Source organism: Mesorhizobium sp. NPDC059054 (assembly GCF_042739215.1).
Classification (GTDB): Bacteria; Pseudomonadota; Alphaproteobacteria; order Rhizobiales; family Rhizobiaceae; genus Mesorhizobium.
Genome location: NZ_JBHYHV010000002.1, coordinates 1,072,837 through 1,177,148 on the forward strand (window position 1 = coordinate 1,072,837; position 104,312 = coordinate 1,177,148).

The 104,312-nt window shown below is 60.8% G+C and carries 113 protein-coding genes, 2 tRNA genes and 1 pseudogene (1 of these 116 running past the window's edge); 72 read left to right on the plus strand and 44 right to left on the minus strand.

The genetic code is table 11. The features are described from left to right. From ACFWXH_RS12920 to ACFWXH_RS12935, 4 genes are all read left to right on the plus strand, one after another. Positions 1 to 248: the end of an ABC-F family ATP-binding cassette domain-containing protein gene (locus ACFWXH_RS12920; protein WP_379120690.1), read on the plus strand. 1,630 nt of this gene lie to the left of the window's left edge; 248 of the gene's 1,878 nt are visible here — the last part of the coding sequence; its start codon lies beyond the left edge, outside the window; its stop codon occupies positions 246 to 248. A gap of 168 nt (positions 249 to 416) precedes the next feature. Continuing rightward, entirely contained in the window at positions 417 to 785 is a 369-nt protein-coding gene (locus ACFWXH_RS12925; protein ID WP_379120692.1) for a DUF4087 domain-containing protein, read from the plus strand. Positions 786 to 809: 24 nt separating this feature from the next. After that, complete coding sequence (locus ACFWXH_RS12930; RefSeq protein ID WP_379120694.1) at positions 810 to 1,400, plus strand: hypothetical protein; 591 nt, start codon at positions 810 to 812, stop codon at positions 1,398 to 1,400. 142 nt (positions 1,401 to 1,542) lie between these two features. Then, on the plus strand, positions 1,543 to 3,651 hold the full coding sequence (locus tag ACFWXH_RS12935; protein WP_379120696.1) for a molybdopterin-dependent oxidoreductase: 2,109 nt from the start codon (positions 1,543 to 1,545) through the stop codon (positions 3,649 to 3,651). A gap of 20 nt (positions 3,652 to 3,671) precedes the next feature. Here the strand turns inward: ACFWXH_RS12935 and ACFWXH_RS12940 are convergent, their stop codons facing one another. Further along, positions 3,672 to 4,610, minus strand: coding sequence for an MBL fold metallo-hydrolase (locus ACFWXH_RS12940; protein WP_379120699.1), 939 nt, complete (start codon positions 4,608 to 4,610; stop codon positions 3,672 to 3,674). A 284-nt stretch (positions 4,611 to 4,894) separates the two neighbouring features. Between ACFWXH_RS12940 and ACFWXH_RS12945 the strand changes: the two genes are divergently transcribed. Beyond that, complete coding sequence (locus ACFWXH_RS12945; RefSeq protein WP_379120701.1) at positions 4,895 to 5,686, plus strand: SDR family NAD(P)-dependent oxidoreductase; 792 nt, start codon at positions 4,895 to 4,897, stop codon at positions 5,684 to 5,686. A gap of 116 nt (positions 5,687 to 5,802) precedes the next feature. Here the strand turns inward: ACFWXH_RS12945 and ACFWXH_RS12950 are convergent, their stop codons facing one another. Beyond that, positions 5,803 to 6,720 (minus strand): LysR family transcriptional regulator, encoded by a 918-nt coding sequence (locus ACFWXH_RS12950; protein ID WP_379120703.1) that lies wholly within the window; start codon positions 6,718 to 6,720, stop codon positions 5,803 to 5,805. Positions 6,721 to 6,985: 265 nt separating this feature from the next. Here ACFWXH_RS12950 and ACFWXH_RS12955 point away from each other — a divergent pair, with 265 nt between their 5' ends. Then, entirely contained in the window at positions 6,986 to 8,047 is a 1,062-nt protein-coding gene (locus tag ACFWXH_RS12955) for an alkene reductase (RefSeq protein ID WP_379120705.1), read from the plus strand. A gap of 67 nt (positions 8,048 to 8,114) precedes the next feature. Here ACFWXH_RS12955 and ACFWXH_RS12960 read toward each other — a convergent pair whose 3' ends face one another. Next, the gene (locus ACFWXH_RS12960) at positions 8,115 to 8,567 is read right to left on the minus strand and encodes an Lrp/AsnC family transcriptional regulator (RefSeq protein ID WP_379120707.1); all 453 of its coding nucleotides are present in this window, start codon (positions 8,565 to 8,567) and stop codon (positions 8,115 to 8,117) included. Between the two features lie 111 nt (positions 8,568 to 8,678). Between ACFWXH_RS12960 and ACFWXH_RS12965 the strand changes: the two genes are divergently transcribed. Both ACFWXH_RS12965 and ACFWXH_RS12970 read left to right on the plus strand, forming a co-directional pair. Beyond that, on the plus strand, positions 8,679 to 9,635 hold the full coding sequence (locus ACFWXH_RS12965) for a nucleoside recognition domain-containing protein (RefSeq protein WP_379120709.1): 957 nt from the start codon (positions 8,679 to 8,681) through the stop codon (positions 9,633 to 9,635). A gap of 60 nt (positions 9,636 to 9,695) precedes the next feature. Further along, positions 9,696 to 9,956 (plus strand): hypothetical protein, encoded by a 261-nt coding sequence (locus tag ACFWXH_RS12970; RefSeq protein ID WP_379120711.1) that lies wholly within the window; start codon positions 9,696 to 9,698, stop codon positions 9,954 to 9,956. Positions 9,957 to 10,027: 71 nt separating this feature from the next. On the opposite strand, the gene ACFWXH_RS12975 is transcribed toward ACFWXH_RS12970, so the two are convergent. After that, positions 10,028 to 10,750: a glutathione S-transferase family protein gene (locus ACFWXH_RS12975; RefSeq protein ID WP_379120713.1), complete on the minus strand. Its 723-nt coding sequence runs from the start codon at positions 10,748 to 10,750 to the stop codon at positions 10,028 to 10,030. 97 nt (positions 10,751 to 10,847) lie between these two features. Between ACFWXH_RS12975 and ACFWXH_RS12980 the strand changes: the two genes are divergently transcribed. From ACFWXH_RS12980 to ACFWXH_RS12990, 3 genes are all read left to right on the plus strand, one after another. Then, on the plus strand, positions 10,848 to 11,753 hold the full coding sequence (locus tag ACFWXH_RS12980; RefSeq protein ID WP_379120715.1) for a LysR family transcriptional regulator: 906 nt from the start codon (positions 10,848 to 10,850) through the stop codon (positions 11,751 to 11,753). Between the two features lie 102 nt (positions 11,754 to 11,855). Continuing rightward, the gene (locus ACFWXH_RS12985) at positions 11,856 to 12,749 is read left to right on the plus strand and encodes a cation diffusion facilitator family transporter (RefSeq protein WP_379120717.1); all 894 of its coding nucleotides are present in this window, start codon (positions 11,856 to 11,858) and stop codon (positions 12,747 to 12,749) included. Positions 12,750 to 12,846: 97 nt separating this feature from the next. After that, positions 12,847 to 13,410 carry a hypothetical protein gene (locus tag ACFWXH_RS12990; RefSeq protein ID WP_379120719.1) on the plus strand — a complete coding sequence of 188 codons (564 nt, stop codon included), beginning with the start codon at positions 12,847 to 12,849 and terminating at the stop codon, positions 13,408 to 13,410. A 13-nt stretch (positions 13,411 to 13,423) separates the two neighbouring features. Here ACFWXH_RS12990 and ACFWXH_RS12995 read toward each other — a convergent pair whose 3' ends face one another. The 3 genes from ACFWXH_RS12995 to purM are packed head-to-tail and all read right to left on the minus strand — an operon-like array spanning position 13,424 to position 15,761. Beyond that, on the minus strand, positions 13,424 to 13,939 hold the full coding sequence (locus ACFWXH_RS12995; RefSeq protein WP_379120721.1) for a SixA phosphatase family protein: 516 nt from the start codon (positions 13,937 to 13,939) through the stop codon (positions 13,424 to 13,426). Between the two features lie 47 nt (positions 13,940 to 13,986). Next, a complete protein-coding gene (gene purN / locus ACFWXH_RS13000; RefSeq protein WP_379120723.1) occupies positions 13,987 to 14,700 on the minus strand; it encodes a phosphoribosylglycinamide formyltransferase in 714 nt (237 codons plus the stop codon). Next, on the minus strand, positions 14,697 to 15,761 hold the full coding sequence (purM, locus tag ACFWXH_RS13005; protein ID WP_379120725.1) for a phosphoribosylformylglycinamidine cyclo-ligase: 1,065 nt from the start codon (positions 15,759 to 15,761) through the stop codon (positions 14,697 to 14,699). The genes purN and purM overlap by 4 nt, the downstream gene beginning before the upstream one ends. 315 nt (positions 15,762 to 16,076) lie before the next feature. Between purM and ACFWXH_RS13010 the strand changes: the two genes are divergently transcribed. Genes ACFWXH_RS13010 through hdaA form a run of 3 tightly spaced genes read left to right on the plus strand, consistent with a single transcriptional unit; the run spans position 16,077 to position 18,463 of the window. Continuing rightward, positions 16,077 to 16,628: a CDP-alcohol phosphatidyltransferase family protein gene (locus tag ACFWXH_RS13010; protein WP_379120950.1), complete on the plus strand. Its 552-nt coding sequence runs from the start codon at positions 16,077 to 16,079 to the stop codon at positions 16,626 to 16,628. Next, a complete protein-coding gene (locus ACFWXH_RS13015; protein WP_054310934.1) occupies positions 16,606 to 17,766 on the plus strand; it encodes an AI-2E family transporter in 1,161 nt (386 codons plus the stop codon). The genes ACFWXH_RS13010 and ACFWXH_RS13015 overlap by 23 nt, the downstream gene beginning before the upstream one ends. A 7-nt stretch (positions 17,767 to 17,773) precedes the next feature. After that, positions 17,774 to 18,463 carry a DnaA regulatory inactivator HdaA gene (hdaA, locus tag ACFWXH_RS13020; RefSeq protein WP_054310933.1) on the plus strand — a complete coding sequence of 230 codons (690 nt, stop codon included), beginning with the start codon at positions 17,774 to 17,776 and terminating at the stop codon, positions 18,461 to 18,463. 19 nt (positions 18,464 to 18,482) lie between these two features. On the opposite strand, the gene ACFWXH_RS13025 is transcribed toward hdaA, so the two are convergent. From ACFWXH_RS13025 to ACFWXH_RS13055, 7 genes are all read right to left on the minus strand, one after another. After that, positions 18,483 to 19,559, minus strand: coding sequence for an ABC transporter ATP-binding protein (locus ACFWXH_RS13025; RefSeq protein WP_379120728.1), 1,077 nt, complete (start codon positions 19,557 to 19,559; stop codon positions 18,483 to 18,485). A 2-nt stretch (positions 19,560 to 19,561) separates the two neighbouring features. Continuing rightward, positions 19,562 to 20,410 carry a carbohydrate ABC transporter permease gene (locus ACFWXH_RS13030; RefSeq protein ID WP_054310931.1) on the minus strand — a complete coding sequence of 283 codons (849 nt, stop codon included), beginning with the start codon at positions 20,408 to 20,410 and terminating at the stop codon, positions 19,562 to 19,564. Continuing rightward, positions 20,410 to 21,327 (minus strand): carbohydrate ABC transporter permease, encoded by a 918-nt coding sequence (locus ACFWXH_RS13035; RefSeq protein ID WP_379120730.1) that lies wholly within the window; start codon positions 21,325 to 21,327, stop codon positions 20,410 to 20,412. The genes ACFWXH_RS13030 and ACFWXH_RS13035 overlap by 1 nt, the downstream gene beginning before the upstream one ends. Before the next feature lie 129 nt (positions 21,328 to 21,456). Beyond that, positions 21,457 to 22,749, minus strand: coding sequence for an ABC transporter substrate-binding protein (locus ACFWXH_RS13040; protein ID WP_379120733.1), 1,293 nt, complete (start codon positions 22,747 to 22,749; stop codon positions 21,457 to 21,459). Between the two features lie 12 nt (positions 22,750 to 22,761). Beyond that, a complete protein-coding gene (locus ACFWXH_RS13045; protein WP_379120735.1) occupies positions 22,762 to 23,949 on the minus strand; it encodes a PLP-dependent transferase in 1,188 nt (395 codons plus the stop codon). Beyond that, complete coding sequence (locus ACFWXH_RS13050; RefSeq protein ID WP_379120737.1) at positions 23,946 to 24,680, minus strand: FadR/GntR family transcriptional regulator; 735 nt, start codon at positions 24,678 to 24,680, stop codon at positions 23,946 to 23,948. Before ACFWXH_RS13050 ends, ACFWXH_RS13045 begins: the two co-directional genes overlap by 4 nt. 205 nt (positions 24,681 to 24,885) lie before the next feature. Next, positions 24,886 to 24,962: transfer RNA gene (locus ACFWXH_RS13055), tRNA-Pro, on the minus strand. A gap of 127 nt (positions 24,963 to 25,089) precedes the next feature. On the opposite strand from ACFWXH_RS13055, the gene ACFWXH_RS13060 reads away from it, so the two are divergent. Together ACFWXH_RS13060 and ACFWXH_RS13065 are read left to right on the plus strand one after the other, a co-directional pair. Then, positions 25,090 to 25,395, plus strand: coding sequence for an ETC complex I subunit (locus ACFWXH_RS13060; RefSeq protein ID WP_054310927.1), 306 nt, complete (start codon positions 25,090 to 25,092; stop codon positions 25,393 to 25,395). Between the two features lie 70 nt (positions 25,396 to 25,465). Further along, positions 25,466 to 25,542, plus strand: a tRNA-Arg gene (locus tag ACFWXH_RS13065). A gap of 46 nt (positions 25,543 to 25,588) precedes the next feature. Here ACFWXH_RS13065 and ACFWXH_RS13070 read toward each other — a convergent pair. Both ACFWXH_RS13070 and ACFWXH_RS13075 read right to left on the minus strand, forming a co-directional pair. Further along, complete coding sequence (locus ACFWXH_RS13070; RefSeq protein WP_054310926.1) at positions 25,589 to 25,810, minus strand: hypothetical protein; 222 nt, start codon at positions 25,808 to 25,810, stop codon at positions 25,589 to 25,591. 35 nt (positions 25,811 to 25,845) lie between these two features. Next, positions 25,846 to 26,190, minus strand: a complete 345-nt coding sequence (locus ACFWXH_RS13075) for a hypothetical protein (RefSeq protein WP_379120739.1) — start codon at positions 26,188 to 26,190, stop codon at positions 25,846 to 25,848. 290 nt (positions 26,191 to 26,480) lie between these two features. Here ACFWXH_RS13075 and ACFWXH_RS13080 point away from each other — a divergent pair, with 290 nt between their 5' ends. Continuing rightward, entirely contained in the window at positions 26,481 to 26,840 is a 360-nt protein-coding gene (locus tag ACFWXH_RS13080) for a hypothetical protein (protein WP_152979850.1), read from the plus strand. 112 nt (positions 26,841 to 26,952) lie between these two features. Here ACFWXH_RS13080 and ACFWXH_RS13085 read toward each other — a convergent pair whose 3' ends face one another. From ACFWXH_RS13085 to ACFWXH_RS13105, 5 genes are all read right to left on the minus strand, one after another. Then, on the minus strand, positions 26,953 to 27,171 hold the full coding sequence (locus ACFWXH_RS13085) for a hypothetical protein (RefSeq protein ID WP_162531848.1): 219 nt from the start codon (positions 27,169 to 27,171) through the stop codon (positions 26,953 to 26,955). Between the two features lie 143 nt (positions 27,172 to 27,314). Beyond that, a complete protein-coding gene (gene dprA, locus ACFWXH_RS13090) occupies positions 27,315 to 28,445 on the minus strand; it encodes a DNA-processing protein DprA (RefSeq protein WP_379120741.1) in 1,131 nt (376 codons plus the stop codon). Next, complete coding sequence (gene plsY, locus ACFWXH_RS13095; RefSeq protein ID WP_379120743.1) at positions 28,442 to 29,029, minus strand: glycerol-3-phosphate 1-O-acyltransferase PlsY; 588 nt, start codon at positions 29,027 to 29,029, stop codon at positions 28,442 to 28,444. Before plsY (ACFWXH_RS13095) ends, dprA begins: the two co-directional genes overlap by 4 nt. A 33-nt stretch (positions 29,030 to 29,062) precedes the next feature. Continuing rightward, positions 29,063 to 30,349 (minus strand): dihydroorotase, encoded by a 1,287-nt coding sequence (locus ACFWXH_RS13100; RefSeq protein WP_379120744.1) that lies wholly within the window; start codon positions 30,347 to 30,349, stop codon positions 29,063 to 29,065. Continuing rightward, positions 30,346 to 31,311, minus strand: coding sequence for an aspartate carbamoyltransferase catalytic subunit (locus ACFWXH_RS13105; protein WP_054310920.1), 966 nt, complete (start codon positions 31,309 to 31,311; stop codon positions 30,346 to 30,348). The genes ACFWXH_RS13100 and ACFWXH_RS13105 overlap by 4 nt, the downstream gene beginning before the upstream one ends. Before the next feature lie 165 nt (positions 31,312 to 31,476). Between ACFWXH_RS13105 and ACFWXH_RS13110 the strand changes: the two genes are divergently transcribed. Both ACFWXH_RS13110 and ACFWXH_RS13115 read left to right on the plus strand, forming a co-directional pair. Next, positions 31,477 to 33,108: a DNA alkylation response protein gene (locus ACFWXH_RS13110; protein ID WP_054310919.1), complete on the plus strand. Its 1,632-nt coding sequence runs from the start codon at positions 31,477 to 31,479 to the stop codon at positions 33,106 to 33,108. A gap of 253 nt (positions 33,109 to 33,361) precedes the next feature. Further along, a complete protein-coding gene (locus tag ACFWXH_RS13115; protein WP_054310918.1) occupies positions 33,362 to 33,703 on the plus strand; it encodes a DUF6105 family protein in 342 nt (113 codons plus the stop codon). Here ACFWXH_RS13115 and ruvX read toward each other — a convergent pair. After that, entirely contained in the window at positions 33,651 to 34,127 is a 477-nt protein-coding gene (gene ruvX, locus ACFWXH_RS13120; RefSeq protein WP_054310917.1) for a Holliday junction resolvase RuvX, read from the minus strand. The two genes, ACFWXH_RS13115 and ruvX, sit on opposite strands and share 53 nt — an antisense overlap. A gap of 67 nt (positions 34,128 to 34,194) precedes the next feature. On the opposite strand from ruvX, the gene ACFWXH_RS13125 reads away from it, so the two are divergent. From ACFWXH_RS13125 to ACFWXH_RS13140, 4 genes are all read left to right on the plus strand, one after another. After that, entirely contained in the window at positions 34,195 to 34,902 is a 708-nt protein-coding gene (locus ACFWXH_RS13125) for a metal-dependent hydrolase (RefSeq protein ID WP_054310916.1), read from the plus strand. Between the two features lie 96 nt (positions 34,903 to 34,998). Continuing rightward, positions 34,999 to 35,286, plus strand: coding sequence for an Asp-tRNA(Asn)/Glu-tRNA(Gln) amidotransferase subunit GatC (gene gatC / locus ACFWXH_RS13130; RefSeq protein WP_379120748.1), 288 nt, complete (start codon positions 34,999 to 35,001; stop codon positions 35,284 to 35,286). A gap of 75 nt (positions 35,287 to 35,361) precedes the next feature. Beyond that, positions 35,362 to 36,927 carry an amidase gene (locus ACFWXH_RS13135; RefSeq protein ID WP_054310914.1) on the plus strand — a complete coding sequence of 522 codons (1,566 nt, stop codon included), beginning with the start codon at positions 35,362 to 35,364 and terminating at the stop codon, positions 36,925 to 36,927. 164 nt (positions 36,928 to 37,091) lie between these two features. Continuing rightward, on the plus strand, positions 37,092 to 37,886 hold the full coding sequence (locus ACFWXH_RS13140; RefSeq protein WP_379120750.1) for a YdcF family protein: 795 nt from the start codon (positions 37,092 to 37,094) through the stop codon (positions 37,884 to 37,886). A gap of 89 nt (positions 37,887 to 37,975) precedes the next feature. Here ACFWXH_RS13140 and ACFWXH_RS13145 read toward each other — a convergent pair whose 3' ends face one another. After that, entirely contained in the window at positions 37,976 to 38,686 is a 711-nt protein-coding gene (locus tag ACFWXH_RS13145; protein WP_379120752.1) for a DUF599 domain-containing protein, read from the minus strand. 175 nt (positions 38,687 to 38,861) lie between these two features. Here ACFWXH_RS13145 and ACFWXH_RS13150 point away from each other — a divergent pair, with 175 nt between their 5' ends. The 3 genes from ACFWXH_RS13150 to ACFWXH_RS13160 all read left to right on the plus strand — a co-directional run bounded on the left by ACFWXH_RS13150 (position 38,862) and on the right by ACFWXH_RS13160 (position 41,572). Continuing rightward, positions 38,862 to 40,265 (plus strand): L-serine ammonia-lyase, encoded by a 1,404-nt coding sequence (locus ACFWXH_RS13150; RefSeq protein ID WP_379120755.1) that lies wholly within the window; start codon positions 38,862 to 38,864, stop codon positions 40,263 to 40,265. Between the two features lie 73 nt (positions 40,266 to 40,338). Then, positions 40,339 to 40,776, plus strand: coding sequence for a DUF1489 family protein (locus ACFWXH_RS13155; protein ID WP_379120757.1), 438 nt, complete (start codon positions 40,339 to 40,341; stop codon positions 40,774 to 40,776). Positions 40,777 to 40,876: 100 nt separating this feature from the next. Next, positions 40,877 to 41,572 (plus strand): DnaJ domain-containing protein, encoded by a 696-nt coding sequence (locus ACFWXH_RS13160; RefSeq protein WP_379120759.1) that lies wholly within the window; start codon positions 40,877 to 40,879, stop codon positions 41,570 to 41,572. A gap of 37 nt (positions 41,573 to 41,609) precedes the next feature. Here ACFWXH_RS13160 and ACFWXH_RS13165 read toward each other — a convergent pair whose 3' ends face one another. Then, positions 41,610 to 43,055 (minus strand): D-alanyl-D-alanine carboxypeptidase, encoded by a 1,446-nt coding sequence (locus ACFWXH_RS13165; protein ID WP_054310908.1) that lies wholly within the window; start codon positions 43,053 to 43,055, stop codon positions 41,610 to 41,612. A gap of 260 nt (positions 43,056 to 43,315) precedes the next feature. On the opposite strand from ACFWXH_RS13165, the gene ACFWXH_RS13170 reads away from it, so the two are divergent. From ACFWXH_RS13170 to ACFWXH_RS13195, 6 genes are all read left to right on the plus strand, one after another. Then, complete coding sequence (locus ACFWXH_RS13170) at positions 43,316 to 43,645, plus strand: phasin family protein (RefSeq protein ID WP_379120762.1); 330 nt, start codon at positions 43,316 to 43,318, stop codon at positions 43,643 to 43,645. A gap of 267 nt (positions 43,646 to 43,912) precedes the next feature. Then, entirely contained in the window at positions 43,913 to 44,239 is a 327-nt protein-coding gene (clpS, locus tag ACFWXH_RS13175; RefSeq protein WP_054310906.1) for an ATP-dependent Clp protease adapter ClpS, read from the plus strand. A gap of 6 nt (positions 44,240 to 44,245) precedes the next feature. Next, positions 44,246 to 46,711: an ATP-dependent Clp protease ATP-binding subunit ClpA gene (clpA, locus tag ACFWXH_RS13180; RefSeq protein WP_379120764.1), complete on the plus strand. Its 2,466-nt coding sequence runs from the start codon at positions 44,246 to 44,248 to the stop codon at positions 46,709 to 46,711. A 76-nt stretch (positions 46,712 to 46,787) separates the two neighbouring features. Beyond that, the gene (locus ACFWXH_RS13185; protein WP_379120766.1) at positions 46,788 to 47,417 is read left to right on the plus strand and encodes a chloramphenicol phosphotransferase CPT family protein; all 630 of its coding nucleotides are present in this window, start codon (positions 46,788 to 46,790) and stop codon (positions 47,415 to 47,417) included. 168 nt (positions 47,418 to 47,585) lie between these two features. Further along, entirely contained in the window at positions 47,586 to 48,323 is a 738-nt protein-coding gene (locus ACFWXH_RS13190) for an AzlC family ABC transporter permease (RefSeq protein WP_054310903.1), read from the plus strand. Then, positions 48,320 to 48,670: an AzlD domain-containing protein gene (locus ACFWXH_RS13195; RefSeq protein WP_054311214.1), complete on the plus strand. Its 351-nt coding sequence runs from the start codon at positions 48,320 to 48,322 to the stop codon at positions 48,668 to 48,670. Before ACFWXH_RS13190 ends, ACFWXH_RS13195 begins: the two co-directional genes overlap by 4 nt. 6 nt (positions 48,671 to 48,676) lie before the next feature. Here the strand turns inward: ACFWXH_RS13195 and ACFWXH_RS13200 are convergent, their stop codons facing one another. Further along, positions 48,677 to 49,099, minus strand: a complete 423-nt coding sequence (locus tag ACFWXH_RS13200) for an HIT family protein (RefSeq protein ID WP_379120770.1) — start codon at positions 49,097 to 49,099, stop codon at positions 48,677 to 48,679. Positions 49,100 to 49,177: 78 nt separating this feature from the next. On the opposite strand from ACFWXH_RS13200, the gene ACFWXH_RS13205 reads away from it, so the two are divergent. Then, complete coding sequence (locus tag ACFWXH_RS13205; protein WP_379120952.1) at positions 49,178 to 49,510, plus strand: DMT family transporter; 333 nt, start codon at positions 49,178 to 49,180, stop codon at positions 49,508 to 49,510. Here the strand turns inward: ACFWXH_RS13205 and ACFWXH_RS13210 are convergent. From ACFWXH_RS13210 to ACFWXH_RS13220, 3 genes are read right to left on the minus strand one after another with little or no spacing between them, the layout of a single operon-like run. Further along, positions 49,479 to 50,732 carry a GNAT family N-acetyltransferase gene (locus ACFWXH_RS13210; RefSeq protein ID WP_379120772.1) on the minus strand — a complete coding sequence of 418 codons (1,254 nt, stop codon included), beginning with the start codon at positions 50,730 to 50,732 and terminating at the stop codon, positions 49,479 to 49,481. The genes ACFWXH_RS13205 and ACFWXH_RS13210 overlap by 32 nt on opposite strands. A gap of 42 nt (positions 50,733 to 50,774) precedes the next feature. Next, positions 50,775 to 51,503, minus strand: a complete 729-nt coding sequence (locus ACFWXH_RS13215) for a glycerophosphodiester phosphodiesterase (RefSeq protein ID WP_054310899.1) — start codon at positions 51,501 to 51,503, stop codon at positions 50,775 to 50,777. Between the two features lie 12 nt (positions 51,504 to 51,515). Beyond that, positions 51,516 to 51,980, minus strand: a complete 465-nt coding sequence (locus tag ACFWXH_RS13220; RefSeq protein ID WP_054310898.1) for a RidA family protein — start codon at positions 51,978 to 51,980, stop codon at positions 51,516 to 51,518. Positions 51,981 to 52,116: 136 nt separating this feature from the next. Between ACFWXH_RS13220 and ACFWXH_RS13225 the strand changes: the two genes are divergently transcribed. From ACFWXH_RS13225 to tsf, 5 genes are all read left to right on the plus strand, one after another. Continuing rightward, a complete protein-coding gene (locus ACFWXH_RS13225) occupies positions 52,117 to 52,950 on the plus strand; it encodes a cell envelope integrity EipB family protein (protein ID WP_379120775.1) in 834 nt (277 codons plus the stop codon). Positions 52,951 to 52,969: 19 nt separating this feature from the next. Beyond that, positions 52,970 to 53,248 (plus strand): DUF4031 domain-containing protein, encoded by a 279-nt coding sequence (locus ACFWXH_RS13230; RefSeq protein ID WP_379120777.1) that lies wholly within the window; start codon positions 52,970 to 52,972, stop codon positions 53,246 to 53,248. Further along, positions 53,245 to 53,856 (plus strand): LysE family translocator, encoded by a 612-nt coding sequence (locus ACFWXH_RS13235; protein ID WP_379120779.1) that lies wholly within the window; start codon positions 53,245 to 53,247, stop codon positions 53,854 to 53,856. Before ACFWXH_RS13230 ends, ACFWXH_RS13235 begins: the two co-directional genes overlap by 4 nt. Positions 53,857 to 54,065: 209 nt before the next feature. After that, complete coding sequence (gene rpsB, locus ACFWXH_RS13240; protein ID WP_379120781.1) at positions 54,066 to 54,866, plus strand: 30S ribosomal protein S2; 801 nt, start codon at positions 54,066 to 54,068, stop codon at positions 54,864 to 54,866. Positions 54,867 to 54,985: 119 nt separating this feature from the next. Continuing rightward, entirely contained in the window at positions 54,986 to 55,906 is a 921-nt protein-coding gene (tsf, locus tag ACFWXH_RS13245) for a translation elongation factor Ts (protein ID WP_379120783.1), read from the plus strand. A gap of 18 nt (positions 55,907 to 55,924) precedes the next feature. Here the strand turns inward: tsf and ACFWXH_RS13250 are convergent, their stop codons facing one another. Beyond that, positions 55,925 to 56,854, minus strand: a complete 930-nt coding sequence (locus ACFWXH_RS13250) for a LysR family transcriptional regulator (protein WP_379120785.1) — start codon at positions 56,852 to 56,854, stop codon at positions 55,925 to 55,927. 97 nt (positions 56,855 to 56,951) lie between these two features. On the opposite strand from ACFWXH_RS13250, the gene ACFWXH_RS13255 reads away from it, so the two are divergent. From ACFWXH_RS13255 to lpxB, 14 genes are all read left to right on the plus strand, one after another. Continuing rightward, on the plus strand, positions 56,952 to 57,683 hold the full coding sequence (locus tag ACFWXH_RS13255; protein ID WP_379120787.1) for an SDR family oxidoreductase: 732 nt from the start codon (positions 56,952 to 56,954) through the stop codon (positions 57,681 to 57,683). 53 nt (positions 57,684 to 57,736) lie between these two features. After that, positions 57,737 to 58,276: a nuclear transport factor 2 family protein gene (locus ACFWXH_RS13260; RefSeq protein WP_379120789.1), complete on the plus strand. Its 540-nt coding sequence runs from the start codon at positions 57,737 to 57,739 to the stop codon at positions 58,274 to 58,276. Between the two features lie 46 nt (positions 58,277 to 58,322). Further along, the gene (locus tag ACFWXH_RS13265) at positions 58,323 to 59,429 is read left to right on the plus strand and encodes an aldo/keto reductase (protein ID WP_379120791.1); all 1,107 of its coding nucleotides are present in this window, start codon (positions 58,323 to 58,325) and stop codon (positions 59,427 to 59,429) included. A gap of 159 nt (positions 59,430 to 59,588) precedes the next feature. Beyond that, on the plus strand, positions 59,589 to 60,311 hold the full coding sequence (pyrH, locus tag ACFWXH_RS13270; RefSeq protein WP_054310889.1) for a UMP kinase: 723 nt from the start codon (positions 59,589 to 59,591) through the stop codon (positions 60,309 to 60,311). Positions 60,312 to 60,366: 55 nt separating this feature from the next. Then, on the plus strand, positions 60,367 to 60,921 hold the full coding sequence (gene frr, locus ACFWXH_RS13275; protein WP_054310888.1) for a ribosome recycling factor: 555 nt from the start codon (positions 60,367 to 60,369) through the stop codon (positions 60,919 to 60,921). A 31-nt stretch (positions 60,922 to 60,952) separates the two neighbouring features. Further along, positions 60,953 to 61,672, plus strand: coding sequence for an isoprenyl transferase (locus ACFWXH_RS13280; RefSeq protein ID WP_379120793.1), 720 nt, complete (start codon positions 60,953 to 60,955; stop codon positions 61,670 to 61,672). Next, positions 61,669 to 62,496, plus strand: a complete 828-nt coding sequence (locus tag ACFWXH_RS13285) for a phosphatidate cytidylyltransferase (protein WP_379120795.1) — start codon at positions 61,669 to 61,671, stop codon at positions 62,494 to 62,496. Before ACFWXH_RS13280 ends, ACFWXH_RS13285 begins: the two co-directional genes overlap by 4 nt. Positions 62,497 to 62,593: 97 nt before the next feature. After that, a complete protein-coding gene (rseP, locus tag ACFWXH_RS13290; protein ID WP_054310886.1) occupies positions 62,594 to 63,736 on the plus strand; it encodes an RIP metalloprotease RseP in 1,143 nt (380 codons plus the stop codon). Between the two features lie 220 nt (positions 63,737 to 63,956). Then, the gene (gene bamA / locus ACFWXH_RS13295; RefSeq protein WP_379120797.1) at positions 63,957 to 66,350 is read left to right on the plus strand and encodes an outer membrane protein assembly factor BamA; all 2,394 of its coding nucleotides are present in this window, start codon (positions 63,957 to 63,959) and stop codon (positions 66,348 to 66,350) included. A gap of 75 nt (positions 66,351 to 66,425) precedes the next feature. Beyond that, positions 66,426 to 67,478, plus strand: a complete 1,053-nt coding sequence (lpxD, locus tag ACFWXH_RS13300; RefSeq protein ID WP_054310884.1) for a UDP-3-O-(3-hydroxymyristoyl)glucosamine N-acyltransferase — start codon at positions 66,426 to 66,428, stop codon at positions 67,476 to 67,478. Further along, a complete protein-coding gene (gene fabZ, locus ACFWXH_RS13305) occupies positions 67,471 to 67,941 on the plus strand; it encodes a 3-hydroxyacyl-ACP dehydratase FabZ (protein ID WP_379120799.1) in 471 nt (156 codons plus the stop codon). Before lpxD ends, fabZ begins: the two co-directional genes overlap by 8 nt. A gap of 14 nt (positions 67,942 to 67,955) precedes the next feature. Continuing rightward, positions 67,956 to 68,789, plus strand: a complete 834-nt coding sequence (gene lpxA, locus ACFWXH_RS13310) for an acyl-ACP--UDP-N-acetylglucosamine O-acyltransferase (RefSeq protein ID WP_379120801.1) — start codon at positions 67,956 to 67,958, stop codon at positions 68,787 to 68,789. Next, the gene (locus ACFWXH_RS13315; RefSeq protein ID WP_379120803.1) at positions 68,764 to 69,666 is read left to right on the plus strand and encodes an LpxI family protein; all 903 of its coding nucleotides are present in this window, start codon (positions 68,764 to 68,766) and stop codon (positions 69,664 to 69,666) included. Before lpxA ends, ACFWXH_RS13315 begins: the two co-directional genes overlap by 26 nt. Continuing rightward, entirely contained in the window at positions 69,663 to 70,853 is a 1,191-nt protein-coding gene (gene lpxB, locus ACFWXH_RS13320) for a lipid-A-disaccharide synthase (protein WP_379120805.1), read from the plus strand. The genes ACFWXH_RS13315 and lpxB overlap by 4 nt, the downstream gene beginning before the upstream one ends. Positions 70,854 to 70,855: 2 nt before the next feature. Here the strand turns inward: lpxB and ACFWXH_RS13325 are convergent, their stop codons facing one another. From ACFWXH_RS13325 to gltX, 4 genes are all read right to left on the minus strand, one after another. Continuing rightward, entirely contained in the window at positions 70,856 to 71,323 is a 468-nt protein-coding gene (locus ACFWXH_RS13325; protein ID WP_379120807.1) for a hypothetical protein, read from the minus strand. A gap of 145 nt (positions 71,324 to 71,468) precedes the next feature. Then, positions 71,469 to 71,861, minus strand: coding sequence for a DoxX family protein (locus ACFWXH_RS13330; protein ID WP_379120808.1), 393 nt, complete (start codon positions 71,859 to 71,861; stop codon positions 71,469 to 71,471). A 266-nt stretch (positions 71,862 to 72,127) separates the two neighbouring features. Continuing rightward, on the minus strand, positions 72,128 to 73,417 hold the full coding sequence (gene gltA / locus ACFWXH_RS13335) for a citrate synthase (protein WP_054310878.1): 1,290 nt from the start codon (positions 73,415 to 73,417) through the stop codon (positions 72,128 to 72,130). A gap of 176 nt (positions 73,418 to 73,593) precedes the next feature. Further along, positions 73,594 to 75,015, minus strand: a complete 1,422-nt coding sequence (gene gltX, locus ACFWXH_RS13340; protein WP_379120810.1) for a glutamate--tRNA ligase — start codon at positions 75,013 to 75,015, stop codon at positions 73,594 to 73,596. Positions 75,016 to 75,107: 92 nt separating this feature from the next. Between gltX and ACFWXH_RS13345 the strand changes: the two genes are divergently transcribed. Next, positions 75,108 to 77,651, plus strand: a complete 2,544-nt coding sequence (locus ACFWXH_RS13345; protein WP_379120813.1) for a ComEC/Rec2 family competence protein — start codon at positions 75,108 to 75,110, stop codon at positions 77,649 to 77,651. Positions 77,652 to 77,672: 21 nt separating this feature from the next. Here the strand turns inward: ACFWXH_RS13345 and lexA are convergent, their stop codons facing one another. Further along, positions 77,673 to 78,395 carry a transcriptional repressor LexA gene (gene lexA / locus ACFWXH_RS13350; RefSeq protein ID WP_054310875.1) on the minus strand — a complete coding sequence of 241 codons (723 nt, stop codon included), beginning with the start codon at positions 78,393 to 78,395 and terminating at the stop codon, positions 77,673 to 77,675. Positions 78,396 to 78,666: 271 nt separating this feature from the next. On the opposite strand from lexA, the pseudogene ACFWXH_RS13355 reads away from it, so the two are divergent. Together ACFWXH_RS13355 and ACFWXH_RS13360 are read left to right on the plus strand one after the other, a co-directional pair. Continuing rightward, positions 78,667 to 78,868, plus strand: a pseudogene (locus tag ACFWXH_RS13355) (hypothetical protein); the annotation flags it as partial. A 61-nt stretch (positions 78,869 to 78,929) separates the two neighbouring features. After that, positions 78,930 to 79,259, plus strand: coding sequence for a DUF1236 domain-containing protein (locus ACFWXH_RS13360; protein ID WP_379120815.1), 330 nt, complete (start codon positions 78,930 to 78,932; stop codon positions 79,257 to 79,259). Positions 79,260 to 79,324: 65 nt separating this feature from the next. Here ACFWXH_RS13360 and glp read toward each other — a convergent pair whose 3' ends face one another. The 5 genes from glp to ACFWXH_RS13385 are packed head-to-tail and all read right to left on the minus strand — an operon-like array spanning position 79,325 to position 84,742. Continuing rightward, positions 79,325 to 80,530, minus strand: coding sequence for a gephyrin-like molybdotransferase Glp (gene glp, locus ACFWXH_RS13365; protein WP_379120817.1), 1,206 nt, complete (start codon positions 80,528 to 80,530; stop codon positions 79,325 to 79,327). Then, positions 80,530 to 81,015, minus strand: a complete 486-nt coding sequence (gene moaC, locus ACFWXH_RS13370) for a cyclic pyranopterin monophosphate synthase MoaC (protein ID WP_379120819.1) — start codon at positions 81,013 to 81,015, stop codon at positions 80,530 to 80,532. The genes glp and moaC overlap by 1 nt, the downstream gene beginning before the upstream one ends. Position 81,016: 1 nt before the next feature. After that, positions 81,017 to 81,829 carry an indole-3-glycerol phosphate synthase TrpC gene (gene trpC / locus ACFWXH_RS13375; RefSeq protein ID WP_379120821.1) on the minus strand — a complete coding sequence of 271 codons (813 nt, stop codon included), beginning with the start codon at positions 81,827 to 81,829 and terminating at the stop codon, positions 81,017 to 81,019. A 10-nt stretch (positions 81,830 to 81,839) separates the two neighbouring features. Further along, a complete protein-coding gene (gene trpD / locus ACFWXH_RS13380) occupies positions 81,840 to 82,850 on the minus strand; it encodes an anthranilate phosphoribosyltransferase (protein WP_379120823.1) in 1,011 nt (336 codons plus the stop codon). Beyond that, a complete protein-coding gene (locus ACFWXH_RS13385; RefSeq protein ID WP_379120825.1) occupies positions 82,847 to 84,742 on the minus strand; it encodes a SurA N-terminal domain-containing protein in 1,896 nt (631 codons plus the stop codon). Before ACFWXH_RS13385 ends, trpD begins: the two co-directional genes overlap by 4 nt. A 118-nt stretch (positions 84,743 to 84,860) precedes the next feature. On the opposite strand from ACFWXH_RS13385, the gene tpiA reads away from it, so the two are divergent. The 4 genes from tpiA (at position 84,861) to ACFWXH_RS13405 (ending at position 87,188) form a co-directional block, all read left to right on the plus strand. Beyond that, positions 84,861 to 85,628 carry a triose-phosphate isomerase gene (gene tpiA / locus ACFWXH_RS13390; protein ID WP_379120827.1) on the plus strand — a complete coding sequence of 256 codons (768 nt, stop codon included), beginning with the start codon at positions 84,861 to 84,863 and terminating at the stop codon, positions 85,626 to 85,628. A gap of 141 nt (positions 85,629 to 85,769) precedes the next feature. After that, the gene (gene secG / locus ACFWXH_RS13395) at positions 85,770 to 86,249 is read left to right on the plus strand and encodes a preprotein translocase subunit SecG (protein WP_379120829.1); all 480 of its coding nucleotides are present in this window, start codon (positions 85,770 to 85,772) and stop codon (positions 86,247 to 86,249) included. A gap of 170 nt (positions 86,250 to 86,419) precedes the next feature. Beyond that, on the plus strand, positions 86,420 to 86,803 hold the full coding sequence (locus tag ACFWXH_RS13400; RefSeq protein WP_379120831.1) for a rhodanese-like domain-containing protein: 384 nt from the start codon (positions 86,420 to 86,422) through the stop codon (positions 86,801 to 86,803). Positions 86,804 to 86,909: 106 nt separating this feature from the next. Next, positions 86,910 to 87,188 (plus strand): DUF1905 domain-containing protein, encoded by a 279-nt coding sequence (locus ACFWXH_RS13405; RefSeq protein ID WP_379120833.1) that lies wholly within the window; start codon positions 86,910 to 86,912, stop codon positions 87,186 to 87,188. Between the two features lie 60 nt (positions 87,189 to 87,248). Here the strand turns inward: ACFWXH_RS13405 and plsY (ACFWXH_RS13410) are convergent, their stop codons facing one another. Together plsY (ACFWXH_RS13410) and ACFWXH_RS13415 are read right to left on the minus strand one after the other, a co-directional pair. Then, positions 87,249 to 87,929, minus strand: coding sequence for a glycerol-3-phosphate 1-O-acyltransferase PlsY (plsY, locus tag ACFWXH_RS13410; protein WP_379120835.1), 681 nt, complete (start codon positions 87,927 to 87,929; stop codon positions 87,249 to 87,251). Positions 87,930 to 88,054: 125 nt separating this feature from the next. Next, entirely contained in the window at positions 88,055 to 88,720 is a 666-nt protein-coding gene (locus tag ACFWXH_RS13415; RefSeq protein ID WP_379120837.1) for a DNA alkylation repair protein, read from the minus strand. 290 nt (positions 88,721 to 89,010) lie between these two features. Here ACFWXH_RS13415 and ACFWXH_RS13420 point away from each other — a divergent pair, with 290 nt between their 5' ends. The 3 genes from ACFWXH_RS13420 (at position 89,011) to ACFWXH_RS13430 (ending at position 92,467) form a co-directional block, all read left to right on the plus strand. Further along, on the plus strand, positions 89,011 to 90,135 hold the full coding sequence (locus ACFWXH_RS13420) for a L,D-transpeptidase (RefSeq protein WP_379120839.1): 1,125 nt from the start codon (positions 89,011 to 89,013) through the stop codon (positions 90,133 to 90,135). 139 nt (positions 90,136 to 90,274) lie between these two features. Then, the gene (locus ACFWXH_RS13425; protein WP_152979848.1) at positions 90,275 to 91,912 is read left to right on the plus strand and encodes a CTP synthase; all 1,638 of its coding nucleotides are present in this window, start codon (positions 90,275 to 90,277) and stop codon (positions 91,910 to 91,912) included. Between the two features lie 15 nt (positions 91,913 to 91,927). Beyond that, entirely contained in the window at positions 91,928 to 92,467 is a 540-nt protein-coding gene (locus ACFWXH_RS13430; RefSeq protein WP_379120842.1) for a DUF1697 domain-containing protein, read from the plus strand. 67 nt (positions 92,468 to 92,534) lie between these two features. On the opposite strand, the gene ACFWXH_RS13435 is transcribed toward ACFWXH_RS13430, so the two are convergent. Continuing rightward, positions 92,535 to 93,983: an NCS1 family nucleobase:cation symporter-1 gene (locus ACFWXH_RS13435; RefSeq protein ID WP_379120844.1), complete on the minus strand. Its 1,449-nt coding sequence runs from the start codon at positions 93,981 to 93,983 to the stop codon at positions 92,535 to 92,537. 278 nt (positions 93,984 to 94,261) lie between these two features. On the opposite strand from ACFWXH_RS13435, the gene ACFWXH_RS13440 reads away from it, so the two are divergent. The 3 genes from ACFWXH_RS13440 to ACFWXH_RS13450 all read left to right on the plus strand — a co-directional run bounded on the left by ACFWXH_RS13440 (position 94,262) and on the right by ACFWXH_RS13450 (position 96,292). Further along, complete coding sequence (locus ACFWXH_RS13440; RefSeq protein WP_379120846.1) at positions 94,262 to 95,164, plus strand: VOC family protein; 903 nt, start codon at positions 94,262 to 94,264, stop codon at positions 95,162 to 95,164. Then, complete coding sequence (gene kdsA / locus ACFWXH_RS13445; RefSeq protein ID WP_379120848.1) at positions 95,161 to 95,994, plus strand: 3-deoxy-8-phosphooctulonate synthase; 834 nt, start codon at positions 95,161 to 95,163, stop codon at positions 95,992 to 95,994. The genes ACFWXH_RS13440 and kdsA overlap by 4 nt, the downstream gene beginning before the upstream one ends. A gap of 94 nt (positions 95,995 to 96,088) precedes the next feature. Beyond that, complete coding sequence (locus ACFWXH_RS13450; RefSeq protein ID WP_379120850.1) at positions 96,089 to 96,292, plus strand: dodecin family protein; 204 nt, start codon at positions 96,089 to 96,091, stop codon at positions 96,290 to 96,292. 275 nt (positions 96,293 to 96,567) lie between these two features. On the opposite strand, the gene ACFWXH_RS13455 is transcribed toward ACFWXH_RS13450, so the two are convergent. Both ACFWXH_RS13455 and ACFWXH_RS13460 read right to left on the minus strand, forming a co-directional pair. Further along, complete coding sequence (locus tag ACFWXH_RS13455) at positions 96,568 to 96,987, minus strand: carboxymuconolactone decarboxylase family protein (RefSeq protein ID WP_379120852.1); 420 nt, start codon at positions 96,985 to 96,987, stop codon at positions 96,568 to 96,570. Continuing rightward, positions 96,923 to 97,351 carry a MerR family transcriptional regulator gene (locus ACFWXH_RS13460; RefSeq protein WP_054310856.1) on the minus strand — a complete coding sequence of 143 codons (429 nt, stop codon included), beginning with the start codon at positions 97,349 to 97,351 and terminating at the stop codon, positions 96,923 to 96,925. The genes ACFWXH_RS13455 and ACFWXH_RS13460 overlap by 65 nt, the downstream gene beginning before the upstream one ends. A gap of 187 nt (positions 97,352 to 97,538) precedes the next feature. On the opposite strand from ACFWXH_RS13460, the gene ACFWXH_RS13465 reads away from it, so the two are divergent. The 7 genes from ACFWXH_RS13465 to ACFWXH_RS13495 form a co-directional block, all read left to right on the plus strand. Further along, positions 97,539 to 98,528 carry an isopenicillin N synthase family dioxygenase gene (locus tag ACFWXH_RS13465; RefSeq protein ID WP_379120854.1) on the plus strand — a complete coding sequence of 330 codons (990 nt, stop codon included), beginning with the start codon at positions 97,539 to 97,541 and terminating at the stop codon, positions 98,526 to 98,528. A 121-nt stretch (positions 98,529 to 98,649) separates the two neighbouring features. Continuing rightward, positions 98,650 to 99,924 (plus strand): phosphopyruvate hydratase, encoded by a 1,275-nt coding sequence (gene eno / locus ACFWXH_RS13470; RefSeq protein ID WP_379120856.1) that lies wholly within the window; start codon positions 98,650 to 98,652, stop codon positions 99,922 to 99,924. A 71-nt stretch (positions 99,925 to 99,995) separates the two neighbouring features. Next, positions 99,996 to 100,376: a DUF6636 domain-containing protein gene (locus tag ACFWXH_RS13475; RefSeq protein ID WP_379120858.1), complete on the plus strand. Its 381-nt coding sequence runs from the start codon at positions 99,996 to 99,998 to the stop codon at positions 100,374 to 100,376. 127 nt (positions 100,377 to 100,503) lie between these two features. Next, complete coding sequence (locus ACFWXH_RS13480; protein ID WP_054310852.1) at positions 100,504 to 100,827, plus strand: septum formation initiator family protein; 324 nt, start codon at positions 100,504 to 100,506, stop codon at positions 100,825 to 100,827. 270 nt (positions 100,828 to 101,097) lie between these two features. Further along, positions 101,098 to 102,138, plus strand: a complete 1,041-nt coding sequence (pdhA, locus tag ACFWXH_RS13485; protein ID WP_054310851.1) for a pyruvate dehydrogenase (acetyl-transferring) E1 component subunit alpha — start codon at positions 101,098 to 101,100, stop codon at positions 102,136 to 102,138. A 15-nt stretch (positions 102,139 to 102,153) separates the two neighbouring features. Beyond that, complete coding sequence (locus ACFWXH_RS13490; protein WP_379120863.1) at positions 102,154 to 103,539, plus strand: pyruvate dehydrogenase complex E1 component subunit beta; 1,386 nt, start codon at positions 102,154 to 102,156, stop codon at positions 103,537 to 103,539. An 18-nt stretch (positions 103,540 to 103,557) separates the two neighbouring features. Then, positions 103,558 to 104,312, plus strand: a 755-nt coding sequence (locus ACFWXH_RS13495; protein ID WP_379120865.1) for a biotin/lipoyl-containing protein, incomplete at its 3' end; no start/stop codon positions are given.

Genomic DNA, 104,312 nt, shown 5'->3' on the forward strand with positions numbered 1-104,312 from the left:
CGGCAAGGCGCGCGGCGCTGGAGCCGCTGGCCAAGGAAATTCGTGCGACCGAAGGGCTGATGGATCGCCTGCGCAAGCGCATCGACCTTATCGAGGACGAACTCGCCAATCCGGCACTTTACGAGAAGGACCCGATCAAGGCGACGCGGTTTGCCAAGGAGCGTTCGGAACTGATGGCTCAACTCAACGGCCATGAAGAGCGCTGGCTGACGATGTCGGCCGAGTACGAGGAAGGCATCGCGGAGTAGGCGCCCACTCCTGATCAGGCCCGGAAACTTAGGTCAGCTTAATAGCCGCCGCTGTGCCATCTGGTTGACTACGGTATGCCCAGAGTTGTCATGTTGGCACGTTGTCATGTTAGCATCAGGTGATGAAGCTGGCGGGTGGTGGGCGAAGCTTCAACCGAGGGGATCGCCATGCGCTTGTTTCTTGTCATCAGCTTGGGGGTGATTGCGTGGGCCGTATCTGCTGATGCAGCCGAACGTCGTTGCGGCTGGTACGGCAATCCTACCCCCGGTGACATGTTGCTCACCGATCGGCAGGGCGATTGGTGGATCACGGGAGGCGGCGAGGACAGAGATGCCAAAGGCATCGAAAATGCCCCGCAGATGGACGAGACGCGGTTTGTCGAAACCAACGTGCCGGGGGCGGGCCGCGGTTATAACTGCGCCTGCCTGACGGTCGAGACCAACGCGAAGACACACAGGGTTCTGAGGGTATTTGCCGGGGAAATCGTGCCTTTGGCACGATGCCGTGCCGATAGGGCGTTGCCGAGTCCGGACTGAGCGCGGCATCGATAGGCGAGCGTTATGGACACTCAACCCGTTCATCCCGATGTCTTCATTCACGTCCGCATCATCGTCGGCATGGTGCTGGGATTGAGTCTGACGCGCCTGGTCACGGGCCTCACCCGCTTTGTGCAACATCCGGCCCGGGAACGGATCTATCCGATCCACATGGGTTGGGTGTTGTTCATGTTCCTCGCCATCATTCATTTCTGGTGGTACGAGTTCGGGCTGTCTGCAATCCGTCACTGGACGTTCGAACTCTATCTGTTCGTCATCCTCTACGCGGTGCTGTTCGCCACGATCGCATCGCTGCTGTTTCCGGACCGCATGGAAGAATATTCCGGCTATGAGGAATACTTCCAGTCGCGGCGCCGATGGTTCTATGGGTTTCTGGCGCTGATCTTTCTGGTCGATATGGCCGATACCGCTTTCAAGGGCGCCGAACATTTTCGTTCGCTCGGGATAGAATATCCGATCAGGCAGACCCTGTTCGCGATCTGCTCGATCGTCGCGATTTTTGTTGCGAGCAAAACCTATCAGATGGTGTTCGTGACCGTCGGCCTGATCTACCAGATTTCGTGGATTCTGCGCCTGTTCAACATCATGAGTTAGTGCGATTCAGTCGACGCGGCAGCAGCTTCTCTGTTTTGGGAAATACATTTTCCGTAGACTTGCATAGGGGAGGTCACTCTTGCCTCCCGTACTTGATCAACTGGCCCTACACTCGGAGCCGGCGAACAGGTAAAAGAGCGACATGAACACCCATGCCAACATCCGCATTGGCCATTCGGCCTGTCCGCATGACTGCCCGTCCACCTGTGCGCTCGATGTCGAGCTGCTGGCGCCGGACCGCATCGGGCGCATCCACGGTGCCAAGGACAACAGCTACACGGCGGGGGTCGTCTGCGCCAAGGTGGCGCGCTATGCCGATCGTGTCCATCACCCCGACCGTCTGCTGAAGCCGCTGGTGCGCGCCGGCGCCAAGGGCGGCGGCCAGTGGAAGGAAGCGAGCTGGGAGGCCGCGCTCGACCTCGTCGCTGAAAAATTCATCGCGGCGGAAGAAAAACTCGGCTCCGAGACGGTCTGGCCCTATTTCTACGCAGGCACGATGGGGCTGGTGCAGCGTGACGGTATCGAACGTCTGCGCCACGCCAAGAAATATTCCGGCTTTTTCGGATCGATCTGCACGAACCTGGCCTGGACAGGTTACGTGATGGGCACAGGCGCGCTGCGCGGTTCCGATCCGCGGGAGATGGGCCGTTCCGACTGCGTCGTCATCTGGGGCACCAATGCGGTGGTCACCCAGGTCAATGTGATGACCCATGCGATCAAGGCGCGCAAGGAACGCGGCGCCAAGATCGTCGTCATCGACATCTACGAAAACGCGACGATGAAGCAGGCCGATGTCGGCCTGGTGGTGAAGCCCGGCACGGATGGCGCGCTCGCCTGCGCGGTCATGCATGTGCTGTTTCGCGAGAACATGGCCGACCGCGCCTATCTCGAAAAATACACCGATGATCCGATCGGGCTGGAGGCGCATCTGGCCGACAAGACGCCGGAATGGGCAGCGGCGATTACAGGGCTGACCGTTGCCGAGATCGAAGCCTTCGCGCGACTGGTCGGCACCACCAAACGTACTTTCTTCCGGCTGGGCTATGGTTTTGCACGCCAGCGCAACGGCTCGGCTAACATGCATGCCGCACTTTCCATCGCCGCGGTCACCGGCTGTTGGCAATATGAAGGCGGCGGCGCTTTTCATTCCAATTCAGGTATTTCCGGCTTCAAGTTCAACAAGGATCTTCTGGAAGGCGACCGCTATCGCGATCCCAAGGTGCGCTATCTGGACCATTCGCGCATAGGCCCGGTGCTGACCAATGCGGAGGACGCGCTCTATGGCGGCCCGCCGGTGACGGCGCTGCTGATCCAGAACACCAATCCGATGAACGTCGCGCCTGAGCAGCGCTTGGTGAAAGAAGGTTTCCTGCGCGAGGATTTGTTCACTTGCGTGCACGAACAGTTCATGACGGACACGGCCAAGGTTGCCGACGTCGTTTTGCCGGCTACCATGTTCCTGGAGCATGACGACATCTACAAGGGCGGCGGCAATCAGCACATCACGCTCGGCCCAAAGCTGATCGAGCCGCCGGCTGGCCCGCGCACCAATCATTACGTCATCGAGGAACTGGCCAAGCGCCTCGGTGTATCGCATATGCCCGGCTTCGGCCTGACCGAAAAGGAACATATCAACGCACTGCTGAAGAACCGGGATCTCGATTTCGAGACGCTGCGCGAACAGCGCTGGGCCGACATGCAGCCGGATTTCGAGACCGCGCATTTCCTCAAAGGTTTTGGCCACCCGGACGGTAAGTTCCGTTTCAAGCCGCAGTGGAACGGTGGTTATGCGCCCAACAAGCCGCCAAAGAGCATGGGTATCTTCGGTCCTGTCGGGCAACTGCCGGAATTTCCCGATCATGTCGACCTGATCGAAGTGGCGGATGCCAAACATCCATTCCGGCTGGCGACGTCGCCGGCGCGCAACTTCCTGAATTCTTCCTTCGCCGAGACGCCGGTGTCCCAGGCCAAGGAAGTGCGGCCGGAACTTTTGATCCACCCGGAGGATGCCGCTGCTCTTGGTCTGAGCGAGGGCGCGCGAGTCGAGGTCGGCAATCCGCGCGGCGAAATCGTGCTTCACGCCAAGCTGTTCGCGGGCCTCAAGCGCGGCGTGGTGATCGCCGAAGGGATCTGGCCGAATTCAGCGCATGAGCGCGGCGAGGGCATCAACGTGCTGACGGGTTCGGATGCGCCGGCACCCTATGGCGGGGCCGCGGTGCACGACAACAAGGTCTGGGTGCGGGCAGCGTAGGTCGCGAACGACAGGCTCGATCAATCGTATCCGAATGGTCTGCCATTGGTGAAGACGATGTCGGTGTAGATGTTCATCGTCTCGTTGATCGGATAGATCTTCGCAGAGCGTATCAACTCATCCGGCGTTGCCTCCGATGGCTGGAGCTTTCCTTGCCGAATGGCTTCGAATGCACCCTTTGCGTCAACCAAAGTTTGACGGTTCATCAGCGGTAGCGAATTCTGCGGAACAGCTTTCGCGCTGCCGTGGGCACCGTAGATTTTGGTCTTCGAACCGATCACACCAAGAGCCTTGTCGAGCGAAGCCAGGTAGTCCTTGACGTTTCCAACGAACAAGGGACCCGGATACAGAAAATCTCCGACGAACAGCATGTCGTCATTTTCCTCCCACAGCGAGATTTCATCCTTGGTGTGGCCGGGTGTTGAAAGCAGTTGAAGCTTGAGTTCGCCAAGGTCGATGATTTCGTTGGGCGCAACATAGCGAGCTACGCGAAAGCTGCTCGGCGACAGCTTGTCGATATCGTGAAGATCGATTCCGACCGGAACCGTGGTCGTCCCCTCCTTGTCGGCCAGTTCTCTCGTGTAAGGCAGATCGACGAGCCAGACCTCTTTGAATTTGTCGAGGCCGGCCATGTGATCGAAATGCAAATGGGAAGGGATGACCGCCACAGGCTTGTCGGTGAGCGACGCGACGACTTTCGTGATGTCTTCTTCGCGCGACGCCCCGCCGTCCAACAGAAGCGCTCTCTGCATGCCTACGAACAGGTAGGAGACATTGGCCTGGTAGTAGGTCGGCTCGCTGATCGCAAAAATGCGATCGTCGATCTTGTGGATCGCGTATGCGCTGTCCCCGAAGTAGTGAGCATCCGGTGGAAGAGGAGGGCGGTCCTTGGCCTGAACATTGCCCAGCCCCAAAAACAAGGTGAGCAAAATGGCGCTTGCAAGCCGAACGGGTTTCATGGGCTTGCCCTCCTTTGGACCTGTCTGTCGCCAGCCGCAGAGCGACGATAGGGGATCGGGCACATGCAAACATCCGCGACTTTCGGCTATGAGTTCACGCGGGGGGAGCATTTCCGCAGATTGATGTGCTCGATAAGGGCACTTCTTTGTCCCGAAATTGAAACGCCGAGGTCCATGACGTCCCCCTAATGCAACGGAACGACCAGTCATATCCTCCTGCACCGACAACGGCGCCTGCCTTGCTTGCTTCTGCAGGAGGCTGCCACAGCAGAAGGTGCATACTCATGGTACTCGACCGATTCAGATTGGATGGACGCACCGCCGTTGTGACCGGCGGTGCGGCGGGGCTCGGCCAGGCCTTTGCGCTGGCGCTGGCCGAAGCCGGCGCAAGGGTCGCCGTGATCGACCGTGACCCGGCGACAGAAACTGCGCAGGTGCTTGGAGAGCGGGGTTTTTCGGTTTCCGCTGATCTTGCCAAGGAGGAGCAGGTCGCGGTGGCGGTCGGCAGAATACTGGAATGGAGCGGCGGAAAACTCGATATCCTCGTCAACAATGCCGGTATCGCGACGCCACCGGCCCGCCTGCTCGATGTGAGTGTCGATGAGTGGGATCGCGCCATCACCATCAATCTGCGCAGCATGTTCCTGGTGACGAAAGCGCTGCTGCCGGAACTTATCGCCAGCGGGCGCGGCTCGATCGTCAATTTGAGTTCCTATCTAGCGCTTGTCGGCGTCTACCCGGACTTCCCTGTGACGGCTATTCCATACGCCACGAGCAAGGCCGGCGTTGTCGGCTTCACTCGGCAGATCGCCGTCGAATACGCCAAGCACAAGGTGCGCGCCAACGCGATCGCGCCAGGCTGGCATCTCGGTACGAAACTTGGCCGCGAAGCCGAGGGCAAGATCAGCACCGAGGAGTATCGGCGCTTCGCCGACTTCATGGAACGCTCGGTGCCGATGGGACATACCGGTCGGCCGGACAATCTGGTCGGGCTGATCCTCTATCTGGCAAGCGACGCATCTTCCTATCTCACCGGGCAGATCATCGCCCATGACGGCGGCATCACGGCTGCCTGATTTCGGAGTAGGGGCTAGAGCAATTCCAGGAAAAGTGTGTAACGGTTTTCCGTCCGGAATTGCGAAAAAACAAAGAGTTAGAGCGTTTCCGCGTTTCCGTGAAAAACGGAAACGCTCTAGCGTTCAAATGGACGCCGGGCGAGCCGGGCCAGAAAAGTCGCTTCTCCTCGTGCCGCGGGGTCATAAGCTGCCACCATCTTGGCAACGAAGGCTGCCACCTTCGGGCTGGTGAGATGCCGCGATGTGTGCAGTGCCCAGGCATCGACCCGTCGCCCCGGCACGGTTCCCCAATTGGCGAGCGCCCCTGTCCTGAAATCCGGCTCCGCCAGCCAGCGTGGTATTACCGCGACACCTGCACCGGCGAGAACGGCGTTGTAGACGAGAAGCATGGAAGAGCAACGCAGCACCGTCCGAGGTCGGACCGTCCTGCGCTCGTTGCCTGCATCGAGCGTCCATTCGGCCGCTTCGCGCGCCGCGGCGATCATCACAGCCGGTACAGTCGTCCCATCTGTTTCGGGGATGGACAACTGCGGTGGGGCGGCAAATACCAGATCGTCCCTGAGGAAGCATTGGCCGACCAAATCTGTGTCCGGGTCCGGATTTGCCCGCACGACGATGTCGAATTCCTCGGTGATCGGATCGACAAAACGGTCGTCGACCGAGACCTCGACCGTCACATCCGGATAGGCGGCGATGAACTCCGCAACGATCCTGCCAAGTGCTGTATGCGCGAAGAGCCCGGGGACGCTGATCCTCAGCTTTCCGCGCGGACGTCCGGCATGACCAGCGACCTCTTCGCCCACTTCCGCGAGCTCGTCGATGAGATGTGCAGTCCGATTGCGTAGCAACTGACCTTCTTCGGTCAGGCGAAGCGCGCGTGTCCCGCGTTCGACCAACCGGACTCCCAGCTCCTGCTCCAGCTCGCTCAGACGACGCGAAAGCGTGGTTTTCGGAATGCCGCTGGCCCGGCTGGCGGCGCTGAAACCACCATGCTGCGCGATCGTGTTGAAGTCCGACAACTTGGAAATATCCATGGTTTTGTTCCGGAAATGGTACGATTTGCACCATTTCGACCCGCTAATGCTTCGATCGGATCGAAGCTATCTTTGCCGTGTATCCGTTGGCAATGGCATAAAATTGCTGGTTTGTAAGGACGTTCGCCAATCCGACGGTTGAGGACCACGGTGGAAGCCGCGTGCCGAAATCGGTCCATCAATGACGCTGGTGTCTCTGTTTGTCTGCGCGCTTGCGCGCTGGGCGAACTTCGGATGCCCGGAACCTGAACACAGAGGACGAGATATGAGCGATCTTTGGAAGCCGATCACCATCGGCGACATGACCCTGCCGCATCGCCTTGCGATGGCGCCGATGACGCGCAGCCGTGCCAAGGCCGACGGCACGCCCGGAAACCTTGCCGCCGAATACTATGCTCAACGCAGTTCGTTTGGCCTGATCGTTACCGAAGGCACGCAGCCCTCCGATGACGGGCAGGGCTATGTCACCACGCCCGGCATCTACACCGATGCACATGTCGAAGGCTGGAAAAAGGTGACCTCGGCAGTCCATGACGCCGGCGGCAGGATGTTCATCCAGCTCATGCATGTCGGACGCATGTCGCATCCGGACAACACGCCGCATCACCGCCAGCCGATCGCGCCATCGGCAATCGCGCCGGGTCTTCAGATGTTCACGGCCGCCGGCATGCAGGATGCACCGACGCCGCGCGCAATGACTTCGGACGACATCAAGAAAACAGTCGATGAATTTGTTCTTGCTGCCAGGCGGGCTGTCGATGCCGGCGCAGACGGTGTCGAGATCCATGGCGCCAACGGCTATCTGATCCACCAGTTCTTTGCGCCCAATGCCAACCATCGCACCGACGCGTATGGTGGGTCGATCGAAAACAGGGCGCGGTTCGGGATCGAGGTGGCCGTTGCGGTTGCGGCTGAGATCGGCCCGCAACGCGTCGGTTTCCGTATTTCGCCATCTGCTCCGATCGGCGGATTGGTGGAAGGGGATCAGGCTGCGGATCTTTATCGGCATGTCGGTACCGAATTGGACAGGCTGGGCCTAGCCTACCTGCATTTCCTGCATACCGGCGATGAGGTGCTCGCCGAGGACATCCGTGCACGCTGGTCGCGGCCGCTGCTCTTTCTGCGTTCCGGCCGTACGCTGGACAATCTGGAGGACGACCTGCTCACGGGTCAGGCTGATGTCTTGCCGATCGGCCGCTGGGCGCTGGCAAATCCTGATTTCATCGAACGCTACAAGAACGGAGCGCCGTATAACGAAGCGGACCGAGCGACCTTCTATGGCGGCGGCGCACGTGGCTATACCGACTACCCAGTCCTCGCGGCTTGAAATCGCAGCTGCCTCACCGCATGAGCTTCGATGGAATGCCGCAGGCAGGTAGAGCCGACGGAAGGACCTAGAGTGGAATGGATGTCGCCTCCTTGGCCGTCTTGATCACGAACATGGTGTAGAAACGCGAGACATTGGCTTGATCCCGCAAGAGGCGGTCACACAGTGCGTCGAACTCGTCCATGTCCACGAGGCGAAGAATGAGAAAAGCGTCGGTCTGGCCGCTCACGCCATAGGCCTGGCTGACTGCCGGCTCCTGGGCCGCGAGGTCGAGGAAGCGGCGCATGTGTTGCTCGCCATGGCGTTCCAATTCGACAGTGACGATGGCCCTCAATCCCCTGCCGGCCTTGGCCGGATTGAGGATAGCGACGACGCGGTCGATGATGCCTGTCGATCTCAGTCGCCTTATGCGGCGCAGACAGCTCGACGGTGAAAGCCCCACCTTGTCCGCCAGATCGGCGTTGGTGCGCGAAGCGTCCTTTTGCAGGAGATTGAGAAGCCGCTTGTCGATCCGATCCATGATCCGGTCCTCTTTTTGACCGTGCAATTTTATTGCATCATCATGCAAATTTTGACCACAAATGCCAGCGGCCCCACGCTAGTCATTGGCCTCCAAAACGGAGGTGTCGTCATGACCATTTACGTCGCTCTCTATCGAAAGACGCTGGAAGCGTTCGAAGTCTATTGGGATCTGGTTCGCATCATCATCCCGGTCGCTATAGCCACACAGATCCTGCAGGAATTGGGCTTTATCCGGTTGATCGCTCCGGTCTTCGAGCCATTGATGGCGATGGTCGGGTTGCCACCGGCGCTCGCCCTCAGCTGGCTGACGGGACTGCTGGTGGGTATGTGGGGTGCCATCGTCGTCGTGTTCACACTTGTACCCGTGTCGGCGCTGAGCACGGCGGACATGACTGTTCTCTCGGTGCTGCTTCTGTTCGCGCATGCCATTCCCATAGAGCAACGCATCATCCAGAAGGCCGGGCCGAGTTTTCTCGTTACCGCAGCCCTTCGCATTGGCGGCGGACTGCTCTTTGCAGCGCTCCTGCATCAGCTGTTCGCGGCGACTGGATGGCTGTCCGAACCGCTGGAGCCGGCGTGGCTGCCGATGAATGAAAGCACCGGCTGGTTCGGCTTTTTCCTTGGCATGCTGAAGACGCTGGTGACCATGCTGGTCATTCTCGTTGCGCTGAGCTGGCTGATCGAGCTTCTCAAGATCTCGGGGCTGCTGGGCCAGTTCAACAAGGCGCTTGCACCGCTGTTTCGTTTTGCGGGCATCGAGCCCCAAACCGTGCCTATAACCGCCATCGGCATGTTTCTCGGGATTTCCTATGGCGGCGGCCTGCTGATCCGCGAGGCACGAACGGCCGCCGTGGAGCCCCGGCAGATTTTCCTCGCCTGCGTGTTCATGGGGTTTGCCCACAGCATCATCGAGGACACGCTTGTTGTCGTTGCCCTGGGGGCGGACTTCACGAGCGTATTCTTCGGTCGTCTGGTTTTTGCCTTCGTTGCCACTGCGTTGATCGCCAGGATCACCAATCCTGCCTCCGACAATGCGTTCCTCAACGGCGTCTTCCGCAAGGGCTGACGAAGAATTTTTGTGCTCTCTCGTCTCCAAAAACAGAGTCCAGCCATTCGAGGTGTTCAAATGTCCATTGAATTGACCTGGAAAATCAGAGACGGCCACATGATCGCGAAGAGCGAGATCGCCGATTTCAACGGCCGCAATCCATTGCCCGAACCAATGCAGCCGAAGAAAATCGGCAATCTCCATGGCCGCGGTACAGAGCTGTATCTGAGTATCCTCGACTTGCTCGGCCATCTCGATTGTGCTGGCCCTGCACAGATTCAGGCCCTCCTGGAAGAAACCGAACATGTGCTCGGGGAGTTCCTGCGGAGGAAGAACTAGCGTGCCGCCTTCGCAATTGCCTGTGATACGCGCCACCTGTCGATGGCGCGCATTTCTTTCAGAACAGGTATTTAGGCAGCCAGCGCCGCACTTGTCTCGCGCAGCACATCGGCGAGGGGGACAAGCCCCTTCATTGCACCACTGCCGATGGCCGGCTTGCCGTCCTCTACCGCCACAGCAAAGCGGAAGGCCGGCTCGGCTTCGATGCGCTGGCGCAGCGCCAGGATGCGCGGATAGTCCTGAGGATCGACCGCCTTGTGGAAGTCCACCCAGCGCGCGACCCCGGCAAACACGGCATCAGCCAAGGTCGGCTTGTCTCCAAGCAGATAATTGCTGTCGCCGATCATCGCCTCCAGTTGTTCGTGACGCTTGGCGACGAAGTCACGGCCGAATTTGCGCAGTGTTTCCCGTTCCTCTTCCGTCGCCTCTTCGGCCTCCAGCGCCACCCATAGCGGTGTGAACGCGCCGGTGAAGCCGGTGTTCAGGAACGCGACGTATTGATGCAGTCGGTCGGCCTCAGGTGTGCCGGGCTCGAACGTAATGCGGCGCTCCAAATCGCGCGCTTCCAGCCAGAGCGCGATCGCCATCGTCTCGGTCAACACACGGCCTTCGCCGGTGATCAGCACCGGGGTTTCCACTCGGCCATTCAGGCGCTTGTAGGCATCGGTGCGCATTTCACCCAGCATGTCCACACGGGTCAGCCGGTAGGGTTTGCCAAGCCACTCGAAAGCAGTGACGAGCCCTGCCGAGGAGCCGAGCGGAAAGCCGGAGGTGAGGATTGGTTCGGATGTCATGTCGTTTCTCCATCGTTGATGTGATGGATATACGTTCGTGGACTTTTCTGCTGTAGACTGCCATTTTCGGACATAATGTCCATGAATGTAGACTTTGATGCTAAATCTCAACGATCTTCATTTCTTCGCCCAAGCGGTTGACAGTGGTGGTTTCGCGGCGGCTGCGAGGCGTCTCGGCTGTCCGAAATCGACGGTGAGCAAGCGGGTTGCGGCCTTGGAAGCGGCGCTCGGCGCTCAACTGCTCCATCGGAGTTCGCGCAATTTCACGCTGACCGACGTGGGGCGTGACGTTTACGATCATGCCAGCGCGGCGATGATCGAGGCGGAAGCGGCCGAAATGGTTGTGCAGCGGAAGCTAGCGGAGCCGAGTGGCATCGTGCGGATCACGGCTTCGGTCCCGAACGCGCAGTTTCGGCTGGCGCATCGCTTACCGAAGCTGGCGCGCCGGTATCCCAAGTTGAGGATCCAGTTGCATGTCACCGACCGTTTCGTCGATCTCGTACAGGACGGTTTCGACATCGCTATCCGCAGCCATTTCGCGCCACTGCCGGATTCCGATCTGGTGCAGCGGCGTATGAGCGAAGATCCAATCACGCTGGTGGCCGCGCCATCTTATCTCGTCGAACGCGGTGAGGTGGCAACGCCAGAGGCGCTGAGCGAGCATGACGGGCTGATGAGTACGATGGCGGCAAAGGCCTGGCGATTGAGCGATGCGCGCGGCCATATCGTGGAAGTCGCACCGCAGCCGCGACTTCATGCCGATGAATCGGTGCCGTTGCTGAAAGCCGCCGAAGCTGGCCTCGGTATCGTCTGCCTGCCGGAGCTGATCTCAGCCGAGGCGATCAGGGAGGGGCGGCTGGTGCGGCTGTTGCCGGCCTGGACAGCGGGTAGCGTCATGACGACGATCCTGACCCCGCATAAGCGCGGACAACTCCCTGCTGTGCGTGCGGTGATCGATTTCCTGTTGCAGAAGGCAACAGCAGACGCGCGCCCCACGGCATAGAGACTGGGCCGCGAAGGTGCTTGCCCAACCTCACGACGCAGTGTCTTTCAACCGATGTCCATATCAGTCTAGCTTGACCTCGAACCCGGCCCGGAGATTTCGATGAGTGGCGATCACCAGCATGGCGACCTTGAAACCACACCGGCCTCGCGATTGTGGATGGCGCTCGGGCTGACTGGAACATTCCTTGTCGCAGAGGTTGTCGGCGGCATCGTTACCGGAAGCCTGGCACTGATTTCCGACGCCATGCATATGGCGACCGATGCCATGGCGCTGGTCATCGCGCTGATCGCCATTCGCCTCGGTCGCCGCGAAGCGGACCTTTTGCGCACCTACGGTTATGCCCGCTTCGAGATCCTGGCTGCCGCCTTCAATGCGATGCTGTTGCTCGCCGTGGCGTTCTACATCCTATACGAGGCTTACAAACGGTTGTTCGAGACGCAGGAAATCGCCTCGGTCGGCATGCTGCTGATTGCCGTCATAGGTCTTCTCGTCAACCTTATCTCGATGCGGCTTCTGACCAGCCATGCCGACAAGAGCCTCAACGTCAAAGGCGCCTATCTGGAAGTCTGGGCCGACATGCTGGGTTCGATCGGCGTCATTGCCGGGGCGATCGTCATCTGGCTGACCGGTTGGCAGTGGGTGGATTCGCTGATCGCGGTGGGTATCGGCTTCATGGTGTTTCCGCGCACCTGGGTATTGCTCAAGGAGTGTATCAACATCCTGCTCGAAGGCGTGCCGCCCGGCATGAAACTGGTGGATGTCGAAACCGCCATCAAAGAGATTCCAGGCGTCGCCTCCGTGCACGACCTGCATCTGTGGGCGATCACGCAAAGCAAGCTTTCACTGACCGCGCATGCCGTGCTGGCGGAGGGCGCCGACGCCGAAACCGTGCGACGGGGCGTGGAGGCGGTGCTGCGCGAGAAATATGACCTGCACCACACCACGTTGCAGATGGAGCGCGAGTCTTGCACGCAGGTGGAGAGCATCCACTAACCTCCAGCCTCAAAAGGTGCGGCAATTTGGTCCTCTTGCTCCTCTAGTCACTAGAGGATCTACCTTTCGAGACACCATTTCGAAAGAGGAGGCCGTCATGAGTTGGCATGGCTCCAAGCAGAGCGGGCGTCACGGTGGGGGTGGCCGTAATATCGGCCATGGCGCCGGGCATCGAGACAACCACAGCTACGACGAAGAGCGTCACGGCAGTGCTGCCCAATGGGGGCGGGTCGGCGAGCCCGCGTCGGGCGGACGCGCGTTGGGGCACAATGATCGTGGTGGCACCAACGACCCTGCGCAATCCTCTGGAATCGTATCGAAGTTTGCCATCTTCGCAGCGATAGCGGCTCTGGTCCTTTGGTCGCTGCTCGCCTGGGGAACCTATGGGCTTGTCGATGTGCTGGGTGGGTGGCTGTCCGCCAATGGCGGTACGTTGCTGCAGGGCGGCAAGGATGCGGCCGGTGCTGTTGGCATCGGCAAGGAAATCATCGACAGGGTCGATATCCAGGGCGCGAACGGAGTGGTGCAGCAGCTTATAGCTGCGGCGCTGGTCGTCGCGCGCCCGACCATTGTGTTCGTGTGGTTTCTTGGAGCGCTGGCAATCGTGGCGGCGCCGCTCGTCGTCAGACGGCTTGGTCGTCTCGTTCGCTCAAGACACTGAAGAGAGTGTGTGTTCAGCCGAGGTCTTTCGGGCGCAGGAAATGGATGAGTGTGGCCGCGCCGACGTCGAGGCCGGTCCAATCACCTTTGAACTCGAACACAGCCAACGCCCCTGTCGGGAATTTTTTCTTCAATGACTTCACCAGCTTGCCATTCGAGGCTTTGCCGGCGAGGCGATCCGCGAGATCGCCAAGGCCGGGATTGTGGCCGAGCACGAGCAATGTTTCGGCATCCTCGCCGTTCCGTCTGACTTCGCCGAGAATAGCTTCAGCCGGCATTTCGTAGAGTGACTGAGAGAAACTTGGCTCGGGCCGCGACAGCCATTCGCCCGCCGCCAGACGCCAGGTCTCGCGTGTGCGTTCGGCCACCGAGACCAGGGCGCGATCGGGCAGCCAGTTGCGCTGTGCGATGGTGCGGCCGATCAGAAGCGCTGCCTCGATGCCGCGCGGCGCGAGCGGGCGCTCGATATCGGCGAGATCGGGATTGTCCCAGCTGGATTTGGCGTGGCGCAGCAGAAGAAGCCGTTTCATGACGTGATCCTTGCGAGACGCTTTTCCGATCGAACCGGCAAGCTAGCCTAAGGCGTGATGCGCGCCAATTGCTCCAGGTCTACGCTGGTGCGCAGCGGATTGGGTGCGGCAACCACGGCGCTGGCGACCGTTTCGTTGTCGGCGAAACCCGAGAACACGGTATGGCCGCCTTCCATGCGCGCCTTGCCTTCTGCCACCAATCTCAGGGCCAGAGGATAGATCTGATGCTCGGCTTTGAGCACTCGGGCGGCGAGGCTGTTCTCGCTGTCGTCCAGCAGGACGGGAACCGCCGCCTGGGCGATGATCGGCCCCTCGTCCATGGCAGGGGTTACGAAGTGCACAGTGCAGCCATGGACGCGCATGCCTGCGTCCAACGCACGCCGATGGGTATCCAGTCCGGTGAAGGAAGGCAGGAGGGCAGGGTGGATGTTGATCATCTTGCCCTGCCATTTCTCGACGAATGGCGTGGTCAGCAAACGCATGTAGCCGGCCAGCGCCACCAGTTCGGTACCGAAGCCAGCCAGGGCGGCGTCGATCGCCGCGTCGTGCGCGTCCTTGCTCGGATGGTCGGCGCGGGCAACGACCTTGGTCGGAATGCCGCGTGCGATCGCAATGCCGAGGCCGGCGGCGTCCGGCTTGTCGGAAATGACACCAACGATCTCGGCCGGAAAGTCCGGATCACTGGCCGCAGCGATCAGCGCTGTCATGTTGGAACCGCGGCCGGAAATGAGGATCGCCGTGCGTTTGCGTTGCATTGTCATAGGCTGATCGATCCCCGGTAGATCACGCCGGTGTCGCGGCGCGGCACGATGCGGCCGATCGGCGTCACCGTCTCGCCAGCTTCCTGCAGCACGGCCGCCACTTGCGCCGCCTGGCCAGAGGCTACCACGATGATCATGCCGATGCCGCAGTTGAAGGTGCGCATCATTTCAGCGGCTGCAACCCCGCCGGTCTTGGCGAGCCAAGAGAAGACCGGCGGCACATCGATCGCCTCAAGATCGAGCTCGGCGGAAAAATCCTTGGGCAGAACGCGCGGGATGTTATCGGGGAATCCGCCGCCCGTGATGTGGGCGAGCGCCTTAATGCCGTGCGTGTTGCGGATCGCCTTCAGGATCGACTTCACATAAATGCGGGTGGGTTCGAGCAGGGCTTCGGCCAAAGTGAGGCCGGGCGCGAACGGCGCCTTGGCGTCCCAGGCGAGGCCGCTGGCGGCAACGATGCGGCGGATCAGCGAATAGCCGTTGGAATGCGGCCCTGAAGAGGCGAGGCCGAGCAGCACGTCGCCCTCTACGACATCGTCGGTCGGCAAAAGCTGGTCGCGCTCGGCGGCACCCACGGCAAAGCCGGCGAGATCATAGTCCTTATCCTGATACATGCCGGGCATTTCGGCGGTCTCGCCGCCGATCAGCGCGCAGCCGGCCTGACGGCAGCCTTCGGCGATGCCGCCGACGATCGCCACGCCCTGTTCGGGATCGAGCTTGCCCGTGGCAAAATAGTCGAGGAAGAACAACGGCTCGGCTCCCTGGACGACCAGGTCGTTGACACACATGGCGACGAGGTCGATGCCGATGGTGTCGTGCTTGCCGGCATCGATGGCGATCTTGAGCTTGGTGCCGACGCCATCATTGGCGGCAACCAAAACCGGATCGGTGAAGCCGGCAGCCTTGAGGTCGAACAGCCCGCCGAAACCGCCGATCTCGCCATCGGCGCCCGGCCGGCGGGTGGCCCGCACCAGCGGCTTGATCTTTTCCACCATCAGATTGCCGGCGTCGATATCGACACCCGCGTCGGCATAGGTGAGCCCGTTGGTTGGTTCGTTCATCGCTGTTCCCTGCTTGGGCCGGCGAGCGGCCGACACCACCTTAACGCGTCAGGCGGCTCTTCGCACGAACAGTCCGGCCTCGCAACTGCAAGAGAAACGGTCGACAGCTTTCGTTTAGAGCGCCGCGCGTCCATTTGGATGCGGAAAGGCGCTCCAACACCTGATTTGGCGCAAGATCCTTCCGAAAGTCGAACCCGATCTTCAGGTTGTGCACTCGACAATTCGGTGGATAGCATGACGCGATTTCACGATCTCTTGCGGTTCCTGTCACCTTCGCCCATGTATCGGCAGGAAACAAAGACGGGCCCGCTGTTGGTGACCATCCCCAACCTGATCTCCATCCTGCGCCTGCTGCTGGTGCCTGGCGTGGTGCTGGCCATGTTGCAGGCGCGCTGGGAATGGGCCTTTGCCGGCTTCGTTATCGCCGGCGTCTCGGACGGTGTCGATGGCTTCATTGCGCGCCACTTCAACCAACACTCAAGGCTGGGTGCCTATCTCGACCCGATCGCGGACAAGCTGCTCCTGGTTTCCGTCTTCATCGTGCTCGGCATCAGTGGGGAACTGCCGCTTTGGCTGGTAATAGCCATGGTTTCGCGCGACGGGCTCATCATTTGCGCGGTGGTGCTCTCGTCAGTCATGGGGCATCCGGTCGAAGTGAAGCCGCTTTTCGTCTCCAAGGCGAACACGGCCGTACAGATCATCCTGGCGGCGGAAGTGCTGGCCGAGCTGGCCTTTGCCATGCACCTCGATCCACTGCGCGGTATCTTGATAATGCTTTCCGGGCTCTTGACCGTGGCTTCCGCTGCGGCCTATCTCGTGGCCTGGCTGAGGCATATGAGTGGTAATGGCGAAGGCAGCACTTCCTGATCACGACGCGGCCGAGGCAGCGGCCGCATCCGCTTTCCGGCGCCAGCTGCGGTTCTGGCTGATCGGGGCGGTTATCCTGATCGGCTTCCTCTACCTGTTCAGCGACATTCTGCTGCCTTTCGTGGCCGGCATGGTGCTGGCCTATTTCCTCGATCCCGTTGCTGACCGGCTGGAGAGGTTCGGCCTGTCCCGTGTCATGGCGACGGTGGTGATCCTCATTGCCTTCATCGTTGTCCTGGTGCTGGCCTTCGTCATCCTGGTGCCGGTGCTGGCCTCGCAGATGGCGGGTTTTGCCGAGAAGCTGCCGGAATATCTCACCCGTCTGCAGGCATTGGTCACCAACTTCGACCCGACATGGTTGGAACAGCGCTTCGGCGTCAGTGCGGCCAGTCTCAAGGACGGCCTGAATTCGGTGCTGAGTTCCGGGCTCGGCTTGGTGACCACGGTTTTCCAATCGCTGTGGAACTCCGGCATGGCACTGGTTTCGGTGGTGTCGCTGTTCGTGGTGACGCCCGTGGTCGCCTTCTACATGCTGCTCGACTGGGACCGCATGGTGGCGACGGTGGACAGCTGGGTGCCACGCGACCATGTCGAGACGGTTCGCCAGATATCCGCCGATATCAACACTGCCACCGCTGGCTTTGTGCGCGGGCAAGGTACGCTCTGCCTGGTGCTGGGCGCCATGTACGCGGTCGGGCTGACGCTGACAGGGCTGAATTTCGGCATCCTGATCGGTCTGTTCGCCGGGCTGATATCCTTCATTCCCTATGTGGGTTCGCTGACCGGGCTGGTGCTGGCGATCGGTGTCGCCATCGTGCAGTTCTGGCCTGACTGGACGATGATCGTGGCAGTCGCGGCAGTGTTCTTCATCGGCCAGTTCATCGAAGGCAATATCCTGTCGCCCAAACTCGTGGGGAAAAGCGTCGGCCTGCATCCCGTCTGGCTGATGTTCGCACTGTTTGCCTTCGGTGCCCTGTTCGGCTTCGTTGGCCTGCTGATCGCCGTTCCAGCAGCCGCGGCCGTCGCTGTGCTGGTGCGCTTCGCCATCTCGCGGTACCTGGAATCGCCGCTCTACAAGGGGCATGGTGCCGAACCGCCGCCCTTGCAGGGCAAGCGGACCAGGCCACGACGCGGCTAGCGAATTCATGGAACGGTCACGACAGCTTCCGCTCGATCTCGGGCATGGCACCGCCTATTCGCGCGACGACCTTGTCGTGTCGGCTTCAAACACGGAGGCGGCGACACTTGTCGACCGCTGGCCGGACTGGCCGGCGCCCGTGGTGGTGCTGGCCGGCCCAGCAGGGTCCGGCAAGACGCATCTGGCTGAAATCTGGCGCGAGGCAGCTGATGCGGTCACCATCGAAGCCGGCAAGATTGGGCAAGGCGCGCTCGCTTTTGACGGACGCCCCGTTCTGATCGATGACATAGATGCCGGCGTCTTCGACCAGCAGGGATTGTTCCACCTCATCAACAGCGTGCGGGGAGCAGGTTCTCACCTCCTGCTGACCGCCAGGCGTTTTCCCGCGGCCTGGGGTACGACACTGCCCGACCTATCGTCGCGCCTGAAGGCAGCGGCTACCGTCGAGATCCATGAACCGGACGACGTCCTTCTGGCGGGCGTCATCACAAAACTGTTCGCCGACCGTCAGGTCGAGGTGGAACCGCATGTCGTGCAATATCTGGTGCGGCGCATCGAACGTTCGCTGGCAACGGCGATACGGGTGGTCGAACGGCTCGATCGCATGGCGCTGGAACAGAAGGCGCGCATCACCCGCACGATGGCGGCTGACGCCGTCAACGCCATGGATGAAGGCCAGGGCGAGTTCGAGCTGTAACGCGCTCGCTTCTTGGCCACTAGGTGCCCGGTTCAACCCTGCCGCCGCTGACCGGATCGAAAATGTGCTGGGCGGCGCGATCGACGGCGAGGCGCACTTGCTGTCCAGGCGCCAGAACGGGCCGGCCGATGGCATAGATACGCAACTGCTCGCCGGCCAGGCGCACATAATATTGCGTCGACATGCCGAGTGGTTCGACAACCTCGACCTCGGCCTTGAGCGGGCCGTCGTCAACGATCCTGATGTCTTCCGGCCGCATGCCGACAGCGAGCACATCACCATCCCGTAGCGGCAGGCCGTCCGGCAGGCGCAATTTCTGGCCGTCGCCGAAAACAGCTTCGGCGACGGCATGTCTGGAAACGGTCGCCGGCAAAAAGTTCATGGCTGGCGAACCGATAAAGCCGGCGACGAACATGTTCGCCGGACGGTCGTAGAGCTCCAGCGGTGCGCCGACCTGCTGCACATTGCCGTTGTGCATGACGACGATGCGGTCGGCCATGGTCATGGCTTCGGTCTGATCGTGGGTGACATAGATCGAAGTCGTCTTGAGCTGCTGGTGCAGCGCCTTGATCTCAGTACGCATGTGCGTGCGCAGCTTGGCATCGAGATTGGACAAGGGTTCGTCGAACAGGAAGACCTGCGGATCCCGCACGATGGCACGGCCCATGGCGACGCGTTGCCTCTGACCGCCGGACAGCTGGCGTGGCAGGCGCTCCAGCAGAGGATCAAGCCCCAGCCGTTTCGCCGCGCCCTCGACGCGGGTCTCGATCGCTGCCCTCTCGGTTTTCCGCAACATGAGGCTGAAGCCCATGTTGGACGAGACATTCATATGCGGATAAAGTGCATAGGACTGGAACACCATGGCGATGTCGCGGTCCTTCGGCGCGACGTCGTTGACGATGCGGTCGCCAATGCGGATATCGCCGCCCGATACCTCTTCCAGGCCGGCGATCATGCGCAACAAGGTGGATTTGCCGCAACCGGATGGGCCGACCAGCACCACGAACTCGCCGTCGGCGATCTTCAGATCGACCTCGTTGAGGACGCGGACGACACCATAGTCCTTTTTGACCTTTTCCAGCGTGACGGAAGCCATGATCACCCCTTGACTGCACCGGCGGTGAGCCCGGTGACGAGATAGCGTTGCAGGAAGGCGAAGAAGATGCAGACCGGGATCAGCGCCAGCACCGATGCGGCCATCATCTGCCCCCAGTCGACGGCGAATTTGCCAATGAAGGTCAGCAGGCCGACCGCGAAAGTTTTCTGGTCCTCGCTGGAGATCAGCATCAGCGCAAAGAGCAGCTCGCTCCAGGCTGCCGTGAAGACGAATCCGAGCGTCGCACCCATGCCGGGCAAAGTCAGCGGCACGATGACCTGCCGCATGGCCTGGCCGCGCGTGCAGCCGTCGATCATCGCGGCCTCTTCCAGATCCTTCGGGATGCCGTCGAAGAAGGACTGCATCAGGAAGGTGGCGAAGGCGGTGTTGAAGGCGGTGTAGATGATCACCAGTCCGGTGAGCGAGTTTGTCAGCCCGATCTGGCCCATGATGCGGTAGATCGGCGGGATCACCATCACAAGCGGGAAAGTCTGGGTAAGCAGTAGCGCAATCGCCACCAGCGCCTTGCCACGGAAAGTGAAGCGGCTCATCGCATAGCCGGCGAGCGTGGCAACCACCGTCACGAGCGCCGCCGTCGCCACGGAAACGATGACACTGTTGAGGAAATAGCGCGGGAAGTCGGAAGCCGCGAGCACGGTGCGGAAGTTCTCCAGCGTCGTGCGTGATGGCCAAAGGGTGATGCCTTCGGCGTAGAGCAGGTCGCCTGGGGTTACGGAGATTTTCAGCGTCCAATAGATCGGGAAAAGCGCAAAGATCACGTAAAAGGCAATCGCTGCGTAGTGGCCGACGCCACCCCAAAGGCGGGAGGATGAAGAGCGTCCGGCGATCATCACACATGTCTCACGAGAGAGCGCCGGATGCCGATGAGGACGAAGGCATAGGCGATGAGCAGGACGAGCAGCAGCACGGCGACCGCCGATGCGTAGCCTTTGTCCAGCGATTTGAAGGCGCTGACATAGATGTAGACCGGCACGGTGCTGGTCGAACCCGCCGGCCCGCCTTCGGTCATGACGTAGATCAGGTCAGCGAAGGTGGCGATCCAGATGGTGCGCAGCATGACAGTGATGGCGATGGTCGGCGCGAGGAACGGCAGCGTGACCTTGCTGAAGCGCTGCCAGGGTGATGCCCCGTCGATCGCCGCCGCCTCATGCAGTTCGGACGGGATCGATTTCAGCGCGGCCAGCAGGGTTATTGCGAAGAACGGCACACCGAACCAGACATTCGCGACGATCGGTCCCCACATGGCGGTCGAGGGATCAGAAAGCACGTTGGTCGGCTCGGCTTTCAGCCCAAGCGCATAGAGCCAATGTGGCAGCGGTCCGATAATCGGGTTGAACAGCCAAGCCCAGGTAAGGCCGGAAAGAAATGTAGGCACGGCCCAGGGCAGAAAGACCACCGCCTGTACGATCTTGCGGCCGTTGAATTCCTTGTCGAGCAGCAGCGCGAGCCCAAGACCGAGAAAGAACTGGAAGAACAGGCTGGCGACGGTCCACCACAGGGTGTTCCACAGCGCCTGATGCAGTACGGCATCCGAAAGCATCGCCTGATACTGGGCGAGACCGACGAACTCTGACTTGAACGCGGAAAACTTGCGGAAAGAATAGCTGATGCCGACGATCAGCGGCACAAGCAGCACCGTGACCAGCAGCACGATAGCCGGGCTGAGATAGAGCCATGGTTCAATGCGCGCGAAGAAAAGGCCATTGCGGCGACGCGGCGGCGCGATGTCTGCGACTGCGTAGGTCATTCGAATGCTCACAAATCGGTCAAATCTCAGTGGCCGGAGCGCCCAGCATTTGGCGAAGCGATTGCGGGCAAGCACGAGAGACGGCGCACTACTGGAAGGTTGTCTGCGCCGCCCCAGGGGAAGGAATGGCTACTTCTTGTTCTTCGCCAGCCAGTCCTGCTGCTCCTTGGTCAGGAAGGCCGCCCATTCGTCGGCGACGGTCTTGGCGTCCTTCTGGCCGAGCAGCACTTCCTGGAAGTTCTTGATCGCCACCTGGTCGACGAAGTTGCCAAGGTTTTCCAGATGCACCGGCGGCGTCACGAACTCATACTTCGCCGAATCGTTCAGTTCGTCGAACCAGCCCTTGAATTGCTCGGTCGCGAAGTGTGGATCCTTGTCCGCCCCGTCGTGGATCGGGATAACGCCTACGGTCTTGGCCCATTCCAGATTTGCCTTCGGCGCGGTCAGCGTGCCGATCAGCTTGGCGCTTTCTTCCTTGTGCTCGCTGTCGGCGAACATCGACCAACCTGCATAGCCGAGCGTCGGATAGGATTTGCCATTGGGGCCGACCGGCATCGGCGCAACCGCGAAGTCCTCCGCCGGCATCTTCTCCGCCACGCCGATCAGCGCATCAGGATCCTGGTCGAGCATAGCGCAGGTTCCCGAATAGAAGCCCGTGACGATCTCATTGAAACCCCAGGACACGCTGTCCTTCGGCGCATAGCCGTTCTTGTAGAGGTCGGCCAACATCTGCAGTCCCTTGACCGCGCCCTCGGAATTGGCGGTCGAGGTGCCGTCCTCGGTGAACTGCGCGCCGTTGCCGGCGGCGATGTTCATGAACATGTTGACGCCGGTATAGGAGCCTGGCCCGCCGCGCAGGCAGTAGCCGTACTTGCCCTGGATCGCCGATATCTTCTTCGACGCCTCGACGAACTCGTCCATCGTTGCCGGCGGCTTGTCCATGCCGGCTTCCTTGAACAGCTTCTTGTTCCAGAACATGGCGCGGATGTAGTAGCCGTAGGGTAGCATATATTGCTTGCCACCGGCCACCGAGCCGAAGGTCTTGGCTCGCTCGCCAATCGTGCCGGCGTCCGGCCACTTGGCCATATAGGGTGCAAGGTCTTCAAGCTGGCCGTTGTTGGCATAGAGCGCCAGCCAGCGTTCTGGCATCTCGACCACGTCGGGCGTGTCACCAGCCTGCACCATGGTCAGGAATTTCTCGAATGCCTGGCCCCAGGGCAGCGAGACGAGCTCGACCTTGACGCCGGGGTTGGCCGCCTCAAACTCCGCGATCTGCTTTTTCAGCAGCTCGGTGCGCGGCGGGCTGGTGATGACCTCGACCATCTTGATCGTGGTGTCAGCCATCGCGGCACTTGCCGAGATGGCCAGCCCGGCCACGGCGGTAAGCAGTGTCTTCAACGTTCCCATGTCTTCCACTCCCATTTGTTCGACAGTTTATTTTCTTGCTTTTTCAAGGGCCTGTGTGATGTCGCTCCACAAGTCCTCGACATTCTCCAACCCGACATTGAGCCGGATGGTTCTTGGGCTGACACCGAAGCGCGCCATGGAATTCACGCCTGGGGTCTGTTCCAGGGATGCCTTGGCCGGCACGACCAGGCTTTCATGGCCGCCCCAGGACACGCCGATGCGGAAATAGTTCAGCGCGTCGGTGAAGACGGGGATGTCGATCTCCTCGGTCACCTCGAAGGAGAACAGTCCGGCATAGCCGGCGAGCGTCGCCTTGCCGGGATGGTTCGAATAGACAGGATGGTTGACGCGCTCGACCATGTCGTGCGCCTTGAGCCGTTCGGCAATGGTGAGCCCGCTTTTCATGTGGTGTGGCAGGCGCAACGGCAGCGTGCGCAGGCCGCGCAGCAGAAGCCACGCTTCGAAAGGCGAAAGCTTGCCGCCAAGATAAGAATAGGTCTGCTCGTTGATACGGCGGATGTTTTCGGCCGAACCGGCTACAACGCCGGCAACGGTGTCGCTGTGGCCGCCGAGATATTTGGAGGCCGAGTGCAGCACCAGATCGACGCCGTGGGCGATCGGCTTCTGGAAGATCGGGGTTGCCCAGGAATTGTCGATCGTGGTGACGATGCCGTGCTCTTTCGCCAGCCGGGTCAGATGCGGCAGGTCCTGCAGCTCGAACATCATCGAGGTCGGGCTTTCGAGATAGAGCAGCTTGGCGCCGGGCAGGGCGGCAGCCACCGCGTCTGGATCGGAGCCGTCGACATAGTCGACGGCGATGTTGAGGCGCGGAAACAGCCGTTCGAACAGGCGATAGGCGTCGCCATAGCAGTTGCGCACCACCACGATGCGGTCACCCGCGCCGACGAAGGCCAGAACCGTGGCGCTGATCGCCGCCATGCCGGATGAGAATCCGCGCGCTGCCTCGGCGCCCTCAAGCGCTGCTACCCGTTTTTCGAACTCCATGACGGTTGGATTGTCGCCGCGCGAATAGATCGGCTGGCGCCGTTTGCCGGCAAACGTGTCGGCCATCTCGGCATAGCTGGCGAAGGTGAACAGCGACGTCTGGTAGATCGGCGGCACCACGGCGCCGCCGACGAACGGGTCGTCATGGGCAAGCAGCGTGGCTGCTTCTGCAACCGGATCGATGTCGAGGTTCGGGCGAGGGTCGTTCATGCCTGGCGTGCCTGGTTGCGTGCTGCCTCGCCGCGCCGCAGGTCGGCTTCGACGGTGGCGATCAGTTTCAGCGCTTCGGCGCGCGCGCCTTCAGCGTCGCGAGCTGCGATGCGCTCGTAAATGGTGCGATGGTAAGGGAAGGAGGCGTGGCCGAAGTCGCGCACGCCGAGCGGATGCTCCCAGAAACGGTGGAACATTTCGTGCATGGCTGCGATCAACTGCTCGAACAGCGGATTGCCGGACGCCCTGTAGATCGCTTGGTGGAACTCCCAGTCTTCCTCAGACGACATGCCGGCGCGGCTGTGAAAGGCCTCTTCCATCGTTTCGAGCTTGCGACGGATCAGATCGAGCTCCTGCGGGCCCGTGCGCATGGCGCACAGGGAAACGGCTTCGGCCTCCAGAGCGCGGCGGACTTCCAGTGTCTGCATGAGGCTGGCGAAGTCGTTGCCGCCGGCAAGCGTCAGCGGCATATGCAGCATATGTGGGGAGACGGCGGCCTTCAGGAACGTGCCGCTGCCTTGCAGGCGTTCGACAAGGCCGAGACCTTCCCAGCGCGTCAATGCCTCGCGCACTGTGTTGCGACTGACCTTCAGCCGTTCGGCCAGAATGCGCTCCGTCGGCAGCTTGTCACCCGGCTGCAAGGCCTCCTGCTGAACGAAACCCGCCAACGCCTCCAGCACCGCGTCGTCGCGTGCAGTGGTCTGGATCGGAGGAAGGCGAAGCTGGCTCATTCGTCACCGATTGGATCAATGGTCCAACCAATTGCATGATAGAAAAAGGGAGTCAACCGCGGAAGCGCGCTCAAATGGAAGCTGGGGAAAACCGAGCCGGCAACGCTTTGCGAGGCTGACGCCCGCGTGGGGCTTCAAGCGCCTCAAGGCGTGCCTTGCGGCGCAAGCGGGCCAACGCATGAGTGTTCAGGAAATGTGGGAAGAATGGTCGGAGTGGCAGGATTCGAACCTGCGACCCCCTGATCCCAAATCAGGTGCGCTACCAGGCTGCGCTACACTCCGAGGCCGCGTGTTGCCTAGTGGGTCGCACGCCGCAAAGCAAGCCCTAAAACCATTGGTCTTGCGGTTATTTCCATTGCGCAGTAAGCACCGGGAAGGAAACGGCGCGCCGCCGAGCAACGAGGTCTCAATGTCCGCACGCATCTTCAGCCCAGCCAAGACCGCCATGCAGTCGGGCAAGGCCAGAACCGGCAACTGGGTGCTCGAGTTCGATCCGGAAAAGCCCCGCAAGATCGACCCGCTGATGGGCTACACCACTTCCGGCGACATGAAGAGCCAGATCAGGCTTTCCTTCGAGACGCGCGAGGAAGCGGTCGCTTATGCCGAGAAGCAGGGTCTGGCGTTTCGCGTCGAAGAGCCGAAGGAAACCAAGCGGCGGCAGATTTCCTACTCGGATAATTTCCGCTATGACCGCCGCACGCCTTGGACACATTGACTGTTGATTGTTGCGGCAGACGCCATCGACTGCCGCTTTGATTTTGCTGCCCCGATTCGGGTCAGCCAGCGGTCCCGTAGCTCAGCTGGATAGAGCACCGGCCTTCTAAGCCGATGGTCACAGGTTCGAATCCTGTCGGGATCGCCAATAATTTCAAATGACTACGTGTCGTTTTTGAAGCCGTTCTTTAGAATTACGGCCATTTCTTCCCCTTCAGCCCCTTGGGCTTCATCCCATCCGCAGTTTCCATGAACTGGGCAACGGTATCGACCCATGCTGCCGTTTTTGGCGGGATTTCCGCTTCCTCGGTAAGCCAAGCCTCGACCAGTGAAACGTCACATCCCAGGGCTTGCGCCAGCGTCTCGGGCGACCAGCGGACGATGGACAGACATTCTTCGAGCCGTTCGGGTGTCATCGGAAGGTGTCGTCCTGTTTCATTTCGTGCCTTCCTTAACTTGAAACCGCCTGCAGTTCCTTGGGCAGGGGCTGACTTGAGCATTGCATATGCATGTCACGGGCGATTTGCTTGCGCTGCTTGTCCTGATGTTCCTTGATAGCCAGTGCAAGCCCGATCCCGTATGGGCCGAGCAGGAGACCAGGTGCCAATTTGCGGGTTTCCTTTTCCTTGGCCTCAAAGGCCAATGCTGTCGCTCGAATTTGTTCGCACTGCTTCGACCGCCATTTTGGATCTTTGGTCGAGAGTGTGGCCGCGTAGTTGGTTGGTGAAGTTGCACAGCCGGAGACCAGTGCCGCAAGCAGGATTGCCACGCCCGTTGATACTCGATCCGTCGCCATGACGTCTCCATTTGCTCAGTCGTTGTTCGATGGAGAGCGATCTATGGAACGCTCTCAGCACGATGGCCGTAGATGCATCGCACCAAATGCGACCTAGCGGCCACAGTACCCTAAGCGGGTTTCCAAATGACTCACAAGCATGTCTCAAATCGTCCCGGCCGACGGCCGCTCAAGGGTTGCTGGGTGGTTCCCATCTGTGCGGCGCTTCACAGACGCCGACTGACAGGTGCAGTACGCCAATTCTGTAAATCCCGGAAACGGGCTCAGGCTACGCGGATGGAGATTGTGCGATGGCTATGTGCGAAACTTCGCATTGGACCCTCGACTGCGGCGATGGGCATGGATGTTATCTGGTCGAATACAGCGATACCGGCGAACTCGCAGGATGGGGTTGCAACAGCGAACCGGTAAAAGGTCGACCAAAACGAAAAGATGACAACCTGAACCGTCTGGATACCGTCAGGCCAATTCAATTTTGCTGCAACGGCATGAGTCGAGATGGGTTGGCCCGTGCGCTCGACGACCTTGTCGCGGATTTGGCGGTCCCGTCGGGCAAGGAGCGCGAATTGGTCACCCAATGTTCGACCGGGACGGTGGCAGAAATTCTCCACGGTATCGGATTGGTCAGGAAAGCAAAGACCGCCAAATAGGAGCGCGGCGGTCTTCTGCAATCTCGAGGGCAGGCACGTTCTCGCACGGGCACATGAAAATTGCCGGGGACGCTGGGTGTCGGATCGCGAACGGCCGACCTTGGCCGTCACTTCATGCGGCGTCGGAAGAGCGCTTCTTCTTTTCCAGCCTCTTCTTCTCCAGTTCCCGCTTCTTTACGATTTCGCTCAGGATCTGGTGGGCGGCCTCGGCCTCGCGCTTGCTCAGCCCGGCAAGAAGCTGGTTGGCAAACACCACAGGCTGATCGGTTTCGTTGTCCCAGACCGACCAGAGATCCGTTGGCTCCAGCACTAACTCAAAACGTTCCTTCACAATCGCCTCCGTTTTCCCCACGCCCTGGCATGGCGAGAGTGGTGCGCGATTCTGTTCAACGAAACATGAGTAAAATCAGTAGGATAAGATTAGAATTTTATCGAACGAGCGAGTTCGCGGTCGTTTCGGTCCGGCAATGTGGATCAATGGCTAAAGATCAGTGAAACAAACCCGCCCGCATGGCGCTCAAGCCGGCCGGCAAGATCCAGCTCCAGCAGGACCATCGCGACTTGGGCCGGGTGCAAGCTGGTATGTCGGATGATTTCGTCAATATTTACAGGGGCTTGGCCAAGCGTTTCGATGACCCGTTCGCGCTCGCTATCGGCAGGCGGTGGTGTCGCCGAAAAATCCGATGGTTCTTCCGCGGGAGTGTTTGGTACGAACCGCGTGTCGATCTGCGATGCCAGCGCGTTAAGTATGTCCGCCGTTTCGGTGACCAGAGTAGCGCCATCCTTAATGAGACCATTCGTTCCACGGGCGCGCGGGTCGAGGGGAGAGCCCGGCACAGCGAATACCTGCCGTCCCATTTCGGCAGCCAGTCGCGCGCTGATCAGCGACCCCGACCGCTCGGCGGCTTCCACCACGACAAGCCCGAGTGCCGCGCCGGCGACCAACCGGTTGCGGCGCGGAAAATCCTGGGCGCGTGGTTGCCAACCGAACGGCATTTCGGAAATCACCGCACCACGTTCGGCGATCTCGTCGTTGAGTCCGGCATTTTCGGGCGGATAGGGCAGATCGAGCCCCCCGGCCAGCACGGCGACCGTACCGGTGAGAAGACTGCTCTGGTGGGCGGCGGTATCGATGCCGCGTGCAAGGCCCGAAACGATTGCATAGCCCTCACGGCCGAGTTCGGCGGCCAGGATACGCGCCATCTTGATGCCGGCGAGTGAGGCATTGCGCGCACCGACAATGGCAACCGTCGGCATGGCGAACACCGCGCCGGCGCCTTTCACGGCAAGCACAGGCGGCGGATGATCCATGTGTTTGAGCCGCGGCGGGTAATCCGGTTCACCGATGCAGACGAAGCGTGCGCCAATGCGCCTTGCGGCCTGCATTTCCGCTTCGATCTCAGCGATTGCAGGGATCCTGACCAGACGGCTGGCACCACCGGAAAGCGTCAGTTCAGGCAGGACTTCGAGCGCTGCCTCTGCCGAGCCGAAACGGTTGATGAGCGCGCGGAAGGAAGCCGGTCCGACATTCGGAGTGCGGATAAGGCGCAGCCAACTCAGCCGTTGCCGGTCACTGAGGCGCAACCCGACAATGGGCTTGCTCACCCTTTGGCTCCGATTCGGCCTTCTGTTCCGGCCCTCAGTCGCTCGATGTTGGCGCGATGCTTGTAGAAGATCAGCACGCTCATCAACGCGAAGGCCAGCGCATATTGCACTTGGCCGAAAAAGAACAGCACGACCGGTACGACGACACAGGCAACGAGTGCCGCAAGTGACGAGTAGCGGAACAACACCGCCATCGCGAGCCAGACAGCGCCGAAGATCAACGCCACTTGCCAGGCAAGTCCGATCAGCACGCCGAGATAGGTGGCGACACCCTTGCCTCCCTTGAAACCGAGCCAGACCGGGAAGATGTGTCCAATGAAGGCGCCGGCGCCAGCGAGCGCGCCGGCTTCCGTCCCGTAACGCGCGAAGATCAGCGCCGGGATAGTGCCCTTCAGCGCGTCCAGGATCAGTGTTGCTGCGGCGAGGCCCTTGTTGCCCGTACGCAGAACGTTGGTGGCGCCGATATTGCCGGAACCGATGCTGCGTACATCGCCGAGGCCGGCAGCGCGTGTCAAAAGCAGGCCGAAGGGAATCGAGCCGCACAGATAACCGATGACCGGCGCAAGAATGGAAATCAGCGACATTGCTCCCCCGTCGCCCCGCGTCTCTTACGAACGCTAGGCGGAAAACACTGTGCGGCCCGCAACCAGCGTTTGCAAGACCTTGCCCTGCAGACGCGCGCCCTCGAAGCAGGTGTTTTTCGAGCGCGAGCGGATACCGGCCTCGCTCACGATCCAGGGTTCGTCGAGATCGACCAGAACAAGATCCGCTGGTGCACCGCGCTTCAATGTGCCACCAGCCAAGCCGAACAGCCGGGCAGGGGCCGTCGATAGCACTTCGACAAGCCTGAGCAGCGACAGATCCTGGTTATGATAGAGGCGCAGGGCAACAGAAAGCAGTGTCTCGAGCCCGATCGCGCCTGCTGCGGCATCGGCGAATGGCAGGCGTTTGGTGTCGACGTCTTGTGGATCATGCGAGGAAACGGCGATATCGATCGTTCCGTCCTTCAGTGCCTCGATCATCGCCACGCGGTCTTCCTCGGCGCGCAGCGGCGGCGCCAGACGGAAGAAAGTGCGGTATTGCCCGACATCGTTTTCGTTCAGCGCCAGATTGTGAATGGCTACGCCGGCAGTCACATTGGCACCGTCCGTCTTGGCGCGGGCAATCGCGGCCGCCGACATCGCCGTGGAGATCTTGGCTGCGTGGTAGTTGCCCCTGGTCAGCCGGGCGAGTGCCAGATCGCGCTCCAGCGGGATCAGTTCAGCTTCGCGCGGAATGCCGGAGAGGCCAAGCCAACTGGCGTAGAGCCCCTCGTTCATGACGCCGGCCGACGCAAGGTCGGCATCCTGTGTCTCGTGCGCAATGACCGCACCGAAGTCGCGGGCATAGGTGAGCGCGCGCCGCATCACCAGCGCATTGGCGATGGTGTGGCGACCATCGGTGAAGGCAACGGCACCGGCCTCGCGCAGCAGGCCGAATTCGGTCATCTCGCGACCATACAATCCCTTGGTGACGGCGGCTGCCGGGAAGACGTTGACGCTTGCCGTTTCACGGGCCGTGCGCAGCACAAATTCCACCAGCGCCACCGTATCGATGGTCGGATCGGTATCGGGCATCATCACCAGCGAAGTGACGCCGCCAGCGGCGGCCGCATGGCTTGCCGAGTGAATGGTTTCGCGGTGTTCGCCGCCGGGCTCGCCAATGAAAACCCGTGAGTCGATCAGGCCGGGAATGATCGCCTTGCCGGCGCAGTCGATGATCCTGGCGCCCTCCGGAGTGCCCTGATTGAGCGCTTCCGCGCCGGCGGCAACGATCGTCTTGCCGTCGATGATGACGGTGCCGATCTCATCGATGCCGCGCGAGGGGTCGACAATGCGCGCGCGCTGAAAAATCGTCCTGGTCATGCGCCGCGGCCTTCCTGATTGCGGCGCGGATCGAGCAGCGCTTCCATCACCGCCATGCGCACGGCGACACCCATCTCGACCTGTTCTTGGATGACGCTCTGCGGCCCGTCGGCCACTTCCGAGGCGATCTCGACGCCGCGATTCATCGGCCCGGGATGCATGACAAGCGCATCGTCCTTTGCAGCCTTCAGTTTCTCGGCATCGAGGCCGAAATAGCGGAAATATTCACGCACCGATGGCACGAAAGCGCCTTCCATGCGCTCGCGCTGCAGCCGCAGCATCATGACGACGTCTGCATCCTTCAGGCCCTCGGCCATGGAGCGCGCCACGATGACGCCCATGCGCTCGATGCCGGAAGGAAGAAGCGTCGAGGGCGCGACCACGCGCACCTGGGCACCCAGCGCATTGAGCAGGATGATGTTGGAGCGGGCGACGCGCGAATGCAGGATGTCGCCGCAGATCGCCACGATAAGCTTGGAAAGAGGTCCCTTGGCGCGGCGGATGGTGAGCGCGTCCAGCAGCGCCTGTGTCGGGTGCTCATGCGTACCGTCGCCGGCATTGACCACCGAACAGCCGACCTTCTGCGCGAGCAGCGCGGCCGCGCCCGCCGACTGATGACGAATGATCAGGATATCGGGGCGCATGGCATTCAATGTGATCGCGGTGTCGATCAGCGTTTCGCCCTTTTTCACCGAAGAGGAGGCGACCGACATGTTCATGACGTCGGCACCGAGCCTTTTTCCCGCGAGCTCAAAGGACGACTGGGTGCGCGTCGATGCTTCGTAGAACAGGTTGATCTGGGTACGCCCGCGCAGTGTCGAGGTTTTCTTCTCGGATTGGCGCGAGATCGCCACCGCGCGGTCGGCGCGATCCAGAAGGATCTCGATATCGGCAGGAGAAAGGTCGCTTATGCCCAGAAGGTGGCGGTGCGGAAACAGCGGAAGGGACGAAGCGTCAGTCATCTCAAGGCGTTGCTATAGGGCGGGTGCGGGCCACCCGCAAGCGCCTCGATTGGAAAGCGCGCCTTTCCACCGGTATTTTCGTCGCCTACGCGTGACAGCTTCGTTATAAACCGGCAGCGGTCCCGGATTCGAGCAGTCAGGCGGGACCGATTTGAAAGGGAAAGCGTGGCCGACGACGTGATAAATCAGCCGCCGCCGCTTGCCGGGGGCAATGCCTGGCGGGGCGATCCTTTGCTGATCCAACTGGCGGAGCGATTCTCGGAGCCGGTGCGCAAGGACCTCGACCAGCTCGGCCGCTTCGTGCTGACGCAGGAAGCGCAGGACCTGGCACGGCTCGTCAACATCGAAACGCCGAAGCTCAGGACCCATGACCGGCAGGGCCGGCGCATTGACCTTGTTGAGTTCCATCCTGCTTATCACGCGCTGATGCGCCGTTCGGTCGCAAACGGTCTGCATTCATCCGTGTGGGAAAATGGTGAGACCGAGATCGGCCGTCGCCATCAGGTGCGCGCGGCGCGCTTCTATCTGACGGCGGAACTGGAGACCGGCCATCTGTGTCCGATCACCATGACCAACGCCTCGCTGGCGGCGCTGATGGCCAACCCGAAGATCTTCCGGGAGTGGGCGCCACGCGTGACCACGCGCAAATACGATCAGGCGCAGAAGCCGCCGGTGGAAAAGACCGGGCTGACGCTCGGCATGGGTATGACCGAAAAACAGGGCGGCACCGATGTGCGCGCCAACATCACCAAGGCCGAGCGCGCCGGCTCCAGCGGCTTCTATCGGTTGTCCGGCCACAAATGGTTCATGTCGGCGCCGATGTCGGATGCCTTCCTAGTGCTGGCACAGGCGTCGGAAGGGCTGTCGTGCTTCCTGGTTCCGCGCATTCTCGGCGACGGATCGGGCAACGGCTTCCGATTCCAGCGCCTGAAGGACAAACTTGGCAACCGCTCCAATGCCTCCTCGGAAGTCGAGTTCGACAATGCCATCGGCGAGATGGTGGGCGAGCCGGGGCAAGGCATCAAGACCATCATGGACATGGTCACACTGACCCGTCTCGATTGCGCCGTCGCTTCCGCCGCACTCATGCGGGCCGGCCTGGCGGAGGCCGTTCACCACACGCGCCATCGCAAGGTGTTCGGTGCCAATCTTGTCGACCAGCCGCTGATGCAGCGCGTTCTGGCCGATATGGCGCTCGACGTGGCTGCGGCCACGGCGTTGTCGTTCCGCCTGGCACGCTCCTTCGATGAAGCGGCGGCGGACCGGGGCGAGGCCGCCTTTGCAAGGGCGATGACGCCGGTCGTGAAATATTGGGTCTGCAAGATTGCGCCGTCGTTGCTTTACGAGGCGATGGAGTGCCTGGGTGGCAACGGATATGTCGAAGAGGCTCCGTTGGCGCGCTATTATCGAGAGGCGCCAGTCAACGCCATCTGGGAAGGTTCCGGCAATGTCATGGCGCTCGACGTACTGCGTGTGCTCGGGCGAGCGCCGGCGCTGTTCGAAGAAGTGCTGGCCGGTATCGACAGCGACCTTGGCGCCACCGGACACGGCACGATCAGCGTGCTGAAGGCGGCCATGCAGGTGGCTTCGACGGACGAAGGCTCCGCCCGATTGTTGACGGAGCAGTTGGCTCTGGCGGCAGCAGCCGCGGAACTGAAGCGGCTGGGGGCAGGGCGCATTGCCGATGCCTTCATCGAAACGCGACTGGCAGGACAGTGGCGCAATACCTACGGCATGCTCGACTCACGCCACGACGCGCGGATGATCCTGGATACGCTCTATCCGGCGACGAACTGACGCGAGCGCACTCTTTCAGCCTCTCCCAAGGAGCAGGCCATTCCGCTGGAATGCGTCTGCCGATCGGCTGTTAACCTTAACAAATGGTTTCCATTGCGGTGGCGGGCGGTAAGCCCCACTGTCTTTCTTCAAACCGCAGGAAGATCATGCGCACGTCGCCATCGCTCGAAAGCCAAGAGAGGACCGTCCATAGGGCGGTTTGGGCCGAGCTGTGCGCGGATCCGTGGTGCCGGGCGGCAGGAAAGGTCTGCTGATGCGCACCTTGCTACTGCTCTGGATTGCGCCGCTCACTTTGTTCTGGGGCTGGTACTTCCTGTCGCTCAACGACATGAATTTCGGCTATGTCATGTTGAGCCGCCAACTGCATGACCTGGTTTTCGAACTTTATGGCGAGATCCTCGGCATTGATCCTGCGCTGATCCCGGGGATGGTCGCCAAGGCCTGTGTCTTCGATTCGTTCCTGGTAGCGGGCATTGTCGCTTTCCGACGACGCCGCCAGATCGCCGCCTGGTGGAGCCGGCAGCGTGCCGATCAGGTGCAGCTCAATCGGATCGAGCAAGTGTCCGGAGACGGTCCAAGACTCCCTGCAGAATAAAGGCTGCAGCGGCTGAATCGATGCGCGTTTCGCGTTTTCGCCGTGAAACATCCATCTCGAGCAGCACGCGCTCTGCCGCCACCGTCGACAGGCGTTCATCCCATAAAACGAAAGGCAACGGGCTGAGCGGCGCCATATTGCGCACGAAGGCGCGTGATTTCTGGGCTCGTGGTCCTTCGGAACCGTCCATATTGACGGGCAGGCCAATGATGATCGCTGCCACATTCTCCTTGCCGAGCAGGCCGATCAGGGCTGCGGCATCGATCGAGAACTTCTTTCGCATGATGACGGGACGGGGATGCGCGAAGGAAAGGCCACGGTCTGAAACCGCAACTCCAATGGTCTTGTCGCCCAGGTCGATGCCGGCAAGCGTGCCACCCGCGCTCAGCAATTGGGGCAGGTCCTCGATGGCGATGATTCCCACGCGCTTTCCTTTGACTTGATCCGCCGCCGTTCTATCTTCCTGCTCTCACAAAATCGAGGAGCGGTTGATGAAACTCACCTGGTACGGGCACTCGGCGTTTCGTGTGGAGGCTGGCGGCGCGACGATCCTGATCGATCCCTTCCTGGTAGGCAACCCATCCTGGGGTGGAGGCTGGGAAGGTGTGGCCGATGGTGTCACCCACGTGCTGATCACGCACGGCCATGACGATCATGTCGGCAGTGCCGTCGATATCCTGAAAAAGAGTGGCGCCATGCTGGTCGCCAATTTCGAGATCTGCATGCTGCTGGTCGGCAAAGGTGTGTCCGGCGACAAGATCAACCCCGGCAACATTGGCGGCACCGTCGATTGCGGTGGGTTCACCACGACTTTCGTGCAGGCGCTGCATTCCTCCTCGCTGTCAGGCGAAGATGGCACGAATACCTATCTCGGCAATCCGGGCGGAATGGTGCTGCATTTTCCGGATGACAAGACGCTTTACCATATGGGCGACACCGATATCTTTTCCGATATGGCGCTGATCAACGAGTTGCACGAGCCGAAGGTCGGTCTTGTGCCGATCGGTGATCGCTTCACCATGGGCGGCGCGGTGGCAGCCCTTGCGTGCCGGCGCTTCTTCAAGTTCGATACGGTTGTGCCTTGCCATTTCGGCACCTTCCCGGTGATCGACCAGTCGGCTGACAAGTTCGTCGCCGGCATGGAAGGTTCTGGCGCCAAGGTGGTGTTGCCTAAAGTTGGCGAGACCGTTTCCCTGTAACGAGGCGAATGTGGTTCCGCGCCGTTCAAGGTTGCGCGCGGCGCGGCGCGCGGCTATAGCCGCCTGAACCTTTCCGACACGATCGCCGAGGCACCCATGTCCGTCGACATCCAGACCGTCAAGCGCGTCGCGCGCCTTGCCCGCATCGCTGTGAGCGAGGAGGACGCCGCACGCATGACCGGCGAACTCAACACCATTCTCGGCTTCGTCGAGCAATTGAACGAGGTTGATGTTTCCGGCATCGAGCCGATGACGTCGGTGACGCCGATGGCGATGCGGAAGCGCGAGGATATCGTGACCGACGGCAACAAGGCCGCCGACATTGTCGCCAACGCGCCGGCGACCGAGGAAAACTTCTTCCTGGTGCCCAAGGTGGTGGAATAAAGCCCTGACCGTTGCGGTAACGATTCAAGATCCCGTTTCCGGCCGTCCGCGATTTTACGAAAAGAAGCTTGCCTGATGAGCGACCTGACCAGACTGACCATTGCCGAAGCGCGCGCGAAGCTGCGGGCCAGGGAGATTTCCGCAGCGGAGATCACCGACGCCTATCTTGCGGCGATCGATCAGGCCAATCCGCTGCTCAACGCCTATGTGGCGGTGACGCACGACAAGGCGCGCGATATGGCCAAGGCTTCCGATTCCAGGCTCGCCAAGGGCGAGGGTGGTGAGCTGGAAGGCATTCCGCTCGGCATCAAGGATCTGTTCGCCACCGAAGGCTTACACACGCAGGCTTGCAGCCACGTGCTTGACGGTTTCAAGCCGCGCTATGAATCCACCGTGACAAGCAATCTGTGGGCCGATGGCGCCGTCATGCTCGGCAAACTCAACATGGACGAGTTCGCCATGGGCTCTTCCAACGAGACCTCTTACTACGGTCCGGTGGTCAATCCCTGGCGCCGCTCGCGCGTGCAGACCACTGTCAAACCGACTTTCCATGACGGCAGCGCCGGCTTCGTGAAGCCGGGCGGCGTCGACGAAAACCGTACCTACGACAACATGCAACTGGTCCCTGGCGGTTCTTCCGGTGGTTCGGCGGCGGCGGTTTCCGCCTTTCTGTGTGCTGGCGCCACCGCTACCGATACCGGGGGCTCGATCCGTCAGCCGGCCGCCTTTACCGGCACGGTCGGTATCAAGCCGACCTATGGTCGAGTGTCGCGTTGGGGCGTCGTAGCCTTTGCATCATCGCTCGATCAGGCCGGGCCGATCGCACGCGACGTCCGTGATGCTGCCATTCTGTTGAAATCCATGGCATCGGTCGACGCCAAGGACACCACCTCCGTCGATCGCCCGGTGCCGGACTATGAGGCCGTGCTTGGCCGTCCGATCAAGGGCATGAAGGTGGGCATTCCGCGGGAATACCGCGTTGACGGCATGCCGGAGGAGATCGAGGCGCTCTGGCAGCAGGGTATCGCCTGGCTGAAGGACGCGGGTGCCGAAATCGTCGATATCTCGCTGCCGCACACCAAATACGCGCTGCCGGCCTACTATATCGTGGCGCCAGCCGAAGCCTCATCGAACCTCGCCCGCTATGATGGCGTGCGCTATGGTCTGCGCGTGCCCGGCAAGGACATCGTCGACATGTATGAGAAGACCCGTGCCGCCGGTTTCGGCCGCGAGGTCAAACGCCGCATCATGATCGGCACCTATGTGCTTTCGGCCGGCTACTACGACGCCTACTATCTGCAGGCACAGAAGGTGCGCACGCTCATCAAGAAGGACTTCGAGGACGTGTTCGCCGCGGGTGTCGACGTGATCCTGACGCCGGCCACGCCGTCGGCCGCTTTCGGCGTCGCGGACCAGGATATGGCTGCCGACCCGGTCAAGATGTATCTCAACGACGTTTTCACGGTAACTGTGAACATGGCGGGCCTGCCCGGCATTTCCGTGCCGGCCGGCCTCGATTCGCACGGCCTGCCACTCGGACTGCAGCTCATCGGCCGACCTTTCGACGAAGAGACGCTGTTCCAGACCGCGCATGTCATCGAGAAGGCGGCCGGTCGCTTCGAGGCCAATCAGTGGTGGTAAGCCAACTGCGTTTCCGTTTCTCGGCTTGATTCCGAGACGGGAACAGTCCGCGTTCCGCAGTTTTGCCGGAATCCCGATGGACCACTGTCGCGGGCCGAGGACGAATCTTCGGCGTCTCGAAGGAGGATTGGGATTCAACCTTCGGGCATGACTGGGGCCGTCAGATGTTCTTCTTTCTTTCCAAAGTCTTCTGGTTCTTCGTTCAACCACTCAACCTGGCGATCTTCCTGTTGCTCGCCGGTCTGCTCGCTGGTTTCTTCGGCAGCCGCAGGCTGCTCAAGGCCGGTGCTTTTTTCGCGGCCCTTCTCCTGGTTCTCTCGGTGTGGACGTCGTTCGGCGCGATGATCATGACGCCGCTGGAGGAGCGCTACCAGCGTCCGGCTGCACCTCAGCAGATCGACGGCATCGTCGTGCTTGGCGGCGGCATGGAAGGCGCGATCAATCTGGCGCGTGGTGGCTACGAGCTCAGCACGGCCGGTGACCGTTTTGTCGAGACCGCGATCCTGGCCAGACGCTATCCCGAAGCCAGAGTGGTGGTTTCGGGCGGCGCCGGGGAGTTGATCCTCGAGGGGGAAGGCGATGCCGTCACCGCACAGCGATTGCTGACGGCGCTTGGCGTTGCGCCGGAGCGGTTGGTGCTGGAGAGCGAATCCCGCAACACCTATGAGAATGCCGTCTTCACGCGCAAGCTGGTGACGCCGAAACCGGGTGAAGTATGGCTTCTGGTGACATCGGCATTCCACATGCCGCGTTCCAAGGCCCTGTTCGACAAGGCCGGTTTCGAAACCGTGCCCTGGCCTGTCGACTATCGCACGTCCGGCCGGGAAGGCATCGGTCTTTTCACGGACAATCCGGTCGATTCATTGCAGACGACGACCATGGCCATCAAGGAATGGATCGGCCTGTTCGTTTATTGGATGACGGGCAAGATCGATCGGCTTTACCCCGGTCCCGCCTAGAGCAATTCCAGAAAAAGTGCGTAACGGTTTTCCGTCCGGAATTTTGCAAAACGAAGAATTAGAGCGTTTCCGTGAATAGTGGAAACGCCCTAGGGCCGATCGACCTCGACCAGTACCGCGGCGCGTGCGTTGGAGAAAAACTGGCGCCGTACCAGCACGGCGAGCAGGATCAGCGTCGTGAGGGCGAATATGCCGGCATTCATGAACCAGCCCAGATAGGCGAGCGAGAAAAAGATGCCGCGCAGGCCGGCATTGAAGTGTTTGCCGGCCAGTATGTTCATTTTCGCGGCACGGGTGATTGCCGCCTCCGTTTCGTGAGGGGCTACGATTCCTTCCTGTGTCGTCGGCACAGCGCCGATCAGGATGGAGCAGTAGTTGAATAGCCGGTACGACCAGCCGAATTTAAAAAAGGCGTAGGCCAGCAGCACGATCAGGCCGAGGATCTTGGCTTCGAATACTCCCTGTGGCGGCGTGCCGACAAAAGGCAATATCGAAACCACCGCCAGCACATGGTTCGATGCGCCAAGCAGCGCGAAGCAGCCACCGATGGCGAAGATCGAACTGGACGCGAAGAAGGCGGTGCCTTGCTGCAGGCCGATCATGATCGACGTGTCGATCATGCGCAGCTCGCGCTTGGCCATGGTGCGCATCCAGGCTTCGCGCTGTGTGTTCATAGCGGTGGTCAGGGAAATGCGGTGGAAAAGCTTGCCGTCTGCGGCCAGCGCAAAAAAGACCCAGACGCCGAGGAAAAAAGCCACCGCCAGCAGGTCGTTCAGCGAAAATAGAAAAGAATCGCTCATGGACACTATTTAATACATAGAACGCTACGGAATGCCTTATCCCGCCGACGGTCGTAAGCCGATGTCGCTTGCAGCGAAACGGACGTCGGGGCGGCGTCTAGCATCCGATGACGAATGGCGAAATGATCGACTGGATTGCGCTACCCATCCGGGAGCGCCTGAGGAGCTTGGAAGCGTGTTTCTTTCGGTTTTCGACCTGTTCAAGATCGGCATCGGGCCATCGAGTTCGCATACGATGGGGCCGATGACGGCGGCAGCGCGTTTCCTGGAGGAGCTCGAGGGTAACGATTGGCCACGCCCCGTCGGCGTACAGGTGGAACGGATCGCCGCCAGCCTGCACGGATCTCTCGCCTATACCGGCATCGGACATGGCACTGACCGTGCTGTCATTCTGGGCCTGGCTGGTGAAATTCCGCAGACTGTCGATCCGGACAAGGCGGAAGGCATCGTGGCGGCGGTGACGGCGCAGAAGCGCATTTCGCCGCCTGGGCGATCGTCCTATCGCTTCGATCCGGCCAAGGATCTCGTGCTCGACAAGAAGACCCCACTGACCGGTCATGCCAACGGCATGGCCTTTTACGCTTACGATGCGGCTGATCGCCTGCTCCTGAAGCGTATCTACTATTCGATCGGTGGCGGCTTCGTCGTTTCGGACGAAGAACTGCAGCGCATGAAGGCGAAAGGCACGGTCACGACGGAAGGCAAAAAAGTGCCGTATCCGTTCAAGAATGCCCTGGAGATGCTGAAAATGGCCGAGAAAAGCGGCCTTTCGATCGCCGAGATGAAGCGGATCAACGAAGAAACACACATGTCGCGCGAGAAGCTCGATGACGGGCTCGACGCAGTGTGGGATGCCATGCGCGGCTGTATCGAACGCGGCCTGACCCAGGAAGGCATCATGCCGGGTGGGCTAAAGGTACGCAGGCGGGCGCGCCAGCTGCACGACAAGCTGCAGGAACAATGGCAGCAGAACCGGCCGAACCCATTGCTCGCCAATGACTGGCTGTCGATCTACGCCATGGCTGTGAACGAGGAAAACGCCGCCGGCGGTCGCGTTGTCACCGCGCCGACCAACGGTGCAGCCGGCACGCTTCCGGCGGTGCTTCGCTACTGGCTCCACTTCCATCCCGAGGCCGATCAGGCGTCGATCCGGGACTTCCTGCTTACCGCGGCCGCTGTCGGTGGCATCATCAAGTCGAATGCATCCATTTCCGGGGCCGAAGTCGGCTGCCAGGGTGAGGTGGGGTCGGCCTCGGCAATGGCGGCGGCCGGGCTCTGCGCCGTCATGGGCGGCACGCCGGAGCAGGTGGAAAATGCCGCGGAGATCGCGCTGGAGCACCATCTCGGCATGACCTGCGATCCCATAGCGGGGCTCGTCCAGGTGCCTTGCATCGAACGCAACGCGCTCGGCGCCGTGAAGGCGGTGACGGCGGCCTCGCTCGCCATCAAGGGCGACGGCAAACATTTCGTGCCATTGGACGCAGCCATCGAGACGATGCGTCAGACCGGGCTCGACATGAGCGAGAAATACAAGGAGACCAGCCTTGGCGGTCTCGCCGTCAATGTAGTGGAGTGTTGAGCAGGCTCCTCTGGCATTGTGGAGAAGTCACGGAGGCCGTTGACCCGCGCTGCTGGCGTACTACCTTCCAGCCATGGCTCTCAATCTCATCAAACTGTGCGTCGGCTGTGACAGCGTCGAGGATCTCGAGGAATGGATCGCGGATCGGCTCGATGACAAACGCCGGGCCGGCGAGCCGGTTGAGCAGTATCACACCACGCGCATGGTGCCGACGAGGGGCCCCGAAATCGTCGATGGCGGCTCACTTTACTGGGTGATCAAGGGTAGCGTGCAGTGCCGACAACTGATCACCGAGATCAGGCCCTTCACCGACAAGGAGGGCATCGGACGCTGTCATCTGGTCCTCGACCCGGTCGTGGTCCGCACCGAATGGCAGCCGCGACGCGCGTTCCAGGGGTGGCGTTACCTGAAACCTTCCGATGCGCCGGTCGATCTTGGCAAGGGCAGGGTGGGTTGGGCGGAAATGCCCTCCAAGCTGCGACAAGAACTCGCGGAACTCGGCCTACTCTGAACTTATTGAAGATGGAAGATCGGCTCGGGCCGGTGACTTGCCGGCGTATTGGTCTCCCGAGAGGATCGCGGTAGACTTTGTCGAACCGGGATGATCGGCCATGGGTATTGTGATCATCGTTGCTGCAATCGTGCTCGCCCTCGCTGGAGCGGCAGCGCTCTTTCTGCGCGCCGACCCCAAGGCGTTGGCCGGTAATGCACGCCTAGCCTTGCCGGTAGGTCTCGGAACTGCCGGGATCGCGATCCTGGCCGCTGGACGCGCCGGATTTGGCCTGCTCGCGCTTGCCGCCGCCGGCTCGCTCTACATGCTGTTTCGCAGGGAACGCCCGGTGGGCACACTGATCACGCGCCATTCCCTGGTGCGTACGGCTGCCCTGGAAATGGAGCTCGATCATGACACCGGCCGGCTCGAAGGGCTGGTGTTGGCAGGTCTCAGCGAGGGAAAGATGCTCGGGGCGATGAGCCTGACGGATCTCGGGCTACTCTACCAGGAACTGGCGGTCGATCCCGACAGCCGGCAGTTGCTAGAGACGTATCTTGACGGCCGTTTTCCCACCTGGCGCCTCGACACGCAGACGTATCGTGGCGAGAGGCTGGGTGTTGCGCCAGGTCCTGGCGCCATGACTAAGGAGGAGGCCTACAAGATCCTTGGTCTTGAAACGGGCGCCGCCGCGACGGATGTCCGCAAGGCGCACCGCCGCTTGATGCAACGCTTGCACCCCGATGTCGGAAACGCGTCGTTCCTGGCGGCGCGGATCAACGAAGCCAAGGACGTCCTGCTCTCCAATCACCATTGACCTCCTTCGATAAGATACGTTTCCGGGAGAAGTCCGTTCACTGCTGCACGGCGTAGCAGGAGATGCTCTTCCGCTTCAGCGCGTTGCAGGCCTTCCACGCCGCTTCCTTGGTCTCGAAACCGAAGCGGGCGCGATAATAGGTGGTGCCGTCCTTGTCGAAGGCGACGGTAAAGCCGGAAGCCTTGGCCAGTACACGGCCGGCCTGTTTGGCGACCTTGTCGAGCTGAGCCTTGGCATCAGCTTCACGCGGTGCCGAGGCGATCTGAACAGCCCAGCCGCCTGAAGCGGCGGAATTCGTGGAGGTCGACGCCGTCATCATGCGGTCGATCGGAGTTTCTTCGACGGGTGCGTAGGCCTGGACGACCGGAAGCTCGGCCGGGATCGCCATTTCAGCAGCCGATGCCGTCACGGGAGCTGCCGCCGCGATTACTTTCTTGGTCTTGCGAGACGGCTTGGCCGGCTCAACCACCGCGTCCTCGGCCGCAACTTCAACGGCAGCAGTCTCGTCGGCGGAAGCAACGAGGATCTCCGGTTTCTCGTCGGGAGTCGGCGCATTCTTCTTGGGCAGGAAGACGTTGGCGATCGCCGCCACGGCCGTGTCGCCCGAGGCCCGCGCGACGAGCGGGCCGGAGCCGCGAGTCGAGGTCTGCGGCATATAGGTCTGAATCAGCGAAGCCATCTGCTTGTCGCGGGAACCGCCTGAAGAACCGCCCATCACCACGGCGACGAGCTTACGGTTGCCGTCAGCGACCGAGGAAACCAGGTTGAAGCCGGACGCACGGGTGTAACCGGTCTTGATGCCGTCGACACCCTTGATGCGGCCGAGCAGACGGTTGTGGCCGTTGATCTGACGCTTGCCATACGCAAATGAGCGCGTGGAGAAGTAACCATAATATTGCGGGTAATGCTCGCGCAGCGCCATGCCGAGCACCGCCATGTCATGTGCGGTGGTGAACTGGCCCGGGTCCGGCAAGCCGTTGGCATTGCGGAACACCGTGCTTTTCATGCCCAAAGCACGCGCCTTGGATGTCATCATCCGAGCAAAATTCGCCTCTGAGCCACCGAGCATTTCGGCGAGCGCAGTCGAGGAATCATTGGCGGATTTGGTCACCATGGAGAGGATCGCGGTTTCGACCGTGACGGCGCCGCCCTTGCGCACGCCGAGCTTCGTCGGCGGTTCGGCTGCGGCCTTGGCCGAGAAGACGACTGGGGTGTTCTTGGCGATGCGACCCTGCGCGAGCGCCTCGAAGGTCAGGTACAACGTCATCATCTTGGTCAATGACGCCGGATAGCGACGCGCATTGGCGTCCTTCGCGTAAAGCGTCTTGCCTGTCTTGGCATCGACGACGATCGCCGAGGAGGGCGCCGCCATCGCGGACACGACGTCGGTCACCGCGAATGTCAGCGCGAGCGAAGCGACCATGGAAGTTTTGAGGAGAGAAGAAACCGACTTGGACACGATGCCTGTTAACGCCTGACGCACTGCTGCTTCCTTTGAATTTTGCTTGCACCCCGGGGAGTCGGCAAAGGTCCGGCCCCGCATTTGGCCAACCTACTTTAACGCTCGTTACCAATCCGTTTATGGTAACCGCCTCGTTCACCATTTTGGCTGCAGTTGAGGCTAGCTTTATTCGAATCTTAGGGACTGAAGGGGCATTCGCGCGGGAATTGACTTTTTGTGCATCGCAACATACATCTTATGCATCGCACAAATCAGCCGATCCGTACGAAAAGGAATGCCAGATGAGCCAGACCTACGAGGATTTCAGCAAATACGGCAAGGAATTCGCCGACACCGGCTTGAAGAGCTTTGCTTCGCTTTCCAAGGGTGTGCAGACGATCGCCAGCGAGGCGACCGAATACACCAAGAAGAGCTTCGAGAACGGCGCAGCCCATTTCGAAAAGCTTTTGTCGGCCAAGTCTCTGGAAAACGCGGTTGAACTCCAGAGCGACTACGCCAAGCAGGCGTACGAGGCTTTCGTGGCCGAGGCTACCAAGATCAGTGAACTGTATGCCGATCTCGCCAAGGACGCCTACAAGCCGTTCGAATCGCTGACTGCCAAGGCGAAGTAAGCTTCATTTTCTGCCAGTTTGCGGGTTTCCGACCCGCCCAACGAGCCCGGTTGCGCTTGCGCAGCCGGGTTTTTTCGTATCCGCCGGTGTGACACCTTCACGTTTGCGAAAAACGGCACTGAATGAGGACCTAGCCATATTGTCAGCTAACCAGAAGGGCTTAAAATCCTGCATCGATACCCTACATGTCGGGTTCTGATGGGGATTCGATCCAGAAGGCAGGAATACGTGACCACCGGTAAGACTGCCACGACAGACGTGGCGCGAATGCAGAACGGCGGCGACGGTAATGGCACCGGTCGCGGAACGGCCGTCATCACGCGCACGAAAACCAAGACAAAGAAACCGAGCCTCTACCGGGTTCTGATCCTCAATGACGACTACACCCCGATGGAATTCGTGGTTCACGTGCTGGAGCGTTTTTTCCAGAAGGACCGCGAAGCCGCCACACGCATCATGCTTCATGTCCACAATCACGGTGTGGGCGAGTGCGGGGTCTACACCTACGAAGTGGCCGAGACCAAAGTGTCTCAGGTCATGGATTTCGCCCGACAGAACCAACATCCGCTGCAATGCGTGATGGAGAAGAAGTGAGGTAACATGCCGGCTTTCTCCCAGGGCCTGGAAAAGGCGCTTCATCAGGCGCTGACCTTCGCCAACGAACGTCACCACGAATATGCGACGCTCGAACATCTTCTGCTGGCCCTGATCGACGACAATGAGGCGGCAGCGGTGATGCGCGCCTGCAATGTCGATCTGGACGAGTTGAAGCAGACCGTTCTGACTTATATCGATACCGAGCTCGACAATCTCGTCACCGGTTACGATGAGGATTCCAAGCCGACGGCGGGTTTTCAACGCGTCATCCAGCGTGCCGTGATCCATGTGCAATCATCGGGCCGTGAGGAAGTCTCCGGCGCCAATGTGCTCGTGGCCATCTTCGCGGAACGCGAGAGCCACGCTGCCTATTTCCTGCAGGAACAGCAGATGACCCGTTACGACGCGGTCAACTACATCTCGCACGGTATCGCCAAGCGCCCTGGCTCATCGGAAAGCCGGTCGCCGCGTGGCGCCGAGGACGAGCAGAGCGGCACTAATGGTGCCGAGCAGCAGGAAGAGGGTGGCAAGAAGAAGCAGCAGGACGCGCTGACTGCCTACTGTGTCAACCTCAACAACAAAGCCAAGGCAGGCCGCATCGATCCGCTGATCGGCCGTGCGTCTGAAATCAACCGCACCATCCAGGTGCTGTGCCGCCGTTCCAAGAACAATCCGCTCTACGTCGGTGACCCTGGCGTCGGCAAGACGGCGATCGCCGAGGGCCTCGCCAAGCGCATCGTCGAAGGTGACGTGCCGGAAGTGCTGTCGGATGCCACTATCTTCGCACTCGACATGGGCACGCTGCTGGCCGGAACGCGCTATCGCGGCGATTTCGAGGAGCGTCTGAAGCAGGTCGTCAAGGAGCTTGAGGACTATCCGGGCGCTATCCTGTTCATCGACGAGATCCATACGGTGATCGGTGCCGGCGCCACCTCGGGTGGTGCCATGGATGCTTCGAACCTGCTCAAGCCTGCGCTGTCGTCCGGAGCGATTCGTTGCATCGGCTCAACGACTTACAAGGAATTCCGCCAGTTCTTCGAGAAGGATCGCGCGCTCGTTCGCCGGTTCCAGAAGATCGACGTCAACGAGCCGACGGTCGAGGATGCCATCGAGATCATGAAGGGTCTGAAGCCCTATTTCGAGGAATTCCACAAGGTCAAGTACACGACCGATGCGATCAAGGCTTCGGTCGAGCTTTCGGCTCGCTACATCAACGACCGCAAGCTGCCGGACAAGGCGATCGACGTGATCGACGAAACCGGCGCCTCACAGATGTTGCTGCCCGAAGGCAAGCGCAAGAAGACGATCGGAATCAAGGAGATCGAGGCGACCATCGCCACCATGGCACGTATCCCGCCGAAGACGGTTTCCGCCGACGATGAGAAGGTGCTTGCCGGACTCGATGTCGAATTGAAGCGTGTCGTCTATGGCCAGGATACGGCGATCACCGCGCTCACTTCCGCGATCAAGCTGGCGCGTGCCGGCCTGCGCGAACCGGAGAAGCCGATCGGCTCCTACCTGTTCTCGGGTCCGACTGGCGTCGGCAAGACCGAAGTGGCCAAGCAGCTCGCGGCCTCGCTCGGCGTCGAACTGCTGCGCTTCGACATGTCGGAATATATGGAGCGCCATACGGTCTCGCGGTTGATCGGCGCGCCTCCGGGTTATGTCGGATTCGATCAGGGCGGCCTGCTCACCGACGGCGTCGACCAGCATCCGCACTGCGTGCTGCTGCTCGATGAAGTGGAAAAGGCGCACCCGGACCTGTTCAACATCCTGTTGCAGGTGATGGACCACGGCAAGCTGACCGACCACAACGGCAAGCAGATCGACTTCCGTAACGTGATCCTGATCATGACAACGAACGCAGGCGCGGCGGATGCGCAGCGCGCGGCGATCGGCTTCGGCTCGACCAAACGTGAAGGCGACGATGTCGAGGCGATCAACCGGCTGTTCACACCGGAGTTCCGTAACCGTCTCGATGCCATCATCCCGTTCGGCTCGCTGCCCGTACCTGTGGTGCATCAGGTGGTGCAGAAGTTCGTCATGCAGCTGGAGGCGCAGCTTTCAGAGCGTGGGGTCACTTTCGATCTGTCGCCGGAAGCGATCGCCTGGCTGGCCGACAAGGGCTATGACGAGCGCATGGGCGCGCGTCCACTTGGCCGTATCATCCAGGAACACATCAAGAAGCCACTGGCAGACGAGGTGTTGTTCGGCAAGTTGAAACACGGTGGTACGGTGCGCGTCAGTGTCGAGAAGAAGGAGACCGGCGAGGCTGGTCTCAAGCTGGAAACGCTGGCCGACGAGACACCGGTGAAGCCGAAAAAGGAACCGGAAGAGAACGCGCCCAAGCCACGCAAGGCGGCGGCCAAGAAGGCCACTGCCAAGAAGGCCGTCGCTTCCAAGCAGGTGCCTAAGGGCAAGGACGGCGGCAAGCGCAGCCTGGTGCCGCAATTGCCGCGCAAGAACTGACGGCTGTCGCTGGTGAACCGCCGACAAAAAAGCCCCGGCGACGGGGCTTTTTCATTTGTAGCGGAGGCGAAAGACCATGGGTTTGGGTCGGATCGTTATCTTGAACGGCGCTCCACGATCGGGAAAGTCGAGCATCGTGCGGGCGGTTCAGGAAATTTTCGATGGCGCCTGGATGAATCTTGGCGTCGATGTCTATGAGCCTGTCACGCCGCCGCGCTATCGCCCTGGCATCGGTCTCAGACCCGGCGGCGAACGTCCGGATCTGGAGACGATGGTTCCGACATTCTATGCGGCGCTGTACGAAACAATCGCCGCGCACAGCCGGCTGGGCTTGAACGTTGTGGCCGACACGGGACATCACGCCTCTTACTCCAAATCGTTGAATATCCTCCCCGATTGCGCACGGCGCCTCGAAGGACTGCCGGTTCTGTTCGTCGGCGTCAGATGCCCGTTGGAGGAAATCATGAGACGTCGCGGTCTTTCTGAGCCGGGTCGGGAAGGCCGGTATCTCAGCGGCACCGTCGACGATCCTTTTCCGCTTCCGGTACGGCGATGGCAGCAGGAAGTGCACGAGCCGGGAATCTACGACCTGGAAGTCGACACATCGGCGCTTACGCCTGGGGAATGCGCCCAAGTGATCCGTGAGCGGCTGGATCGGAACTCACGCCGGCCAAATGCGTTCGAGAAGCTCGCGGCAAAAGCGTAGCAAACGCGAAGAGCCCACGGGTCGGCTATCGGTCCGCCGGCCTGCTTTGCCGAATGCAAAAATATTGACGCTACGCGCGTGCTTACAGGATTTCCTGGATCAACGGAAAGGCGGCATGCACCTTTCGCCATGGTCGCATCACAGGGCAGCCCATGCTATGGCCGAGGCATGTCGACCTCGATCTCCGACACGACGCTGCCCCGTTCGATCTGGTTCCTGCGCGGCGTTCGCGCTGCTTTTTCCCTTCCTGGGTTGATCCTTGTCAGCTCTTTCGTCGGCTTCGCCGCATTGGCGAAAGATGCCGGAGTCACGGTGGCGCAGGCTGCCTTCATGACGGGCATTGTCTGGGCACTGCCATCGATGGTCGTGCTCGTGGGCGCCATCGTATCGGGAGTGGCGTTGCCAGCCGCAATGTTTGCTGTGACGCTGTCGGCCATCCGCCTGATGCCGATGGTGATGGCGCTTGTGCCCGAGATGCGCGCCGACAGAACCCGGCCGTGGGTACTCTATCTGCTCTCGCATTTCGTAGCCGTGACCTCCTGGGTGCTGGCCATGGAACGCCTGAAGCACATTCCACGCGATAAGCGTACGATCTTTTATGCCGGCCTCGGTGGCATGCTGGTGACGGCGAACATCATTGTCGTCGTCACCTTCTACGCGGTGGCGGATGCGCTGCCTTTCGCCATTTCGGCGGCGTTGCTGATGCTGACGCCGATGTATTTCCTGACCTCGCTATGGGGTTCTGCCCGCGAGCGGGCAGGGCACATGGCGATGGCTTTCGGCGTTGGTCTCGGGCCGCTCTTTCACGTGTTGCTGCCGCAATTCGATCTCTTGGCGGCCGGACTGGTCGGCGGCACGGCAGCCTATGGGTGGCACCTGTGGCGCCGCCGGGTGCACGCGGCATGAGCTATTTTTCCAGCGGCACTTGGTGGTGGCCCTATCTGTTCATTCTTGCAGCCGGTTTCGCCGCCACCGATGTCTGGCGCTTCCTCGGTGTCTATCTCGGCGGCAAGCTTTCCGAAGACTCCGACCTTCTGGTGCTGGTCCGCACCATGGCGACGGCACTTGTCGCGGCCGTCATCGGCAATCTGATCGTCTTTCCCGGTGGCGCGCTCGCGCACACCTCGCTTGTCTTGCGCATCGCTGCAGCGGCCTTGGGATTCGCTGCCTATCTGGTGTCGGGCAAACGCATGGTCGCTGGCATCGTTGTGGCCGAACTTCTGCTGGTGGCGGGGCTCTATCTGAGGCTTTGATTCGGTTCAGCTGGCCAGCGCTGCCTTGATCTTGTCGGCATTCGCGGCGAGCACGTCAGGCTTTTCCATCTCGCCACTGTGCGGCTTAAGCGGCACGCCGTCGAAGCGCGGAATGACGTGCACATGCAGGTGGTATACGGTCTGACCCGAGGCCGGCTCATTAAATTGCATGATGGTGACGCCGTCGGCAGCGAAGGCTTTCTTCACGGCTTGCGCGACCTTCTGGACGACGGCAAAAAGCGGAGCGAATGTCGCTGGGTCGGCATCGAGCAGGTTGCGCGATGGCGCACGCGGAACGACCAGGGTGTGGCCCTTGCCTTGGGGCATGACATCCATGAAAGCGATCACGGCATCATCTTCATAGACACGGTGCGAGGGAATCTCCCCGCGCAACAACTTGGCGAAGATGTTGGTATCGTCGTAGCTCATGATGTGCCTCTCGTGCTCTCTGGCCGGTCAGGGTATTCATCGCGCAGGTTGCACGAAATCAGGCCCCGGAAAAGCATGTTGCGGAACTATCTCTATCTCATCGTGGCGATCCTGTTCGAGGTGGTTGCGACCACGGCGCTCAAGGAAACGCAAGGATTTACCAGGCTCGGACCATCGCTGGTCTCGGTGGCCGGCTACGCGCTTGCCTTCTATTTCCTGTCGCTGCCGCTGCGCACCATGCCGGTGGGCATCGTCTATGCGCTGTGGTGCGGCGCCGGCATTGTGCTGATCACCGCCATCGGCTGGATCTGGTTTCGCCAGGCGCTCGACATGCCCGCGCTCATCGGCATGGGACTGATCATGGCTGGCGTGGTGGTGATCAACCTGTTTTCTCGGACCGTGGTTCACTGAGACAAGCTTCGTCGACCGCTGTCTCGCCTTTGCGGAAAGGCGTGTGCTCGGCGAGATAGTCACTCATCGACGCCACTTCGCGGCGTTCGCGTACGAGATAATCGGCGACGGCGCGCCTGAGGCCGGGGTGTGCGATGTAGTGTGCTGAATGCACCGTTACTGGCCGATAGCCGCGCGCCAGCTTGTGGTCACCCTGGGCGCCAGCCTCCACGACCCGTAATTTCCTCTCGATCGCAAAATCGATGGCCTGATGGTAGCAGACTTCGAAATGCAGGAAGGGATGGTCCTCGATGCAGCCCCAGTTGCGGCCGTAGAGCGTATCGGAGCCGATGAAGTTGATGGCTCCGGCAATGTAGCGGCCGTTGCGTTTGGCCATGACGAGCAGGACGTCGTTGGCCATGCGCTCGCCAATCAGCGAAAAGAAGTGGCGGTTGAGATAGGGCCGACCCCATTTGCGGCTGCCGGTATCCATGTAGAAGGCGAAGAAATTGTCCCAGACTCGCTCGGTGATGTCCTTGCCCGTCAACCGCTCGATGGTGATGCCGGCACCAAGCGCTTCGCGACGCTCCTTCTTCAGCGCCTTGCGCTTGCGGGATGCCAACGTAGCCAGGAAATCATCATAGTTGCCATAGGCTTCGTTGAAAAAGTGAAACTGCTGATCGGTGCGGTGCAGGAAACCGGCAGCTTCGAGCGTGGCGATATCATCCTCATCTGCGAAGGTGACGTGCGATGACGATACGCCGAGCCGCTCGGTGACGAGTTTCAGTCCCGCAGCCAGCGCCGCTTTCACGGTGCCGGCATCTTCGCCGTTCGAGACGAGCAGGCGAGGGCCTGTGGCGGGCGTGAACGGAACCGAACATTGCAGCTTGGGATAATAGCGGCCGCCGGCGCGCTCGAAGGCGTCAGCCCAACCGTGGTCGAAAACATATTCGCCCTGGCTGTGTGATTTTACATAGCAGGGAACGGCGCCGAGCAGCCTGCCGTCGGCCGCTTCGAGCCTGAGATGATGACCCTGCCAGCCGGTACGCGAAACTGCACAGTTGGACTCTTCCAGAGAGTTCAGAAAATCAAATGAAACGAACGGGTTGTAGTCAGTTTCCGATGCTTTTGTCGTGCCGGCAAGACCATCCCATTCCTCACGGGTGAAGGCGTCGATGCTGGCGGCTATGCGCACGGCATAGCCTGCCCCTTCCAGTTCCCTCACATCGTCGCCCTGGTCCATGGCCTGTTACTTATGGTCCTTTGGAGCGCGTGCAAGATGGTGTCAGGCGACACGTACGGGATCAGGCTCGAATCCTTCGAATGTCATCTGGTCGGCATATTTGAAGGTGAGGTCGATTGCCGGTTGGTCGCGGATGGTCCAGGTGATGACCGGCATGCCGAGCTTTTCCCGTACGAAGGAGACGAAGCGGTTGGGCAGGTCGCCGGCGGCATAGGAGGTAAAGACAATGCCGTGCGCCAGCATGGAAAAATGCGCCTCGGTCTCGTGGTTTCCTGTGCCATAGGCGGTCAAGCCGCCGGGAATACCGGGCGCCTCTGTCTCGAATTCACGGATCAGCCAGTGATCGAACGACATGATGGCAACCTGGCCTTCGTAGCGCCTGAGCAGACGCCCGACTGCCTTGACCAGCCCGGCGTCATGTCCAGGCGTGCCCTTGATCTCGATGACGAGCGGAACGCGCCCGTCAACGAGGTCAAGCAATTCACGCAGCGTTGGCGGATGATCGTCAGTGCCGCCGACACGCAGTTGCGCCATCTCCGCAGCCGTCCGCTGCCAAACGAAACCCTCGGTGCCGGTCAGCCGGCGCAGATCGTCATCATGGATGACGATCGGCACTCCGTCGGCGGAAAGATGCACGTCGCACTCGATGGCATAGCCACGCTCGATCGCAGCGGAGAATGCGGAAAGCGTGTTCTCCCAACACTTGTCGTTGAGATCATGAAAGCCGCGATGCGCGATCGGTCGGGCGGTCAACCAGGAAATGTCGGTCATGACGGGGTCGGCCTATTCGACTTCCAGGATCGCTTCGATTTCGACGGGGGCATTAAGCGGCAGCGACGCACTGCCGACTGCGGAGCGAGCATGCTTGCCTTTTTCACCGAGCGCGGTCGCCAGCAGATCGGAAGCGCCGTTGGCGACAAGGTGCTGTTCAACGAAGTTGGGCGCCGAGGCGACGAATACAGTGATCTTGACGACGCGGCGGATCTTTTCGAGGTCGCCGAGTGCGGCCTTGGCCTGTGCGAGGATGTTGACCGCGCAATATTTCGCGGCTTCCTGACCAGCGGCAACGTCGACATCGCGGCCGAGGAGGCCGGTAGCGGTAAGCTTGCCATCCTTCAATGGCAACTGACCGGAGGTCAGCAGAAGATTGCCGCTGCGGGCAAACGGAACATAATTGGCGACTGGCACTGCGGGCACCGGCAAGGTGATGCCGATCTCGCTTAGCCGCTTTTCGATTGTTTCGCCCATGGTAATTCCCTATTGCTTGAAGGTGTTGCGTCGGTTGGGTCGAAACTGCATTGTTTGACACGCTTCCGCCACGACTTTTTGTGATGTGGATCATCTTTTGCGGTTCGACTGACAGCCGCGACCACCGGAGCTGCCCATGCGCGTGACGCGCCTTATCGCCAGTGCTTTTCTGCTCTCTACCGCTCTGCCTGCCGCTCCCGCATTTGCTGCGCCGCTGCTGCAGCCGCACCGAGCCGTCTATGACCTCGCCTTGGACAAAGCTTCCGATCGGTCAGGCATCACCGGCCTTTCGGGGCGCATGGTCTACGAATTCAACGGCTCGCCTTGCGAGGGCTATACGGTCAAGTTCCGGTTCGTGACCCAGATCGCGACAAACGACAACAACACGCGCCTTACCGACCAGCAGACGACGACCTTCGAGGACGCTCAGGGCAAGACCTTTTCCTTCGTGACGAAATCCTTCGTCGACCAGTCGATGGACAAGGAAGTGAAGGGCACTGCAACCAAGGAGCCCAAGGATCTCAAGGTCGAATTGGACAAGCCGGACAAGAAAACGCTGGAGCTGACATCAACCCAGTTCCCGACCCAGCATCTGGTGGAACTGATCGGCAAGGCCGAGAGGGGCGAGACCTTCTACGAAACCAGCCTTTATGATGGCTCCGACACTGCCGACAAGGTGATGACCACAACCGTGGTGGTCGGAAAGCCGGCGCCGGCGGCGAAGGACGATCCCGAGTTTTCGGCGCTCGCCAAGTTCAGCAAGGACAAGTACTGGCCGGTCGACATCGCCTATTTCGACCAGACCGACAAGGCGGATGGAGAAGAACTGCCGTCCTACCGCATCTCCTTCAAACTGCACGAGAACGGGCTGACGCGGGATCTCACCATGGATTACGGCGATTTCTCGATGACCGGCAAACTGGTCAATCTGTCGCTGTTCGACGCGCCGCAGAAGCCCTGCAAGCAATAGCGGCGCTGCTGCCTGTTCGATGGCGATCTATGTCGACGCGGCGATCTGGAAATGGGCTGGCCATCGCTGGTGCCATCTGCTTGCTGACGACGTCGATGAATTGCACGGTTTCGCAGCCCGGCTCGCCGTGAAGCGTTCTTCCTACCAGGGGCCGCCGAAGACATCGGCGCCGCATTACGATATCACCGGGTTCGAGCGCGATCGCGCGGTGCGGCTTGGCGCCATCGAATGCAGCCGCGAAGAGATCGTCGCCGTGTTCCGGCGTGTTCGGGTCAAGAACGGGAAGGTGAGGACATGACGCTGACGGCCTTCCTTGCCTATTGCACCGCGGTTGTTCTGGCGGCGATGACGCCGGGGCCTGCGATGTTCGCCGTGATCACCAATGGCGTCTCGCGCGGTTTCGGGCGTGCCTTCATGGCCGGTCTCGGCGTAGCGGCGGGCGACGCAGTGCTGGTTACGCTGGCGCTGCTCGGGCTTGTCACTCTGGTGCAGACTTTCGAATGGATCTTCCTGATCCTGAAATATGCCGGCGCGGCATATCTGATCTATCTCGGCGTCAAGATGTGGCGCTCCGCTGCGGCCAGCGCCGAAGAGGGCGGCAAGAATGAGGCCAGGTTCGCCCGTTCCTTCGTGCTCGGTGCGTCGATCGCGCTCGGCAATCCCAAAGCGATCCTGTTTCACGCCTCGATCATGCCGCTGATCCTCGATCTCAATGCGATGACCTTCGTCGATGGCGTTGTGGTGGTCGCGGTCGTGGTTTCGGCCAACATCCTGACCATGGGTTTCTACGCGGCATTGTCGGGCCGCGCCTCACGCTGGTTCCGCGTACCTTCGCGCATGCGGCTGATGAACCGCGTGGCCGGAGGCGCCATGATCGGCACAGGCGCCTTTATCGCCGCGCGGTAGCAGGCGAACAACCAGCAGGCTTGCTTTTGCGCTGCAACACGGTTATAGGCGCGACCATTCCACACACGGGCTTTGGTGTCTGTCCGGGAGAAATCCGGCTGAAACCTCCGGTGGCGGCTCAGGTAAACCCCGAAGAGCAATGCGCTTTCGATCCGGTTTTCCAGAAACCGTCAAATGCCCGTGGAGGTCAACCGGAAAGGAACTAGACAATGGCTCTGCCAGATTTCAGCATGCGCCAGCTTCTCGAAGCTGGTTCGCACTTCGGCCACCAGACTCACCGCTGGAACCCGAAGATGGCGCCTTACATTTACGGCGCCCGCAACAACATCCACATCATCGACCTGTCGCAGACGGTTCCGCTGCTGCACCAGGCATTGAAGCAGGTTTCCGACACTGTTGCCCGTGGCGGCCGTGTGCTGTTCGTCGGCACCAAGCGCCAGGCCTCCGACATCGTTGCCGATGCGGCGCAGCGTTCGGCACAATATTACGTCAACTCGCGTTGGCTCGGCGGCATGCTGACCAACTGGAAGACGATTTCGAACTCGATCCAGCGCCTGCGCAAGCTCGATGAGCTGCTCGCCGGCGGCGAGGCCCAGGGCTTCACCAAGAAGGAGCGCCTGAACCTGGACCGCGAGCGCGAGAAGCTGAACAAGGCTCTCGGCGGCATCAAGGACATGGGCTCGACACCGGACCTGATGTTCGTGATCGATACCAACAAGGAAGCGAACGCCATTCTCGAGGCCAAGCGCCTCGGCATTCCGGTCGTCGCCATCATCGATTCGAACTGCGATCCGGACAAGATCGACTTCCCGATTCCGGGCAACGATGACGCCGCCCGCGCTATCCAGCTCTATTGCGACCTGATCGCCAAAGCCGCCATCGACGGTATCGCCCGTCAGCAGGGCGCACTGGGTGTCGACATCGGCGCCGCCGCTGAAGCTCCGAGCGAGCCTGTTCTCAGCGAAACCCCGGCCAACGAGACACCGGCCGGCGAGGCCCCGCAAGCATAAGGGCGAAGGCCGCTTCAGGCCTTCATCAATTTCATATCTTGGCGCGCTAAGCGCCTGAACGCGGCGCATCATCGAAGACTCGATGGTGCGCCAGCCTATTGCGAAACAAAGAGGCGACAATGAGCATTTCAGCAGCACAGGTCAAAGAACTGCGCGACCTCACCGGCGCGGGCATGATGGACTGCAAGGCGGCCCTGGCCGAAACCAACGGCGACATGGAAGCAGCGGTCGACTGGCTGCGTAAGAAGGGTATCGCCAAGGCCGACAAGAAGGCAGGCCGCACCGCAGCCGAAGGTCTGATCGGTGTCGACGCCGGCGTGCGTGAAGCCGCAATCGTCGAAGTCAATTCCGAGACGGATTTCGTTGCCCGCAACGATGCCTTCCAGGAGATCGTCGCCAAGGTCGCCAAGGTCGCTCTGGCCTATGGCAAGACCGACGCCGTTGCCGCTGCCAAGTATCCGGGTTCCGACAAGTCCGTCACCGACACCATCAAGGATGCGGTCGGCACCATCGGCGAGAATCTCGGCTTCCGTCGTTCGGACAAGCTGACGGTCTCTGAAGGTGCTGTTGCGACCTATATCCACAATGCGGTTGCCGACAATCTCGGCAAGCTCGGCGTGCTGGTTGCCATCGAGACCGCCGGTGACGCGCACAAGGCCAGCGCCTTCGCACGCCAGGTCGCGATGCACGTTGCGGCCACCAACCCGCTGTCGCTTGATGTCGACGCGCTGGACCAGGCCGCCGTGGAGCGTGAACGCGCGATCTTCTCCGACCAGGCCCGCGCCTCGGGCAAGCCGGAAAACGTCATCGAAAAGATGATCGAAGGCCGCCTGCGCAAGTTCTACGAGGAAGTCGTGCTCCTGAAGCAGGCCTTCGTGCTGAACCCGGACCTGACGGTCGAGCAGGCACTGAAGGCTGCTGAAAAGGAAATCGGCGCTCCGGCCAAAATCACTGCCTATCTGCGTTTCGCGCTCGGCGAAGGCATCGAGAAGGAAGAGAGCGATTTCGCCGCCGAGGTCGCAGCAGCGGTCAAGAAGTAAAAGCTCCAGGCTTACTTTCTAGGTCTCTGATCGGCCGGGTGTCCGCGAGGATACCCGGCCGATTTCTTGCGCGGTGTCGATGAAGGCACGCAGCTTCGGCGCCATCGAGGCGCGGCGCGGAAAATAGAGGAAGAGGCCGGGTTCCTCGATGGATGTCTCCGGCAAGACCTCCACCAGCCTTCCGGCGGCGATATCGGCCCGAAGAAGCGGTTCGAAGGCGTAAGCCAGGCCAATGCCGGCGAGCGCAAGGTCGCGCGCCGACATCGGGTCGCTGACGATTGCGGTGCCGCGTGTTGCAACGCTGATATCTTTGCCATCCTCCGAGAGGTCCCAGCGGTACAACGCGCCGGAGCGCAACAGGCGATAGCCGATGCAGTTGTGATCGGAGAGATCACCGACGCTCTTCGGTCTGCCGTTCCGGCCGATATAGGCGGGCGAGGCGACAATGGCGGTGCGGAAGGGCGGTGTCAGGCGCACAGTGACCATATCCTGCGCGATCATCTCGCCGAGGCGCACGCCTGCATCGAAACCTTCTCCGACGATGTCGGTCAGCCGCTCGTCGGCGAATATCTCGACTGTCACATCTGGATAGCGCTCCGCCATCGCGGTCAGCACAGGGAGCAGCGCCAGCGTCAAGGCCACGCGCGAGGTGTTGAGCCTGAGCAGACCACTGGCGCGGCCCTTGACCGCCCGGATGCGCTCCATGCGCTCGGCAATATCCTCCAGCGCCGGTTCGGCTGTGGCAACCAGGGCCCGTCCTGCTTCCGTCAGCGCGACGGAGCGCGTGGTGCGGGCAAACAGTGGCTGTCCGATCCGTTCCTCGACCAGCCGCACCGCGTGGCTGACCGCCGATGGGCTCATGCCTAGCTCCGCCGCTGCGGGGGCAAAGCCGCCGCGCCGCGCAACGGCGACGATGACGGGTAGATGGCTGAGCAGATCGCGATCCATTCATGAATGATATCGCATAATGACTGCCAATAAAGCGACATTATCAATCGATCTTCGAGTCTCCATCTTGAGCGTCATCATCAAGCAGGAGCAGCCAATGTCGACGCAATTCCAAGGAAAGACCGCGATCGTGACCGGAAGCTCGCGTGGCATTGGTCGCGCGATCGCGGAACGGCTGGCCGATGGCGGCGCAGCGGTTGTCATCAACTATCTCGAGAGCGAAAGGCGTGCGCAAGAAGTCGTCAACGGTATCGAGGCGAGGGGCGGAAAGGCAATCGCGGTTCGAGCCGATATGTCGAAGCTCGCCGAGATCCGCCGCATGTTTGATGAAGCCGAGGCCGCTTTCGGAAAGCTGGATATCGTTGTTGCGAATGCTGCTACGGCTATCGTCAAGCCGCTTATCGACAGCTCGGAGGAAGACTACGACCGGGTGTTCGACACCAACGCGAAGGGTGTCTTCTTCATCCTGAAGGAGGCGGCGAAACGGCTACGCGACGGCGGGCGCATCGTGGTCACCTCGACCGGTGGCACAAAAATGTTCTTTAGCCAGACCTCGCTGTATCTCGGCAGCAAGGGGGCGGTGGAACAGTTCGTGCGGGTGCTGTCGCGCGAATTGGGACCGCGCAACATCACCGTGAACGCTGTTTCGCCGGGCTTTACCGACACCGAGCTCCTGCCGGAACGGGATCGTGCCGTCGCGGCAGGCATGTCTGCCTTCGACCGCATCGGCAGCCCGAAGGAGGTTGCCGAAGTTGCCGCATTCCTGGCCAGCAACGCGGCGCGCTGGGTGACTGGCCAGAACGTTGGTGCGGGCGGCGGCGTTTTCTGAATTCCCCGATCGACAACGCCAATTGAACGAACGATCCGAATGGAGGAAAGACGATGAACACTTTGACGCGCCTAGCACTTTATGCGGCCGTGACCGCTGCTCCGGACATGGGTGGTGTTGCAGCGGCCGAAACTTCAAACGCAGAACTGCAGAGGCTTGTCGACGAGCGTGCCTTGATCCGCATCGTTGACCAGATCGACCGCGCCGTGGACGCGCAAGATTGGACACGCGCGCGCGGCTATTTCGCCGAACGGGTGCGGGTCGACTTCAGCTCGTTGAGCGGCCAGCCCGAAGCCATGATCCCGGCTGACGACCTGATCGCCGGCTGGGCCGGAAATCTGAAAGGCAACAAGACCAGCCTGCACCTGCGCACCAACCATGACATCGCCATCGATGGCGACCGTGCTTCGGTGAAGTCGAACGGCTACGCCTGGAATCGCATGGAAGGCAATGGTGACCCCCTGTGGGAAGTGTGGGGGACCTACACGGCGGAGATGGCGCGCGGGAGCGGCGGCTGGGAAGTCGACGCCTTCGCCTTCCACAAGACCCATGAGCGCGGCAACGATTGGGTGAAGACCACGCCCGGTCGGTGAACCTCACCGCTCTCAACACGACGCCTTGGACTTCAGGAGACTTCCAATGACCATGACCTATTACACGCTTGGCAACAGCGGCCTCAAAGTGAGTCGGCTGGCGCTCGGCACCATGACCTTCGGCACCGAGTGGGGCTGGGGCGCCGACAAGGCGGTTGCGCGGGTGCTGTTCGATGCCTATGTCGATGCTGGCGGCAATTTCTTCGACACGGCCGACGCCTATACTGGCGGCACGTCCGAGACCTGGCTTGGTGAGTTCATCGCCGAGAGGGGACTGCGCGACAAAGCTGTCATTTCGACCAAGTTCAGCATGAACCTGGAAGGGCCGGACCCCAACACCGGCGGCAATGGCCGCAAAAACATCGTGCGGGCGCTCGACGCTTCGCTGAAAAGGCTCGGCACCGACTTTGTCGACCTCTACATTCTGCATTGCTGGGACCGGCTCACACCGCCGGAAGAAGTCATGCGTACGCTGGACGATCTGGTGCGCGCCGGCAAGATTCGTCATATCGGTCTGTCCGACGTGCCTGCGTGGTATGCCAGCCGCGCGCAGGCAGTTGCCGAATTTCGTGGCTATGAGCCGATTTCGACGCTGCAGCTCGAATACTCGCTGGTCGAGCGCAACATCGAGCATGAATTTGTGCCGTTCGGCACCCGGCATGGTGCGGGCATCATGGTGTGGAGCCCTCTGGGCAGTGGGTTGCTCAGCGGCAAATACCATGCCGGCGACGCAAACAAGGTAAGCGGTCGTCTCGAAACGGTACGCGGCACAACCAATCCCGGCTTCATGAAATTCAACGAGCGCAACTGGACCATCGTCGCCGAACTCGAAAAAGTTTCGGCCGAGCTCGGCAAGAGCATGGCGCAGGTGGCGCTGAACTGGGTGTCGACGCAACCCGGCGTGGCGTCCATCATCATCGGCGCGACCAAGGTCGAGCAGCTGCACGACAATCTCGGTGCGCTGGATTTCGAAATCCCGGCCGAATTGCGGGTGAAGCTCGACCTCGTCAGTCGCCCTGCCACCCCATTTCCGTATTCCTTCTTCGGATCGGAAATCCAGGGCGGCATCACAGGCGGCGCCACGGTTGGCGGCAAGCCCGCGGGCTACCATCCGGATGTCCTGGTAGAGGGAACATACGCCGGCGTCCGTTGAGGACAGCGGCTGAGGCCTGTCAACAGGTCCATACCATTGCGCGGCCGCGGCGTGACATGGCCGCGCCCTTCGTGTATCGGGGGCAGCACATCGCCAACCTGCACGGGACAGCGCCGGCTTCGCCCGGGACCATCCCGCGACATGACCCCAGGGGATCCAATGACAACCAAACCGCTCTATCGACGTGTCCTGTTGAAAGCGTCGGGCGAGGCGCTGATGGGCGAACAGCATTTCGGCATCGATGTGTCAGTGGTCGACCGTATCGCGTCCGACATCGCCGAAGCCAGGGCGCTCGGCGTCGAAGTCGGCGTGGTCATCGGTGGAGGCAATATCTTCCGCGGCGTGGCCGTCGCGTCCAAGGGGGGCGACCGGGTGACCGGAGACCACATGGGCATGCTTGCCACGATCATCAATTCGCTGGCGTTGCGCACTTCGCTCAACAAGATCGGTGTCGATGCGGTAGTGCTTTCGGCGATCGCCATGCCGGAACTCTGCGAAAGCTTCTCGCAACGCCAGGCGACCGCCTACATGAACCAAGGCAAGGTGGTGATCTTTGCTGGCGGCACCGGCAATCCCTTCTTCACCACCGATTCGGCGGCGGCACTGCGTGCGGCAGAAATCGGCGCCGATGCGCTGTTCAAGGGCACGCAGGTGGACGGTGTCTATTCCGCCGATCCCAAGAAGGACCCGACGGCGACCCGTTTTGACCGTATCACCCATGCCGAAGTCATCAATAAGGGCCTTTCAATCATGGATACGGCCGCGATTGCGCTTGCGCGGGAAAACAACATTCCGATAATCGTCTATTCGATCCACGAAAAGGGCGGTTTCGGCGAGATATTGAAGGGCGGCGGCCACTGCACGGTGGTTGCTGACAATTGAAAACAGGGCGCAGCCCTGACGCAAGTGGCCCGGACAGCGGGCCGGGGAGACGACAATGAGTGGCGACTACAACGATCTGAAGCGGCGCATGGACGGGGCGATCGCCGCTTTCAAACATGACCTTGCTTCGCTTCGTACGGGGCGTGCGTCCTCCAATCTGCTCGATGCCGTGAACGTCCAGGCGTATGGCTCGGCGATGCCTATCAACCAGGTTGCGACCATTTCAGTACCGGAGCCGCGCATGATTTCGGTGTCGGTGTGGGACAAATCGATGGTCGGCGCGGTTGACCGGGCCATCCGCGAATCCAATCTTGGTTTCAATCCGATCGTCGACGGTACCAACCTGCGCATCCCGCTACCCGAACTCAACGAGCAGCGCCGCAAGGAATTGGTCAAGATTTCGCACGGTTATGCCGAAAACGCCCGCGTCGCTGTCCGTCATGTGCGTCGCGACGGCATGGATTACCTGAAGAAGGCGGAAAAGGACGGCGATATCAGCGAGGATGATCATCGCAAGGATTCCGATCTCGTGCAGAAGCTGACTGACGAGACGATCACCACCATTGACCGGCTGCTTTCCGAGAAGGAAGCCGAGATCATGCAGGTTTAGGCTCGGCCACGGCCGACGCGAAAGCAGAACCATGGCAACGCCCGCGCATGTCGCGATCATCATGGATGGGAACGGACGCTGGGCCAAGGCGCGCGGTCTTCCGCGCGTTGCGGGCCATCGTGCCGGTGTGGAGGCCGTGCGCCGCACCGTAAAGGCGGCTCCCGATCTTGGTATTTCATATCTCACGCTTTATGCGTTCTCCTCGGAGAATTGGTCGCGGCCAAAGTCCGAGGTTTCGGACCTCATGGGGCTGCTGAAACTGTTCATCCGTCGCGATCTCGCAGAATTGCATCAGAATGGCGTACGGGTCAGGATCCTTGGCGATCGCGCCAGCCTGCAACCGGACATTCGTAACCTGCTCGAAGAGGCGGAGACACTGACAGCGGGCAATTCGAAGCTGACACTGCTGATTGCCTTCAACTACGGCAGCCGCGACGAGATCGTACGTGCGGCGCGCAAGCTGGCCGCCGCGGCCGCCCGCGGTGAGATTGCGCCCGATGAGATCGACGCCGACAGTTTCGCCGCGCGCCTGGACACGGCAGACATACCGGATCCGGAACTGATCATCCGCACCAGCGGTGAAATGAGGCTTTCGAATTTCCTGCTGTGGCAGGCTGCCTATAGCGAGCTTGTTTTCCTGCCGTGCTACTGGCCGGATTTCAGTCGCGAGCATCTGGCCGATGCCATTCGCGACTTCGGCGGACGCGAGCGCCGTTTTGGCGGTCTAGCAGCACAAGATGTTGCCTCATGAGCGCTGGGCTCAGCAACCTCCAAATTCGGGTCATATCCGCGGTAGTGCTCGGTGTCGCCGTACTGGCGCTGACCTGGTTCGGCGCCTTGCCGTTCCGGCTTCTTGCGGCAGTGATCGCCGGCGCGATCTTCTATGAATGGACCCATATGGCTCGCGCCGGTCGCGCAAGCCGGCTCGGCTTTGTCCCAGAAGCCTTGATGCTGATCTTTGTGGGCGTGCTCATCGCAGGCTTGTCGGCTTTGACGACGGCCGCCATCCTGGCGCTGTTGGTCGCCATCGCTGTCATCGGCGTCGCGATGCGCGGGGCGGGGCAATGGGATGCTGCCGGTCTCGCCTATGCCGGCCTTTCCGGCTTTGCGCTGGCGTTTCTGCGCGATAGCGACTGGTCGGGCCTTGCCGCCATGCTTTTCCTGTTCGCTGTGGTCTGGGCGACCGACATCTTTGCCTATTTTGTTGGAAAGGCCGTCGGCGGGCCAAAGCTCGCGCCGGCGATATCGCCGGGCAAGACGCGGAGCGGCGCACTGGGCGGAGCGGTTTTCGGCGTCGCTGCGGGAGTTCTGGTTGCGGTGGTGCTCGGCCTGCCCAATCTCGCTACACTCGCGCTCGTGGCGCTGGTGCTGTCAATCGTCGCCCAGGCCGGTGATCTGTTCGAATCCTGGATCAAGCGCCGGCATGGCGCCAAGGATTCCAGCGCGATCATTCCAGGACATGGTGGTGTGATGGATCGGGTCGACGGGCTTGTGGCCGCCGCCGCAGCGCTGTACCTGATTGGTTGGATGACGGGGTCGGCCGACCATCCGGCGCAGGGGCTGTTTCCAGTCTGAAATTTCAACGTGCACCATGCATGGGTGCCACGGATTTGCCTGGATTGGTGTCACATTTGCGATGCGAGACCAAAGGCCGGGACATTGAGGACGTGAATTGAACGAGTTTCTTCCCGCGCTGTTGAGTACCCAGGGCTTCGTGCTCGGCACGCTGGTGCCGTTCCTGTTCGTTTTGACCGTCGTGGTGTTCGTACATGAGATGGGCCACTATCTCGTCGGCCGTTGGTGCGGCATCGGCGTGCGTGCTTTCTCTGTCGGTTTCGGCCCGGAATTGCTCGGCTTCACGGACCGTCGTGGCACGCGCTGGAAGCTATGCGCCATTCCGCTCGGCGGCTATGTGAAATTCGTTGGAGACATGAATGTCACGTCGAGCCAGCCCGGCGAGGAGGATATTGAAAAGCTCAGCGACAGCGAGCGCAAGGTTGCCTTCCACACCCAGCCTGTCTGGAAACGCGCGGCAACCGTGTTTGCCGGGCCGCTGTTCAATTTCCTTTTGACCATTGCCGTATTTGCCGTGCTGTTCATGACTTTCGGCCGTTCCGTGCTTGAACCGGCCGTGGCAGAGGTTCGCCCCGGCAGCCCGGCTGCGGAGGCCGGTATCCTGCCTGGCGACCGGTTCGTCAGCATCGACGGCGCGAAAGTCGAGAGTTTTGCCGATGTGCAGCGCCTCGTTTCGGGCAGGGCGGGTGATGCCATCACCTTCGTGATGCTGCGCGACGGCCAGGACATCAGCGTCGTGGCTACGCCGCAATTGTCCGAACAGGAAGATGCGCTCGGCAACAAGGTCAAGATCGCCGTGATCGGAGTGACCACCAACAAGGAGGTCGGCCAGCCCAGGCACATCACCTATTCGCCGGGTGGCGCAGTCGTCGCGGCCGTGCAGGCGACCGGCCAGATCATCGAGCGCACCGGCCTGTTCATGAAGCGTTTCGCGGTCGGGCGTGAGGATAAATGCCAACTGGGTGGCCCCGTTAAAATCGCTGGCATGGCGGGACAGGCCGCCAAGCTAGGCTTCGAGTGGCTAGTGCAACTTGCCGCATTGCTGTCTGTCGGGATAGGGATACTCAATCTCCTGCCGATTCCGCCACTGGACGGCGGTCATCTTCTCTTCTACGGGATCGAGGCTGTCATCCGGCGGCCGGTATCGGAGCGGATGATGGAGGCGGTTTATCGGACGGGAATGATTCTCGTCCTGGGGTTCATGGGTTTCGTGTTCTGGAACGATCTGTTTGGATGCTGAAATCATGAAGGAATTTAGCTCGTGGAGCGGCTTTGTTGAGGCGCCGTTTACCATGAGCAGGGATATGAGTGACGCGAAAGCCACGCTGGGAACGTAAGTAAATACAAATTAACCAGAAGCCTTGCGTGTAGGGAAAATCCGGTTAATACGGTACGGGAAAATGACCGCGACGTCCGGTTTTCTCGCCGTGGGGACTACGAGAAAAAGGTTTTATAGCCCGATGAAGGCAGCATCCAAGTTTCTGAGCGCCGCGTCCGCGGTGGCTTTGTCAGCCGCCCTGGTTGTTCCGGGTTCGCTCGCTGTTCAGTTTGTGTCCGTGTCTGCTGCCCACGCGGCTGTGGTGAGCCGTATCGATGTGAACGGCAACACACGCGTCGATGCCGAAACGATCCGGAACTATGTGAAGGTCAAGCCGGGCAAGTCGTTCTCGAACGCCGACATCGACGAAGCCGTGAAGGCTCTGTTCGGAACCGGACTGTTCTCGGATGTCCGTATCAATCAAGTCGGCTCGGCTCTGGTCATCAGCGTCTCCGAGTATCAGGTCGTCAATCAGGTCATCTTCCAGGGCAATAAGAAGATCAAGGATGCCCAGCTTGCGATGGGCGTGCAGCTGAAGCCGCGTTCTTCTTATTCGCAGGCCGCCGTCGACGCCGACATCGAGGCGATCAAGGAGGCTTATCGCCGTATTGGCCGCGACGACGCCGGGGTTACCAGCCAGATCATGGATCTCGGCGAAAATCGCGTGAACGTCGTCTACAACATCAATGAAGGCGAACGCACCAAGATCGTTTCCGTCAACTTTGTGGGCAACAAGGCTTTCTCGAGCCGCCGCCTGACCGACGTCATCGGCACCAAGAAGTCGAGCTGGCTATCGTTCATCCTGCGCGATGACGTGTTCGATCCGGATAAGCTCAAGGCCGACGAGGAACTGCTGCGTCGCTTCTATTACAACCGTGGCTATGCCGACTTCCAGGTCGTGTCCGCCACGGGCGACCTCGACAGCACCAACAACCAGTACAACGTCACGATCACCGTGGACGAAGGCGAGCGCTACGATTTCGGCGATATAAGCGTCGATAGCTCGATCCCGGAGGTCGATGCGCAGGCGCTGCAGTCGGTGGTCCAGACCTACAAGGGCGATACCTACAACGCCAAGAAGGTTGAGGATTCGATCATCGCGCTGACCGAACGGGTCGCTGGCCAAGGGTATGCCTTCGCGCAGGTGACGCCGCGTGGAGATCGTAATTTCGAAAACAAGACCATCTCGGTCACCTACACGATCGACCAGGGTGCCAAAGCCTATATCGAGCGTATCGAAATTCGAGGCAACGTCCGCACACGCGACTATGTGATTCGTCGTGAGTTCGACCTCAGCGAGGGTGATGCCTTCAACCAGGTGCTGGTGCAGCGCGCGAAAAAGCGCCTTGAAGGGCTTGATTATTTTGAGAAGGTCGACATTTCGACCCAGCCCGGTTCCGAGCCGGACCAGGTTGTTCTGGTTGTCGATCTGGTCGAGAAGTCGACCGGTGACTTCTCGGTTGGCGCCGGCTACTCGACCGGCGGCGAAACGCCCGGTCCGTCCGTGATGGGTTCCATCACCGAGCGCAACTTCCTTGGCCGCGGCCAATTCATCAAATTGTCGGCTGGCGGTGGTCGTCATTCGCGCGACTACAGCGTGTCGTTCACCGAGCCGTATTTCCTTGGCCGCCGCATCGCAGCCGGCTTCGATATTTTCCGTTCGACGCGCGAATACGATGCCTATGATTCGGAAACGACGGGTGCAACCATCCGTTTCGGTCTGCCGATCACGCAAAACCTGACGACGCAGCTCGCCTACAACATCTCGCAGGAGAAGTATAAGTACGACGACGGCTGTTTCGACTCGAACGGCATCTTCAACCCGAATCTGTGTAACGTGTCGCTCGCGATCCAGAACGCGATCACCGATCCGCTGACGGGTCAGCCGCGTGACGCATGGATCAAGTCGTCGGTCAGCGGTTCGTTGATCTACAACACCATCGACGACATGAAGAACCCACACTACGGCATCTATGCCAATGCCGGCGTGGAAGTGGCCGGTCTCGGCGGCGACGCCAAGTTCGTCAAGCTGACGGCGCGTGGTTCGATGTACCAGACGCTGTCCGAAGAGTTGGATATCGTCGGTGTCGTTTCCGGTGGCGCTGGCCATATCGCAAGCTATGGCGACAAGGAACTGCGCGTCTTTGACATGTTCCAGAACAACGACCGCATGATCCGCGGTTTCGAGTTCAACGGTATCGGTCCGGCTGCAGCGCGTCCTAGCGGTGGCTACGATCACCTCGGCGGCACGACCTACTTCAATGCGTCGGCCGAGGCGCAGTTCCCGTTGCCGCTCGTTCCAGAGAGTCTCGGTCTGCGCGGTGCCGTTTTCGCCGACGCTGCGACGCTGTATGGCAACGACGTCTTCGGTGTCGACAAGTCGACGACCGGTTCGGGCCTGCGCGCTTCGGCTGGTATCGGCCTGATGTGGGCTTCGCCGTTCGGTCCTCTGCGTATCGACTATGCGATCCCGCTCAAGAAGGAAGACACGGACGACGTCCAGGAATTCAACTTCGGCATATCGACCCGATTCTGATTTGCGAACCGTGGCGGCTTCCGGACTTCTCTGTCCGGGAGGCCAGGGTCTGATTTGGCTGGATACCGCTCAGGAATGACCGAACCGGTGTTTTTTGTGCCTTCGCGCCGGTTCACGGTGGCCGAAGTCGCGAATCTGACCGGTTCGGCTTTGCCCAATGAGGCATATGCCGAGACCGTCATCGAGACGATCGCGTCGGCCACTGACACCAACGACAAGGCCCTCGTCTTTGTGGATGGCAAGCGCAATGCCGGCCTCATGCCGACATTGAATGCTGCGGCTGTGCTTTGCTCGGCAGATATCGCCGACAAGGCGCCGGCCGGCGTCGCGGTGTTGATCAATCCGCGCCCGCAGCAGGCTTTCGCCATGGTTGGTCGGCTGTTGTATCCTGATGCTGCCACCCCGGTTGCGCTGACTTCCGAAACCGGTGTTTCGCGTCACGCCTTTGTCGATGATACCGCCCATGTCGAAAAAGGGGCCATTATCGAGGCGGGTGCCGTGATCGGCGCGGGCGCATATGTCGGCAGCGGCACCGTTGTCGCGCCTAACGCTGTTATCGGACGCAACTGCCATGTAGGCCGAGATGGTTATGTCGGCCCGGGAGCAAGTGTCCAATATGCCTTGGTCGGCAATCGTGTCATCATCCACGGCGGCGCTCGGATCGGGCAGGACGGTTTTGGCTTTGCCGGTGGCGCCAAAGGCCCCGAGCGTATGCCGCAGATCGGCCGCGTCATCATTCAGGACGACGTCGAGATTGGTTCCAACACCACGGTGGACCGCGGCGCCATGGCCGATACGGTGATCGGAGAAGCAACGAAAATCGACAATCTGGTCCAGATCGCCCACAATGTGCGCATCGGTCGAGGGTGCATCATTGCCGGCCATTGCGGTCTCTCCGGTTCCGTGACATTAGGCGATTATGTCATGCTGGGTGGTCGCGTCGGCATCGCCGACCACATCACCGTGGGCGACAGGGTACAGGTGGCCGCGTCCTCCGGCTTGATGTATGACATTCCCGCGGGCGAACGCTGGGCCGGCATGCCCGCGCAGCCGATGCGCGATTTCTTCCGGGAACTCTCGGCGATCCGTGCATTTACGAAGCATTCCAAGGGGGACAAGAATGGCTGATACGGCCGGTTCGACGCTCGAAGTCGTCGATCTGATCGGGCTGATGAAAATCCTGCCCCATCGTTATCCGTTCCTGATGATCGACCGCATAATCGATATCGATGGCGACAATTCCGCCATTGGCGTCAAGAACGTCACGGTCAACGAACCGCACTTCATGGGCCATTTTCCGGAACATCCAGTGATGCCGGGGGTGTTGATCCTGGAAGCGATGGCGCAGACCGCCGGCGCCATCTGTATCCGCGCCGCGGGTGCGGAAAAGCCGTCGCTCGTCTATCTCCTGACCATCGATGGCGCCAAGTTTCGCAAGCCCGTTGTTCCGGGCGACCAGCTGCTGATCCATGTGCGCAAGCTCAAGAAGCGCGGCAATCTTTTGAAATTCGCTTGCGAGGGCAAGGTCGATGGCGCGGTCGTCGCCGAGGCCGAGGTTCAGGCGATGATGGTCGAAAACGAACGGCCATAAGCTTTCAGGTGCGCATGACAACCGAGACTTTCATTCATCCTGCGGCCGTCGTTGAATCCGGCGCTCAGATCGGCGTAGGGACCCGCATCGGTCCATTTTGCCATGTCGGGGCCGATACTATCGTTGGCGATAATGTCGAGCTGGTGAGTCACGTCTCCGTGCTTGGCGGCACGAGCATCGGCGCCGGCACCAAAGTATGGCCGATGACCGTGCTTGGCGGGCCGCCGCAGAACACGAAACACAAGGGCGGCCGCACAACGCTGGTTATCGGCGCCAATTGCACCATCCGTGAAAATGTGACGATGCATCTGGGCACCGACAACAGCCGTGGCGAAACCACTGTCGGAGACAACGGCAATTTCCTTGCCTATGCGCATGTCGGGCACGATTCTGTGGTGGGCAAGAATGCCACCTTCGCCAATGGCGCGACACTCGGCGGCCACTGCGAGATCGGTGACAATGTCTATATCGGCGGTCTGAGTGCCGTTCACCAATTCGTTCGCGTCGGCGACAACGCCTTTCTGGCTGGCTGCTCGGCGTTCGTGGGTGACGTTATCCCTTACGCCATCGCCGTCGGTAACCGCGCCAGTCTGCGTGGCCTGAACATCGTCGGATTGAAGCGTGCTGGCCTGCCACGCTCCGAAATCTATCTGCTGCGCCGGGCGTACCGCTTGATCTTCGATCGCTCCCGCACCGTGGCTGAGAATGTCGAACTGGCCAAGGCCGAGTTTTCCGGCTCTCCTGCGGCGATGAAAATCATCGACTTCATGACCAGCCGCGGCAAGCGGCACTATGCCGTGCCGCCGCTGAAAGGCGGGGCCGATGACGACGCCGGCGACGAAAGCTGAGGGCGCTGGCCGCCTTCAGCTCCCACCAGGTGCCAAGGTCGGCATCATTGCCGGCGGCGGCAAGCTTCCGATCGATGTCGCCAATGGGCTCAATGAACTGGGACATAAGCCATTCATCCTGATGGTGCAGGGTGAGGTGCTGCCGGAAAGCGAACTCGGGCTGTTCGAGCACGAGGTGCTTTCACTCGAAAATCTCGGCTCGCTGATCGGCATCCTGAAACGCCGCGGCACGACGCATGTCGTTCTGGCCGGAGAAATCAAGCGCCGGCCGCGGCTCGGCGCCATGCGCTTTAATCTCGGTCTGCTGGCCATTGTTCCGCTTGTGATTTCCGCACTGGCGCGTGGTGACGACGGTCTCCTCAAGGTGGTCGTTCGTGGGCTGGAGGCGCGAGGGTTCACCGTCGTTGGGGCGCATCAGATCGTTCCGAATCTGACCGCCAGCGAGGGGGCGTTGACGCGCGTTGCGCCCTCCAAGGCCGATTGGATGGATATCGAAGCCGCACACAAGGCCGCCCTCGCCATTGGCGCGCTTGATATCGGGCAGGGTGCGGTGGCAATCGGCGGCCGTGCGATCGCCCTCGAGGGCATAGAAGGCACCGACGGTCTGCTGGAGCGGGTGAAGGATCTGCGCGGTCACGGTCGCTTGGCGGGTAAAGCCGGCGGCGTGCTGGTCAAATGCGCCAAGCCGGAGCAGGAGCTCAGGGTCGACCTGCCTTCAATCGGCATACAGACCGTAGAAGGCGCATATGCTGCCGGTCTTGCGGGAATTGCCGTTGAAGCTGGCCGCTCTCTTATTCTGGACAGCTCAGCGGTGATTTCCCGCGCCGATGCTCTTGGGCTCTTTGTGGTTGGCCTGCCTACCGGGGAGCACTCATGACCGTTGAACCGCTGAAGGTCGCGATTGTTGCAGGCGAAGAGTCTGGCGATCTGCTTGGCGCCGATCTGATTGCGGCTTTGAAGGTAATGACGGGCCGTCAGATCCAACTCGTCGGTCTCGGTGGACGCCATCTGGAGGCACTTGGTCTCAAGCCCGCGTTTGATGCGAGTGAGATCGCGTTGATGGGTTTTAGCGCGGTGCTTGCCGGTTTGCCGCGCTTGATCCGTCGTATCGGTCAGACGGCTGCGTTGATCGCGGCCGAAAATCCGGACTGTCTCATCACAATCGATAGCCCCGATTTCTCTCTGCGCGTGGCGAAAAAGGTGCGGGCTGCCAACCCGAACATCCCGATCATACACTATGTTTGTCCGAGCGTGTGGGCCTGGCGGCCGGGTAGGGCGCCTGCAATGAAACCCCACGTCGATCATATCCTTTGCATCCTGCCGTTCGAGGCGAAGGCGCTGGAGCGTCTCGACGGGCCGCCGGGAACCTATGTCGGGCACAGGCTGAGCCACGACGCCGACGTGTTGCGGGCGGCTACTGAACAAGCTGCGCCCCGCGACCTCAGTGAAAATCGCGAAAAGACGCTTTTGCTCCTGCCCGGCTCACGGCGCGGCGAGGTGAGGAAGCTTCTGGAACCGTTCGGGGAAACCGTCACGGTGCTCGCCGAACGCGGCCACAAGATGCGTCTGTTGCTGCCTACCGTGCCACATGTCGCGGAATTCGTACGCGCCACCGTTTCTTCCTGGCCGCAGCAACCGGAGATCATCCTGGACGCGGTACGCAAATGGCAGGCATTCGGCGAGGCCGACGCTGCTTTGATTGCGTCCGGCACGGTGTCGCTGGAACTGGCGTTGTCAGGTGTGCCGATGGTATCGACCTACAAGCTCGACCCCGTGGCAAAGCTGCTTCAGAAACTCATCACCACGTGGTCTGCACTGTTGCCGAACCTCATTGCTGATCGAGTGCTGGTGACTGAATTCTACGACATTTATGTGCGGCCGCAGAACCTTGCCCGCCAAGTCGAGGCCTTGTGGTCCGACGGCGGCCTGCGCGCTTGGCAAAAGGATGGTTTCGCCGAGGTGCGCCGCCGCATGGCGACGGAGCGACCTGCAGGCGAAATTGCAGCCTCGGTCGTTCTGGGCGAAATTGGCAAGCGCCGCCAGGCTGAAAATCGTAGTGCGTAAGCTCAGTTCGCTGAACCGGACCGAACGCTGGCTGGTTCGCCATTCTTCTTCCAGTCGCCTGTCGTGTTCCACCAGCGGTTGGGATTCTTGCTGTCGTCCAATCCTTTTGATCTGCAACTGAGGATCGGCTGAATCCGGATCACAGGTTCCTGGTAGCTGTGTGCCTGGAAGATTGCCTCGACGACCCGCTCAGCCAGCTGCTGGTCCTGAGGCAATTCGAAGAACACTTCGACGACGCCTGGCCGTTTGCGCAGTTCTGTTTCCGGCCCGGCCGCCGCTCCCTGCAATGGACGATAGCGTTCCATACCTTCGGCGGATTGATAGGAATTGCTGTCATATTTGCCCATGACAAGAGGGATGATCGCGGTGACCTCGGCCATGATGCGATCAATGTCTTCGGTCGGTGCCTGAAATGCAACCAACAGCACTGGTTGCAAGGTGGTGGACCGGGTTTCAAATGCGCTCTGCATGTCGGCGAACTCCGTGAACGAAGAAATCGCCCGAGACTAACTGCTTCATCCTGACAAGCTTGAGTCAGGAATCTAGCTTCCGCTTCAAAAAAACAGCCGGCTCTCGGGCCGGCTGTGCATTCACGAAAAGCTGGTTCGCGTGCGATTACTTGTTCTTGCCGAGCAGGGCGTCGACGCTCCATGGGCCAGGGCCGGCCGCTGCGATGTAGAGAAAGGCGAAGCAGAACAACATTGCAGCCTCGCCGCCGTTGAGGGCGGGGAAGAAGCCTTCCGGCGCATGGGCGAGAAAATAAGCAAAGGCCATGAGGCCGGAGAGGATGAACGCCACCGGGCGCGAGAACAGGCCGATCACCAGCAGCAGGCCGCCGACGATCTCCAGTACCGCGGCGGTAGTGGTCAAGCCATTCAGCGGATAGGGGAATGGAGCTGGCCAGCCAAGCAGTTTCATGGTGCCGTGTGTCAAGAACGTCGCTGCGGTGAGAATGCGCAGGACACTCAGCAGTTGCGGCGCCCACGGCCGCAGGAAACCAAGTTGCATAATATCCCTCAATGTCTTGGTGAATGTGTTGGTCGGTCAAATGCAGCGCTTGCTGCCGGACCGCACGTAGCGGGGATTCGCGGCATTAACCACCGACGCCCGGTCACATGAGGGTTGCTTCAAATCAACTGTTGTTGAGCGTGTCGTGAGGTTTGTCTGCGCTGAGGAGCAGGAACCAATTGCAGAGGAGGTCTCCGACAAACAAAAAACCGCCCCCGATGCGAATGCATCGGGGGCGGTGGAAAAATCAGCTTAAGCGCGAACGGTCAGCGCTTGGCGATGGGTACATAGTCACGCTCTGGCGCACCGGTATAGAGCTGGCGTGGGCGACCGATCTTCTGGTGCGGATCCTCGATCATTTCCTTCCACTGCGCGATCCAGCCGACCGTGCGGGCGACGGCAAACAGCACGGTGAACATAGTGGTCGGGAAGCCGAGTGCCTTCAGCGTGATGCCGGAATAGAAGTCGATATTCGGATAGAGCTTCTTTTCGATAAAATATTCATCAGTCAGCGCAATCCTTTCGAGCTCGATCGCCACGTCGAGCGTCGGATCGTCCTTGATGCCGAGTTCGCCCAGAACCTCATGCGTGGTCTTCTGCATGATCTTGGCGCGCGGATCGTAGTTCTTGTAGACGCGGTGGCCGAAGCCCATAAGGCGGAACGGATCGTTCTTGTCCTTGGCGCGGGCGATGTATTCCGGAATGCGGTCGACGCTGCCGATCTCGGACAGCATGTTGAGCGCTGCCTCGTTGGCTCCGCCATGTGCGGGCCCCCACAGACATGCGATGCCGGCGGCGATGCAGGCGAAGGGATTGGCGCCCGACGAGCCGGCAAGACGCACCGTTGAAGTCGAGGCGTTCTGCTCGTGGTCAGCATGCAGGATGAAGATCCGCTCCATGGCGCGCGCAAGCACCGGATTGACCTTGTATTCCTCACAGGGCACGGCAAAGCACATGTGCAGGAAGTTGGCGGCAAAGTTCAACTCGTTCTTCGGATAAACGAAGGGCTGGCCGATATGGTACTTGTAGGCCATCGCCGCGATGGTCGGCATCTTGGCGATCAGGCGCACGGAAGCGACCATGCGCTGGTACGGATCGGAAATGTCGGTCGAGTCGTGATAGAAGGCCGATAGCGCGCCGACGACGCCGCACATGACCGCCATCGGGTGCGCGTCGCGGCGGAATCCCGTGAAGAACCGGGTCATCTGTTCGTGCACCATGGTGTGGCGCGTAACGCGATAGTCGAAATCGTCTTTCTGCGCCTTGGTCGGCAGTTCGCCGTAGAGCAGCAGGTAGCAGACTTCCAGGAAATCGCCGTGCTCGGCGAGCTGGTCGATCGGATAGCCGCGATGCAGAAGTACGCCGGCATCGCCGTCGATATAGGTAATGCCGGACTCGCAGCTAGCCGTCGAAGTGAAGCCGGGATCGTAGGTGAAAGCGCCGGTGGTCGAGTAGAGCGAGCCGATGTCGATCACATCCGGGCCGACCGAACCGCTTCGGACCTTGAACTCGTGGGTTTTGCCGTCGAGTTCCAGTTTTGCCGTCTGTCCGGTCATCGCAAACTCCTTTTGTTCCCTTGTCTGCAAGCCAAGACGATCCGCTACGCGGAACGCCCCAAGCCCTTGAAATGCACGAGATTACAGCCGCCGGGATAAATAGGGCTGATTGATCCGGCGGCAATGTTGCACCGCAAAAGAAACCTTTCAATGCTAAAGTTCTTGGACCAGAACTCCTAATCGATTTGATCTGCGATGCGAGCAAGACTTTCGTCGCGGCCAAGCACGGCAAGCACGTCGAAAACGCCTGGCGAGGTGCTGCGGCCGGTCAGGGCGGCGCGCAAAGGCTGCGCCACCTTGCCGAGTTTGACTCCCGCCGTTTCGGCATAGGCACGCACGGCAGCTTCGGTGGTTGTGACAGTCCACTCACCGAGCTCCTGGAAATGGCCAAGCACTGCCTTCAGAACGGCTTTGGCGTCGGCATCGAGCAGGGAGGCTGCCTTTTCATCCAACTGCAGCGGGCGATGGGCAGCGATGAAATAGAGACTGTCGGCGAGCTCGACCAGCGTCTTGGCGCGCTCCTTCAGGCCCGGCATTGCCTGCAATATCTGTGCTTTCTTTTTCTCGTCCAACTGGGCGGCCAGGGTCTCGCCATTTGGCAGGTAAGGCAGTGTGTCGAAAAACACCTTGGTCAGCGCCGCATCGTCCATGCCGCGCATGTGGACACCGTTCAGCGCCTCGAGCTTGGCGAAGTCGAAGCGGGCGGCGCCCTTGTTGACGTCGATGATGTCGAACCAAGACACCATTTGGTCGATCGACATGACTTCGTCGTCGCCGTGGCTCCAGCCAAGGCGGGCCAGATAGTTGAGCAGTGCCTCTGGCAAATAGCCCATTGCGCGATAGGCCTCGACGCCGAGCGCGCCATGGCGCTTGGACAGCTTGGCGCCATCGGCGCCGTGGATCAGCGGGATATGCGCCATCTTTGGCACATCCCAGCCCATGGCGCGGTAGATCGTTGTCTGGCGTGCGGCATTCGTCAGATGGTCGTCGCCTCGGATGATATGAGTGACGCCCATGTCGTGATCGTCGACGACGACAGCGTGCATGTAGGTCGCTACACCGTCCGAGCGCAGGATGATGAAATCGTCGAGATCTTTGTTGGGAAAGCGCACCTCGCCCTGTACGAGATCGTCAACGACGGTCTCGCCCTCGCGTGGCACCTTGATGCGGATTGCACCTGCCACGCCCTTCGGCGCCTCGGTGGTATCGCGGTCGCGCCAATGGCCATTGTAGCGCGGTGGCAATCCTTGTGCGCGAGCGGCTTCCCGCATCGCGTCCAGCTCCGCGGGCGTCTCGTAGGCGTAATAGGCCTTGCCCAGCCGTACCAGTTCTTCGGCGACCTCGCGGTGGCGCGCGGCGCGCTGGAATTGCGAGACGGCCTCGCCGTCCCAGTTAAGGCCGAGCCAGGTCAATCCATCGAGGATAGCGGTGGTCGCTGCCTCGGTCGAACGTTCGCGGTCCGTGTCTTCGATGCGCAGGAGCATCTTGCCGTTGGTGTGCTTGGCATAAAGCCAGTTGAACAGCGCTGTGCGCGCACCACCGATGTGCAGGAAACCGGTAGGCGAAGGGGCGAAACGGGTGACGACCTGATCGGACATGGAACTCTCTGGGAGAAGCGCCAGAAGCGCGGACTTTCGTTGTTTGGGCGTTCATGTAGCATAGGAGGTCAGGGGCGCAAGGGGCAGGCCCGATGGCTGGAGCGGAGAGGGATGGGCGAGAGGCCATTGATGCTGAACACGGCATCAATGAGCGTCTTTTGTTTGCTTCCAAAAAGGGTGACAGCGGCGATGCCGCAGCCGCATCCACGGACACTCCGACGATCGGAGGGCAGTCGGCGCTCGATGACCTGTTTTCTGCTCGCCAGCGTCTTCGTTCTGACACGCAAGCCGGGCGTTCCGACGAACCATCATGGCTCGAGGTCTGCCGGCGACGCCTGACAAAACTGGTCGGCAGAGACCCGCGTGGTCTCTTCGCCAAGGCGGTCGCTTTGGAACTCGATCGTGGCGTCGCCTTCCTGTTTGTGCCTGTTTTCCTGGCGGCCGGAGCGACGGTCTACTTCTCACTCGATCGGGAGCCAGCCCTCCCGCAGTTGGTTGCCGGCGGCCTGGTTCTTGCCGTCATTGCGCTGTTTTCACGCCGCCGTCTCGGCGTGCATCTCGCAGCGATGGCTGTACTTTTCTTCGTACTCGGCATTCTTGCCGCCAAGATCGAGACGTGGCGCATGCCCGGCAATATGTTGGGTGCACAGGTATCAACCAGGGTGACGGGGCGGGTGATCTCGGTCGAGCCGATGGCGAGCGGGCGCACACGGCTGACGCTTGACGTCATCGCCACCGAGCGGCCCAAGCTGCGATATCAGCCAGAGCGCGTGCGGCTTTCGGCGCTGGGAATGCCGGCCGACATCCGCGCCGGATCGATCGTATCCGGTTACGCCCGCTTGATGCCGCCGGCCGGCCCGGTGCGACCTGGTGGCTACGACTTCTCCTTCGAAAGCTATTTCGACGGCATCGGCGCGACCGGCTTCTTCATGGGCAAGCCGAAGCTCGCATCAGATGGGGAGAGCATTGCGCCGCTCACCACACGGCTGTCGGTCGCGGTCGAACGCGCGCGCGAGGTGATCGCCGATCGCATTCGCGCCTCGATCGGTGGATCGGAGGGCGAGATCGCGGCAGCGCTGATCGTCGGTGTGCGCGCCGGCATTCCAGATTCCGTCAACGAAGCGATGCGAAGGACGGGCATCTATCACATCATCTCGATCTCCGGCCTGCACATGGCAATGGTGGCCGGAGCTATTCTGCTGCTGCTGCGCGGCACATTTGCTCTGTTCCCCGATTTTTCGACACGTCGACCGGTCAAGAAATACGCCGCTTTCGCGGCCCTCTGTTCGATTGCGGCGTATCTGGCGATCTCGGGTGTGGTGGTGGCGGCCGAGCGCAGCTTCATCATGCTGGCGGTCATGCTGATTGCGGTGTTGTTCGACCGAGCGGCGCTGTCGATGCGCAATCTTGCAATCTCGGCGGTGATCGTGATCCTGACCGCACCGCATGAGGTGGTTGGTCCATCTTTCCAAATGTCGTTTGCGGCGACCGCTGCACTGATTGGTGCTTACGCGGCTTGGACAGAGCGCCGTAGCGCAATGCCCACTGCTCCGCCGCCGGTGCGCTCGTTTGCTGGGATACTCGTGCACAAGTCGCTGATTGCGGTAGGCGGCATGGCGGCGACCTCGATCGTTGCTGGGCTGGCAACGGCACTCTTCGCGGTCTGGCATTTCCAGCGTGTCTCGCCCCTCAGCCTGTTCGCCAATCTGGCCGTAATGCCGGTGGTTTCGCTCATCATGCTGGCCGCTGTTTTCAGCGCATTTGCCATGCCGTTCGGCGCCGACTGGCCGTTTCTCTATGTGATGGGCAAGGGACTAACGGTGATGATGGCGATCGCCGAATGGATTTCCATCCGCTCCCCCGTCGACGGAGTAGGGCTCGTCTCGACCCAGTCAGTGCTCTTCGTCACCGCAGCGCTCGCCATCGGCGCGATGACCACGACATGGTTGCGCTGGCTGGCGCTGCCTTTTGCGCTCGCTGGTATGCTGACGATGAGCAATGTCGAAACGCCCGACGTGCTGATCTCCGAGGATGCGCGTCTCGTCGCGCTGCCGATCGGCGACGATGAGGTCGCCGTCAGCCGAGCGCGGCCCAATGTTTTCACGCTGGACAATTGGCGTCGCGCACTCAATGTGGAGACGACGGTCTTGCCGGAGGATGTTTCGGCTGACGTTGAAATGACCGTTGAAAATGTGCTCGACATGCCTTTCGGCACACCCTTCCTATGTGCACGGCGCCTGTGTTTCGCGCGCCATCCGTCGGGTGCGGTCGTGGTGATGACTGCATATGCCGATGCAGCGAAATCGGCTTGTGGGGTCGCCTCACTCATTGTCATCGACGATGCCACCGCATCCGACCCCTGCAACGACCCGGCGATCTTGGTGGTTACCAAGAAGGATCTCGCCCGCACCGGCAGTGCGGCGGTACGATTTGATGTTTCTGCTGATAAACCGGCTAATATCCTGTTTGCGCTCGAGAGCACAAATCGACCCTGGCATGCACAGCGCATGTTCACCCGCGAGGCGAGGGGGCTGCCACCGCTTCCTAAAAAAGCGTTCAAATCCAAACGTCGGGATGATCAGCTTCACCCGGCTGCAGAACCTGCCACAATTCCTGATGTGCGGCCGGCTAAGTGACTGCGAAATTAGGCCGTTCACTCAATAGCGGCGGATCAACCCAACCAGCTTGCCTTGTACTTTGACCCGGTCCGGGCCGAAGATGCGGGTCTCATAGGCTGGATTGGCGGCCTCCAGCGCGATCGAGGCACCCTTGCGACGGAATCGCTTGAGTGTCGCTTCTTCCTCGTCGACGAGCGCCACGACGATTTCGCCAGGATTGGCCGTATTGGCATTGCGGATGATGACCGTGTCGCCGTCGAAAATACCGGCCTCGATCATGGAGTCGCCTTTGACTTCCAATGCATAGTGCTCCCCCCCCGCAATCATATCGGGCGGCACGGAGATCGAATGGGTGCGGTGCTGGATCGCGTCGATCGGTACGCCGGCGGCGATGCGGCCCATGACTGGGATGGAAACGGAAGCCGTGGCATCGTCGTCATTGCCTGGGGCCTGCAGGCGTTGCGGTTCCTTCGGTGCAGGCCGCCCCAGACTGCCCTGGATGACAGCGGGCGAAAATTTCCGAGCCGCATTGAGGCCGGGCGCGATCGAATCGGGAAGCCTCAACACTTCCAGTGCACGCGCCCGGTTTGGCAGCCGGCGAATAAAGCCGCGCTCTTCCAGAGCGGTTATGAGGCGGTGGATGCCGGACTTCGAGGCAAGATCCAGCGCTTCCTTCATCTCGTCGAAGGAAGGCGGAATTCCGCTTTCCTTCAGCCGTTCATGGATGAAGAGCAAAAGCTCATGTTGCTTGCGTGTCAGCATAGCCACCCTCCGTGGAACGGAACCAGAATCAGAAAAACAAATCCAGAACAAACACTATCTGTTCCATTTGTGTTCCGCAACCTTTTAAAGTTTAATGAATTTGTTGACGCTTTGTTCAGTGTAACGGCTGGTGCGGCTACCCGTCTGTTTCGAAAAGTCCTGCCGAGGGGTCAATTCTCACATTTCCGGAATGTGCCAAAGCTTGCGCCTCGTGAGGCGTGCGTCCCGACGTCACTCGTGTGGATCGCCGCATCGAAGCCTTCTTCAACGCCTCTGGAATACCCTTGCCAGGAGCACTGACGGCGAAACCGTCGTCAACGTCGAGGCAGGGCGCCGGCAATATCGATGAGTTCTTTTCCGATCCGGTGTTCGTGGAGAAATTCCGTAAGCTGGATGCCATCTCGAAAAGTGAGTTCCATACCTTTCCTTGTGGTTCGGCACAAAGTTGCCGCAACAAGACCTTAATTCATTAGGAACGGGGCCGTTGACGTCCGCATTCCTCCTTCGGGCAATCGTGCTTGAAAGGAGAGAACGATGAAACCGCTTCTTCCGATATATGCCGTTTGCGCAGTCCTCGCAGGCGCTGCTGCCAGCCACGCACAGGATACCGTGGTGGTCCCGGCACAACGGCCAGGTACAGTGGTGATCCAGCCGGAGCAGAAGACCGTCATCCGCGAGTATGTTCGTAAGAACCCCGTGGCTTCGATCAATGTGCTCGGGTTGGAGCTCAATCTGGGCTCGAGAGTACCGGAGACGGTAACCCTGCATGAAGTTCCCGATACACGATATCGTTACACCGTCATCGACAACAGGGCGGTTCTTGTGGATCCGGAAACCTATGAAATCGTTGAGGTCTTGAACTGATCCGATGGTTGAAGCCCTGGCTGCCGAGAGACAGCCGGGGCTTTGCTATCTGCCTTCTTCTCAGATCAGCGCAGCATCAGCACCTGGCACGTGGAGCCGGCTTCGGCCTTGGGTGCATGTGGCGGGCGAATGATCAGCCCGTTGGCATCCGATAAAGCACGAAGCATCGAGGAATCCTGAACGCCGAACGGCGTCGCGGCCAATCTGCTGCCATCCTGTTCGATCCGGGCACGGATGTAGTCCTGCCTGCGGTCATTGGCCGCCATATTGGTTGTGAGGCTTGCCTCGCGGATATCCTGGCTGAAGGGGCGGCCGCCAAGACGGGCAAGCAGGGGTTTCAGGAAAAGCTGCGAACAGACCAGGCTAGCCACTGGGTTTCCAGGCAAGCCGATGCAGCGGATCGCACCCATGCGGCCAAACATCAGCGGCTTGCCTGGGCGCATGGCGAGCTTCCAGAAGTCCAGCGTCATGCCTTCGCTGGTCAGAACATCGTGCACCAGGTCGTGATCGCCGACGGAGGCGCCGCCAAGGGTGACGATGACGTTGGCGCCGGCTTCGACAGCCTGTCGTACCGCCGCGGCGATGGCGTCCTTGCGGTCGGGTGCGATGCCGAGATCCAATGCATGCGCACCGACGGCCTGGGCCGCAGCTGCCACACCATAAGCGTTGGAAGAGATGATCTGGTCCGGTCCCGGCACGCTGCCGGGTGGCAGTAATTCGTCACCCGTGGCGATGATAGCAACCAGCGGCCGGCGCACCACGGCAAGTGCCGGATGGTTCGCAGAAGCGGCTAGCGACAAAGCTGCGGCGTCGAGCACGCGGCCTTTTTTGAGCAGAACATCGCCAGTGTTGAAATCCAGCCCTTTGCGGCGGATGTTGCGACCTTCGGATGCGGATTCCAACACTTCGACGGAGCCATCGCCCAAGTCGCGCACGTTTTCCTGGATGACGATGGTGTCGCTGCCGGCGGGCAGTGGTGCACCGGTGAAGACGCGCACGGTCTCGCCGGTACCAACGGCGCCCTGAAACGCACGGCCGGCTGGCGCGCTGCCGATCACCTTCAACGTCACCGGCGTTGCGGCCACATCGGCGGCCTTTGCCGCATAGCCGTCCATAGCGGAGGCATCGAAAGGCGGCTGCGTGCGCAACGCCGCCAAGGGGGTTGCCAGCACCCGATCGAAGGCGTCGGTCAATGCGACGGTCTCCGCAGCGAGCGGTTCGGCGTCGTCCAGCAGTCGCTGCAGCGCTTCTTCGACCGGCACCAGCGACATCAGGTTTCCACCCTGTAATCGCCTGATTTGCCCCCGGTCTTTTCCACCAGGCGGATACCGGAAATAACCATGGCACGGTCCACTGCCTTGGCCATGTCGTAGATGGTCAGGCATGCAACCGAAGCGGCGGTGAGCGCTTCCATTTCGACACCGGTCTTGCCGGTAACGCGCGCAAGCGCGGTGACCTTCAGGCCGGGCAAAGCGGGGGCTGGCTCGATATCGACAGATACCTTGGTCAGCAGCAGTGGATGGCAGAGTGGGATCAGGTCATGTGCCTTCTTGGCTGCCATGATGCCGGCGATGCGAGCAGTGCCCAGCACATCGCCTTTCTTGGCATTGCCGTCGAGTATCATGGCGAGCGTTTCAGCCTGCATCGAGACGAAGCCTTCGGCCAGCGCCGTGCGCATGGTCTCGGCCTTGTCACCGACATCGACCATGTGCGCTTCGCCTTGCGCACCGAGATGGGTGAGGGTGTTCCCGGGCATCTCAGACAGCCTCGGCCCTGGTTTCGAGGCCCAGCAGCGCACGTGTCGCCGCAGTCACATCGGCCTGCCGCATCAGGCTTTCGCCGACGAGGAAAGTGCCGATGCCGCTCTTTTCCATGCGGCGGCAGTCGTCATGGGTGAAGATGCCACTTTCGCTGACCAGCAGACGATCGGAAGGCACCATTGCCGCCAGCCGTTCGGACGTTTCGAGACTGGTCTCGAAGGTGCGCAGATTGCGATTGTTGATGCCGAGGAGGCGCGATTCGAGTTTTAGGGCGCGCTCCGTCTCCTCTTCATCGTGGACTTCGACAAGCGCGTCCATGCCGAGTGAAAGGGCGGTTTCTTCAAGTTCCGCAGCCAGTTGATCGTCGACGCTCGCCATGATGATGAGAATGGCGTCCGCACCCCAGGCACGGGCCTCGTAGACCTGATAAGGATCGAACAGGAAATCTTTGCGCAGCGCAGGCAGATTCACCGCCTTGCGAGCGGTGGTGAGGAATTCCGGCGCACCCTGGAAAGATGGCGAATCAGTCAGAACCGACAGGCAGGCGGCGCCGCCGGCCTGATAGGCCTGTGCCAGCGACGGTGGGTCAAAATCGGCGCGGATCAGCCCCTTTGACGGGCTCGCCTTCTTGATCTCGGCGATCAGCGCAAAGGCGCCGGCAGCGCGTTTGGCTTCAAGCGCGGCCAGGAAACCACGCGGATGGTCGGTATCGGCTGCACGTGCCTTGATCTCGGTGAGCGGCAAGTGCGCCTTGGCGGCGGCGATCTCCTCGCGCTTGTAGGCTTCGATCTTTCGCAGGATATCGGCCATTGTCCTGACTCTATTCGTTGGAGACCTTGACCAGCGTTTCCAGCACAGCCCGGGCTTTGCCTGTGTCGATCGCTGCTGCGGCTTGTCTCACGCCGTCTTCCAGCGTCGCGGTCCTGCCAGCCACCACGAGGCCTGCGCCGGCATTCATCAGCACCGTATCACGATATGCCCCCGGCACACCGGAAAGCAGCTTGCGCAACGCTTCGGCATTGTAGGCGGCATCGCCACCGCGCAGGTCCTGTTTGGTATAGCGTTTCAGCCCGACCATCTCCGGCGTCAGCTTGAAGGTGCGGATCGCGCCGCCGACCAGTTCAGCAATTTCCGTCTCTCCGGTCGTGGTGATCTCGTCATAACCGTCGCCATGCGCCACCCAGGCGTGGTCCGCACCCAGTGCCTTCAACGTTTCTGCCACCGGAACGATCCATTCCGGCGCGAACACGCCGACCATTTGACGGCCGACGCCGGCCGGATTGGAGAGGGGCCCAAGCAGGTTGAAGATCGTGCGGGTGCCGAGTTCGCCGCGCACCGGACCGACATGTTTCATGGCAGGATGATGCGATGGCGCGAACATGAAGCCGACACCGGCCCTGGCAATGCAATCGCCGATTGCTTCGGGCGTCAGGTCGATCTTGATACCGAGCCCGGTCAGCACGTCGGCCGAACCGGTTTGCGAGGACAGGCCGCGATTGCCGTGCTTGGCCACCGGTACGCCGGCGCCGGCAATGACAAAAGCGGATGCCGTCGAAATGTTGAGCGAATGCGAGCCGTCGCCGCCGGTGCCCACGATATCGACCGCGCCCGCAGGTGCCACGACACGCAGCATCTTGTCGCGCATGGTCGCCACTGCGCCGGAAATCTCGCTGACGGCTTCGCCACGCACGCGCAGCGCCATCAGAAAACCACCGATCTGGCCGGGCGTGGCATCGCCCGACATGATGATGTCGAAGGCCTCGCGCGCCTCGTCGAAAGAGAGCGTGTTGCCGGCCGCGACCTTGGCGATATGAGGCTTCAGCGCACTCATTGGATCTGCTGGGCCTGCTCGATCGCGACCTGGTCGACCTTGACGCTGAACTGGGACTGCAACTGCGCGACCAGTTCCTCCAACAGATCGTCGGACATGCCGGATGCGAAGGACTTCTTCACATCGTCTGGAACTGCCGACGCATCGGCACCGGCCGGTTCGAACACTTCGGCGACCTTGAACAAGATCTTGGCGGTGCCTGTCGGGGCCGAGACGATGCCGGAACCACCTTCCGCCACGGCAAATACGGCCGCCGTGCCATCCTTGCCGAAATCGGCGTCATCTGCCTCGCGTTTCAGGCCGCGCTTGGTCTGCTTTTCGAGCTTCAGTTCGCCTGCGACGGCGTCGAGAGTCGCACCTGACTTGACACTCTTCTCGAGCTCCTCGGCCTTGGCGACAAGCCGCTTCTCGGCCTCGGCCTCGGTCCAGTCGGCAACCACCTTCTGGCGCACTTCGTCCAGCGTGCGGTCGCGAGCAGGGGTGACGCCGTTCAGCTCATAGAAGACATAGCCATTGTCGGCGGTGGTCAGCCCCTCGTTCTCAATACCCTGCTCGGCATCGAAGACGGCGCGGATGAGCGACACCGATTCCGGCAGGCCGGTGACGACGGTGCCGTCCGGCTTCTGACCGGTACGGTCGATGGCCTCGATGGGAACCATCTTCAGTTTCAGCTTTTCGGCAGCCTCCTGCATGGTGGAGCCACCAGCGCGGGCGTCTTCGTAAGAATCATGCGTGTCGAGCAGGATGCGGCTCGCTTCATTGACGGCCAGTTCCTTGCGGATCTGATCGGACACCTCAGCGACTGGTTTCACCACCTCCGGCTTGATCTCGGTGACGCGAAGCAGCAGGGGACCGAAGGCGCCCTTGACGACCGGGCTCACCTCGTTGGCCTGGAGAGCGAAGGCGGCGTCCGCGACGGCCTTATCGGCAATCTTGTCCTTGGCCAGCGTGCCAAGCAGCGTATCGGCCTGGGTCTTGCCTTCCGCTGTCACCAGCTTGTCGAAGGTCGCGCCGCTCCGCAGCGAATCGAATGCGGCCGTTGCCGCTTCCGGCGACTTGAAGACCAGCTGTTCTATGGTGCGTGTTTCAGGCGTTGTGTAGCGGGCCTTGTTCTTCTCGTAGTCGTCCTTGATCTGCTGCTCGGTCACCGCGGAAAGATCCATGATGTCCTCCGGCTCGAGACGGACATAGGAGAACTTGCGGTATTCGGGGGCGGCATACTTCTTCTTGTTGGCTTCGAAATAGGCCTTCAGATCGCTGTCGGACGGCGCCGAGATCGGTTCGACCAGGGATTTTGGCAGAACCAGATAATCGATGGTGCGGTCCTCGCCTCGATAGAGCGCAACGGCCTTGAGGAAAGTATCCGGCGCTTTCATGCCGTCGGATACGGCCTCGACGATCTGCTGGCGGGTCGCTACCTGGACGCGGTTCTTCAGATAGTCTTCCGGCCGCATGCCGATCTGGCGCAGCACATAGTCGAACAGACGGCGATCGAACTGGCCATCGCCACCCTTGAAAGCGGGGTCCTCGCGGGTGAGTTCGGCGACGCGGTTCTCGGAGAGGCCGAGGCCAAGCTTGCGGGCCTGTTCGTCCAGCACGGCGCCTGAAACCAGCTGAACCAGCACGCGGTTGTCGATGCCGAGCGCTTTGGCCTGCTCTCGTGTCAGCCGCTGGCCGAACTGCTGTGACATGACGTTGAGCTCGCGGTCATAGGCGAGGCGGTATTCGGTGACGGAAACGGACGTACCGCCTGTATTCAGCACGCTGTGGTGCCCGGCAATCGTACCCATCACGCGGCTGGAGATACCCCAAACGGCGAAGCTGACCACCAAGAGGGAGAGCAGGGCTTTCGCGACCCAGGTTCCCGCCGCGCTTCGCAATATAGAGAGCATGATGTTGTCCGTATTGAAGTAAGCCAAGCGCAATAGCGTCCTTCAAGCCTACTGTCGATTGCTTTGTGGTCTGTTTTTGATAGGGAAGGCCCCGACAGAACGATCGGAGAACCGCAGAATGACGCCAGACATACGTCCCCTCGTGGCAGGCAACTGGAAGATGAACGGAACCGGCGCTTCGCTTGGCGAACTGCGTTCAATCGGCCATGGCTTCATGGGCGCCCTCAACGCGAAAGCGGATGCGCTGATCTGTGTCCCGGCGACCCTGCTGTCGCGCGCCGCAGACGTGCTCGCGGGCACGCCAGTCAAGGCTGGCGGCGAGGACTGTCACGCCAAGGAGAGTGGCGCGCACACCGGTGACATCTCGGCGGAGATGCTGAAGGACGCCGGCGCCAGCCACGTCATCGTCGGTCATTCCGAGCGTCGCACCGACCATGGCGAGGACGATGCGGCTGTCCATGCCAAGGCGCAAGCCGCCTGGCGCGCCGGGATCGTCGCCATCATCTGCATCGGGGAGACCCGGGAACAGCGCGAGCAGGGCGCTACGCTCGACATTCTGTCGCGCCAGATCGCCGGTTCGGTGCCCGCAAATGCGACAGCCGCTGGGACGGTCCTGGCCTATGAGCCAGTCTGGGCGATCGGCACCGGCTTGACGCCGACCACTGCCGATGTGGCGCAAGCGCATGCGCATATCCGCGCCAAACTCGCCGAAAAACTCGGGGCGGCAGAAGCGGGCAAGGTCCGCATTCTATATGGCGGTTCGGTCAAGCCATCCAATGCAGTCGAGCTGTTGGGTGTCGCCAATGTCGACGGCGCGCTGGTCGGTGGCGCCAGCTTGAAGGCGACCGATTTTCTTGGCATCGCCGAGGCCTATCTCAGCCTTTGAGGACAGGGGCGGCGGTTGCAATGACAACCCCGCTCCCCATATTCGGGTGCCGGGCTTGGAAATGCCACGAAAGCATTGTATGAGCCGCCACCTGTTCACCGGTCGCCACTGGTGTCCGTGCCAGTTTTGCCAAGGTAGACAATGCAAACCGTCCTGATCGTCATCCATCTCATGATCGTGCTCGCGCTTGTCGGCGTGGTGCTTCTGCAACGCTCGGAAGGTGGCGGCCTCGGCATCGGCGGCGGTTCTGGATTCATGACCGCACGTGGTGCCGCCAATGCACTGACCCGTGCGACCGCGATCCTGGCGGCGGCGTTTTTCGCTACCTCGCTGATCCTGTCGATCGTTGCCCGCTACAGCCCGGGCGCAACGGATTTCCTTGATCGCGCACCAGCTTCGCAGTCGCAGACCGGCGGCAAGGGTGTACTCGACCAGCTTCCAGGCAATGTGACGCCGGCGGCTCCGGCTGGCAATCAGACCCCGCCTTCGGGTGATGCCGCAACCAAGCCGCAATCGACGCAGCCTGCAGCACCCGCCAACGGTACCACGGCTCCCGCGGCCAACGGCACGACAGCTCCGGCAACGCAGCAACCTGCTCAGCCACAGGTGCCAAACCAGTAAGCTATCTCCGCCTCATGGCGTTGTTCACGAACGCCCGCCAGACACACCGGTCCGGCGGGCGTTTTTATTTGGCGGCGATTGTCACGAGGCGTAAGCCTTTCGAGCATCTATCCATGGCCTCCGAGGTTCATTAGGCTTTCCAGAGATCAGGGAGATGGAAGGAGACAGAAATGCCGAGCAACGTCAAAGACATGATGGCGGCCGCGAATGCGGCGGTGCCGAAGATCACGGCGGATGAGGCCCGAAAATTGATTGCCGGCGAAGATGCCCTGGTCGTCGACGTACGCGACGCTCCCGAAGTTCAGGCCAGCGGCAAGGTGAAGGGCGCCATCAACATCTCACGTGGCATGCTGGAATTCCGCGCAGATGCGGACACGCCCTACCACAATGCCGAGCTGCGTAAAGATCGCCCAATCATCCTCTATTGCGCCTCCGGTGGCCGCTCGGCCTTGAGCGGCAAGGTGCTCAAGGATATGGGCTACCAGAAGGTTTATAACCTCGGCGGCTTCAAGGATTGGGCCGAAAACGGCGGCGAAACCGAACCTGCCAATTAAGTCGAGGCGGCAGGCCTCCGCGCAATCCGTTGCGGGAAAATCTGTCCACCGTGTCGGAATGACTGTCCATGCTGCGTCCTTGATGAGATCATCCAGGAGACGAAAGATGGGAGAATTTCTCGACGCATCCTTTGACGCGCAGATATTGAAAAGCCCGGCTGCGGGCGGCTGGACCTACGTCATCTGGCCATATTCGGCCGAATTCTTTGGAACGAGAGGGCTGGTGAAGGTCCGTGCAACCGTTGACGGTGTCGCGTTCCAGAGTTCCTTCATGGCGCTTGGCGACGGCAATCACAAACTGCCGCTCAAGGAAGATCTGCTGAAGATGATCGGCAAGCGCGCCGGCGACCGGGTTTCGATCACCCTCACCGAGCGCTTGAAGTGAACAATTGCCGATGGCAGCGGACGGGCCTGCCACGTCATGGTGAGAGCCACTTTTACAAATCTACTGGGCCGCTTTCGGTCCCGAGCCACTCTGCCCCAGCCGCGGTTCCGATCCGGAAAAAAGCCGGAGGATATTGGCGCGATGACGCACAATCACGTACATGCCACCCGCAATCACCAGCAATCGGTAGGGCAGCGGTAGCCCGAAACAGAAGACGAGTGCGATTGCAGTCAATGCGGCCAATATCGAGCTGAGGGAAACGATCCGAAAAATAGCCAGAACGACGCCCCAAACAGCTAAGGCGCCTAGACCCGTGGGCAGAGATATCGCCAACAAGACACCAAGTCCCGTGGCGGCGGATTTCCCACCTGTAAAGTTCAACCAGATCGAACGTCCATGCCCCAACAGCACCGCCAGTCCCGATAAGCACACAGCCCATGGCAACAAGGCGTGGACATCAATTGCTGTCGGTGACGGGAAGGGCGCTTGTGGAAGGAGCCAGGCGTAAAACCAGCGGGCAAAGACGATTGCTGCCACACCCTTCAGCACATCTATGAGAAGAACCACCAACGCTGGCCATTTGCCCAGAGTTCGCAGCACGTTCGTTGCCCCGGTGGATTTGGAGCCATGCTCTCGGATATCGAGACCCCGAAGCAGTTGACCCGCCAGGTATCCTGTGGGGATGGAGCCAAGGAGATAAGCGATCACCAATCCAATGGCATTTCCCAACCAAAATGCCATGGAACCTCCGATCGAGGATACCGTCATGATGCGTTGACTAGACGGTCCTTCCGCCAGCATCAAGTCAAGTGCCTACACTCACAAAGTGACTGCCCTTGACGCAAAGTCGCCAGCAAACAATTAGGCTAAGTCAGCCCCTCATGGCGCCGCACCATCTCGGCAATCCAGATGGGGGCGTATGGGGGCGTGCAGCCGGGCGAGGCAGGATAGTCGATCAAAACCTCGAGCTTCTCGCCGATACCGATGGCGCGGGCACGATGCCTGGGGTGACGGATGCCAATTTCGGCAAGGCAATGATTCATCGACCACTGCTTGGGTCCGGGCGCGTCCTTCATCTCCCGCTCGATCTGGTCGAGCAGGCCGACGATGTTCAATCCATCGCCATTTTTGATCACGCGGTCGGTCGTCAGACTCCAGCCGGCCCGCCCAACCAGATCCGTATCGTCTTTCCAGCTTAGCCGCAGTTCTTCCGCGTGCTTGCCGGGCCTGACGAGATTGACGACGAACCAGTCCAGGAGCTTTGGCGCGTGAACGTTGCGGATCATCGCGTCGAGTTCTTTGGCGGAGAAGGCTTTTGGCTTCGCAATCAATGTTGCCAATAGTTGCGCGGCCGTGTTGCCTGTAGCCCAAAGCTCTTTTGCCAGCTCGTTCTGGACCTTCAGCCGCTTGGCGATCCCGCGCAAGGCAGACAGGTTAACGCCGTGATCGTCGCCGCGCTCCTCATTGGCCGCCCGCATTTTCGGGTTTTCCAGAGCAGCAAGTTCGGCCATGACATCGGCAATTGTGGACATGAAGATCCTCCATAATCGCCTTGGCGGGCACGGTTTCAACGATTGTCCCGTTTGGGCACAGTCGCCAAGCAAGTAACAGCCCCAACGGCACAGTAACACTATTACCTGTTGTTCCTGGAACACAGTTGCTGCAAATGCGGTGCCATCACGAAGATTCGATCTTGCACCGTGGCAAAGGCGCTTGAGCGGCCGCGGTCTATTCGATTATAGCGAAATTGCGGCAATTGGGGCGCCTTGAGGGCGCCGGCTGTTGCCGTGGGCAACACGATTCTTCTGGACGGAACTTCGCCATGCGGCTTCGCAGTTTCATTCTCGCCGGCCTTTGCGCCGCGCTCACTATCGGTGCGCCTGCCTATGCGGCGGCACCCGCCAACCCGAAGGCAACCAAGGCCGACACCGCCAAGACCAAGAGCGCGGCTGTCGAGCTGAAGCAGCTCAAGAAGAAAAAGAAACCGACCGAGGCCGATCTCGCTCGCATCCAGGATCTGGAAAAACAGGTTCAGATCGAGCGCCAGCTCGCCAAGGAAAAAGTGCTCGAAGCTCGCAAGATGGCGATGCGTGAAGCTGCCAAGGCCAAGGCCGAAGCCGCCCGCCAGGAATTTCTGGCCAAGAAGGGCCAGAAGCCGGTCATCCAGTCGGCGGAGCCCGCTGAAGATGCCAAGCAGGCCAAGAAACTGGCCAAGCTTGAGCTGGCCAAGCCGGTCGAGCCTATTCCCGCAGTTGTTGAAGAGCCGCTCCCGGCCGAGGCCGTGGATGTCGTTGCGAACGGCAACAATGGTGAGTTGCGCAGCGAGCCACGTGCCGGTGAAGTCCGTCCGCGGACCAATACCGGCCTGTTCGCGGGACTTTTCGGCGGCAATTCCGGTTCATCCTCGATGGCCATGCTCCCGCAGACGCGTGCGCTGGACGCTGTCATGGACAAGAAGTCGGCCAAGAAACCGTTCAAGGTAAGGCCGGAATACGAGCCGCAGGAAGTGACATTCTCCGGCTATGAGCCTGGCACCATCGTCATCAATACGGCGGAACGCCGTCTCTATCTGGTCGAATCCTGGTCCACTGCCCGCCGCTATGCAATCGCGGTCGGCAAGGAAGGTCTGCAGTACAAGGGCGACACCACTGTCGGCGACAAGCAGGAATGGCCGCGGTGGATTCCGACCAAGGACATGCAGGAGCGCGAGCCGAAGAAGTACGGTCAGTACAAGGATGGCATGCCTGGTGGCGGCCAGAACCCGCTCGGCGCGCGTGCAATCTACCTCTATGACGGCAAGAAGGATACGCACCTGCGCATCCATGGCACCATTGCTCCGCAGACGATCGGCACCAGCTCGTCCAATGGCTGCTTCCGCATGATCAACGATCACGTCATCGAGCTGTACAATCGCGTCAAGATGGGCACCAAGGTCGTCGTCCTGTAACGTGATACGAACAATTGGCAAAAGGGCCGGCTCCAGCCGGCCCTTTTGTTTTGGCCATGACTGGCCATGTCAGTACTTCCGGGAAAAACCACGCGCGGCGGTTTTTCCACTGGCGGAATCGATCAGGCCGCGCTAAGCGATGGTTCCCATGGCGCGATATGTATTCATCACCGGCGGCGTGGTTTCTTCCCTTGGAAAAGGCATAGCCGCAGCGGCTCTCGGAGCCCTGTTGCAGGCGCGCGGTTACCGCGCGCGCATCAAAAAACTCGATCCCTATCTCAACGTCGATCCCGGCACGATGTCGCCTTATCAACACGGCGAAGTGTTCGTGACCGACGACGGTGCCGAGACCGATCTCGATCTCGGCCATTATGAGCGTTTCACAGGGCGTTCGGCCAACCAGAACGACAACATCACCACCGGCCGCATCTACAAGAATATCATCGAGCGCGAACGGCGCGGCGATTATCTTGGCGCTACCGTCCAGGTCATTCCGCACGTCACCGATGAGATCAAGAATTTCGTCCTCGACGGCAATGACGATTACGACTTCGTGCTGTGCGAGATCGGCGGCACGGTGGGCGACATCGAAGCGATGCCGTTCCTGGAGGCCATTCGTCAGCTCGGCAATGATCTGCCGCGCAACAATGCCGTTTATGTGCACTTGACGCTGATGCCCTACATTCCGGCGGCTGGTGAATTGAAGACCAAGCCGACGCAGCACTCGGTCAAGGAACTGCGTTCCATCGGCATTGCGCCCGACATCCTGCTCGTGCGCGCCGATCGCGCGATCCCCAAGGAAGAGCGCCGCAAGCTGTCGCTGTTTTGCAATGTGCGCGAATCGGCCGTCATCCAGGCGCTGGACGTCGGACATATCTACGACGTGCCCATGGCCTATCACAATGAAGGGCTGGACACGGAAGTTCTTGCTGCCTTCGGTATCGAACCGGCGCCGAAGCCGCGCATGGAGCCGTGGCAGGGCGTGGCGGAACGCATCCACAATCCGGAAGGCGAAGTCACCATCGCCATCGTCGGCAAATATACCGGCCTCAAGGACGCCTATAAGTCGCTGATCGAGGCGTTGTCGCATGGCGGTATGGCCAATCGCGTCAAGGTCAAGCTCGACTGGATCGAAAGCGAGGTCTTCGAGAAGGAAGACCCGGCACCGTTCCTGGAAAAGGTGCATGGCATCCTGGTGCCTGGCGGCTTTGGGGAGCGGGGCTCGGAAGGCAAGATCCTGGCCGCCAAATTCGCCCGTGAGCGCAAGGTGCCGTATTTCGGCATCTGTTTTGGCATGCAGATGGCCTGTATCGAGGCGGCTCGTTCGCTTGCAGGCATCGAAAATGCCTCGTCGACCGAATTTGGTGCAACGAAGGAGCCGGTTGTCGGCCTGATGACCGAATGGCTGAAAGGCAACATGCTGGAGAAGCGGCAGGCGGCCGGCGATCTCGGCGGCACCATGCGGCTCGGCGCCTACGATTCACGGCTGGCATCCGGCTCCAAGATCGCCGCGATCTATGGCGATACCGAGATCTCCGAACGTCATCGCCATCGCTACGAGGTCAACATCGACTACAAGCAGCGGCTGGAAGACTGCGGGCTGGTCTTTGCCGGCATGTCTCCCGATGGCGTGCTGCCCGAGACGGTCGAATATCCAGACCACCCCTGGTTCATCGGTGTGCAGTACCATCCGGAGCTGAAGAGCCGCCCGCTGGATCCACATCCGCTGTTTGCTTCCTTCATCGAGGCTGCGGTCGAACAGAGCCGGATGGTTTAAGGTAGGGGCAGGGCGGTGCGGACCTATATTGCGCTGCTCTATTCCATTGTGCTGACGCCGCAGCGTCGCGTCGTGATGGCCGATCTCAAGGCTATGGCCGAGGGGTTGGGGTTCAGCAACACGCGCACGCTCGCTGCCAGCGGCAACCTGGTGTTCGATGCGCCGGAAACGCCGATAAGCGAACTGGAAAGCCGGTTGGAAGCAGCTTTCCCGCAGACCTTCGGCCGTCACGTCGACATCATTGTTCGCGATGCGTCTGGCTGGGGAGCATTCGCCGCGGGCAACCCATTCCCGCAGGAGTCTGCTAAGGTGGCGGGCCAGGTCGCTGTGCGAGTCATGCGCCAACCGGTGCCGGAGGCCGTTGCCGATACGCTGACGCCCTATGTGGCCGACGATGAAAAGATCGCATTGGTGAATGGCGACATCTGGATCGTCTTTTCGCGCGAGAGGCCCAATTCGCGCCTGCTCACTGCTGTCGGCCACAAGCGGCTTGGTATCGGAACCTCGCGCAACTGGAACACGGTGCGCAAGCTGGCTGAGATGGTAGGGGCGTAGTTACGGCCTACTATCGGTTTGGAAAGGACGGGGCGCGCCTTGCGAACGCGCCCCAGCAAATGTTGCGTCAGGCCCTTACCGGTACGTTGGCCGAGGCCGAGCGCAGGACATAGTAGAGGATGCCGGCGATCGCGACACCGAAGAACCAGCCATAGACACCCCACCACGTCGGCAACCAGTCGGTGAAATTGGGCAGGATCGACGAGAAAATGGCGCCGATGCCTGCGGCGACGAAGGCATTCACATGCCAGCCGTTCTGGAACCGGAATTCGCCGTCTTCGCGGTAAAGCGCATCGACGTCGACCTCGCCTTTGCGGATCAGGTAGTAATCCACCATCATCACACCGAAGATCGGACCCATGGTGGCGCCGATAATGCCCACAAAGGACGCTGCGCTGCCTTCCCAGGGCGCGAACGGGTAGAGCACAAGGGCAATCAAGGCCGCGATGTAGCCGCCTTTCTTGAAGTCGATCTGCTTCGGAAAGACATTGGCGAAGTCGAAGGCCGGTGAGACGAAATTCGCCACCACATTGATGCCGAGCGTGGCCACGGCGAAGGTCAGTGCCGCCAGCAGCGCCAGGAACCAGCTGTCGAACTTGGCCGAGATCTGGTCGGGATGCAAAAGCACATCGCCGTAGACATCATATGCCGCGATGGTGGTTACACCGGCAACCAGCGAGAACAGGATGAGATTGACCGGCAGGCCCCAGATGTTGCCCTTGCGCAAGGCTGCCTTATCGGGCGCATAGCGGGCGAAGTCGCAGAAATTCAGATAAAGCGCCGAGAAATAGGTGACCCAGATGGCAGCGACGCCAAAAAGCGCCGTCCATGAGCCTGGATCGCCCGGAATGCCGGCGTCCTTGGTTTTTTCGCGCAACACATCCAGCGGGATGTCGCTCGTGAAGGCAAATTTACCCGACTTTACACAGAGATAGACGGCCAGGATCAGCATCATCACCCAAACCGCAGGCCCGGCCCAGTCCTGGAACCGACGCACCGTTTCCATGCCCTTCTGGATGATGAGCAACTGCAGCGCCCAGATCACCACAAAACAGATCACCTCCAATGTCGAATGGCCGAGCATGTGGCTGTTCTGGTGGAATGCGAGCATGCTTTCGTTACGGATAAGCAGCGCCACGATGGCGCCGGAAGCCGCGGCCGTCTGCGCGCCGTACCAGAAACAAGCGACTATGGCCCGCACCAGCGCCGGTATGTTGGCGCCCCAGATGCCGAAGGAAGCACGGGCGAGCACCGGGTAGGGCACGCCAGTCTTGACCCCGGCATAACCGACCATGTTCATCAGCGCATAGATGATGAGCGAGCCGATGCCGATGGCGACGATGAAATTGAAGAAGCCGCCGCAGAACAGAAACAGGCTGGCGGCCAGATAATAGCCCCACAGGCTATGGACGTCCGACGTCCACACGTTGAAGATAGAAAACGGTCCCCAGTTGCGAACCTTGGCAGGTGCCAGGTCCTCATTGTAGAGATTGGGTGACGCACCAGGTATGGTCATAGCAATTCCCCTCTGATGACCTTATTTTTTGGGCAGGAAGATTATGCCTGCCGTTGGGGAAGGGGAAGAAACCGATTTGCGGGTTTTCCCAAAAAAGATATTCAACAAGAAGAAGGCTTCTCGCCGGACGATTTAGCGGATCGACCTAAAAAGGAAGTGAGTCGACATTCCGTGCGTCAACGGCGCATTCGTGCGCGAGCGTCACGCAGCTGACGCAGGATCGTGGCAGGGGACAGTGGCGCGCCTGAAGAGCCATTTTTCTTGAACCGGCAGCCGGAATGATGCACACCGCCGCCAACATGCAGCGACCAATCCATCCGCTTGATCATATCGTGTTGCCGACAGCCACGCTCGAAAGCGCCGAGGCGCGTCTCACGGCGCTGGGGTTCACAGTGGCTCCGCGTGGCGTTCATCCATTCGGCACCGAAAACTGCTGCGTATACCTTGCCGACGGTACTTTCCTGGAGCCGCTTGCAGTGGGCGATGCAGAAGTGGCGGCGCAGGCGATCATGGCTGGCAATGTCTTCGTTGCTCGGGATCATACCTATCGCGAGGATCATGGTGCCGAAGGGTTTTCAGCCATCGTCTTCGGTACAGAAGATGCCGACACCGATCACCGAGCCTATGTCGAGGCTGGCATTTCGGCGGGCGAAAAGCTCGATTTCTCACGTCCTTTCACCGATCGCTCCGGCAAGAGCGATACTGTTTCGTTCAGGCTTGCCTTCGCATCCGGTCGTGACACCCCGGACGCCTTCGTCTTCACTTGCCAGAGGATCAATGCGCCGAACGTGGATCGTGCGGCCCTGCAAGTTCACGCCAATGGTGCAATTGCCATACGGTGCATCGCGGCTGTCAGCGACGATCCGGCTGGGCAGCACGCTCTTCTGGCCAAGGCTGCTGGCGGCAGCCATGTCTCGGCTTTGCCAAATGGCCGGTTGGTGTTGCCAAACGCGGACGTAGCCGTGATGCGGCCGGAGGAGTTGGAGGCCGAGTTCGGGATTGCTGCCGGTGGGCGCACCGCACTTCGTTTCGTCGCTGTGATTTTTTCCGTGGCCGACCGTAGCGCGACCGAACGCCTGCTTGTTTCGGCCGGCATCATGCACCATCTGCGGAACGGCCGGCTTGTCGTGCCGCCCGCATCGGACCAAGGTGCGGCCTTCATCTTCGAGGACCTGAAATGACCAAACCCAATGCCAAGGTGACTGTCGGGCACACGCTGTTCGCCAATGACGCACCGCTGTCGTTGATCGCCGGGCCGTGTCAGTTCGAATCGCGTCAGCATGCCTTCGACATGGCCGGTGCGCTGAAAGAATTGACGGGAAGGCTCGGCATTGGCTTGGTCTACAAATCCTCCTTCGACAAGGCCAATCGCAGTTCGCTGAGCAGCACGCGGGGCGCGGGGCTGGACGCTGCGTTGCCGGTGTTTTCGGAACTGCGCAAGGAACTCGGCGTGACGATCCTGACGGATATCCACACCGAGGAGCAGTGCGCGATCGTGGCGCCGCATGTCGATGTGCTGCAAATCCCGGCATTCCTGTCGCGTCAGACCGATCTGCTCGTCGCCGCCGCCAAGACCGGCAAGGTCGTCAATGTGAAGAAGGGGCAGTTCCTGGCTCCCTGGGATATGAAGAACGTGGTGACCAAGCTCACCGATTCAGGCAACCCGAACGTGCTTGTGACCGAGCGTGGCGCTTCGTTCGGTTACAACACGCTGGTCTCCGACATGCGGGCCTTGCCGATCATGGCCGACATCGGCGCGCCGGTGATCTTCGATGCCACCCACTCCGTGCAGCAGCCGGGCGGGCAAGGGGCCACTTCGGGCGGCGAACGCCGCTTCGTGGAAACGCTGGCGCGTGCGGCGGTAGCTGTCGGCGTGGCGGGTGTCTTCATCGAGACGCATGAAGATCCCGACAACTCGACCTCGTCGGACGGGCCCAACATGGTGCCGTTCAAAGATATGCCCGCACTGCTGGAAAGGTTGATGGCGTTCGACAAGGTGGCCAAGGCCTGACCGCCGGGCGAGCTGCGAGACCATCTTCGGTTGCCGGCCATATCGCCCGGTTGTAGGCTCGCCGGGCAAATTGGCTCGTCGTCAGGAGTAGGACATGTCCGTCGCCCGCGTTACCGAGATCACCGCTTCCTCCAAGAAAAGCTTCCAGGATGCCATCGAGAAAGGCATCGAACGCGCCGCCAAAACCCTCAAGAATGTCGAAGGTGCTTGGATCCAGGACCAGAAGATCGTGGTCGAGGACGGCAAGATCGTCGCCTACCGCGTCAACATGAAGGTCACTTTCATTCTCGCGGACTAGGCCGTAGACCAATCAGTGCGCAGCCGTCTGTATCCGGGGCGACGCGGACGATATGGTCGCCCGAGCAGGATGAGACGAATAGCGCGCCCATGGCGTCGATAGCGATGCCGGCAGGAGAGGTGACCCCTTAGCACGGTCGAGCGCATCCCGTCTTGAGTGATCCGCTCGACCGTGCCGTCCCCCCGATTTGATCTGTGGACCGCGCCATCAGAATGGGCGGCTATTCCAGTCGCGGAGAGAGCAAGAGCGCGCAGGTCAGGGGGCGAGAAGGTTGATCATGCCGTTTCCCCCTGATGGACAGGGAACCGGGCGGCGAAGACATCCTTGGCCGCAAACAGCCCGTTGAGCGCCGCAGGAAAGCCGGCATAAACCGCCATCTGGATGATGGTTTCGGTGATTTCGGCCTTGGTCAACCCGACATTCAGTCCTGCCTCGATATGGACCTTCAGTTGCGGGGTCGCGGTTCCCATCGCCGTCAGCGCTGCGATGGTCGCGATCTCACGGGCGCGCAGATCGAGGCCGGGCCGGCTGTAAATGTCGCCAAACGAGAACTCGAACACGTAGTTTGCGAAGTCGGGAGCAATGTCAGCCAGCGCGGCAATGACATTGTGGCCCGCTTCGCCGTCGATTTCAGCGAGCGCCCGCTTGCCGCGTTCCAGCCGGCTTTCGCTGATGTTCGGGGATTGATGCGTCATAGTCTTTCATCCTCTGTTCCACGCCGGCATATCCGGCGATCTTGTTGTCGAGGACGAGAAGGCAGGCTTGCAGTTTGGCTACATGTGCACGGACACGCTCGCGGTGCTGATCGAGCAACGCGCCGCGCTCTGCTTCCGTGTTGACGCCGCGCTCCCGCAAGGCTGCGTAACGCAGCATTTCCCGAATAGGCATCCCAGTCGTTTTGAGACGATCGAGAAATTCTATCCAGGTCAGGATCGACGCGTCGTAGTCACGTTGGCCCGATTGGTCCCTGTCGGCATGGGGAAGCAGCCCGATCCGCTCATAGTAGCGGATGGTGTAGGCAGACAGTCCCGAACGCTTCGCCAGCTCGCCAATCTTCATCAATGCCCTCGTTCGTCACGACGCACAGAAAGCTACGGGTTAGAGTGCACTCTAAGTCAAGGGCCTGGCTCATGCCGAGTTTTGGGTTCACAGCCTGGTGCGGCTGGCTGGAACAACGCTTCCTCATTGAAGCGGCTCGCACGAAAGTTATGCTTCCATCGGAACAAAAATCTGATGGGAGCGGAAAATGGCTGCGTCGTTTCCGGTTTTCGATCTTTCGCGTTTCGAGCTGGCGGATGCCGCTGGCCGCAAGGCGCTCGGCCGTGAGGTCGACAAGATTTGCCGCGCGACAGGTTTCCTGGCGATCAGCGGGCATTCTGTGCCGCAAGCAGTGATTGATGCCGTGTGGTCAAAGGCCAGAGCTTTCTTCGACCAGACTGCCGAACTCAAGGAGAAGGTGAGAGCACCCTATCCGGGCTATCCTTACGGCTATCTCGGCCCGGGCGCCGAGGCCCTGGCCAAATCCAAGGGTGCCGATACGCCGCCGGATCTCAAGGAGAGTTTCAACGGCGGTCCGCTTTCGGTTCCGGAAGGGCTGACCGATCCGCAGGCACTCGCATTCTGTTATGCTGAAACGATCTGGCCGGAGGCGCCCGACGGTTTTGTTGATGCCTGGAAGGCATATTACGCTGCGATGGAAGATCTTGCCGCACGCATCATGCGGGTCTTCGCGGTCGCGCTCGACTTGCCGGAAGACTATTTCCAGTCGATGATCGATCGGCCGATCAGCGCCTTGCGAGCGCTGAACTATCCTGAGACAGATACGCCGCCGCTTGCCGGTCAACTGCGTGCCGGCGCGCATACCGACTATGGCAGTCTGACCATCCTTTTGCCGCAGCCAGGCTCCGGTGGCTTGCAGATATTCACTCCGGAGGCCGATTGGCGTGAAGTGCCGCCCGTGGAAGGCGCCTTCGTCATCAACATCGGCGACCTGATGGCGCTTTGGACGAACGACCGCTGGGTGTCGACGCTGCACCGGGTCATCAATCCGGACATTGGCGCGATGAAATCGTCGCGACGCCAGTCGCTCGCCTTCTTCCACCAACCAAACTGGCATCAGGAGATCTCGTGTATCGATACCTGTCTGGAGCCAGGGGAGGCGCCACGCTACCAGCCGGTCCAGTCCGGGCCCTACCTGATGGGCAAATTCAACGCGACGGTGAAGCCTGCCGCCTGAGAAAGGGCGAAAACTCGTCTTCTTTGCGTTGCGTTTCGCGAGGCTTTGGCTATTGAGTTTGCGCAGCGTCACCCCGCCGATGCACCTTGCGCATCGTCCCTATCCCAAGCAGGAGCCTCAAATGACCGCCATCATCGACATAGTTGGCCGTGAAATCCTCGACAGCCGCGGCAACCCGACAGTCGAGGTCGACGTCGTTCTCGAAGACGGCTCGATGGGTCGCGCCGCGGTGCCTTCCGGTGCCTCTACCGGCGCTCATGAAGCGGTTGAATTGCGGGACGGCGGTCCGCGATATCTCGGCAAGGGCGTGGAGCACGCTGTCGAGGCCGTCAATGGCGAGATATTCGAGGCGATCGGCGGCATGGAGGCCGAACACCAGATTCAGATCGACCAGACCATGATCGAACTGGACGGTACCGCCAACAAGAGCCGGCTCGGCGCCAACGCCATCCTGGGGGTGTCGCTCGCCATTGCCAAGGCGGCAGCTGAATCGTCCGGCCTGCCGCTCTATCGTTATGTCGGCGGTCCCAACGCCCGCGTATTGCCGGTGCCGATGATGAATATCATCAACGGCGGCGCGCATGCCGACAATCCGATCGATTTCCAGGAATTCATGATCATGCCGGTCGGCGCGCCAACGCTGCGCGACGCCGTGCGCTGGGGTTCCGAAATCTTCCACACGCTGAAGAAAGGCCTCAAGGAGGCCGGCCACAACACCAATGTCGGCGATGAGGGCGGTTTCGCGCCGAACCTGAAGAGCGCTCCGCTGGCACTCGACTTTGTCATGGCCTCGATCGAGAAAGCCGGCTTCAAGCCGGGCCAGGACGTCGCGCTGGCACTGGATTGCGCAGCGACCGAATTCTTCAAGGACGGCAACTATGTCTATGAAGGCGAGAAGAAGACCCGCGATCCCAAGGCGCAGGCCAAGTATCTGGCCAAGCTCGCGGCCGACTATCCAATCATCTCGATCGAGGACGGCATGGCCGAAGACGATTGGGAAGGCTGGAAGTATCTGACCGACCTGATCGGCAAGAAAGTGCAACTGGTCGGCGACGATCTGTTCGTCACCAATTCAGCGCGTCTGCGTGACGGCATCAAGATGGGTGTCGCCAATTCGATCCTGGTCAAGGTCAATCAAATCGGTTCGCTGACCGAAACGCTGGAGGCCGTGGAGACCGCGCACAAGGCAAACTACACCGCCGTGATGTCGCACCGCTCCGGCGAGACGGAGGATTCCACGATCGCCGATCTCGCCGTCGCCACCAATTGCGGACAGATCAAGACCGGTTCGCTGTCGCGTTCCGACCGTATGGCGAAGTACAACCAGCTGATCCGGATCGAGGAAGAACTCGGCAAGCAGGCTCGCTATGCCGGCACTTCGGTTCTCCGGGCCTGATGGCAGGACCCGACAATGCCTGTTGCCAGCGACTGACCGCAAAGGTCGGTCTCCGGACGATCATACTTGCGATGGCCGCCGTCTGTCAGACGGCAGCCTTTGCACAGGAGCCTCCAAAGGGTTTCCGTTCACCGACCGGCAATATCCAGTGTTTGTTCTACGACGCCTCATCGGTCCGCTGCAGCATCGCCACGGTTTCGAACCTGTTGGCTCATCGGCCGGCCTACTGCGAGCTGGAATGGGGGCACGATTTTGGCCTCAAAGCGAGTTCTAGGGAAGGCGAGTATTTGTGCGTGGGCGACACCATCGCCGATGACTACCCGGTTTTGCCGTATGGAGAGAGTGCGCGCCATGGCGCCGTCATCTGCCGTTCCGCGCGCAAAGGTGTGACCTGTACCAATGTCGGGGGCGCCGGTTTCGAATTGTCGCGCTCGCTGCAGCGTGTCTTTTGATAAAATCCCAGCGTCCGCCCCGTCCAGAAAGAGAGGGCATTGCGGGCGCCCATAGTGGCATCCAGCTGCCATCGTAACCCTCCATTAAGCACAATCGAGCGACAAGAGGTGGACGAGGAGTCGCGCCATGTGGACACGCCAGCACAAGCAGACAAATGCCGGACGGCTGATCGTGCCGACGCTCTGCGCTGTCGTTTTGAGCTATTTCGGCTACCATGCCTATCATGGCGCCTTCGGCATCAATTCAAGGGCCCGGCTCCAGGAGCAGGTCGCAAGCTTGCAGCAGCAGCTTGCGGTGGTGAAGGAGCGCCGAATGGAGATCGAGCAGCGTGTCAGGCTTCTGCATGACGGTTCGATCGAGAAAGATATGCTGGACGAGCAGGCGCGGCGGGCGCTGAATGTGACGAGCGCCAATGAAGTCGTCATCATGTTGCCGTCAAAAGCCAATTAACTCGATATCGGTTAATCGGCGTTATTTCCAATATTTCTAAGCGCTTACATGCATGCCAGCCATGCATTTTTCCGCATGGCGTAACGGCATCTTGCATGCTAGCCTTTTCCCAATCGGTGGGGAGGCGCAAACATCTCCCCGGAGCAATTCCAGCAAAAGTGCGCAACGGTTTTGCGTTCGGAATTGCGCAGAGCCGAAGAATTGGAGTGTTTTCCGTGAAAAACGGAAACACTCTAGGGTCCGCGAAGAGACGCCAACAGGGAGTGAAGCATGGCAACCGCCGCCAGAAAAGCGCCTGCCAAATCCAAATCCAACGGCAAATCGCCTAATTTGACACCCCCCAAACCTCTGGACTTCACCAAGGAGCAGGATCTTGCGGCTTACCGCCAGATGCTCCTGATGCGTCGCTTCGAGGAAAAAGCCGGCCAGCTCTATGGCATGGGTTTCATCGGCGGCTTCTGCCATCTCTATATTGGTCAGGAGGCGGTCGTTACGGGCCTCAAGATGTCTCTCATCGATGGCGACCAGATGATAACCGCCTATCGCGATCACGCCCACATGCTGGCGATGGACATGAGCCCGCGCGGCGTGATGGCAGAGCTGACCGGACGCCGCGGAGGCTACTCCAAGGGCAAGGGCGGTTCGATGCACATGTTCTCCAAGGAGAAGAATTTCTACGGTGGCCACGGCATCGTCGGCGCGCAGGTGTCGCTGGGCACGGGGCTGGCCTTTGCCAACCGATATCGCGGCAACAAGAATGTTTCGGTGACCTATTTCGGCGACGGTGCCGCAAACCAGGGTCAGGTCTATGAGAGCTTCAACATGGCCGCGCTTTGGAAGCTGCCGGTCATCTACGTGATCGAGAACAACCGTTACGCCATGGGCACGTCGGTGACGCGCTCGTCCGCCGAAACCGATTTCTCGCAGCGCGGCCTGTCGTTCCGCATCCCTGGCATTCAGGTCGATGGCATGGACGTGCGCGCGGTCAAGGCAGCGGGCGATCTCGCCACCGAATGGTGCCGCTCCGGCAACGGCCCGATCATCCTCGAGATGCAGACCTATCGCTATCGCGGTCACTCCATGTCGGACCCGGCCAAATACCGCACCAAGGAAGAGGTGCAGAAGATGCGCTCCGAGCATGACCCCATCGAGCAGGTCAAGGCACGTCTTGCGGCCAAGAAATGGGCGAGCGAGGACGATCTCAAGGCCATCGACAAGGAAGTGCGTGACATCGTTGCCGATGCCGCCGACTTTGCGCAGACCGATCCCGAGCCGGATGTTTCCGAGCTGTGGACGGACATTCTGGTATAAGGGGAGGGTGCGACCATGCCGATCGAAATTCTCATGCCCGCGCTCTCGCCGACCATGGAAGAGGGCAATCTGTCGAAATGGCTGAAGAACGAGGGTGACAAGGTTGCCCCGGGCGACGTCATTGCCGAGATCGAGACCGACAAAGCGACCATGGAAGTGGAAGCTGTAGACGAAGGCACGCTTGGAAAGATCCTGATCGCCGCCGGTTCGGAAGGCGTCAAGGTCAACACGCCGATAGCGGTCCTTTTGCAGGAAGGCGAAAGCGCCGGCGATCTCGGGAAGGCTGCCGCTCCGGCGAAGACCGAGGCGCCTGCCGCTGCAGAGCCCGCGCCGGCTGAAAAGCCCGCCGCCGCTGCTCCCGTGGCCGCCGCGCCCAAGTCCGAAGTGGCCGCCGATCCCGATATTCCGGCCGGGACTGAAATGGTCTCGACCACTGTGCGCGAAGCGTTGCGCGACGCCATGGCCGAGGAAATGCGCCGCGACGCGGATGTCTTCGTCATGGGCGAGGAAGTCGCCGAGTACCAGGGTGCCTACAAGATCACCCAGGGTCTGCTGCAGGAATTCGGCCCGCAACGCGTCGTCGATACGCCGATCACTGAGCATGGCTTTGCCGGCGTCGGTGTCGGTGCCGCCATGACCGGCCTGAAGCCGATCGTCGAGTTCATGACCTTCAACTTCGCCATGCAGGCGATCGACCAGATCGTCAATTCGGCGGCGAAGACGCTTTATATGTCCGGTGGCCAGATGGGCGCTCCGATCGTGTTCCGTGGCCCGAACGGCGCGGCAGCCCGCGTTGCGGCGCAGCACAGCCAGGACTATGGCGCCTGGTACAGCCACATTCCCGGCCTCAAGGTCGTGCAGCCCTACAGCGCGGCTGACGCGAAAGGCCTGCTCAAAGCGGCGATCCGGGACCCGAACCCGGTCATCTTCCTCGAAAACGAGATTCTCTACGGTCACTCCTTCGACGTGCCGAAGCTGGATGATTTTGTTCTCCCGATCGGCAAGGCACGCATCCACAAGGCTGGCAGGGATGTCACCATCGTCTCCTGGGGCATTGGTATGACCTATGCGATCAAGGCTGAAGCGGAACTTGCGAAGCTGGGTATCGATGCCGAGATCATCGATCTCAGGACCATCCGGCCGATGGACCTCGACACGATCATCGCCTCAGTGAAGAAGACCAACCGTCTGGTCACGGTGGAAGAGGGCTTCCCGCAGTCCTCGGTCGGCGATTTCATCGCCAACCAGGTATCGCGTCAGGCTTTCGACTATCTCGATGCGCCGGTCATCACCATCGCTGGCAAGGATGTACCGATGCCTTACGCGGCCAACCTTGAAAAGCTGGCGCTGCCCAATGTCGCGGAAGTGATCGAGGCGGTGAAAGCCGTCACCTATCGCTGATCTGGCCGGGAGGACAACATGCCGATCAACATTACCATGCCGGCCCTCTCGCCAACCATGGAAGAGGGCAATCTCGCCAAATGGCTGGTCAAGGAAGGCGATAAGGTTTCGCCGGGCGACGTGATCGCAGAAATCGAGACCGACAAGGCGACAATGGAGGTCGAGGCGGTTGACGAGGGCACCGTCGCCAAGCTGGTCGTCCCAGCCGGTACCGAAGGCGTCAAGGTCAACGCCGTGATCGCCATCCTGGCAGCCGAAGGTGAAGATGCGAGCGCTGCTGCCAAGGGTGGGGAAGCCGCTCCGGCCAAGGCCGAAGCTCCCAAGGCTGAGGCAAAAGCTGAGGCACCTAAGGCAGAAGCAGACAAGGTTGAACCTTCCGCCGCGCCTGCCGCACCGAAACCGGCTGCGGACGGAGCTGCGCCAGCGAATGGCGGTGATCGTACCTTCGCTTCGCCGCTCGCTCGCCGCATCGCCAAGGATGCCGGCGTCGACGTCGCAGGCATCACCGGTTCCGGCCCGCATGGGCGTGTGGTGAAGGCGGATGTCGAGGCGGCGATTGCCGGTGGTGGCGTGGCGAAGGCTGCTCCAACTGCGGCGCCTGCCGCTGCTCCGGCTGCTGCCCCCGTTGCCAAGCCGATGTCGGACGAAGCGGTGCTCAAACTGTTCGAAGAGGGCTCCTACGAGCTTGTCCCGCACGACAATATGCGCAAGACCATCGCCCGGCGTCTGGTCGAGGCGAAGTCGACCATCCCGCATTTCTACCTGACCCTCGA

Excerpts from the sequence above, each read along its gene's own strand:
- ACFWXH_RS12925 (WP_379120692.1), top strand. The coding sequence starts at position 417 with ATGCGCTTGTTTCTTGTCATCAGCTTGGGGGTGATTGCGTGGGCCGTA.
- ACFWXH_RS12930 (WP_379120694.1), top strand. The coding sequence starts at position 810 with ATGGACACTCAACCCGTTCATCCCGATGTCTTCATTCACGTCCGCATC.
- ACFWXH_RS12935 (WP_379120696.1), top strand. The coding sequence starts at position 1,543 with ATGAACACCCATGCCAACATCCGCATTGGCCATTCGGCCTGTCCGCAT.
- ACFWXH_RS12940 (WP_379120699.1), bottom strand. The coding sequence starts at position 4,610 with ATGAAACCCGTTCGGCTTGCAAGCGCCATTTTGCTCACCTTGTTTTTG.
- ACFWXH_RS12945 (WP_379120701.1), top strand. The coding sequence starts at position 4,895 with ATGGTACTCGACCGATTCAGATTGGATGGACGCACCGCCGTTGTGACC.
- ACFWXH_RS12950 (WP_379120703.1), bottom strand. The coding sequence starts at position 6,720 with ATGGATATTTCCAAGTTGTCGGACTTCAACACGATCGCGCAGCATGGT.
- ACFWXH_RS12955 (WP_379120705.1), top strand. The coding sequence starts at position 6,986 with ATGAGCGATCTTTGGAAGCCGATCACCATCGGCGACATGACCCTGCCG.
- ACFWXH_RS12960 (WP_379120707.1), bottom strand. The coding sequence starts at position 8,567 with ATGGATCGGATCGACAAGCGGCTTCTCAATCTCCTGCAAAAGGACGCT.
- ACFWXH_RS12965 (WP_379120709.1), top strand. The coding sequence starts at position 8,679 with ATGACCATTTACGTCGCTCTCTATCGAAAGACGCTGGAAGCGTTCGAA.
- ACFWXH_RS12970 (WP_379120711.1), top strand. The coding sequence starts at position 9,696 with ATGTCCATTGAATTGACCTGGAAAATCAGAGACGGCCACATGATCGCG.
- ACFWXH_RS12975 (WP_379120713.1), bottom strand. The coding sequence starts at position 10,750 with ATGACATCCGAACCAATCCTCACCTCCGGCTTTCCGCTCGGCTCCTCG.
- ACFWXH_RS12980 (WP_379120715.1), top strand. The coding sequence starts at position 10,848 with ATGCTAAATCTCAACGATCTTCATTTCTTCGCCCAAGCGGTTGACAGT.
- ACFWXH_RS12985 (WP_379120717.1), top strand. The coding sequence starts at position 11,856 with ATGAGTGGCGATCACCAGCATGGCGACCTTGAAACCACACCGGCCTCG.
- ACFWXH_RS12990 (WP_379120719.1), top strand. The coding sequence starts at position 12,847 with ATGAGTTGGCATGGCTCCAAGCAGAGCGGGCGTCACGGTGGGGGTGGC.
- ACFWXH_RS12995 (WP_379120721.1), bottom strand. The coding sequence starts at position 13,939 with ATGAAACGGCTTCTTCTGCTGCGCCACGCCAAATCCAGCTGGGACAAT.
- purN (WP_379120723.1), bottom strand. The coding sequence starts at position 14,700 with ATGACAATGCAACGCAAACGCACGGCGATCCTCATTTCCGGCCGCGGT.
- purM (WP_379120725.1), bottom strand. The coding sequence starts at position 15,761 with ATGAACGAACCAACCAACGGGCTCACCTATGCCGACGCGGGTGTCGAT.
- ACFWXH_RS13015 (WP_054310934.1), top strand. The coding sequence starts at position 16,606 with ATGGCGAAGGCAGCACTTCCTGATCACGACGCGGCCGAGGCAGCGGCC.
- hdaA (WP_054310933.1), top strand. The coding sequence starts at position 17,774 with ATGGAACGGTCACGACAGCTTCCGCTCGATCTCGGGCATGGCACCGCC.
- ACFWXH_RS13025 (WP_379120728.1), bottom strand. The coding sequence starts at position 19,559 with ATGGCTTCCGTCACGCTGGAAAAGGTCAAAAAGGACTATGGTGTCGTC.
- ACFWXH_RS13030 (WP_054310931.1), bottom strand. The coding sequence starts at position 20,410 with ATGATCGCCGGACGCTCTTCATCCTCCCGCCTTTGGGGTGGCGTCGGC.
- ACFWXH_RS13035 (WP_379120730.1), bottom strand. The coding sequence starts at position 21,327 with ATGACCTACGCAGTCGCAGACATCGCGCCGCCGCGTCGCCGCAATGGC.
- ACFWXH_RS13040 (WP_379120733.1), bottom strand. The coding sequence starts at position 22,749 with ATGGGAGTGGAAGACATGGGAACGTTGAAGACACTGCTTACCGCCGTG.
- ACFWXH_RS13045 (WP_379120735.1), bottom strand. The coding sequence starts at position 23,949 with ATGAACGACCCTCGCCCGAACCTCGACATCGATCCGGTTGCAGAAGCA.
- ACFWXH_RS13050 (WP_379120737.1), bottom strand. The coding sequence starts at position 24,680 with ATGAGCCAGCTTCGCCTTCCTCCGATCCAGACCACTGCACGCGACGAC.
- ACFWXH_RS13060 (WP_054310927.1), top strand. The coding sequence starts at position 25,090 with ATGTCCGCACGCATCTTCAGCCCAGCCAAGACCGCCATGCAGTCGGGC.
- ACFWXH_RS13070 (WP_054310926.1), bottom strand. The coding sequence starts at position 25,810 with ATGACACCCGAACGGCTCGAAGAATGTCTGTCCATCGTCCGCTGGTCG.
- ACFWXH_RS13075 (WP_379120739.1), bottom strand. The coding sequence starts at position 26,190 with ATGGCGACGGATCGAGTATCAACGGGCGTGGCAATCCTGCTTGCGGCA.
- ACFWXH_RS13080 (WP_152979850.1), top strand. The coding sequence starts at position 26,481 with ATGGCTATGTGCGAAACTTCGCATTGGACCCTCGACTGCGGCGATGGG.
- plsY (WP_379120743.1), bottom strand. The coding sequence starts at position 29,029 with ATGTCGCTGATTTCCATTCTTGCGCCGGTCATCGGTTATCTGTGCGGC.
- ACFWXH_RS13100 (WP_379120744.1), bottom strand. The coding sequence starts at position 30,349 with ATGACCAGGACGATTTTTCAGCGCGCGCGCATTGTCGACCCCTCGCGC.
- ACFWXH_RS13105 (WP_054310920.1), bottom strand. The coding sequence starts at position 31,311 with ATGACTGACGCTTCGTCCCTTCCGCTGTTTCCGCACCGCCACCTTCTG.
- ACFWXH_RS13115 (WP_054310918.1), top strand. The coding sequence starts at position 33,362 with ATGCGCACCTTGCTACTGCTCTGGATTGCGCCGCTCACTTTGTTCTGG.
- ACFWXH_RS13125 (WP_054310916.1), top strand. The coding sequence starts at position 34,195 with ATGAAACTCACCTGGTACGGGCACTCGGCGTTTCGTGTGGAGGCTGGC.
- gatC (WP_379120748.1), top strand. The coding sequence starts at position 34,999 with ATGTCCGTCGACATCCAGACCGTCAAGCGCGTCGCGCGCCTTGCCCGC.
- ACFWXH_RS13135 (WP_054310914.1), top strand. The coding sequence starts at position 35,362 with ATGAGCGACCTGACCAGACTGACCATTGCCGAAGCGCGCGCGAAGCTG.
- ACFWXH_RS13140 (WP_379120750.1), top strand. The coding sequence starts at position 37,092 with ATGTTCTTCTTTCTTTCCAAAGTCTTCTGGTTCTTCGTTCAACCACTC.
- ACFWXH_RS13145 (WP_379120752.1), bottom strand. The coding sequence starts at position 38,686 with ATGAGCGATTCTTTTCTATTTTCGCTGAACGACCTGCTGGCGGTGGCT.
- ACFWXH_RS13155 (WP_379120757.1), top strand. The coding sequence starts at position 40,339 with ATGGCTCTCAATCTCATCAAACTGTGCGTCGGCTGTGACAGCGTCGAG.
- ACFWXH_RS13160 (WP_379120759.1), top strand. The coding sequence starts at position 40,877 with ATGGGTATTGTGATCATCGTTGCTGCAATCGTGCTCGCCCTCGCTGGA.
- ACFWXH_RS13170 (WP_379120762.1), top strand. The coding sequence starts at position 43,316 with ATGAGCCAGACCTACGAGGATTTCAGCAAATACGGCAAGGAATTCGCC.
- clpS (WP_054310906.1), top strand. The coding sequence starts at position 43,913 with ATGCAGAACGGCGGCGACGGTAATGGCACCGGTCGCGGAACGGCCGTC.
- clpA (WP_379120764.1), top strand. The coding sequence starts at position 44,246 with ATGCCGGCTTTCTCCCAGGGCCTGGAAAAGGCGCTTCATCAGGCGCTG.
- ACFWXH_RS13185 (WP_379120766.1), top strand. The coding sequence starts at position 46,788 with ATGGGTTTGGGTCGGATCGTTATCTTGAACGGCGCTCCACGATCGGGA.
- ACFWXH_RS13190 (WP_054310903.1), top strand. The coding sequence starts at position 47,586 with ATGTCGACCTCGATCTCCGACACGACGCTGCCCCGTTCGATCTGGTTC.
- ACFWXH_RS13195 (WP_054311214.1), top strand. The coding sequence starts at position 48,320 with ATGAGCTATTTTTCCAGCGGCACTTGGTGGTGGCCCTATCTGTTCATT.
- ACFWXH_RS13200 (WP_379120770.1), bottom strand. The coding sequence starts at position 49,099 with ATGAGCTACGACGATACCAACATCTTCGCCAAGTTGTTGCGCGGGGAG.
- ACFWXH_RS13210 (WP_379120772.1), bottom strand. The coding sequence starts at position 50,732 with ATGGACCAGGGCGACGATGTGAGGGAACTGGAAGGGGCAGGCTATGCC.
- ACFWXH_RS13215 (WP_054310899.1), bottom strand. The coding sequence starts at position 51,503 with ATGACCGACATTTCCTGGTTGACCGCCCGACCGATCGCGCATCGCGGC.
- ACFWXH_RS13220 (WP_054310898.1), bottom strand. The coding sequence starts at position 51,980 with ATGGGCGAAACAATCGAAAAGCGGCTAAGCGAGATCGGCATCACCTTG.
- ACFWXH_RS13225 (WP_379120775.1), top strand. The coding sequence starts at position 52,117 with ATGCGCGTGACGCGCCTTATCGCCAGTGCTTTTCTGCTCTCTACCGCT.
- ACFWXH_RS13230 (WP_379120777.1), top strand. The coding sequence starts at position 52,970 with ATGGCGATCTATGTCGACGCGGCGATCTGGAAATGGGCTGGCCATCGC.
- ACFWXH_RS13235 (WP_379120779.1), top strand. The coding sequence starts at position 53,245 with ATGACGCTGACGGCCTTCCTTGCCTATTGCACCGCGGTTGTTCTGGCG.
- rpsB (WP_379120781.1), top strand. The coding sequence starts at position 54,066 with ATGGCTCTGCCAGATTTCAGCATGCGCCAGCTTCTCGAAGCTGGTTCG.
- tsf (WP_379120783.1), top strand. The coding sequence starts at position 54,986 with ATGAGCATTTCAGCAGCACAGGTCAAAGAACTGCGCGACCTCACCGGC.
- ACFWXH_RS13250 (WP_379120785.1), bottom strand. The coding sequence starts at position 56,854 with ATGGATCGCGATCTGCTCAGCCATCTACCCGTCATCGTCGCCGTTGCG.
- ACFWXH_RS13255 (WP_379120787.1), top strand. The coding sequence starts at position 56,952 with ATGTCGACGCAATTCCAAGGAAAGACCGCGATCGTGACCGGAAGCTCG.
- ACFWXH_RS13260 (WP_379120789.1), top strand. The coding sequence starts at position 57,737 with ATGAACACTTTGACGCGCCTAGCACTTTATGCGGCCGTGACCGCTGCT.
- ACFWXH_RS13265 (WP_379120791.1), top strand. The coding sequence starts at position 58,323 with ATGACCATGACCTATTACACGCTTGGCAACAGCGGCCTCAAAGTGAGT.
- pyrH (WP_054310889.1), top strand. The coding sequence starts at position 59,589 with ATGACAACCAAACCGCTCTATCGACGTGTCCTGTTGAAAGCGTCGGGC.
- frr (WP_054310888.1), top strand. The coding sequence starts at position 60,367 with ATGAGTGGCGACTACAACGATCTGAAGCGGCGCATGGACGGGGCGATC.
- ACFWXH_RS13280 (WP_379120793.1), top strand. The coding sequence starts at position 60,953 with ATGGCAACGCCCGCGCATGTCGCGATCATCATGGATGGGAACGGACGC.
- ACFWXH_RS13285 (WP_379120795.1), top strand. The coding sequence starts at position 61,669 with ATGAGCGCTGGGCTCAGCAACCTCCAAATTCGGGTCATATCCGCGGTA.
- bamA (WP_379120797.1), top strand. The coding sequence starts at position 63,957 with ATGAAGGCAGCATCCAAGTTTCTGAGCGCCGCGTCCGCGGTGGCTTTG.
- lpxD (WP_054310884.1), top strand. The coding sequence starts at position 66,426 with ATGACCGAACCGGTGTTTTTTGTGCCTTCGCGCCGGTTCACGGTGGCC.
- fabZ (WP_379120799.1), top strand. The coding sequence starts at position 67,471 with ATGGCTGATACGGCCGGTTCGACGCTCGAAGTCGTCGATCTGATCGGG.
- lpxA (WP_379120801.1), top strand. The coding sequence starts at position 67,956 with ATGACAACCGAGACTTTCATTCATCCTGCGGCCGTCGTTGAATCCGGC.
- ACFWXH_RS13315 (WP_379120803.1), top strand. The coding sequence starts at position 68,764 with ATGACGACGCCGGCGACGAAAGCTGAGGGCGCTGGCCGCCTTCAGCTC.
- lpxB (WP_379120805.1), top strand. The coding sequence starts at position 69,663 with ATGACCGTTGAACCGCTGAAGGTCGCGATTGTTGCAGGCGAAGAGTCT.
- ACFWXH_RS13325 (WP_379120807.1), bottom strand. The coding sequence starts at position 71,323 with ATGCAGAGCGCATTTGAAACCCGGTCCACCACCTTGCAACCAGTGCTG.
- ACFWXH_RS13330 (WP_379120808.1), bottom strand. The coding sequence starts at position 71,861 with ATGCAACTTGGTTTCCTGCGGCCGTGGGCGCCGCAACTGCTGAGTGTC.
- gltA (WP_054310878.1), bottom strand. The coding sequence starts at position 73,417 with ATGACCGGACAGACGGCAAAACTGGAACTCGACGGCAAAACCCACGAG.
- gltX (WP_379120810.1), bottom strand. The coding sequence starts at position 75,015 with ATGTCCGATCAGGTCGTCACCCGTTTCGCCCCTTCGCCTACCGGTTTC.
- ACFWXH_RS13345 (WP_379120813.1), top strand. The coding sequence starts at position 75,108 with ATGGCTGGAGCGGAGAGGGATGGGCGAGAGGCCATTGATGCTGAACAC.
- lexA (WP_054310875.1), bottom strand. The coding sequence starts at position 78,395 with ATGCTGACACGCAAGCAACATGAGCTTTTGCTCTTCATCCATGAACGG.
- ACFWXH_RS13360 (WP_379120815.1), top strand. The coding sequence starts at position 78,930 with ATGAAACCGCTTCTTCCGATATATGCCGTTTGCGCAGTCCTCGCAGGC.
- glp (WP_379120817.1), bottom strand. The coding sequence starts at position 80,530 with ATGTCGCTGGTGCCGGTCGAAGAAGCGCTGCAGCGACTGCTGGACGAC.
- moaC (WP_379120819.1), bottom strand. The coding sequence starts at position 81,015 with ATGCCCGGGAACACCCTCACCCATCTCGGTGCGCAAGGCGAAGCGCAC.
- trpC (WP_379120821.1), bottom strand. The coding sequence starts at position 81,829 with ATGGCCGATATCCTGCGAAAGATCGAAGCCTACAAGCGCGAGGAGATC.
- trpD (WP_379120823.1), bottom strand. The coding sequence starts at position 82,850 with ATGAGTGCGCTGAAGCCTCATATCGCCAAGGTCGCGGCCGGCAACACG.
- ACFWXH_RS13385 (WP_379120825.1), bottom strand. The coding sequence starts at position 84,742 with ATGCTCTCTATATTGCGAAGCGCGGCGGGAACCTGGGTCGCGAAAGCC.
- tpiA (WP_379120827.1), top strand. The coding sequence starts at position 84,861 with ATGACGCCAGACATACGTCCCCTCGTGGCAGGCAACTGGAAGATGAAC.
- secG (WP_379120829.1), top strand. The coding sequence starts at position 85,770 with ATGCAAACCGTCCTGATCGTCATCCATCTCATGATCGTGCTCGCGCTT.
- ACFWXH_RS13400 (WP_379120831.1), top strand. The coding sequence starts at position 86,420 with ATGCCGAGCAACGTCAAAGACATGATGGCGGCCGCGAATGCGGCGGTG.
- ACFWXH_RS13405 (WP_379120833.1), top strand. The coding sequence starts at position 86,910 with ATGGGAGAATTTCTCGACGCATCCTTTGACGCGCAGATATTGAAAAGC.
- plsY (WP_379120835.1), bottom strand. The coding sequence starts at position 87,929 with ATGGCATTTTGGTTGGGAAATGCCATTGGATTGGTGATCGCTTATCTC.
- ACFWXH_RS13415 (WP_379120837.1), bottom strand. The coding sequence starts at position 88,720 with ATGTCCACAATTGCCGATGTCATGGCCGAACTTGCTGCTCTGGAAAAC.
- ACFWXH_RS13420 (WP_379120839.1), top strand. The coding sequence starts at position 89,011 with ATGCGGCTTCGCAGTTTCATTCTCGCCGGCCTTTGCGCCGCGCTCACT.
- ACFWXH_RS13425 (WP_152979848.1), top strand. The coding sequence starts at position 90,275 with ATGGTTCCCATGGCGCGATATGTATTCATCACCGGCGGCGTGGTTTCT.
- ACFWXH_RS13435 (WP_379120844.1), bottom strand. The coding sequence starts at position 93,983 with ATGACCATACCTGGTGCGTCACCCAATCTCTACAATGAGGACCTGGCA.
- ACFWXH_RS13440 (WP_379120846.1), top strand. The coding sequence starts at position 94,262 with ATGATGCACACCGCCGCCAACATGCAGCGACCAATCCATCCGCTTGAT.
- kdsA (WP_379120848.1), top strand. The coding sequence starts at position 95,161 with ATGACCAAACCCAATGCCAAGGTGACTGTCGGGCACACGCTGTTCGCC.
- ACFWXH_RS13450 (WP_379120850.1), top strand. The coding sequence starts at position 96,089 with ATGTCCGTCGCCCGCGTTACCGAGATCACCGCTTCCTCCAAGAAAAGC.
- ACFWXH_RS13455 (WP_379120852.1), bottom strand. The coding sequence starts at position 96,987 with ATGACGCATCAATCCCCGAACATCAGCGAAAGCCGGCTGGAACGCGGC.
- ACFWXH_RS13460 (WP_054310856.1), bottom strand. The coding sequence starts at position 97,351 with ATGAAGATTGGCGAGCTGGCGAAGCGTTCGGGACTGTCTGCCTACACC.
- ACFWXH_RS13465 (WP_379120854.1), top strand. The coding sequence starts at position 97,539 with ATGGCTGCGTCGTTTCCGGTTTTCGATCTTTCGCGTTTCGAGCTGGCG.
- eno (WP_379120856.1), top strand. The coding sequence starts at position 98,650 with ATGACCGCCATCATCGACATAGTTGGCCGTGAAATCCTCGACAGCCGC.
- ACFWXH_RS13475 (WP_379120858.1), top strand. The coding sequence starts at position 99,996 with ATGGCCGCCGTCTGTCAGACGGCAGCCTTTGCACAGGAGCCTCCAAAG.
- ACFWXH_RS13480 (WP_054310852.1), top strand. The coding sequence starts at position 100,504 with ATGTGGACACGCCAGCACAAGCAGACAAATGCCGGACGGCTGATCGTG.
- pdhA (WP_054310851.1), top strand. The coding sequence starts at position 101,098 with ATGGCAACCGCCGCCAGAAAAGCGCCTGCCAAATCCAAATCCAACGGC.
- ACFWXH_RS13490 (WP_379120863.1), top strand. The coding sequence starts at position 102,154 with ATGCCGATCGAAATTCTCATGCCCGCGCTCTCGCCGACCATGGAAGAG.